Source organism: Bradyrhizobium yuanmingense (assembly GCF_029167105.1).
GTDB lineage: Bacteria > Pseudomonadota > Alphaproteobacteria > Rhizobiales > Xanthobacteraceae > Bradyrhizobium > Bradyrhizobium yuanmingense_A.
The window spans coordinates 1-100,436 of record NZ_JARFML010000028.1 but is presented as its reverse complement, the minus strand read 5'-3'; the positions used below and the strand labels follow the sequence as shown (position 1 = coordinate 100,436).

General features: G+C 65.8%; 99 protein-coding genes, 2 pseudogenes and 1 riboswitch. Of the genes and pseudogenes, 51 read left to right on the top strand and 50 right to left on the bottom strand.

The window, feature by feature from the left end; translation table 11 throughout:
- Positions 1-348 precede the first annotated feature (348 nt).
- A complete protein-coding gene (locus P0R31_RS29860; RefSeq protein ID WP_275518029.1) occupies positions 349-3,663 on the top strand; it encodes a PAS domain-containing sensor histidine kinase in 3,315 nt (1,104 codons plus the stop codon).
- Positions 3,664-3,783: 120 nt separating this feature from the next.
- Here P0R31_RS29860 and P0R31_RS29855 read toward each other — a convergent pair whose 3' ends face one another.
- The 13 genes from P0R31_RS29855 to P0R31_RS29795 form a co-directional block, all read right to left on the bottom strand.
- Positions 3,784-5,757: a methyl-accepting chemotaxis protein gene (locus tag P0R31_RS29855; protein WP_275518028.1), complete on the bottom strand. Its 1,974-nt coding sequence runs from the start codon at positions 5,755-5,757 to the stop codon at positions 3,784-3,786.
- A 186-nt stretch (positions 5,758-5,943) separates the two neighbouring features.
- Positions 5,944-7,107, bottom strand: coding sequence for a serine hydrolase (locus P0R31_RS29850; protein ID WP_275518027.1), 1,164 nt, complete (start codon positions 7,105-7,107; stop codon positions 5,944-5,946).
- A 192-nt stretch (positions 7,108-7,299) separates the two neighbouring features.
- Positions 7,300-8,472: a thiolase family protein gene (locus P0R31_RS29845; protein ID WP_225132124.1), complete on the bottom strand. Its 1,173-nt coding sequence runs from the start codon at positions 8,470-8,472 to the stop codon at positions 7,300-7,302.
- 238 nt (positions 8,473-8,710) lie between these two features.
- Positions 8,711-10,300, bottom strand: coding sequence for a phosphoglycerate dehydrogenase (gene serA / locus P0R31_RS29840; protein ID WP_275518024.1), 1,590 nt, complete (start codon positions 10,298-10,300; stop codon positions 8,711-8,713).
- Between the two features lie 150 nt (positions 10,301-10,450).
- Positions 10,451-11,623: a phosphoserine transaminase gene (locus P0R31_RS29835; protein ID WP_275518023.1), complete on the bottom strand. Its 1,173-nt coding sequence runs from the start codon at positions 11,621-11,623 to the stop codon at positions 10,451-10,453.
- Between the two features lie 79 nt (positions 11,624-11,702).
- A complete protein-coding gene (locus tag P0R31_RS29830) occupies positions 11,703-11,909 on the bottom strand; it encodes a hypothetical protein (RefSeq protein ID WP_092029575.1) in 207 nt (68 codons plus the stop codon).
- A 159-nt stretch (positions 11,910-12,068) separates the two neighbouring features.
- On the bottom strand, positions 12,069-12,533 hold the full coding sequence (locus P0R31_RS29825) for a GNAT family N-acetyltransferase (RefSeq protein ID WP_271538959.1): 465 nt from the start codon (positions 12,531-12,533) through the stop codon (positions 12,069-12,071).
- 18 nt (positions 12,534-12,551) lie between these two features.
- Positions 12,552-13,142 carry a glutathione S-transferase family protein gene (locus tag P0R31_RS29820; RefSeq protein ID WP_275518022.1) on the bottom strand — a complete coding sequence of 197 codons (591 nt, stop codon included), beginning with the start codon at positions 13,140-13,142 and terminating at the stop codon, positions 12,552-12,554.
- 70 nt (positions 13,143-13,212) lie between these two features.
- Positions 13,213-14,100 carry an outer membrane protein gene (locus P0R31_RS29815; RefSeq protein WP_275518021.1) on the bottom strand — a complete coding sequence of 296 codons (888 nt, stop codon included), beginning with the start codon at positions 14,098-14,100 and terminating at the stop codon, positions 13,213-13,215.
- 166 nt (positions 14,101-14,266) lie between these two features.
- Entirely contained in the window at positions 14,267-15,097 is an 831-nt protein-coding gene (locus P0R31_RS29810; RefSeq protein ID WP_275518019.1) for an outer membrane protein, read from the bottom strand.
- Positions 15,098-15,334: 237 nt separating this feature from the next.
- Entirely contained in the window at positions 15,335-16,585 is a 1,251-nt protein-coding gene (locus tag P0R31_RS29805; RefSeq protein WP_275518018.1) for an MFS transporter, read from the bottom strand.
- A 142-nt stretch (positions 16,586-16,727) separates the two neighbouring features.
- Positions 16,728-18,071 carry a phosphoglucosamine mutase gene (gene glmM / locus P0R31_RS29800; RefSeq protein ID WP_036009507.1) on the bottom strand — a complete coding sequence of 448 codons (1,344 nt, stop codon included), beginning with the start codon at positions 18,069-18,071 and terminating at the stop codon, positions 16,728-16,730.
- Positions 18,072-18,292: 221 nt separating this feature from the next.
- Positions 18,293-18,460 (bottom strand): hypothetical protein, encoded by a 168-nt coding sequence (locus P0R31_RS29795; protein WP_193760559.1) that lies wholly within the window; start codon positions 18,458-18,460, stop codon positions 18,293-18,295.
- Between the two features lie 132 nt (positions 18,461-18,592).
- On the opposite strand from P0R31_RS29795, the gene P0R31_RS29790 reads away from it, so the two are divergent.
- Positions 18,593-19,729: an alpha-hydroxy acid oxidase gene (locus P0R31_RS29790; RefSeq protein ID WP_275518016.1), complete on the top strand. Its 1,137-nt coding sequence runs from the start codon at positions 18,593-18,595 to the stop codon at positions 19,727-19,729.
- Positions 19,730-19,851: 122 nt separating this feature from the next.
- Here the strand turns inward: P0R31_RS29790 and P0R31_RS29785 are convergent, their stop codons facing one another.
- The 7 genes from P0R31_RS29785 to P0R31_RS29755 form a co-directional block, all read right to left on the bottom strand.
- Positions 19,852-20,478 (bottom strand): hypothetical protein, encoded by a 627-nt coding sequence (locus P0R31_RS29785; RefSeq protein WP_036030974.1) that lies wholly within the window; start codon positions 20,476-20,478, stop codon positions 19,852-19,854.
- Positions 20,479-20,542: 64 nt separating this feature from the next.
- A complete protein-coding gene (locus P0R31_RS29780) occupies positions 20,543-21,382 on the bottom strand; it encodes a shikimate dehydrogenase (RefSeq protein ID WP_275518014.1) in 840 nt (279 codons plus the stop codon).
- Between the two features lie 66 nt (positions 21,383-21,448).
- Positions 21,449-23,191, bottom strand: coding sequence for a SulP family inorganic anion transporter (locus P0R31_RS29775; RefSeq protein WP_275518012.1), 1,743 nt, complete (start codon positions 23,189-23,191; stop codon positions 21,449-21,451).
- Positions 23,192-23,296: 105 nt separating this feature from the next.
- Positions 23,297-23,569 (bottom strand): helix-turn-helix domain-containing protein, encoded by a 273-nt coding sequence (locus P0R31_RS29770; RefSeq protein ID WP_275518011.1) that lies wholly within the window; start codon positions 23,567-23,569, stop codon positions 23,297-23,299.
- A gap of 315 nt (positions 23,570-23,884) precedes the next feature.
- Positions 23,885-25,933, bottom strand: a complete 2,049-nt coding sequence (locus tag P0R31_RS29765) for an elongation factor G (protein WP_275518009.1) — start codon at positions 25,931-25,933, stop codon at positions 23,885-23,887.
- Positions 25,934-26,100: 167 nt separating this feature from the next.
- On the bottom strand, positions 26,101-26,580 hold the full coding sequence (locus P0R31_RS29760; RefSeq protein WP_036009480.1) for a DUF992 domain-containing protein: 480 nt from the start codon (positions 26,578-26,580) through the stop codon (positions 26,101-26,103).
- Between the two features lie 280 nt (positions 26,581-26,860).
- On the bottom strand, positions 26,861-28,063 hold the full coding sequence (locus tag P0R31_RS29755) for a pyridoxal phosphate-dependent aminotransferase (RefSeq protein WP_275518005.1): 1,203 nt from the start codon (positions 28,061-28,063) through the stop codon (positions 26,861-26,863).
- A 623-nt stretch (positions 28,064-28,686) separates the two neighbouring features.
- On the opposite strand from P0R31_RS29755, the gene P0R31_RS29750 reads away from it, so the two are divergent.
- The 6 genes from P0R31_RS29750 (at position 28,687) to P0R31_RS29725 (ending at position 32,641) form a co-directional block, all read left to right on the top strand.
- Entirely contained in the window at positions 28,687-29,337 is a 651-nt protein-coding gene (locus tag P0R31_RS29750) for a glutathione S-transferase family protein (protein ID WP_275518003.1), read from the top strand.
- A 155-nt stretch (positions 29,338-29,492) separates the two neighbouring features.
- Positions 29,493-29,669: a hypothetical protein gene (locus tag P0R31_RS29745; RefSeq protein WP_162832045.1), complete on the top strand. Its 177-nt coding sequence runs from the start codon at positions 29,493-29,495 to the stop codon at positions 29,667-29,669.
- 73 nt (positions 29,670-29,742) lie between these two features.
- The gene (locus P0R31_RS29740; protein WP_275518002.1) at positions 29,743-29,892 is read left to right on the top strand and encodes a hypothetical protein; all 150 of its coding nucleotides are present in this window, start codon (positions 29,743-29,745) and stop codon (positions 29,890-29,892) included.
- 128 nt (positions 29,893-30,020) lie between these two features.
- Positions 30,021-30,833, top strand: a complete 813-nt coding sequence (locus P0R31_RS29735) for a PAS-domain containing protein (protein WP_275518001.1) — start codon at positions 30,021-30,023, stop codon at positions 30,831-30,833.
- Between the two features lie 86 nt (positions 30,834-30,919).
- Positions 30,920-31,375, top strand: a complete 456-nt coding sequence (locus P0R31_RS29730; protein WP_275518000.1) for a GNAT family N-acetyltransferase — start codon at positions 30,920-30,922, stop codon at positions 31,373-31,375.
- Between the two features lie 324 nt (positions 31,376-31,699).
- Positions 31,700-32,641, top strand: a complete 942-nt coding sequence (locus P0R31_RS29725) for an aldo/keto reductase (protein WP_275517997.1) — start codon at positions 31,700-31,702, stop codon at positions 32,639-32,641.
- Positions 32,642-32,657: 16 nt separating this feature from the next.
- On the opposite strand, the gene P0R31_RS29720 is transcribed toward P0R31_RS29725, so the two are convergent.
- The 3 genes from P0R31_RS29720 to P0R31_RS29710 form a co-directional block, all read right to left on the bottom strand.
- Positions 32,658-32,981 carry an antibiotic biosynthesis monooxygenase family protein gene (locus tag P0R31_RS29720; RefSeq protein ID WP_036030903.1) on the bottom strand — a complete coding sequence of 108 codons (324 nt, stop codon included), beginning with the start codon at positions 32,979-32,981 and terminating at the stop codon, positions 32,658-32,660.
- Positions 32,982-33,123: 142 nt separating this feature from the next.
- Positions 33,124-34,341 carry a DUF1501 domain-containing protein gene (locus P0R31_RS29715; protein WP_275517996.1) on the bottom strand — a complete coding sequence of 406 codons (1,218 nt, stop codon included), beginning with the start codon at positions 34,339-34,341 and terminating at the stop codon, positions 33,124-33,126.
- Positions 34,342-34,343: 2 nt separating this feature from the next.
- Positions 34,344-35,897 carry a DUF1800 domain-containing protein gene (locus tag P0R31_RS29710; RefSeq protein ID WP_275517995.1) on the bottom strand — a complete coding sequence of 518 codons (1,554 nt, stop codon included), beginning with the start codon at positions 35,895-35,897 and terminating at the stop codon, positions 34,344-34,346.
- 118 nt (positions 35,898-36,015) lie between these two features.
- Between P0R31_RS29710 and P0R31_RS29705 the strand changes: the two genes are divergently transcribed.
- On the top strand, positions 36,016-36,219 hold the full coding sequence (locus P0R31_RS29705; RefSeq protein WP_275517993.1) for a hypothetical protein: 204 nt from the start codon (positions 36,016-36,018) through the stop codon (positions 36,217-36,219).
- Positions 36,220-36,357: 138 nt separating this feature from the next.
- Here P0R31_RS29705 and P0R31_RS29700 read toward each other — a convergent pair whose 3' ends face one another.
- The 3 genes from P0R31_RS29700 to P0R31_RS29690 all read right to left on the bottom strand — a co-directional run bounded on the left by P0R31_RS29700 (position 36,358) and on the right by P0R31_RS29690 (position 38,193).
- Positions 36,358-37,053: a glutathione S-transferase family protein gene (locus tag P0R31_RS29700; protein ID WP_275517991.1), complete on the bottom strand. Its 696-nt coding sequence runs from the start codon at positions 37,051-37,053 to the stop codon at positions 36,358-36,360.
- A gap of 133 nt (positions 37,054-37,186) precedes the next feature.
- Entirely contained in the window at positions 37,187-37,417 is a 231-nt protein-coding gene (locus P0R31_RS29695) for a hypothetical protein (protein ID WP_275517990.1), read from the bottom strand.
- Positions 37,414-38,193, bottom strand: a complete 780-nt coding sequence (locus tag P0R31_RS29690; RefSeq protein WP_275517989.1) for a sulfite exporter TauE/SafE family protein — start codon at positions 38,191-38,193, stop codon at positions 37,414-37,416. The genes P0R31_RS29695 and P0R31_RS29690 overlap by 4 nt, the downstream gene beginning before the upstream one ends.
- Before the next feature lie 154 nt (positions 38,194-38,347).
- Between P0R31_RS29690 and P0R31_RS29685 the strand changes: the two genes are divergently transcribed.
- The 4 genes from P0R31_RS29685 (at position 38,348) to uvrB (ending at position 42,857) form a co-directional block, all read left to right on the top strand.
- A complete protein-coding gene (locus P0R31_RS29685) occupies positions 38,348-39,262 on the top strand; it encodes a LysR substrate-binding domain-containing protein (protein WP_275517987.1) in 915 nt (304 codons plus the stop codon).
- A gap of 100 nt (positions 39,263-39,362) precedes the next feature.
- A complete protein-coding gene (locus P0R31_RS29680; RefSeq protein ID WP_275517986.1) occupies positions 39,363-39,584 on the top strand; it encodes a hypothetical protein in 222 nt (73 codons plus the stop codon).
- Between the two features lie 51 nt (positions 39,585-39,635).
- The gene (locus P0R31_RS29675) at positions 39,636-39,863 is read left to right on the top strand and encodes a hypothetical protein (RefSeq protein WP_275517984.1); all 228 of its coding nucleotides are present in this window, start codon (positions 39,636-39,638) and stop codon (positions 39,861-39,863) included.
- A gap of 93 nt (positions 39,864-39,956) precedes the next feature.
- On the top strand, positions 39,957-42,857 hold the full coding sequence (uvrB, locus tag P0R31_RS29670; RefSeq protein ID WP_275517983.1) for an excinuclease ABC subunit UvrB: 2,901 nt from the start codon (positions 39,957-39,959) through the stop codon (positions 42,855-42,857).
- Positions 42,858-42,969: 112 nt separating this feature from the next.
- Here uvrB and P0R31_RS29665 read toward each other — a convergent pair whose 3' ends face one another.
- Entirely contained in the window at positions 42,970-43,356 is a 387-nt protein-coding gene (locus P0R31_RS29665) for a hypothetical protein (RefSeq protein WP_275517981.1), read from the bottom strand.
- Between the two features lie 625 nt (positions 43,357-43,981).
- On the opposite strand from P0R31_RS29665, the gene P0R31_RS29660 reads away from it, so the two are divergent.
- From P0R31_RS29660 to P0R31_RS29640, 5 genes are all read left to right on the top strand, one after another.
- Complete coding sequence (locus tag P0R31_RS29660; RefSeq protein ID WP_275517979.1) at positions 43,982-44,419, top strand: nuclear transport factor 2 family protein; 438 nt, start codon at positions 43,982-43,984, stop codon at positions 44,417-44,419.
- A 195-nt stretch (positions 44,420-44,614) separates the two neighbouring features.
- The gene (locus P0R31_RS29655) at positions 44,615-45,055 is read left to right on the top strand and encodes a nuclear transport factor 2 family protein (RefSeq protein WP_275517977.1); all 441 of its coding nucleotides are present in this window, start codon (positions 44,615-44,617) and stop codon (positions 45,053-45,055) included.
- Between the two features lie 372 nt (positions 45,056-45,427).
- On the top strand, positions 45,428-46,336 hold the full coding sequence (locus P0R31_RS29650; RefSeq protein WP_275517975.1) for a hypothetical protein: 909 nt from the start codon (positions 45,428-45,430) through the stop codon (positions 46,334-46,336).
- A gap of 217 nt (positions 46,337-46,553) precedes the next feature.
- Entirely contained in the window at positions 46,554-46,976 is a 423-nt protein-coding gene (locus P0R31_RS29645; protein ID WP_036009414.1) for a hypothetical protein, read from the top strand.
- Between the two features lie 299 nt (positions 46,977-47,275).
- Positions 47,276-47,413, top strand: coding sequence for a hypothetical protein (locus P0R31_RS29640; RefSeq protein WP_007614812.1), 138 nt, complete (start codon positions 47,276-47,278; stop codon positions 47,411-47,413).
- Between the two features lie 39 nt (positions 47,414-47,452).
- On the opposite strand, the gene P0R31_RS29635 is transcribed toward P0R31_RS29640, so the two are convergent.
- The 3 genes from P0R31_RS29635 to P0R31_RS29625 all read right to left on the bottom strand — a co-directional run bounded on the left by P0R31_RS29635 (position 47,453) and on the right by P0R31_RS29625 (position 48,876).
- On the bottom strand, positions 47,453-47,599 hold the full coding sequence (locus P0R31_RS29635) for a hypothetical protein (protein WP_225157367.1): 147 nt from the start codon (positions 47,597-47,599) through the stop codon (positions 47,453-47,455).
- A gap of 345 nt (positions 47,600-47,944) precedes the next feature.
- Complete coding sequence (locus P0R31_RS29630; RefSeq protein WP_275517974.1) at positions 47,945-48,424, bottom strand: MaoC family dehydratase; 480 nt, start codon at positions 48,422-48,424, stop codon at positions 47,945-47,947.
- Positions 48,424-48,876 carry a MaoC family dehydratase gene (locus P0R31_RS29625; protein ID WP_275517972.1) on the bottom strand — a complete coding sequence of 151 codons (453 nt, stop codon included), beginning with the start codon at positions 48,874-48,876 and terminating at the stop codon, positions 48,424-48,426. Before P0R31_RS29625 ends, P0R31_RS29630 begins: the two co-directional genes overlap by 1 nt.
- A 166-nt stretch (positions 48,877-49,042) precedes the next feature.
- On the opposite strand from P0R31_RS29625, the gene P0R31_RS29620 reads away from it, so the two are divergent.
- Positions 49,043-49,339, top strand: coding sequence for a DUF4282 domain-containing protein (locus tag P0R31_RS29620; protein ID WP_275517971.1), 297 nt, complete (start codon positions 49,043-49,045; stop codon positions 49,337-49,339).
- Positions 49,340-49,462: 123 nt separating this feature from the next.
- Here P0R31_RS29620 and ychF read toward each other — a convergent pair whose 3' ends face one another.
- From ychF to P0R31_RS29600, 4 genes are all read right to left on the bottom strand, one after another.
- Positions 49,463-50,560, bottom strand: coding sequence for a redox-regulated ATPase YchF (gene ychF, locus P0R31_RS29615; RefSeq protein WP_275517970.1), 1,098 nt, complete (start codon positions 50,558-50,560; stop codon positions 49,463-49,465).
- Between the two features lie 123 nt (positions 50,561-50,683).
- The gene (gene pth, locus P0R31_RS29610; protein WP_275517969.1) at positions 50,684-51,289 is read right to left on the bottom strand and encodes an aminoacyl-tRNA hydrolase; all 606 of its coding nucleotides are present in this window, start codon (positions 51,287-51,289) and stop codon (positions 50,684-50,686) included.
- A 58-nt stretch (positions 51,290-51,347) separates the two neighbouring features.
- On the bottom strand, positions 51,348-52,064 hold the full coding sequence (locus P0R31_RS29605; protein WP_225115004.1) for a 50S ribosomal protein L25/general stress protein Ctc: 717 nt from the start codon (positions 52,062-52,064) through the stop codon (positions 51,348-51,350).
- A 261-nt stretch (positions 52,065-52,325) separates the two neighbouring features.
- Positions 52,326-52,577 (bottom strand): accessory factor UbiK family protein, encoded by a 252-nt coding sequence (locus P0R31_RS29600; RefSeq protein ID WP_275517966.1) that lies wholly within the window; start codon positions 52,575-52,577, stop codon positions 52,326-52,328.
- 195 nt (positions 52,578-52,772) lie between these two features.
- Between P0R31_RS29600 and lgt the strand changes: the two genes are divergently transcribed.
- The 5 genes from lgt (at position 52,773) to P0R31_RS29575 (ending at position 57,411) form a co-directional block, all read left to right on the top strand.
- On the top strand, positions 52,773-53,618 hold the full coding sequence (lgt, locus tag P0R31_RS29595) for a prolipoprotein diacylglyceryl transferase (protein ID WP_275517965.1): 846 nt from the start codon (positions 52,773-52,775) through the stop codon (positions 53,616-53,618).
- A 20-nt stretch (positions 53,619-53,638) separates the two neighbouring features.
- On the top strand, positions 53,639-54,757 hold the full coding sequence (locus tag P0R31_RS29590; protein ID WP_275517964.1) for a class I SAM-dependent methyltransferase: 1,119 nt from the start codon (positions 53,639-53,641) through the stop codon (positions 54,755-54,757).
- The gene (pgeF, locus tag P0R31_RS29585; RefSeq protein WP_275517963.1) at positions 54,754-55,521 is read left to right on the top strand and encodes a peptidoglycan editing factor PgeF; all 768 of its coding nucleotides are present in this window, start codon (positions 54,754-54,756) and stop codon (positions 55,519-55,521) included. The genes P0R31_RS29590 and pgeF overlap by 4 nt, the downstream gene beginning before the upstream one ends.
- Positions 55,522-55,645: 124 nt before the next feature.
- Positions 55,646-56,263, top strand: a complete 618-nt coding sequence (locus P0R31_RS29580) for a hypothetical protein (protein ID WP_275517961.1) — start codon at positions 55,646-55,648, stop codon at positions 56,261-56,263.
- Positions 56,264-56,457: 194 nt separating this feature from the next.
- Positions 56,458-57,411 (top strand): ribose-phosphate pyrophosphokinase, encoded by a 954-nt coding sequence (locus tag P0R31_RS29575; protein ID WP_275517960.1) that lies wholly within the window; start codon positions 56,458-56,460, stop codon positions 57,409-57,411.
- A 124-nt stretch (positions 57,412-57,535) separates the two neighbouring features.
- Here P0R31_RS29575 and P0R31_RS29570 read toward each other — a convergent pair whose 3' ends face one another.
- Positions 57,536-58,093 (bottom strand): 6,7-dimethyl-8-ribityllumazine synthase, encoded by a 558-nt coding sequence (locus P0R31_RS29570; protein WP_275517958.1) that lies wholly within the window; start codon positions 58,091-58,093, stop codon positions 57,536-57,538.
- A gap of 77 nt (positions 58,094-58,170) precedes the next feature.
- Positions 58,171-58,329: riboswitch (FMN riboswitch) on the bottom strand.
- Positions 58,330-58,761: 432 nt separating this feature from the next.
- Between P0R31_RS29570 and P0R31_RS29565 the strand changes: the two genes are divergently transcribed.
- The gene (locus P0R31_RS29565; RefSeq protein WP_025033850.1) at positions 58,762-59,262 is read left to right on the top strand and encodes a YbjN domain-containing protein; all 501 of its coding nucleotides are present in this window, start codon (positions 58,762-58,764) and stop codon (positions 59,260-59,262) included.
- A gap of 201 nt (positions 59,263-59,463) precedes the next feature.
- The gene (proC, locus tag P0R31_RS29560; protein ID WP_275517957.1) at positions 59,464-60,288 is read left to right on the top strand and encodes a pyrroline-5-carboxylate reductase; all 825 of its coding nucleotides are present in this window, start codon (positions 59,464-59,466) and stop codon (positions 60,286-60,288) included.
- Between the two features lie 163 nt (positions 60,289-60,451).
- On the opposite strand, the gene P0R31_RS29555 is transcribed toward proC, so the two are convergent.
- The 5 genes and pseudogenes from P0R31_RS29555 to P0R31_RS29535 form a co-directional block, all read right to left on the bottom strand.
- Positions 60,452-60,847, bottom strand: coding sequence for a thioesterase family protein (locus tag P0R31_RS29555; RefSeq protein WP_275517956.1), 396 nt, complete (start codon positions 60,845-60,847; stop codon positions 60,452-60,454).
- A gap of 61 nt (positions 60,848-60,908) precedes the next feature.
- A pseudogene (locus P0R31_RS29550) lies at positions 60,909-61,115 on the bottom strand (tautomerase family protein); the annotation flags it as partial.
- Between the two features lie 115 nt (positions 61,116-61,230).
- A complete protein-coding gene (hisS, locus tag P0R31_RS29545; protein WP_275517955.1) occupies positions 61,231-62,751 on the bottom strand; it encodes a histidine--tRNA ligase in 1,521 nt (506 codons plus the stop codon).
- A gap of 40 nt (positions 62,752-62,791) precedes the next feature.
- Positions 62,792-63,316 (bottom strand): YegJ family protein, encoded by a 525-nt coding sequence (locus tag P0R31_RS29540; RefSeq protein WP_275517954.1) that lies wholly within the window; start codon positions 63,314-63,316, stop codon positions 62,792-62,794.
- 134 nt (positions 63,317-63,450) lie between these two features.
- Positions 63,451-64,533, bottom strand: a complete 1,083-nt coding sequence (locus tag P0R31_RS29535) for a branched-chain amino acid aminotransferase (RefSeq protein WP_275517953.1) — start codon at positions 64,531-64,533, stop codon at positions 63,451-63,453.
- A gap of 337 nt (positions 64,534-64,870) precedes the next feature.
- Here P0R31_RS29535 and P0R31_RS29530 point away from each other — a divergent pair, with 337 nt between their 5' ends.
- From P0R31_RS29530 to P0R31_RS29520, 3 genes are read left to right on the top strand one after another with little or no spacing between them, the layout of a single operon-like run.
- Positions 64,871-65,413 (top strand): MarR family winged helix-turn-helix transcriptional regulator, encoded by a 543-nt coding sequence (locus P0R31_RS29530; protein WP_057027673.1) that lies wholly within the window; start codon positions 64,871-64,873, stop codon positions 65,411-65,413.
- On the top strand, positions 65,410-66,141 hold the full coding sequence (locus P0R31_RS29525) for a response regulator (protein WP_036009315.1): 732 nt from the start codon (positions 65,410-65,412) through the stop codon (positions 66,139-66,141). The genes P0R31_RS29530 and P0R31_RS29525 overlap by 4 nt, the downstream gene beginning before the upstream one ends.
- 20 nt (positions 66,142-66,161) lie before the next feature.
- Entirely contained in the window at positions 66,162-67,550 is a 1,389-nt protein-coding gene (locus tag P0R31_RS29520) for an ATP-binding protein (protein ID WP_025033840.1), read from the top strand.
- Positions 67,551-67,720: 170 nt separating this feature from the next.
- Here P0R31_RS29520 and P0R31_RS29515 read toward each other — a convergent pair whose 3' ends face one another.
- Together P0R31_RS29515 and P0R31_RS29510 are read right to left on the bottom strand one after the other, a co-directional pair.
- Complete coding sequence (locus P0R31_RS29515) at positions 67,721-68,251, bottom strand: DUF3617 domain-containing protein (RefSeq protein ID WP_275517952.1); 531 nt, start codon at positions 68,249-68,251, stop codon at positions 67,721-67,723.
- Positions 68,252-68,296: 45 nt separating this feature from the next.
- The gene (locus P0R31_RS29510; protein ID WP_275517951.1) at positions 68,297-68,602 is read right to left on the bottom strand and encodes a hypothetical protein; all 306 of its coding nucleotides are present in this window, start codon (positions 68,600-68,602) and stop codon (positions 68,297-68,299) included.
- Between the two features lie 236 nt (positions 68,603-68,838).
- On the opposite strand from P0R31_RS29510, the gene P0R31_RS29505 reads away from it, so the two are divergent.
- From P0R31_RS29505 to P0R31_RS29490, 4 genes are all read left to right on the top strand, one after another.
- Positions 68,839-69,249: a hypothetical protein gene (locus P0R31_RS29505; protein ID WP_420886291.1), complete on the top strand. Its 411-nt coding sequence runs from the start codon at positions 68,839-68,841 to the stop codon at positions 69,247-69,249.
- A 119-nt stretch (positions 69,250-69,368) separates the two neighbouring features.
- The gene (locus tag P0R31_RS29500) at positions 69,369-70,061 is read left to right on the top strand and encodes a ribonuclease T2 (protein WP_275517948.1); all 693 of its coding nucleotides are present in this window, start codon (positions 69,369-69,371) and stop codon (positions 70,059-70,061) included.
- 158 nt (positions 70,062-70,219) lie between these two features.
- Entirely contained in the window at positions 70,220-71,080 is an 861-nt protein-coding gene (locus tag P0R31_RS29495; protein WP_275517946.1) for a 23S rRNA (adenine(2030)-N(6))-methyltransferase RlmJ, read from the top strand.
- A 304-nt stretch (positions 71,081-71,384) separates the two neighbouring features.
- Complete coding sequence (locus tag P0R31_RS29490) at positions 71,385-71,600, top strand: cold-shock protein (RefSeq protein WP_008544396.1); 216 nt, start codon at positions 71,385-71,387, stop codon at positions 71,598-71,600.
- Positions 71,601-71,670: 70 nt separating this feature from the next.
- Here P0R31_RS29490 and P0R31_RS29485 read toward each other — a convergent pair whose 3' ends face one another.
- Positions 71,671-72,294 (bottom strand): outer membrane protein, encoded by a 624-nt coding sequence (locus P0R31_RS29485; protein ID WP_275517944.1) that lies wholly within the window; start codon positions 72,292-72,294, stop codon positions 71,671-71,673.
- A gap of 247 nt (positions 72,295-72,541) precedes the next feature.
- Between P0R31_RS29485 and uvrC the strand changes: the two genes are divergently transcribed.
- From uvrC to P0R31_RS29450, 7 genes are all read left to right on the top strand, one after another.
- Positions 72,542-74,593, top strand: a complete 2,052-nt coding sequence (gene uvrC / locus P0R31_RS29480; protein ID WP_275517942.1) for an excinuclease ABC subunit UvrC — start codon at positions 72,542-72,544, stop codon at positions 74,591-74,593.
- Positions 74,594-74,690: 97 nt separating this feature from the next.
- Positions 74,691-75,308 carry a CDP-diacylglycerol--glycerol-3-phosphate 3-phosphatidyltransferase gene (pgsA, locus tag P0R31_RS29475; protein WP_036009286.1) on the top strand — a complete coding sequence of 206 codons (618 nt, stop codon included), beginning with the start codon at positions 74,691-74,693 and terminating at the stop codon, positions 75,306-75,308.
- Entirely contained in the window at positions 75,305-75,556 is a 252-nt protein-coding gene (gene moaD, locus P0R31_RS29470; RefSeq protein ID WP_036009285.1) for a molybdopterin converting factor subunit 1, read from the top strand. The genes pgsA and moaD overlap by 4 nt, the downstream gene beginning before the upstream one ends.
- Positions 75,557-75,560: 4 nt before the next feature.
- Positions 75,561-76,028, top strand: a complete 468-nt coding sequence (locus P0R31_RS29465) for a molybdenum cofactor biosynthesis protein MoaE (protein ID WP_225114835.1) — start codon at positions 75,561-75,563, stop codon at positions 76,026-76,028.
- Complete coding sequence (gene prmB / locus P0R31_RS29460) at positions 76,028-76,987, top strand: 50S ribosomal protein L3 N(5)-glutamine methyltransferase (protein ID WP_275517939.1); 960 nt, start codon at positions 76,028-76,030, stop codon at positions 76,985-76,987. The genes P0R31_RS29465 and prmB overlap by 1 nt, the downstream gene beginning before the upstream one ends.
- A 91-nt stretch (positions 76,988-77,078) precedes the next feature.
- On the top strand, positions 77,079-77,663 hold the full coding sequence (locus P0R31_RS29455) for a phage holin family protein (protein ID WP_057027666.1): 585 nt from the start codon (positions 77,079-77,081) through the stop codon (positions 77,661-77,663).
- Complete coding sequence (locus tag P0R31_RS29450) at positions 77,663-78,793, top strand: YihY/virulence factor BrkB family protein (protein ID WP_275517938.1); 1,131 nt, start codon at positions 77,663-77,665, stop codon at positions 78,791-78,793. The genes P0R31_RS29455 and P0R31_RS29450 overlap by 1 nt, the downstream gene beginning before the upstream one ends.
- Positions 78,794-78,840: 47 nt before the next feature.
- Here P0R31_RS29450 and P0R31_RS29445 read toward each other — a convergent pair.
- Positions 78,841-79,679, bottom strand: a pseudogene (locus P0R31_RS29445) (class I SAM-dependent methyltransferase).
- A 318-nt stretch (positions 79,680-79,997) separates the two neighbouring features.
- Between P0R31_RS29445 and P0R31_RS29440 the strand changes: the two are divergent.
- The gene (locus P0R31_RS29440; protein WP_275517937.1) at positions 79,998-81,476 is read left to right on the top strand and encodes an EAL domain-containing protein; all 1,479 of its coding nucleotides are present in this window, start codon (positions 79,998-80,000) and stop codon (positions 81,474-81,476) included.
- Positions 81,477-81,491: 15 nt separating this feature from the next.
- Positions 81,492-82,346: a TIGR01459 family HAD-type hydrolase gene (locus P0R31_RS29435; protein WP_275517936.1), complete on the top strand. Its 855-nt coding sequence runs from the start codon at positions 81,492-81,494 to the stop codon at positions 82,344-82,346.
- Between the two features lie 173 nt (positions 82,347-82,519).
- On the opposite strand, the gene P0R31_RS29430 is transcribed toward P0R31_RS29435, so the two are convergent.
- Positions 82,520-82,915, bottom strand: a complete 396-nt coding sequence (locus tag P0R31_RS29430) for a response regulator (protein WP_008567674.1) — start codon at positions 82,913-82,915, stop codon at positions 82,520-82,522.
- 230 nt (positions 82,916-83,145) lie between these two features.
- Here P0R31_RS29430 and P0R31_RS29425 point away from each other — a divergent pair, with 230 nt between their 5' ends.
- From P0R31_RS29425 to arfB, 7 genes are all read left to right on the top strand, one after another.
- On the top strand, positions 83,146-84,129 hold the full coding sequence (locus P0R31_RS29425) for a bifunctional riboflavin kinase/FAD synthetase (protein ID WP_275517934.1): 984 nt from the start codon (positions 83,146-83,148) through the stop codon (positions 84,127-84,129).
- A 203-nt stretch (positions 84,130-84,332) separates the two neighbouring features.
- Positions 84,333-87,341, top strand: a complete 3,009-nt coding sequence (gene ileS, locus P0R31_RS29420) for an isoleucine--tRNA ligase (RefSeq protein ID WP_275517931.1) — start codon at positions 84,333-84,335, stop codon at positions 87,339-87,341.
- A gap of 10 nt (positions 87,342-87,351) precedes the next feature.
- Positions 87,352-87,846 carry a signal peptidase II gene (gene lspA, locus P0R31_RS29415; RefSeq protein ID WP_275517928.1) on the top strand — a complete coding sequence of 165 codons (495 nt, stop codon included), beginning with the start codon at positions 87,352-87,354 and terminating at the stop codon, positions 87,844-87,846.
- A gap of 96 nt (positions 87,847-87,942) precedes the next feature.
- The gene (locus P0R31_RS29410; RefSeq protein WP_275518032.1) at positions 87,943-88,668 is read left to right on the top strand and encodes a hypothetical protein; all 726 of its coding nucleotides are present in this window, start codon (positions 87,943-87,945) and stop codon (positions 88,666-88,668) included.
- Between the two features lie 204 nt (positions 88,669-88,872).
- Positions 88,873-90,267 carry a M16 family metallopeptidase gene (locus P0R31_RS29405; protein WP_430516875.1) on the top strand — a complete coding sequence of 465 codons (1,395 nt, stop codon included), beginning with the start codon at positions 88,873-88,875 and terminating at the stop codon, positions 90,265-90,267.
- Entirely contained in the window at positions 90,264-91,631 is a 1,368-nt protein-coding gene (locus P0R31_RS29400; protein ID WP_275517927.1) for a M16 family metallopeptidase, read from the top strand. The genes P0R31_RS29405 and P0R31_RS29400 overlap by 4 nt, the downstream gene beginning before the upstream one ends.
- A gap of 118 nt (positions 91,632-91,749) precedes the next feature.
- Complete coding sequence (gene arfB, locus P0R31_RS29395) at positions 91,750-92,166, top strand: alternative ribosome rescue aminoacyl-tRNA hydrolase ArfB (protein WP_027575820.1); 417 nt, start codon at positions 91,750-91,752, stop codon at positions 92,164-92,166.
- A 57-nt stretch (positions 92,167-92,223) separates the two neighbouring features.
- Here the strand turns inward: arfB and P0R31_RS29390 are convergent, their stop codons facing one another.
- Positions 92,224-92,532, bottom strand: coding sequence for a hypothetical protein (locus tag P0R31_RS29390; RefSeq protein ID WP_275517922.1), 309 nt, complete (start codon positions 92,530-92,532; stop codon positions 92,224-92,226).
- 317 nt (positions 92,533-92,849) lie between these two features.
- Here P0R31_RS29390 and mutL point away from each other — a divergent pair, with 317 nt between their 5' ends.
- Complete coding sequence (gene mutL / locus P0R31_RS29385) at positions 92,850-94,664, top strand: DNA mismatch repair endonuclease MutL (RefSeq protein ID WP_275517920.1); 1,815 nt, start codon at positions 92,850-92,852, stop codon at positions 94,662-94,664.
- 90 nt (positions 94,665-94,754) lie between these two features.
- On the opposite strand, the gene rsmD is transcribed toward mutL, so the two are convergent.
- Together rsmD and P0R31_RS29375 are read right to left on the bottom strand one after the other, a co-directional pair.
- Positions 94,755-95,309, bottom strand: coding sequence for a 16S rRNA (guanine(966)-N(2))-methyltransferase RsmD (gene rsmD / locus P0R31_RS29380; RefSeq protein WP_275517918.1), 555 nt, complete (start codon positions 95,307-95,309; stop codon positions 94,755-94,757).
- Between the two features lies 1 nt (position 95,310).
- Positions 95,311-97,320 carry a pseudouridine synthase gene (locus tag P0R31_RS29375; RefSeq protein WP_275517917.1) on the bottom strand — a complete coding sequence of 670 codons (2,010 nt, stop codon included), beginning with the start codon at positions 97,318-97,320 and terminating at the stop codon, positions 95,311-95,313.
- Between the two features lie 117 nt (positions 97,321-97,437).
- On the opposite strand from P0R31_RS29375, the gene P0R31_RS29370 reads away from it, so the two are divergent.
- The gene (locus P0R31_RS29370; protein ID WP_275517916.1) at positions 97,438-97,896 is read left to right on the top strand and encodes a nucleoside deaminase; all 459 of its coding nucleotides are present in this window, start codon (positions 97,438-97,440) and stop codon (positions 97,894-97,896) included.
- A gap of 102 nt (positions 97,897-97,998) precedes the next feature.
- On the opposite strand, the gene P0R31_RS29365 is transcribed toward P0R31_RS29370, so the two are convergent.
- Complete coding sequence (locus tag P0R31_RS29365) at positions 97,999-98,901, bottom strand: alpha/beta fold hydrolase (RefSeq protein ID WP_275517915.1); 903 nt, start codon at positions 98,899-98,901, stop codon at positions 97,999-98,001.
- A gap of 202 nt (positions 98,902-99,103) precedes the next feature.
- The gene (gene purD / locus P0R31_RS29360; protein WP_275517914.1) at positions 99,104-100,387 is read right to left on the bottom strand and encodes a phosphoribosylamine--glycine ligase; all 1,284 of its coding nucleotides are present in this window, start codon (positions 100,385-100,387) and stop codon (positions 99,104-99,106) included.
- Between the last annotated feature and the right edge of the window lie 49 nt (positions 100,388-100,436).

The following is a 100,436-nucleotide window of genomic DNA, read 5'->3' as shown; positions in this document are numbered from 1 at the left end:
GTCGCGCGCAGCGCGAGCGGGGTGGGGCCCACGGGGACCGCCTCCATGGAGAGACTGTCACCCCACCTCGTCTCACATTCGCTACGCTCATGTGAGCCGATCCTCCGCCTCCAGGGGAGGATGGGCACCGCGCGTGCTGCGCGCGCCTATGCCCTCCGCTTTGAATCCCTTGGATGCAACATCGGCTCGGCTTGCGGGGTTGGCAGGATTAAGGTTATCGCCGCTTGGGAGGCGCCTGCGGGCTTTGGGCCGTGGACCTGGTCGCGCCTTCCGGGCGATACTAACCCTTTCTTAAGGCTGTCATTCCCGGCAGCCGCCACTCGTGAAGCGTGAGATGCAGCCGGCCTGATGACGCGTTCGGATTTCCAGTTGCGAGGGGTGGACGATCCGCGGCTGGCCGTGCATGCGACCTCTGCCCTGCCGGTCTGGCTGTGGTCGACCGACGGCGCGCGCGTGCTGTGGGCCAATCCGGTCGGCGCGAAACTGTTCGGCGCGGCCAACAGCGCCGGCCTTGCGGACAAGGTTTTCGGCCCCGCCGACAGCCATCGCCGCCAGGTCGTCAGGCTCGCCCCCCAGCTGCCGGCGAACGGCGCGGTGCGGCTGCAGCGGCTGCGCGGCTTCGGCGCCCGGTTAGGGGCGCTGATGACCTGCGGCTGCGCGCGGCTCGACTTTGCCGACGGCAGTCACGCCGTGCTCGTCATCGCGATGGACCCGACGCTGCGCACCATGCCCCTGGTGGAGCGGCTGCATCGGCTGGTCGCCGGCGCCAAGGTGCCGATGGCGGCGTTCGCGCCGGACGGGCTGTTCGTCGGCGCGAGCGAGGCCGCGCGCCCCCTGCTCGGCTTCCGCGATCTGCTCGAGGCCGGCCTCGACCGCGCCCGCAGCGATGCGCTGGCAACCGGCCGCGCCGCGACGCCGATCGGCATCGGCCAGATGGTGCTGCAGCGGGTCGGCAGCGGCGCCGATGTCGGCCTGGTCGCGCTGATCGAGCCGGCCGCCACCACGGCGGCGCGCGAGGCCGCACCCGACGTGACGCCCGTGCCGCCTTCGGACGCGGTGCCGGAGGACGCACAGCCTGCGCCAGACGAGGCACCGTCTCCGATTGCGCTGTTCGACGCATTCGCCGAACCGCCCGCCGAGACGATCGCGCCCGCGCCCGAGCCGGTCGTCCCGGCGGCGGCTGACGCGGCGGCCAAAACTCCGGTTGAAAACCAGCCGCAAGCCATTGCCTCGCCACAGCCCGCGCCGATCAATGCAGGCATGGTCGAGCCGACTTCAGACCAGCAGTCGGGCCAGCAAGAGCCGCCCGCACCGCGTCAGCATCCGCTGCGCTTCCTCTGGCAGATGGATGCCGAGGGCCGCTTCGTGCTCGGCTCCGACGACTTCATCCGCCTGATGGGCACGCACACCGCCGCCGGCTTCGGCCGCCCCTGGCGCGAGATCGCCGAGGAATTCTCGCTCGATCCCGAAGGGCGCGTGGCGAAGGCGCTCGAAAGCAAGGATACCTGGGCCGGCATCACAGTGAATTGGCCGGCCGACGGCGGCGAGCACATTCCGGTCGAACTCGCCGGCCTGCCGGTCTACGACCGCAACCGTGAGTTCGCCGGCTTCCGCGGCTTCGGCGTCTGCCGCGATCTCGACGCGCTCAACCGGCTCGAGGCGCTCAGGCGCTTCGAGCTGCTCGTCGAGCCGCCCGCACAGGATCGCTCCACTGAGGCCGTCGCGCCAGAAGCAGAGGCCGAGCCTGAAGCGGAGGCGGAAACAGAGGCGGAGGGCGAAGCAGCGGCGGCGCCGCCGATCGCACCATCCGAGCCCGAGCCGCAAGCCGAACCCGACCTGCCAGACCCCACAAGCGAGACGACTTCTCAATCAACCGAACTGGACACGCCCGTGGAAACGCCTCCCAATGTCGTGCCGTTCCGCGCCGCCGGCGATACGCGGCCACCGACACTGACGCCGGTCGAGAACAGCGCCTTCAACGAGCTCGCGCGGCAATTGTCCGAGCGGCTCGAACGCAAGCGCGAGATCATTGCGACCGACGCGGCCGGACCAGTGGCGGAGATCAGCGCCGAAGCGCCCGAGCCGGAGCCGCCGCAAGCCGCAGCCGAATGGCTGTCCGAGCCGGCACCGCCGCCGCGCGGGATGAGCGCGCGCGACCGCACGCTGCTCGACCTGTTGCCGACGGGCATCCTGATCTACCGGCTCGACCGCCTGCTCTACGCCAATCCCGCTTTCCTCGCCCGCATGGGCTATGACGGCCTGAACGCGCTGGAGCATGCCGGCGGGCTGGATGCGCTCTATGTCGAGCCGGGCGTGTCGGCGGCCAGCAGCACCTCGCAAGGCGGCACGCCGGTCACGATCAGCGCGACGGCTCCGAATGGCGAAGCGCCGCCGGCGACGACGGAAGCGCATCTGCACACGATCGAGTGGGACGGCGACGGCGCGCATGCGCTGATCTGCGCGCTGACGCAGGCGACACCGATCGTCGCGCCTGCCGTCGCAGTGACCGTTGCGGCCGCAGAGCCTGAGGCCGCGGACGCCGAGCCCGCGGCGGGCGAAGCCGAGGCCGAGGATCTCGCCGCGATCCTCGACACCACGGCCGAGGGCATCGTGATGTTCGATGCCGAAGGCAACATCCACGCCTGCAACCGCAGCGCGGAGGCGCTGTTCGGCTATGACGGCGAGGCGCTGCTGCAGCAGAACCTGCTGACGCTGTTCGCGCCCGAGAGCCAGCAGATCGTCGCCGACTATCTGCAAAGCCTGAAGAGCCAGGACATTTCCAGCCTGCTCGATCACGGCCGCGAGGTGCTGGGCCGCGAGAAGAAGGGCGGCGTCATTCCGCTCGCGATGATCATGGGCCGCACCCGTCCCGAAGGACCGAACTTCTTCGCCGTGTTCCGCGATCTCTCGCAGGCCAAGAAGGGCGAGAGCGAATTGACGAAGGCCCGCCGGCTCGTCGACGGCGCGGCCAACGCCAAGGCCGACATGCTGGCGCGGATCAGCCACGAGATCCGCACGCCGCTCAACGCCATCATCGGCTTCGCCGAGGTGATGATCTCCGAGCGCTTCGGCGCGCTCGGCAACGAGCGCTACGGCGAATACATGAAGGACATCCGCGCGTCCGGCGAGCGCGTCATCGCCATCATCGACGACCTCCTGGAGCTGTCGCGGATCGAGACCGGCAAGCTCGACCTGAATTTCGCGAACTTGAACCTGAACGATTTGGTCGAGGCCTGCGTGACGGTGATGCAGCCGCAGGCCAACCGCGAGCGCATCATCATCCGCACCTCGCTCGCCCATGCGCTGCCGCAGGTGAGCGTCGATGCGCGCGCGATGCGGCAGATCACCATGAACCTGATCTCGAACTCGATCCGGCTCGCCAGCGCCGGCGGCCAGGTCATCGTCTCGACCGCGCTGACCGACCGCGGCGAGATCGCACTGCGCATCCGCGACACCGGCCATGGCCTTTCCGAACGCGAAGTCGCCGCCGCGATGGAGCCGTTCCGCACCCCGCCGCCTGGCGATGCCGCCGACAGCTCGGCGCTGAGCCTGTCGCTGACGAAAGCGCTGGTCGAAGCCAACCGCGCCCGGTTCAACATCAAGAGCGCCGGCCACGGCACGCTGATCGAGGTGGTGCTCGCGCCAGTGCTGGCGGGGGCGTAGGCTCCGCCGACATTGCGAGCGCAGCGAAGCAATCCGGGCTGCCGCCGCGGAAAGATTCTGGATTGCTTCGCTGCGCTCGCAATGACGTGCGGCAAGAGCGGTGCGCCCCTTACATCGCCCTCACGCCGCGCGGACCGTCTCCAAGAACCTGCTCACCTCGATCTTCAGCCGGCTGCTGTCGTTCGACAGCGATTGCGCAGCGGACAGCACCTGCGAGGAGGCAGATCCCGTCTCGGTGGCGCCCTGGCGCACGCTGGAGATGTTGGCGCTGACCTGCGTGGTGCCGGCGGCGGCGCTTTGGACGTTCCGCGAGATCTCGCTGGTCGCGGCGCCCTGCTCTTCCACGGCGGCCGCGATGGTGGAGGAGATCTCGGACAGGCGCTCGATGGTGCCGCCGATGGTCTTGATCGCACCGACGGAATCTTGCGTCGCGACCTGGATGCTCGAGATTTGCTGACCGATGTCGCCGGTCGCCTTCGCGGTCTGCTCGGCCAGCGCCTTCACTTCCGAGGCCACCACGGCAAAGCCGCGTCCGGCTTCGCCCGCGCGCGCGGCCTCGATGGTGGCGTTGAGCGCGAGCAGATTGGTCTGGCCGGCGATGGCGTTGATGAGCTCGACCACGTCGCCGATGCGCGCGGCCGCCTTGGACAATTCGCTGACGCGATCGTTGGTCTGCCCGGCCTGGGTGACGGCCTCGCCCGCCATGCGCGCGGAGGCCTGCACCTGACGGCTGATCTCGTTAACGGAGGCGGTCAGCTCCTCGGCGGCGGACGCCACCGACTGCACATTGGTCGCCGCTTCCTCGGACGCGGCCTCGACCAGCGTGGCAAGCTCGGTCGAGCGGCTGGCAGTCGTGGTCAGCGACGTCGCCGAGGCCTCGAGCTCGTTGGCCGCCGACGACACGGTCTCGACGATCTCGCCGATCGCACCTTCGAAATCGTCCGCCATCCTGATCATGTCGGCGCGGCGGCGCTCGGCGGCGAGCTTGTCCTGCCTGATCTTCTCTTCGGCCTCCTCCTGCGCCTTCCGCTCGGCGTTGATCTTGAACGTCTCGACCGCTTGCGCGATCTCGCCGATCTCGTCGGGCCGGCCGAGGCCGGGAAGAACGACGGCGAAATTGCCGTTGGCGAGCTCGATCATCGCCGCGCGCATCGCGGTCAAAGGCCTCGAGACCGAACGTCCGATGAAGATGCCGAGGCCGAGCACGCTCGTCGCAATCAGCGCGATCGCGACCGCAATCCAGAACTGGATGCTGGTGCGCTCGGCCTCGTTGAGACGGTCGGCATCGGCGCGGATGCGGTCGACCGATGTCGAGATCTGCTCGATCACCGGCTCGACCGAAGCGAAGGCCTCCGACATCGCCTTCGATTCGGCCGCCAGCTTCAGCGCGGTCTCCATCCAGGCGGAGAAGTCGCGCTGATAGTCGGCGAGCTTCTGGCGCAGCTCGGCCTTGGCGCCGTCGGCAATGGCTGCCGCGTCGAGGCTTGCGGCAAATTCGGACGCGCGCTTCTTCATCTCCTCGCCATATCTGGCGTTACGACGCAGCATGAAATCCTTCTCATGCCGGCGCATCATCAGCATGATCACCTTGAGCTCGGAATTCTGGAACTGGTCGACCTGGCTCTCGATACCGTGGACGGAAGCGCGCAGGCGGCCTTCGAGCCCGGACTTCTCGTCGAGGCCGAGCCGCTGTCGTTCCTCGACCACCGCGGCGAAGCGGGCCTGATAGGTCTTCAGCGACGCATTCATCGCGTCGATCTTCCGCGCCAGCTCGGGCTGGCCGAGCGCTGCGATCTTGCCGCGCAGCGTCTCGATGTCGAGCGCCGCCTGCCGGCTGATGTCGACCTGTCGCTGCGCCCTGGCCGGATCGCTGCGCAGCAGAAAATCCTTCTCGGCACGGCGCGCCTCGAGCAGCTCGACCGCGATCCTGTCGTTCAGCTCGAACACGGTGCGCGCATCCTCGGCCGCGTCGCGATAGACGCCCATCGTCCGCTCGCCGTAGAGGTGAATGCCGCCGATCAGGACGACGCCGATGACACCAATGACGCCGATCGCGGTGATCTTGTGAGTGAGTCGCAGGGAGAGAAGCCGCATCGTGAACCCAGCTGGTGGAGAGCGATGCGGTTGATGAAGCGATATTCGGTGAAAGCTTCCGTTAATTTGCGGATACGTACTAATACGTGCGTTCGTAAAAGTTTCGCCTTTGTGCACGGTCGGGTGCACAAGCAGGTTCCGAAACGAAAAACATCCCTCTTGCCGAAAAAGACGAGCCGACTTGGGTCAACTCGACGACAAACCACCCTCGACCTCGGCGGACAGAAGAACGGACATGATTTTCTGTCCCACTGGCGAGGCGAGTTTGCCCGCGGACAGAACCACCACGCCATTGCTCGACGGAGCGTTTGCACCGTTTTGAACCCAGCTCTCAAACCCCATCCACGAGCTGAATCCCGGGACGCCGCCATCTTTCGACAGAACACGTCCCGCCGCGCCGGTGATTTTCGGAAAGAACCATCCAATTCCGACCGTGGGGCCCTGCGACTGCACCTGGCAGGTGCCCGTCGTACCGCATTTGGCGCGGGCCGGGCCGGCTCGCTGCTGCGTCTGCAGGATAGCGAATTCCGCCGGTGAAGGCTGCAACTGGCCCATGTTGTAGAGCAGCCATTGCAGCATGTCCGAGGCGCAGCTGACGATCGACCCGCTGCCGAACTCCATCGGTGGGCACGGCAAATAGCTCTGACCCACCTGGAAAGGCTGCGTCCCGTCATACCCACAGGCCATGCCGGGAACTTGGCCCGTCGTGAACAACGCCGTGCTGCCCATGCCGAGATCCGCGCACAGCTCGGCGAGTTGCGCGTTGTACTCGTCATAGACGTCGACGTAGGTGTTCTGCGGGTTGGCGCCGGCAATAGCCAGGAGAGACCAGGCAAGGTTCGAATACGTGTAGCACTGGCCCGGCGGACAGATCCATGCTGAGTGCTGTCCGCTGTTGAACCAAGCGACGAGCTCGGTGAAGTTCTGCAAGTTGCTGGGCGGGCAGAATTGTCCCCGTGGATCGGGAGGCTCGCCATTGTCCTGCGGGAACCCCGACGCATAAGTGACGATGTCGGCAACCGGAATCCCGCTTATCGCTGTCGGCAGCGAAATCGAGGGCATGCAGGATCCAACCGTATTTCCATCATACGTGCCCTGAAGAGTGTAGAAAATTCTGGATGTGAAAACCTTCGAGATGGATCCGATTTCGAACAGGATATTCGGCAGCTGCGCAGGGTCCACGACTTGATGGTTCGAGTCCCAGACTGCAGTAGAGGGAGAGAAGAACTTTGCGGAGGGAGCGCCGGACCCGTCAAAGTCCGTGAAGACGTAGACTGCCATCCCCATGTAGTCGCTGACGGCGGCATCTATGATGCTTTGGATCGCCGAGCTCGGGTCCGAAAAGGCCATTGGCGCCTCCCCATTGCAGCTGCATCGCAATCAAGCTCTAGCATCTTTCGCTGCAGTTGTCTTTATTAGAATGGCACCGTAGAGGTTGATCGCGTAATTTGATCGTGAAGAGCGCAGCACGTTGCCGCGCAGCGCTCAAAAAAAAGCACGGCGCCTGCGGCGCCGTGCCCTTTCGCATTGCTGCGTCCTGGATCAGTGATAGATCTCGAACAGGCCGGCGCCGCCCTGGCCGCCGCCGATGCACATCGTCACCACGCCCCACTTGGCCTTGCGGCGGGCGCCTTCCTGCAGCAGATGGCCGGTGAGACGGGCGCCGGTCATGCCGAAGGGATGGCCGATCGCGATCGAGCCGCCGTTGACGTTGTACTTGGCGGGATCGATGCCGAGCTGATCGCGGCAATACAGGCACTGGCTGGCGAAGGCCTCGTTGAGCTCCCACAGATCGATGTCGTCGATCTTGAGGCCGGTGCGCTTGAGGAGCTTCGGAATCGCGAACACCGGGCCGATGCCCATCTCGTCCGGCTCGCAGCCGGCGGTGGCCCAGGCGACGAAGCGGCCGAGCGGCTTGAGGCCGCGCTTCTCGGCGTCCTTGGCTTCCATCAGCACCACGGCGGCGGCGCCGTCGGAGAGCTGGCTGGCATTGCCGGCGGTGACGAACTTGCCGGGGCCCTTCACCGGCTCGAGTTTTGCCAATCCTTCCATCGTCGTTTCGGGGCGATTGCATTCGTCGCGATCGACGGTGTAGTCCACGATCGACTCGGCCTTGGTCTGCTTGTCGACGACCTTCATCTTGGTCTTCATCGGGACGATCTCGTCCTTGAACTTGTTCGCCTGCTGGGCCGCCGCCATGCGGCGCTGCGATTCCAGCGAGAACTCGTCCTGATATTCACGGCTGAGCTTGTAGCGCTCGGCGACGATATCGGCGGTGTCGATCATCGCCATGAAGATGTCGGGGGCGACCTTGAGCAGTTCCGGATCGACCGATTCCTTCGGCGTGGCGCCGCCGGGAATCGAGATGCTCTCGACGCCGCCGGCGACGATGCAATCGGCGCCGTCGGAGCGGATCGAATTGGCGGCCATCGCGATGGTCTGCAGGCCCGACGAGCAGAAGCGGTTCACCGACACGCCGGCGGTGGTCTTCGGCAGCCCCGCGAGCAGCGCGGCCTGGCGGCCGATGTTCGGCGCGCCATGGGCGCAATTGCCGAGATAGCAGTCCTCGACATAGTCCTTCTCGACGCCGGCGCGGTCCACCGCGTGGTGAATGGCGTGGGCCGCGAGCGACATCGGCGGCGTGATGTTGAACCCGCCGCGGCCGGATTTCGCCAGGCCCGTGCGCGCATAGGAAACGATGACGGCTTCACGCATTGTTTTCTCCCTTGTCGAACGATTTGGAACGGAGCGTCCTAGCGCCATTGGTACACAAAGTCAGGAGGTCGCGGGGAAAATAAAACGCCGCCTCCGGTGAAGGAAGCGGCGTTGTTCCGCGGGTCGGAATATATGTTGCTCGTCATTCCGGGGAGGCTCGAAGAGCCGAACCCGGCATCTCGAGATCCTCAGGTGCGCAGGTGCGCACCGTAGTTCAGCCCCGGACTGAGAGTGGGCTTCAGAACGTCAGCGCCTTGGCCTGCTTGACCTGTGGCAGGGCCTGCACCTTGGCGAGCACGTCGGCCGGCACCACGCCGTCGACCTCGACCAGCGCAATGGCATCGCTGCCGGGGGCGACGCGGCCGAGATGGAAGGTCGCGATGTTGATCTTGGCGTCGCCCAGAAGCCCCGCGAACTTGCCGATGAAGCCCGGCTTGTCCTCGTTGGTGACGTAGATCATCGACTTGCCGAACTCGGCGTCGACGCGGATGCCCTTGATGTCGACGAGGCGCGGCTTGCCGTCGGCATAGACGGTGCCCGAGACCGACCGCTCCTGCCGCTCGGTGGTGACCGTGACGGTGATCAGGCTCTCATAGTCGCTCTGGGCGGCGCGGACGATCTCGTCCACCACCATGCCGCGCTCCTTGGCGACGACCGGCGCCGACACCACGTTGACCTCGCCCAGCATCGGCCGCAGCAGGCCCGACAGCACCGCGGAGGTGATCGCCTTGATCTTCATCTCGGCGACGTGGCCCTCATAGGTGATCTCGACCTTGAGGATGCCGCTCTCGGTGAGCTGGCCGGCGAACGAGCCGAGCTTCTCGGCGAGCGCGATGAACGGTTTCAGCTTCGGCGCTTCTTCCGCGGTGATCGAGGGGAAGTTGACCGCGTTCGAGATCGCGCCGGTGAGCAGGTAATCCGACATCTGCTCGGCGACCTGCAGCGCGACGTTCTCCTGCGCTTCGGTGGTGGAGGCGCCGAGATGCGGCGTGCAGATCACGTTGGGATGGCCGAACAGCACACTCTTGGTCGCGGGCTCCTCGACGAAGACGTCGAAGGCGGCACCCGCAATGTGCTTGGCGTTGAGCGCATCGACCACCGCCTGCTCGTCGACGAGGCCGCCGCGGGCGCAGTTGATCAGGCGCACGCCCTTCTTCATCTTGGCGATCGCGGCCGCGTCGATGATGTTCTTGGTCTTCTCGGTCAGAGGCGTGTGCAGCGTGATGAAGTCGGCGCGCTTGAGCAGATCGTCGAGATCGACCTTCTCGACGCCGATGTCCTTGGCGCGCTCCGGCGACAGGAACGGGTCGAACGCGATCACCTTCATGCGCAGGCCGAGCGCGCGGTCGGCGACGATCGAGCCGATATTGCCGCAGCCGACGACGCCCAGCACCTTGCCGGTGATCTCGACGCCCATGAAGCGGTTCTTCTCCCACTTGCCGGCCTGCGTCGAGGCATCGGCCTGCGGGATCTCGCGGGCGAGCGCGAGCATCAGGGTGATGGCGTGCTCGGCGGTCGTGATCGAATTGCCGAACGGCGTGTTCATCACGATGATGCCCTTGGCCGTCGCGGCCGGGATCTCGACATTGTCGACGCCGATGCCGGCGCGGCCGATCACCTTCAGCCTGGTCGCCTTCTCGAGGATCTTGGCGGTCGCCTTGGTCGCGGAGCGGATCGCAAGGCCGTCGTAATTGCCGATGATCTCGGCTAGCTTGTCCTTGTCCTTGCCGAGATTGGGCTGGAAGTCGACCTCGACGCCGCGGTCCTTGAAGATCTGCACGGCAGCGGGCGAGAGCGCGTCGGAAATGAGAACTTTGGGTTTGGTCATGGGGATGATCCGTGGTGCGTGCTGCATTTACGGCACGTCATCCGCGGGCAAAAGCGCGAAGCGCGTCTTCGGGCTAGATATCCGCGGATCCATCTCTCTTGATTGATGGATGGCCGGGTCAAGCCCGGCCATGACGAGGATTGGGTTTGCTTACGCCGCCTTCGCGAGCGTGGCCTTGGTCTCGGCGAAGGCCCAGTCGATCCACCGCGTCAGCAGCTCGACGTCCTTTGCTTCCACCGTGGCGCCGCACCAGATGCGCAGGCCGGCCGGCGCGTCGCGGTAATAGGCGAAGTCGTAGCCCGCGCCTTCCTTCTCGACGAGGGCCACCAGCTTCTTGCTGAACTCCGCCTGCGCGTCCTCGGAGAGCGAGGTGATCGCGGGATCGGTGAACTTCAGGCAAACCGAGGTGTTGGAGCGGATCGAAGCGTCCTTGGCGAGGAAGTCGATCCAGGGCGTCTTCGCCTTCCAGTCCGCCAGCACCTTGGTGTTGGCATCGGCGCGCGCGATCAGCGCCTTGAGACCGCCGATCGACTTGGCCCAGTTCAGCGCATCGAGATAATCCTCGACGCAGAGCATCGACGGCGTGTTGATGGTCTCGCCGACGAAGATGCCTTCGTTGAGCTTGCCGCCTTTGGTCATGCGGAAGATCTTCGGCAGCGGCCAGGCCGGCTTGTAGGTCTCGAGCCGCTCCACCGCGCGGGGCGACAGGATCAGCATGCCATGCGCGGCCTCGCCGCCGAGCGCCTTCTGCCAGGAGAAGGTGACGACGTCGAGCTTGGTCCAATCAAGGGCTTGCGCGAACGCGGCGGAGGTCGCGTCGCAAATGGTCAGGCCTTCGCGGTTCGCGCTGATCCAGTCCGCGTTCGGAACGCGCACGCCCGACGTGGTGCCGTTCCAGGTGAAGACGACGTCGGTCGTGGGATCGACCTTCGACAGATCGGGGATCTCACCGTAAGCCGCATTGAGCTTGGTGACGTCCTTGAGCTTCAATTCCTTGACGATGTCGCTGACCCAGCCCTCGCCGAAGGATTCCCAGGCGAGCGTGGTGACGGGCCGTGCGCCGAGCAGCGACCACAGCGCCATCTCGACCGCGCCGGTATCGGAGGCCGGCACGATGCCGATGCGGTAATCGGCGGGGACCTCGAGCACTTCGCGCGTCAGGTCGATCGCGAGCTTGAGCTTGGTCTTGCCGATCTTCGCGCGATGCGAGCGGCCGAGGGCTGCGTCCTTGAGATTTTGGGCGTTCCAGCCGGGGCGCTTGGCGCAGGGGCCGGAGGAGAAATGCGGCACGGTCGGCCGCGAAGCGGGCTTCGCTACAGTCATGATCTACCCTTCCAGATAGTAAGCCTCCCGTTGGGGGGAGGTGTCCCGCCGCGGCTGATACGGGAATCGGGAAGGTCCGTCAAGGAAGTTCCGGGGCCTCACGCGCCAGTGATGGCGCTTCCGGTGCAATATCGGGGGATTCGACAACAGCGAGAGCATTCAGCAAGTCCGTGGCATCGCTGATCAATTGCGCCGCCTTGCGGCGGCTTCCGACCTTCAAAATGCATTTGTCATTGGCCTGCACGACGTAGTCGTTGCCGACCTTGATCATCGAATAGCTTGTCATTGAAATGTCCCAACCGAGCGAGCCCGGTGTCAGATGCCCCCGTAGCACCGTTCGTTCCTTCATCAATGTGAACGACGGAGCGGTAGTTTACCGGCTCTTAACACGACCGAATGAAAAGCCCGCTTTTCGCCGGCTGCGCAGCGCTCGCGTCGCGCTGCCTCAAAAGCGGACAGTCATGCCGACGTGACTCGCCGCAAAGCCGAGCCGCTTGTAGAAGCGCTGCGCATCGACGCGCGTCTGATGCGTGAGCAACTCGACCAGATTGCAGCCGCGCGCCTTTGCTTCCGTCACGGCCCATTGCACCAATTGCTCGCCGATGCCGCGGCTGCGACACTCGGTGGCAACGCGAACATCCTCGAGCAGGCCGCGCGATCCGCCTTGCGAGCTCAGGCCCGGCAGGATCGCGAGCTGCAGGCAGCCGACCACCCTGCCCTCACTCTCGGCAACCACCAGCGTCAGATTCGGATCGCGCGCGATCCGCGCGAATGCGTCGTAATAGGCGGCCGGCAACGGATCCTCCACGCGCTCGCGCGCGCGGCCGAGATGATCGTCGGCGAGCATCGCCACGATCGCGGCGACGTCCTCGCGGCGCGCGGGACGGATAGAGACGGCTTCGGCATTCATGTCAGGCGACTCCGCACCTCAGCGCGCCGGCGGAAGGCCGAGAAACGCTTCGACCTCGCCGATCCAGCGGCGGACGGAGGCATGGCGGTCGAGGTCGAAGCCGCCTTCATGGGCAACGCGCGTATAGGCGAGCAGCGACACGTCGGCCAGCGACACCTCGTCGCCAGCGAAGAAGCGGCCGGCGGCGAGATGCTGCTCCATGCGGTCGAGCGCCGCATAGCCGCGCTTGACCTTTTCAGGATCGAGCTCGGAGGCAGCCTTGCCGAGATAGACCATGAGGAAGCGGCACACGGCGATATAGGGCTCGTGGCTGTACTGCTCCCAGAACAGCCATTCGTCCATCTTGGCCGCCGTGAAGGCGTCGCGCGGAACCAGCGCGCTGTCGCGGGCGAGATAGCGGATGATGGCGTTGGACTGCGCCAGCGTGCGGCCGTCGTCGAATGCGACGGTCGGCACCTGGCCGGCGCCGTTCATCTTCAGGAATTGCGGCGTGCGCGTCTCGCCCTTGCGGGTGTCGATCTCGATCCACTGGTAGGGCAATGCGAGCTTGTCGCAGACCCACTTCACCTTGAGACAATTGCCGGAATTGCTGTCGCCGTAGATCTTCATCGCTGCCGCCCCGTTTTCGGGACGACAGAGCATCAGGACGAAGCGAAGCTGTCAACAAGAAGCGGACGGCTCAGAACTTGTAGCCGAGGCCGAGGCGCGCGTTGTTCAGCGTCACCTGCGTGTTCATGACGGGAGAGAATCTCACATATTCATATTCGATGCGGGCGAACAAGCCGTCCCAAACGCAGTATTCGAGCCCGAGGCCGGCGGTCCAACCCACGGCGTAAGTGTTGGTCCTGTGCTGACCTTGCGTGCCCGACTGCGCAGGAACCGGGCCCCACGTTCCAAGTGTCGTCGTGGTGTTGCCGAAGAAATCCGTCGTCGTCGTGTCCTGTCGCATCGACACGCTGCTGGTCACGGTGCGCGACACGTCCATTCGCCCGACGGCAGCGCCCATGAAGGCATAGGGCATGAAGCTGCCGCCGTCCCAGCCCACACGGCCGCGGAGCGTCACCATGTCCTTGACCTGTGCCGCCGCGGCACCCGTCAGCGTGACGGCATAGTTGTTGGTGACGCCGGGAGCCCGCACCTCACCAGGCGGGTTGACGATGACGAGCGAGTTGGTTCCCGACGTCAATGTCGCCATATCGTTGAAGTAGCTGTAGGTGCCCTCGAGACTGAGAACGGCATCATACCATTGCCAGTTGCGGCCGACGAAGCCACCGAAATTGGTGCTTTGAGTGTTGGTCTTGTTCAGCAGCGACCACGTCGAGGTCGGCCCCTGGAGTACGCTGTCGCGGAAGATGTAGTTGGTCAGTCCGACCACGCTCTGGCTGAAATCCGTGGCATCTGCGGTATAACCGCCATGACCGCCGACATAGAAGCCATTCCAATTGACGGAGGTCTTCGACAGACCATCGGCGAAGCCGCCGCGCAGCACGGGCAGGTCCGGCATGTCGGCCGCTTGCGCGGCAGACACCGTCCCCAACATCGCCGCTGCCAACACCAGCCTACGCATCACCACGCTCCATCGGACTCGAACTGTTGCGATGATCATCGCCTGTTAACCTTAACCAATGGTTGCGCCGGGCGCCTTCGCCGCTATTCGCCATGAAAAATACGCAAAGCAAAACGGCGCGGGATGATCCCGCGCCGTTAAGAAGCCCTAACCGATCAGGTTGCGATCAGCCCTTGGTGACCAGCGGCGGCGGCACGTAGGCCGGCGGGCTGTTGAGATCCCAGCGCACGCCGAGCTTGACGTCGTGCGAGGTGATGTCCCTGACCTTGATCGTGGTCGGGCCCGAGGCGCTGTTGTCGAACAAGCGGTAGTTGCCGGGCGCGGCATCGCCGAGGTTCATGTAGCTGTAGGCCAGTTCGACGGTGAAGCCGGGATTGACCTTGTAGGCAAGACCGGCGTGAGCGGCCCAGGCGAGGTTCCACTTTCCGTTGTCGGCGAAGTAGGCGACGCTGTTGTTGAGCAGCGGGCTGTAGGACACGCCGTCGTCGCGGAAGCCGCTGAGCTTGTTGTAGGAGCCGCCGACGCCCGCGCCGATGAACGGCGTGACGCACCACCAGGTGCCGAGGTCGACATAGGCGTTGGCCATTACGAGCCACTCGGACTTGCTGCCGCTGTAGTTGTTGACGCCGACGAAGCCGGGTCCCACGACATTGTCGCTACCGTGCAGATTGGCCTTGCCCCGGTACTGGCCGATGACGTCGGCGCGGAACCAGTTGTTGAAGCGATAGCCGACGCCGAGGCCGAACAGCGGCGAGGAGTCGAAGCCGAGGCCTTCCGTCGTCTTCGAGTACCCGGCCGGCAGGGCGCTCTCGATGCGCTTGGCGCTCTGGTTGGTCATGCCGATGTCGCCACGCAGATACCAGCCGCCGAAGTCGGCGGGCGGAGCCGGCGGCGCGTACATGGGAGGGGGGGCGGCGATCGGCATATCGGCGGCGAACGCCATCGACGAGATCAGGGATGCCGCACCCGCGGCAAGGAGAGACTTAACGCTACGCATTGGCTTCGTCCTTATGGCCGGTGAGGCTGAATACGAGCGCCTCACGTTCTGGAAACTCACGGGGGGACGATGCCAGCAAATGTTTAAGCGCCACTTAACCCTAATTTTTAAGGTTGATTTTTTCTCACCCTACACGCGCGCGCCGTGCGAGCGTTGCAAAAATGCCGCGCCAAATGCGACATCGGCGCCGCATTCCCTAACGATGTGTGAAGCCGCAACGCGGCAAGAGAGGATGCGTTAACGCGCGTTTCGCGGCAGCTTGGGCAGGAACACCGCGAGCAGCCCGATCGCCGGCAGATAGGCGCAGACCTGGTAGACGAACTCGATCGAGGTGTGGTCGGCGAGCTTGCCGAGCACGGCCGCGCCCAGCCCCCCGATGCCGAAGGCGACTCCGAAGAACACGCCGGAGATCATGCCGAAGCGGTGCGGCACCAGCTCCTGCGCGAACACGATGATCGACGACGTCGTCGAGGAGATGATCAGGCCGATGGCGACGCTGAGCACCGCGCTCGCACCGAGCCCGGCATAGGGCAGCGCCAGCGTGAACGGCAGCGCGCCGAGGATCGAGATCCAGATCACGATCTTGCGGCCGAAGCGGTCGCCCAGCGGACCGCCGAGAAACGCACCCACGGCGTTCGCCGCGAGAAAGACGAAGAGATAGATCTGGGCTGCCTGCGTCGAGACGCCGAAACGGTCGATCAGGTAGAAGATGTAATAGCTCGACAGGCTCGAGACGTAGAGCTGCTTGGAGAACAACAGCGCGACGAGCACGACAAGCGCGACCGCGACGCGGCGCGAGCTCGGCGCACCGGGCTGGGTGTGGACGGGCGCCGCCTTCTTCGTCGCGATCTGCGGCGCGTACCAGCGCCCGATGCGCCAGAGAATCAGGATGGCGAGAAACGCGATCGAGGAGAACCAGGCGATGCTGCCCTGCCCGAACGGCACCACGATCAACGCGGCGAGCAGCGGCCCCATCGAAGTGCCGAAACTGCCGCCGAGCTGGAACACCGATTGCGCAAAGCCGTAGCGTCCGCCCGAGGCGAGCCGCGCGATGCGCGCCGATTCCGGGTGAAACACCGCCGAGCCGAGGCCGACCAGCGCGGCGGCGACGAGGATGACGAGATATTGGTGCGCGACGCTGAGCAGCAGCAGGCCGAAGAAGGTCGAGGCCATGCCGACCGCGAGCGAATAGGGCTGCGCCTTCTTGTCGGTGTAGTGCCCGACCACCGGCTGCAGCAGCGAGGCCGTGAACTGGAACGCCAGCGTGATCATGCCGATCTGCGCGAAGTCGAGCGCGTAGGCCTCCTTCAGGATCGGGTACACAGAGGCGATCAGCGACTGCATGGTGTCGTTGAGGAAGTGCGAGACGCTGATGCCGGCGAGCACGATATAGGCCGGCCCGGCGGCCTTGCCGGCGGCGGGCGTCACGTCGCTGACGACGACGGGCTCGGTCAGCGTTTCCTCTGAGACGACGACAGGCTTGTTCAAGGCGGCAATCCGGCGCGGCAGATTGCCGCGATCGCGTAGGTACGATGCTGGTCACGATCGAACCACAGCCAATCGCAAATGGCTGGGATGCGCGGGTGCTCTCGTCGCTTACCCTCCCCTGGAGGGGGAGGGTAAGAAAGAGTCAGGCCGCGGCCTGCCCCAATGCCGAAACGATGGTGTCGACGACGTCCTCGACGAGGTGACGGTCCTCGCCTTCGCCCATGACGCGGATCACGGGCTCGGTGCCGGAGGAGCGGATCAAGAGGCGGCCGTGGCCATTGAGGCGCTTCTCGCCGTCGGAGATCGCCGACTTGACGTCGGAATCATCGAGCGGCTTGCCGCCCTTGTGGCGGACGTTCTTGAGGATCTGCGGCAGCGGATCGAAACGGTGGCAGACCTCGGACACCGGGCGGCGCAGCTTCTGCACCACGGCGAGCACCTGCAAGGCCGCCACGAAACCGTCGCCGGTCGTGGCGTAGTCGGACAGGATGATGTGGCCGGACTGCTCGCCGCCAAGATTGTAGCCGCCGTTCAGCATCTGCTCGAGCACGTAGCGGTCGCCGACCGGCGTGCGCACAAGCTCGAGCCCCTGCCCTTGCAGGAAGCGCTCCAGCCCGAGATTGGACATCACGGTGGCGACGATGCCGGGACGCGAGAGGCGTCCATCCTCCTTCCAGCTCTGCGCGATCACCGCGAGCAGCTGGTCGCCGTCGACGACATGGCCGCGCTCGTCGACCAGGATGACGCGATCGGCGTCGCCGTCCAGCGCAATGCCGATGTCGGCGCGCATCTCGCGCACCTTCTTCGACAGCGCCTCCGGCGAGGTCGAGCCGCAATCCTTGTTGATGTTGAAGCCGTCGGGCTCGACGCCGATCGGCACCACGTCGGCGCCCAATTCCCACAGCGCCTCGGGCACCACCTTGTAGGCGGCGCCGTTGGCGCAATCGATCACGACACGCAGGCCCTCGAGCGAAAGGTCGCGCGGCAGCGTGCGCTTGGCGAATTCGATGTAGCGGTCGTGCACGCCGTCGATGCGGCGAGCGCGGCCGAGGCTCGCGCTCTGGGCGAGCCGCTTGTCGAGGGATTCGTCGAGCAGCTGCTCGATCTGCCGCTCGACGTCGTCGGACAGCTTGAAGCCCTGCGGGCCGAACAGCTTGATGCCGTTGTCCTCGAACAGATTGTGCGAGGCGGAGATCATGACGCCGAGATCGGCGCGCATCGACTTGGTCAGCATCGCGACCGCCGGCGTCGGCATCGGGCCGACCAGCAGCACGTCCATACCGACCGAGGTGAAGCCTGCCACCATGGCGTATTCGATCATGTAGCCGGACAGACGGGTGTCCTTGCCGATCACGACCCGGTGGCGGTGGTCGCCGCGCTGAAACGCAAGGCCCGCGGCCTGGCCGACCTTGAGCGCGAGCTCCGGCGTGATCAGTCCGTTGGCGCGGCCCCTAATCCCGTCCGTCCCGAAATATTTGCGGCTCATATCGTCCCCCAAGCAGCAACCAGGGACTCCCCTCTACAACCACGGGCTGCCCCAACGGGACCCGCATCCCTGATTTGCCGAGGTCTTATAAAGCTATCGCGGCTAACTTGGCTTCAAAAAATATGATGAATCATTACGGAACCGGCGCCGCGACCGCCCCCGATAACACATTGTTAACATTGCAATTCCGGCGTGACCAGCGAAAAGCGGTGGAACTCGCCTTAATCCGAGCGCTTCACATGGCTGTCGGCGCGGCTGGGCGCCGGCTGGGTGACGTTGACGGGATCGGAGCCCGGGAAGGTCTCCTCCAGCCCCTCTTCGAGCGCCTCCTCGAGATCATGCTTCTCCTTGATCTCTTCCGGCGAAGGTCCTGCGTGCGGCTTCGTCATGGCGCTCTCCCTGGCGCTCTCCTTCCAAAACGTTTCTGCAAACGATTTGGCTGTGCATCCAACCATGCTAGATGACCCCGAAATCTTCCAATGCAAGACTGTTGGTACGTGACGGGCCGGGGAAACGACATCATGAAGCATATTACCTGTATCGATGATCTTCGCACGCTGCATCGGCGCCGCGTGCCGAAGGCGTTCTTCGACTATTGCGACCGCGGCTCCTACGCCGAGGAGACGCTGCGCGCCAACCGCGAGGACATGCAGGCGATCAAGTTCCGCCAGCGCATCCTGGTCGACGTCTCCAAGCGCGACACCTCGACCACGATCCTCGGCGAGCCGTCGACGATGCCGCTGATCCTCGCGCCGGTCGGCCTGCTCGGCATGCAGCACGGCGACGGCGAGATCCACGCCTGCCGCGCCGCGCAGGCCGCGGGCATCCCGTTCACGCAATCGACGATGTCGATCTGCTCGATCGAGGACATCGCCGCCAGCGTCGAGAAGCCGTTCTGGTTCCAGCTCTACGTCATGAAGGACCGCGGCTTCATCAAGGAATTGATCCAGCGCGCGATGGCTGCCAAATGCAGCGCGCTGGTGCTCACGGTCGATCTGCAGGTGATCGGCCAGCGCCACGCCGACATCAAGAACGGCATGACGGTACCGCCCGAATGGTCGCTGTCGAAGCTGCTCGACTTCGCCAGCAAGCCGGCCTGGGTCTCCGGCGTGCTGCAGGGCAAGCGCCGCACCTTCGGCAATCTCGCCGGTCATCTGAAGGTCAGCGACGACATCACCTCGCTGTCGACGTGGATCAGCTCGCAGTTCGATACCGCGCTGAACTGGAACGACATCGACTGGATCCGCTCGATCTGGCCAGGCAAGCTGATCCTGAAGGGCATCCTCGACGTCGAGGACGCCGAGCTCGCCGCGAAAACCGGTGCGCAGGCGATCGTGGTCTCCAACCATGGCGGCCGCCAGCTCGACGGCGCGCCGTCCTCGATCGAGGTGCTGCCGGAGATCGTGGACGCGGTCGGTGACAAGATGGAGATCATGTTCGACGGCGGCATCCGCTCCGGCCAGGACGTGATGCGCGCGCTCGCGCTCGGCGCGAAGTCCTGCATGATCGGCCGTGCCTATGCCTACGGCCTCGGCGCCGGCGGCCAAGCCGGCGTCGCCAAGGCGATCGACATCATCCATAACGAGCTGCTCACCACGATGGGCCTGTGCGGCGTCAGCCGGGTCGAGGAGATCGACGATCACGTGATTGCGGTGTGAGCGCGGCGGTGCCGTAGGGTGGGCAAAGCGGAAGCGTGCCCACCACCTTTCGCGAGCGAGAAAAGACGTGGGCACGGCGCAAGCGCGCCTTTGCCCACCCTACGCGTTCGGCGCTCGATCGTTCACATCGGCGGCGTTAGGCCGTCGCGGCCGACGCTGACGCGGTTGGTCTCGAACGAGCCGTCGGGCAATTGCTTCATGAAGGCGATGACCTTGGCGCCGGGCTTCAGCTCGGATTTGTCGCCGGGCACGAAGGTCACGACCGGCGTGTCGTCGGCGACGAACACCTTCTTCTCGCCGTCCTTGTACTTGACCAGCAGCGTGTGGCCGTCATTGCCGACGACGCTCTCGGCCACGGTCGCATTGGTCATGCTGGAGTTGGGCTTGAGGTCCCAGGGTCGCGAGCCTTCGCCGGTGCCGCGCATGCTTTCCGGAAACACGTGCACCTCGACGGCGTTCTGGCTGCCGTCCGGTCCCGGCACGGTGGTGGCGCCGATGAACGAGCCCGGCTTGATGTCGGCGAGCGAGATCTTGGTAACGCCCGACACGTTCACGTCGGAGGCGAGGCGAAGCTTGAGCTCCTCACCGCTGCGCGACTTGACCTGCATGGTGTCGCCATTGACGCTTTCGATGGTGCCGCGCACGCGCGTCGGCACCGGCGCTCTCTGGGCGAAGGCGCAGTAGGTCGAGACGACCACCATCGCGACGGCGATCAGGGGGCGTGTGAAAGTTGCACGTTGAACAGGCATGACGGTCTCCGATTGTCCCACGACGTAGAACTCCAGAGATGGTGTGCTATTCGCCGCGCCCCTCTCAAGACTTCGTGAGATCGGCCTCGACCAATGCGCGCAGCTCGGCGGTGACCTCGGGCCGCCGCCCGAACCACAGCTCGAAGCCGCGCACCGCCTGATGCAGCAGCATGCCGAGCCCATCGGCGGTCTTCAGGCCGCGCGCCGTCGCCGCGGCGAGCAGCGGCGTCACCAGGGGAACGTAGACGAGGTCGGCGACGACGGCATCTTGCGGCAGGCGCGCGAGGTCGACATCGAGTGAAGGCTGGCCATGCATGCCGAGCGAGGTCGTGTTCACGAGAAGCTTTGCGCGCGGCAGCACGTCGCCGATCGCGTCCCACGGCAGCGGATGCACGTTCGATCCGAACTGTTGTGCCAACGTCTCGGCCCGCGCCATGGAGCGATTGGCGACATGTACGCAGCTGATGCCGCGTTCCAGCAGGCCGAACACGACCGCGCGCGAGGAGCCGCCGGCGCCCAGCACCAGCGCTTCCTCGGCCATGTCCCAGCCGGGCGCGCTGGCGTCGAGATTGTTGATGAAGCCTTCGACATCGGTGTTGGTTGAGCGCAGCTCGCCGTCGGCGAACCACAGCGTGTTCGCGGCGCCGACGGCCCTGGCGCGGGCGTCAGGCGTCGACAGCGCCAGCACGGCTTCCTTGTGCGGGATGGTGACGTTGGCCCCGACGAAGCCGCGGAGCGACAGCCGCAGCACGAAATCGCGCAGATTCTCGGGCGGCACCGCCTCGATGACATAGCCGCCCTCGATGCCGAGCGTGCGCAGCCAGTGATGGTGAATCAGCGGCGAGCGCGAATGCGCGGCCGGCCATCCGATCAGACAGGCTGCAGGGGGCTTGGGCGCGGTCATCTTTCCCTCGGGTCGTTTCCGAGGCGATCCATTTCGCGTCGCGCCCACTCTGTCAAGCGCGCGCGGTCAGCTCGCAGCGGTCTCGTCGGCGGCCCGGCCCTTGATGTCGGCGATGGCGCGCTCGAGGCTCGTGCGGTAACGCGCGCGCGGCGGCGTGACGCCATGGGTGAGCAGCGCGCGGCGGACCGTGGGCGAGGCCCCCGTGATGAACAGCCGGATGCCCTGGCGGTGCGCCTTGGCGGCGACGCGGCCGATCACGTTGGCCGCGGTCGAATCCAGGAACGGCACCGCGGCGAAATCGATCACGAAGGCCTTACGCCTGTCGGCAATGCCGTCGAGCACACTGCCGATCGCCGAGGCCGCGCCGAAGAAGAACGCGCCGGTGATGCGATAGACCAGCACGTCGCGGTCGACCGCAAGCGCGGGATCGTAACGCACACGGTCGCCGTTGCCGTCGTCGGGGCGATCATCCGCAACCAGCGGCGAGCGCTCCTCGATGCCCGTCATCTCCGCCATGCGATGGATGAACAGCACCGCGCCGAGCGCGAAGCCGACCAGGATGCCCTCGGTGAGATCGCGGAAGATCGTGAGCAGGAAGGTCGCGAGCAGCACCACGGCATCGCCCCATGACGATCGCAGCAGAGTTGCGAATTCGTGCTTCTCCGCCATGGTCCAGGCCACCACCACCAGCACCGCGGCGAGCGCGGCCAGAGGGATGTAGCTCGCGAGCGGCGCCGCGACCAGCATGAACAACAGCAGGAACACCGAATGCAGCATGCCGGCGAGCGGCCCGCGCGCGCCGGCGCGGATATTGGTCGCCGTGCGCGCGATCAGCCCGGTGACACAGATGCCGCCGAACAGCGCCGAGCCGATATTGGCCGCGCCCTGCGCCACCAGCTCGCAATTGGAGCGGTGACGCCGGCCGGTCATGCCGTCGGCCACCACCGCCGACAGCAGCGATTCGATCGCCGCCAGCAACGCAAAGGCGATCGCATCCGGCAGCACCGCCCTTGCCTTCTCCAGCGAGAATGCGGGCAGCGCCGGCGAGGGCAATTCGCGCGGGATGCCGCCGAAGCGCGAGCCGATCGTTTCCACCGGCAGCGAGAACATTGCACATACGAATGCGGCGAAGACGACCGCGATCAGGATGCCGGGCCAGGAGGGACGCCAGATCCGCAACGAGGCAATGATGGCGATGCTGACGATCGCGACCAGCACTGCGGATGGATTGATCGTGTTGAGGCCGCCGGCGAGCGCGACGAGCTTCGGCACGAATTCGCTGGGCTCCTTCCCCGCGAGCGTGATGCCGAAGAGATCGCGGAGCTGGCTGGCAAGGATGATGACGGCGATGCCGGCGGTGAAGCCGACCGTGACCGGATAGGGAATGAACTTGATGTAGGTGCCGACCCTGAGCAGCCCTGCGGCGATCAGGAACAGGCCCGCCATCAGGGTGGCGAGGATGACGCCGTCGACGCCGTGCCGCTCCGCGGTCGCCGCGACCAGAACGATGAAGGCACCGGCAGGGCCGCCGATCTGGAACCGGCTGCCGCCGAGCATGGAGGCGATGAAGCCGCCGGCGACGGCGGTGTAGAGGCCGCGGTCCGGCGTCACGCCCGAGGCGATCGCGATCGCCATCGACAGCGGCAGCGCGACGATCGCGACCGTGAGGCCGGCGAAGACGTCGGCGCGGAAATCCGCAAGGCCGTAGCCTTCGCGAAAGACGGTGACGAGCTTCGGCAGATACAGCTCGGCAAAGGTCGGCTGACGCAGCTGGTGCAGCCGGCCTGCCTGATCGCTCGTGATGCTCATGTCAGCAAGGTGCTCCGCTGGCCCCACATGCTCCGAAGCATCGTGCGTCCTTAAGGTGCGACGATGCGCTAGCCCATCTTGATCCCGGGCATGATCAACGCGCGATCATGCTCCGGCACGGCGCGGCGGCCCCGGCTCTTTCAAGCGAACGCCACGTCCGCCGCCGTCGCTGCGGGCCTGCTCGCCGATCAGCTCGACGCCGGCCCGGTCGAACGCCTCGACCACCTTGATCAGGGTCTCGACCACGCCACGAACATTGCCGGTCGAGGCCTCCATCCGCTGGATGGTCGGCAGCGACACGCCGGCGAGTTCGGCCAGGGTTTTCTGGTCGATGCCGAGCAACGCGCGGGCTGCCCGCATCTGGAACGAGGTGATCACCTTGGCCTCACGTATCAGAGTTTATATGTGATATTCTGTTCATATACAATGATGTTAAATACATCATAATGAGGCTGGCGCAAGTGCCTCCTCCCTCGTTGCGAGCCACCGGGTCCGCGCGGAGCGCGGCCCGACGACAGGCTCGGCGAAGCGATCCAGAATCCCTCCGCGGAAAGCCTCTGGGTTGCTTCGCTTCGCTCGCAATGACGCGTGGAGAGAGCGGCCTACGTGAAACGCCGCACGTGTAGACACAGCCCCTCCCTCTCCCCGTGAGAACGGGGAGAGGGAGTGAGAGAGCGGTGCCTTCCTAACCGATCACGCCGCGTGCTGATGTGCGGCGATGATCTGGTCGGCGGCGCGGCCGGTGACTTCGGCCATGTGGTCGAACTGGCGCGTGAAGCTGCCGGCGCCGGCGGTGGCCGAGCGCAGCTCCACGATCAGCTCGCCGATCTCGGCTTCCGGCATCATGGCGCGGACACAGTCCCAGCCGGTCCAGCCCTCGCGGGTGTCGAAGCCGAGAATCTGGCCGCGTCGCGCCGACAGGATCGCATTGATCTTGGCGGTGGCGTCGGTCGGGCAGACGATCTCGACCATGTGGATCGGCTCCAGCAGCACCGGCTGGCATTGCGGCAGGCCTTCGTTGAGCCCGACCCGCGCCGCCGTACGGAAGGCGAGATCGGAGCTGTCGACGCTGTGATAGGAGCCGTCGGTCAGCGTCACCTGCACGTCGGTGACGGGAAAACCGAGCGGACCGCGCGCCAATCCATCGACGACGCCCTCCTCCACCGCCGGGATGTAGTTGCGCGGCACCGCGCCGCCCACCACCTTCTCGGTGAACTTGAAGCCCTCGCCGCGCGGCAGCGGCTTGATGTCGAGCACAACATCGCCGAACTGGCCGTGGCCGCCGGACTGCTTCTTGTGACGGCCGCGCTGGGTGATCGGCTTGCGGATGGTCTCCTGATAGCCGATCGCGGGCGGATGCGAGGTGACCTTGACGCCGAAGCGGTCGCGCAAGCGCTCACTGGCGACGCGCAGATGCATCTCGCCCTGGCCCCACAGCACGGTGTCGTGGGTCTTGGCGTTCTGCACGATCATGAGCGAGGGATCCTCCTCATGCAGGCGCGTCAGCGCCTGGCCGAGCTTGACGTCGTCCTTGCGGTCGGTGGCCGCGACCGAGATCGCGAGCACCGGCGGCGTCGGCTCGATCGTGATCAATGCCGCGGGCGGCATCTTGCCGCTCGAAACCGTGTCACCGGTCTTGACCGGATCGAGCTTGGCGAGGGCCACGGTCTCGCCGGCTTCGGCCGAGGCGCGCTTGGTGTCGTAGGCGCCGTTGACGGCGAGGATGCCGGAGATGCGTCCGGCACCGCCGGATGAGGATTGCAGCGTGGCGCCGTCGTCGAGATGGCCGGCGAGCAGCCGCGTCAGCGACAACTTTCCGCCGTGCTGCGAATGCAGCGTCTTGAAGACATAGCCGAGCGCGTCCTTGGTCTCGGGTACGCCAAGACGTTTTGCGGTCTCCGCAACGCCGGGCGCCTCGTGACGCAACGCCTTCATCAGGCGCAACACGCCGTTTTCGCGCACGGCGGCGCCCAGCACCACCGGGCAAATCAGCCCTTCCCGCAATTCGCGGGCGAGATCGTCGAAGACGGCATCGCGCGGCGGCTGGATGTCCTCGAGCAGCTGCTCCATCAGCGCATCGTCGTGGTCGGCGAGCTTCTCCAGCATCGAGAAGCGGGCTTCCTTCTCGCGATCGAGATTGCCGCCTTCGAGCGCGATCACCTCGGAGGCCTTGTGCTCGCGATAGATGAAGGCGCGCTCCAGCGCGAGATCGACGAAGCCCTCGATCAGCTCGCCCTTCCAGATCGGGATCTGGCGCAGCACCAGCGGCACGCGCGAGGCGGGCTGCAGCATCGCCAGCGTCTCGCGGATGCGCTGACTGGCGCGGTCGATCTTGTTGAGGAACAGGAAACGCGGGATCTTCAGTTGCTCCAGCTCGCGCAGGATGATCTGAAGCTGCGGCAGCTTCTTCTCGTCGGCCTCGCAGACCACGATTGCGGCGTCGACCGCCGGCAACGCGGCGCGCATGTCGTGGGCAAACTCGACGGAACCGGGACAATCGAGGAAGGTGTAGCTGTCGCCCATGAAACTCGTGGTGGCGGCAGTGAGGCCGACGGTCATCTTGTGATGACGGGCCTCAGGCGTGGCGTCGCCGACGGACGTTCCGGCATCGACGCTGCCGGCGCGCGGGATTGCACCCGTTCGCGCCAATATTGCTTCCAGAAGTGTGGTTTTACCGCTTTGGAAAGGGCCCACCAGCGCGATGCACCGTGGACCTCGGGGACTTCTGACGTCTTGTCCCATTCGCCGCCTCCTTCTTGTGGAGCTCGGCCCGTGATTGGGTCGGCAAGCGCCGATGCTCTGCCCCTCCCCGAGATTTGGCAAGCATCAAACGTCGCTGCGGTGCGTCGTCCGTGTTCCACCCTCCCGCAGGGAGAGGTGGAAGAGGAGCTCTGCTGCTCGATCGTTCGCTAGCGGCCCGGACGGAGTTCCAGGCTCTCGAGGCCGGCAGCGATGTTGAGGCCGACCTGGCCCTGCACGCTCAGCGGCTGCAGCGCGATCGAATTGTTGGAGCCGCCGACCAGCACGTTGCCGCCCAACCCGACACCGACCGAGGCGCTGCCCTGCGCGCCGACGTAATTGCCGGAGAGGTCGCCGGGGCCGAGCCGGTCGACCGGTGCGAACACGCCCCAGGCCAAAGCCGTCTCCTGGGTGATGCCGATGTCGAGGCCCACTTTACGGATGGTCGCGACGTAGCGGTCGTCGGGCAAGCCGTCGGCGCGCAGCACGCAGCCGAGATGAGTCACCGACCCCACGATGAAGCCGACGCTGGCGCCGCCGCGGCATTCGAGCACGCCGACCCGCGCCATCCGCTGCTGCGCGCCAGTGTTCACGACGGAGGCGATGAGGCTGGCAGCGGTGAGCCCGGCGAAGAGAAACGAACGGCGCATGAATGTCTCCGGCTAAAAATGTGATGCGAGCAGAGAGAGCGCACTGCCCGTGGGGCGCGATGGTCTATGCCACAATAGCCGTGATGGTGCCAGATCCTCCGTCATTGCGAGCGCAGCGAAGCAATCCAGAGCCTTGCCGCGGAGGGATTCTGGATTGCTTCGCTGCGCTCGCAATGACGGGGATAGAGCGGTGCGCCTCGTGCCCTGGGCAGATCTTCACCTGCCGGAACAAAAAAGCCCGCAGGAAGCGGGCCTTTCCGATCGTGCAACCGCGACTGTCTTACCGCAGATTGCCGCAGAAGCGCTGGATGCGCTTGCAGGCGTCTTCGAGGTCCGAGGTCTTGGTCGCGTAGGAGATGCGGAACGCCGGTCCAAGGCCGAAGGCCGACCCCTGCACCACGGCGACGCCTTCGGTCTCCAGGAGCTCGGTGACGAAGTCCTCGTCATTGGCGATCACCTTGCCCGACGGCGCGGTCTTGCCGATCGTGCCGGCGCAGGACGGATAGACGTAGAACGCGCCTTCGGGACGCGGGCACTCGATTCCCTTGGCCTGATTGAGCATGGCGACGACGAGGTCGCGCCGCTCCTTGAACACCTTGTTGTTGGCGGGGATGAAGTCCTGCGGACCGTTCAGCGCCTCGACCGCGGCCCATTGTGCGATCGACGACGGGTTCGAGGTCGACTGCGACTGGATCGTCGACATCGCCTTGATGAGCTGCGCGGGACCGCCGGCGTAGCCGATGCGCCAGCCGGTCATGCAATAGGCCTTCGAGACGCCGTTCACGGTGAGCGTGCGGTCGTAGAGTTTCGGCTCGACCTGCGCGACCGTGGTGAACTGGAAGTCGTCATAGACGAGATGCTCGTACATGTCGTCGGTCATCACCCACACATGAGGGTGCCTCATCAGCACGTCGGTGAGCGCTTTCAGTTCCGAACGCGTGTAGGCAGCTCCGGTCGGGTTCGACGGCGAGCACAGAATGACCCATTTGGTCTTCGGCGTGATCGCGCGCTCGAGCGCCTCGGCCTGGAGCTTGAAGCCGGTCGCGGCGGTGCAGATCACCGGCACCGGCTCGCCGCCCGCGAGCGCGACCATCTCGGGATAGCTGACCCAATAGGGCGCCGGAATGATCACCTCGTCGCCCGGATTGATGGTCGCCATCAACGCGTTGTAGAGCACCTGCTTGCCGCCGGTGCCGACGATGATCTGGTTCGGCTTGTAGGCGACGCCGTTCTCGCGCTGAAATTTCGCGATGATGGCTTCCTTCAGCTCGGGAATGCCGTCGACCGCGGTGTACTTGGTCTTGCCGGCCTCGATGGCGCGGATCGCCGCCAGCTTGATGTTGGCGGGCGTGTCGAAGTCGGGCTCGCCGGCACCGAGGCCGATGACGTTGCGGCCCGCCGCTTTCAGCGCGCGTGCTTTATCCGTGACCGCGATGGTCGCGGACGGCTTCACACGGTCGAGCGCAGCGGCAAGGAAGGACATCATCATCTCCTGGCGAGCGTCGTGAAGCCCTTCGCCTCACGACTCCAATTGTGGGAATGAGGCACCCTAAAACGTGTGCCGCTGGGCCGCAAGAAACTTCGGCCCGATCCCGGAAAAGTTTACAATTTGGAGCGGTTCAAGCCACGACTTCCCGTAATTTTGCGCAACTTTGCCGGCCAAACCCCTCATATCCGGCAAGGCCTGTCCTCGGAGCAATTTTGCGTGCATTGGAAGTCGTCATGCCCGGGCTTGTCCGCCTGCGCGGCCGAAGCCGCTTCGGCGAGGCGAAGGCCCGGGGGCATCCACGTTCTTCGTGCGGCCAGTAACCAGCAAGACGTGGATGGCCGGGTCAAGCCCGGCCATGACGTGCGGAAACATTGACGCTTGAACCCCGACAGATCCGTCCATTCACAATTCACGGCGCGATACCTTCACGCATTGACGCATACGTGAACTGATTTGCATCGTCGCGGAAATGATCTTCCCTGGCATTGCAGTGCGGTAGGGTTTTCGAGTTTTTCTATCGGCCGGCACTTGCGGCGGATTCGCATCGGCATCATTGTTTAGCCGCCTCGCGGGGCAACGAGCGCCGCGTCTTCTCGTCCTCGGATTCGAACGCCAGAATGTACAAGCTCTATTCGATGCAACGCTCGGGCAACAGCTACAAGGTCCGCCTTGCGCTGGCGCTGCTCAACCTGCCTTACGAAGCGGTGGAGGTGGACATTCTGCGCGGCGAGAGCCGCACGCCGGATTTCCTGTCCAAGAACCCGTCGGGGCAGGTGCCGCTGCTCGAGGTCGGCGAGGACCGCTATCTCGCCGAGTCCAACGCCATCCTCTGGTACGTTGCCGTCGGCACGCCGCTCGCGCCGGAAAACCGCATCGACCGCGCCGAGGCGCTGCAATGGATGTTCTTCGAGCAGCACGCGCTCGAGCCGAACATCGGCGCGGCCTATTTCTGGCTGTCGCTGGTCAAGGGCGGCCGCGACCTGCAGACCCATTCGCTGGAGGACTGGATGGAGCGCGGCTATGGCGCGCTCCAGGTGATGGAGAATCACCTCAAGACCAATCCCTATTTCGCCGCGCGCCAGCTCACGGTCGCCGACATCGCGCTGTACGGCTACACCCACCTCGCTGACCGTTGCGACTTCGACCTCCAGACCTTCCCGGCGATCCGGGACTGGCTGAAACGCGTCGAAGCCGCGCCCGGCTTCGTGACCATGGACTGGCGCCCGGCCGACATCGACGACCCCGCCAGCATCGCCGCGAGCGCCTGACGGCGCGTCCCGCTCCGGCGAATAGCGGGCATAAGGGCCGCTTTTGCCGCAATCCCGCCACTTTCGGCGCGGTCGTCGCCGCAATGTTGCCGGTTGAAACTGGGAAATTCTGGAAAGTCGCGGGTGATTCGCTCGCGTGTTGAAGGATTTAGACCATGATGCGGGCGTCCGGCACAGCGGGGTTTCAGAGCCCATCCGCTACCGTCGCGTCTTCCCGGCTCACCCATGCGGTCGCGGCTTCGCTCGCCGTCGCCGCGCTTTCGCTGTGCCTGATCGTCACCCTGACGGTGTTGTCGACCAAGGCGACCATGGCGATGGGCCTGCCGGTCTGATTCCCGCTTCATCCTGGACCAGCCTTCAGGGCGCCGTGCGGCCCGCGCCGACCGGCATCGCGACAGGACGTCGATGAAATCACCTGTGGTAGTCGTTGCAATCACCCTGACTGCGGCCATCCTGGTCGCGGCCTCGCTGCTGATCATCGTCGGCACGCGCAAGGGCACAGGCACGTCGACGCTGAATGCGCCGACGCTGCAGCAGCGCGCGCACATGGTCTAAAATCATCCGAAAGCCTTACGCTTGCGCGCAAGCGCGCCTTAAGCACGCCGCACGAAATCGCATCGCGGTCACGCAACAATCAGCCAGTGTTGCGGCCTTACCTCGTTCGGGAGGAGCGAGACAGGTCCATGCGGTTCGGATGGCGTGCGATCTCCGGTCCGGCGCTGACGGCAGCGACCCTGCTGCTGGCGATGCTGCTCGATCGCTTCGTCGGCGCGCCCTCGCCCGCCCCGCTGTTCGTCGCCATCGTGGCTCTCGCCGGCGCGCTCGCAGGTCTCGCCTCCGCCGTGACGACCGCGATTGTCGCGGTGATCGGCGCGGCGCTGTTCTTCCTCAACCGCCACGGCGTCTCCGGCCATGGCGCCGCCGATCTGGCGCCGCTCGGCCTCCTGGCCGTCACCGTTTTCGGAACCGCCGGCATCACCGGGCTGATGCGCGAGCGGCTGCTCGGCAGTTTCGCGGCCGAGCGCCGCAGCCACGCCATTGCCGCGCGGCTGTCGGCCGCGCTCGACAAGGTCGATATCGGCATCGTGCTGCTCGATGCCGAGACCCGGGCCGAATTCATCAACCGCGCGTTCCGCGACTACTTTGCGGTGCCGGACGAGGTCGCCGAGGCGAAGCCACCCTTCATCGCGCTGATGTATCACGGCCGCGACACCGGCGCGTTCGCGCTGCCCGAGGACGAGCTCGGCACTTTCATCGCGCAGCGCATGGAGATGGTGCGGGTCGGCGATGCCACGCCGATCAACGTCGCGCTGCGCAACGGCGAGGTGCTGCGCTTCGTCTGCACCGCGCTGCCCGATGGCGGACGGATGCTGAGCTACACGCCCGTGACCGACCTCGTGCGCCATACCGACGCGCCGGCGCGCGCCGACTACTACCGCTCGCTGCGCGATCCGACCGGCCGCAAGCTGATCCGGTCCTTGCGCGTTGCGGAGTGAGGCGAGCGTGTGATTGATCGGCAGCAGGATCATCACGTATGAAGGGCATCCCTTCATCGCGCACCTCCGAGATCGCGGAAATTCACATGTCGCTCATCATTCGCGCCGTCACCAGGCAGGATTACGATCAATGGCTGCCGCTGTGGGACGGCTACAACGCCTTTTACGGCCGCTCCGGTCCGACCGCGCTCGCGCCCGAGATCACTGGGATGACGTGGCAGCGCTTCTTCGATGCTTATGAGCCGATGCATGCGCTGGTCGCCGAGGACAGCGGCCGCCTGCTCGGGCTGACGCATTATCTGTTCCATCGCAGCACCACCGCGATCGAGCCGTCCTGCTATCTGCAGGACCTGTTCACGTCAGAGGCCGCGCGTGGCAAGGGCGTCGGCTCGGCGCTGATCCATGGCGTCTACGAACGGGCGAAGCTGGCGGGATCGCCGCGCGTCTACTGGCAGACGCACGAGACCAATCTCACGGCGCAGCGCCTGTACGACAATGTCGCGGAGCGCTCCGGCTTCATCGTCTATCGCAAGATCTTCTGAGACGGTTCTTTGAGCATGATCTTTTCGGAAAACCGCTTCGCACTTTGCGCTAACGCGGCCTTCGGGTCCGGATCATGCTTTGGCGGCCTGTGGATAACTCCGCCTGTCACCCGCGCGTAACACAGCAAGGCTAGGCTGCCCCTGCGTCTGGTCAGGCCCCCGTCACCGATCATGCGCCCCCAGCGGTCCCCGTCAGTCGCCGCGTCTGACAGGGGCCGCATTTTTTTGTGCGCGCTGCCGGCATGGCAGCAGCGCGGCGAGCAGCTTGCTGCTGCGGCGCATCGTGGTCAGAATGCCGGCCGCTCATCCCCGACAGGAACTTTCATGGAAATTCGCAATCTCGGCGCCTCCGGCCTTCGCGTGTCCGCGGTCGGGCTCGGCTGCAACAATTTCGGCCAGCGCACCGACCTTGAGACCTCGCGCAAGGTCATCCATCGCGCGCTCGACCTCGGCATCACGCTGTTCGACACCGCCGACATCTATTCGAACATGGGCGGCTCGGAGACCGTGCTCGGTACCGTTCTGGGCGAGCGCCGCAAGGACATCGTGCTGGCGACGAAATACGCCAAGCCGATGGCCGAGGACGGCACCAAGCAGGGCGCCTCGCGCCGCTACATCATGGAGGCGGTGGACGCGAGCCTGAAGCGGCTCAAGACCGATTACATCGACCTCTATCAGCAGCATGATTACGATCCGCTGACGCCGATCGAGGAGAGCCTGCGCGCGCTCGACGATCTGGTCCGCCAGGGCAAGGTGCGCTACATCGGCAATTCGAACTTTCCGAGCTGGCGGATCGCGGAAGCCGAGTACGTCGCACGCGCGATGAATGTCAGCCGCTTCGTCTCCTGCCAGGACGAATATTCCCTGCTCGTGCGCGACATCGAGAAGGACCTGCTGCCGGCCGCGACGGAATACAAGCTCGGCCTGTTGCCGTTCTTCCCGCTCGCAAGCGGCCTCCTGACCGGCAAATACAGGAAGGGCGAGGACGCGCCTGCCGACACCCGCTTTGGCAAGGTGCCGCGGCTGCGCGACCGCTACGTCACGCCGCGCAACGAGGACATCGTCGAGAAGCTCCAGGCCTTCGCGAAAGCGCGCGGTCATTCGATGCTGGAGCTCGCCTTCTCCTGGCTCGCCGCGCGCCCGCAAGTGTCGAGCGTGATTGCGGGCGCGACCCGCGTCGAGCAGATCGAGGAAAACGTCAAGGCGATCGCCTGGAAACTCAGCGCGGAAGAGATGACCGAGATCGACAGGATCACGCTGGGCTGACGTTTGAACCGCGGCGCTACTTGGCGCCGCGCCCCACCGTCTGCATCACCTCAAAACCCTCGAACTGGGGATGGCCGAGATAAAGTGGCTTGTTGTCGCCGGCCTTGTGATGCGCCGCGCGAAACGCTTCCGACTTGGTCCAGGCCTCGAACGCCGCATAATTCGCCCATACGGTGTGCGAGGCGTACAGCGTGTGGTCCTCCGCTTCCGGCCCGCGCAGCAGGTGAAACTCGATGAAGCCCGGCACCTTGTCGAGATGGGTGTCGCGCGTGAGCCAGACCTGCTCGAAGGCAGCCTCGGAGCCCTTGGCGACGCGGAAGCGGTTCATGGCGATGTACATGGGGTGGTGTCTCCTGATGCTGCGCCATTATCTCGTCATTCCGGGATGCGCCGCAAGGCGCAGGCCCGGAATCCATAACCCCGATCGGGAGTATGGATTCCGGGCTCGCGCTCCGCGCGCCCCGGAATGACTGCGGTTGCTATTATGCCACCAGTCCCTTCATCGGCCTTGCGCTTGCGCTGTCGGGAAACACCGTCTCGGCCAGCACGCGATCGGACAGGCCGAACTGGTCCTGCAGCACGCCTTTGATCACCGAGCGCAGATCCGTCGTCGGCTTGAGGTCGCGGCCTTCATACAGGTTCGCGAGCTTGAGGCCGGGCCAGTCCGCGATCACCCGGCCGCCTTGCACCGCGCCGCCGGCGAGCAAGGCGACCGTAGCCGTGCCGTGATCGGTGCCCTCGGTGCCGTTGATGCGCGCGGTGCGGCCGAACTCGGTGGCGACAACCACGACGGTGTCGCGCCAGCGATGTCCCAGGCCGCTTTCGAACTCGGCGAGCGCGCCGTCGAGACCGCCGAGCAGGAAGGCGAGACGCCCCACAGGGCCGCCTTCATTGGCATGCGTGTCCCAGCCGTCGAAGGCGAGCGCGGCAATGCGCGGGCCATCATCAGCCGCCATCAGCTTTGCGGCGCCGCGCGCGACCTGCCGCATCTGCGCGACCGCATTGCCGCGCGTCGCTTTCATGTCGTCGCCGCTCGCCGCCTTGTCGAGCTGGAGGCCTTGCGACAGCGCGGAGGCCAAGGCGGGATCGCGGTGGCGGTAGAGCTCGACCAGGCGCATTGCGGTGTCATCATCGGCCTGCGGCAGCGCGACCGGTGCCCAGCCCACGGTGGGCGCGCTGCCGCGCAGCACCAGCGGCGTGGTGGGGCCGACCGCGAGGCCGCTGGACACCCGCTCGCCGCGCGGCAGCGCTTCCAGCGCGCGGTTGAGCCAGCCGGACTGCACGCGGCCCGAGCCGGCATAACCGCTTTCGAGCACGTCCTGACCGTCGAAATGCGAGCGGTCGCGATAGGGCGTCGCGACCGCGTGGATCACCGCCGCGTGCTTGTCGCGATACATGCGCGCAAACTCCGGCATCGCCGGATGCAGGGCGAAGAACGAGTCGAGCATGATCGCGGGATGCGCCCCGTCGGCGCTGAGCGCGATCGATCCATGCAGGCCGGCATAATCGGGATCGCCGAGCGGCGCGACGGTCGAGAGCCCGTCCAGTGCGCCGCGCAGGATCACCACGACCAACCGCGGATCGCGCCCGTCGGCCGCGCGGGCAAATTTCGGCAGGTAGGCCCAGGCTGCAAAGGAGGCGCCGCCAAGCAGGAGACCGCGGCGCGAGGTGAGGAGCCGGTTCTCGACGCAGTCGGTCATCATCATCTCCTCTGCATTTCCGGCGACATCAACAGCAGCGCCAGCGCCTGCTGCCGCGACTCCGCGCGCTCGATGGTCCGCCGCGTCTCGGCCGAGGCGGCATCGGCGGCGGCGAACTCCAGCAGATCGAGCGGATCGACGTTGTTGCCGAGCCGCGCGCCGATCTGCGCCGCGATGTCGAGCCTGAGCTTGATGCCTTCAGGCGCGGCCCAGGCGGCATTGCTGTCGGGAAAGCCGTTGGGGCCCGGCGGCGACCACAGCGGCTGGCCGAGCAGATTGAGGTTGTTCAGATAGGCGCCGGGGTCCTCCGGCACGCGCGCCAGCAGGCGGCCGCTCGCGACCAGGAAATCGTATGGCGAGCGCATCTTGGTGAGCGGCGCCTTCCAGGCTTCCTCGGAATCGACCAGGGCCGTCGCCAGCGCCCTGAGATCGCCATCGGTCTTGACGAAGACGTCGCGCAGGCGCGCAACGAGCGCCGGCGGCGGATCGTCCGCGACGAAGTGACGGACGAATTTGGTGGCGATGAAACTCGCGGTCGAGGGATGCCGCGCGAGATCGGCGAGCGCAGCTTCGCCCTGTGCGAGGCCCGCCTGATCGTAGGTCTTGCCGAGCAGGACCTGCCGCCCGGGCTGATGCGCATTGGTGTTGAAGACGAAGGAGCCGGGAACCCCGAGCTGCCCTTGCCTGCCGGCAAAGGTCCAGCCGGTGATGATACGCGCGAGCGAAGTGACGTCGCCCTGGGTGTAGCCGCCGCCGACGCCGAGCGTATGCAGCTCCATGATCTCGCGCGCGAGATTTTCGTTCAGCCCGCGCTTGCGGTTTTGCCCCGCGCGCGAGTCGGGCCCAAGCGATTGCTGGTTGTCGAGGAAGAACAGCATCGCCGGGTGCTGCTCGACCGCCCTCAGCATGTCGGCGAAGCGCCCGAGCACGTGTGGCCGGATCGCCTCGCGCTCGAACGCGCCGGCCCAGATCCGCGCCAGCTCGCCCTTGCTGGCGGAGATGCAGAAATGATTGGACCAGAACGCGACGAGGCGCTCGGTGAAGCCGCACTCGGCGAGCGTGGCGCGCTGCAACCGCGCCAGCGCCTCGGCGCGAAAGGTTTTCTGGATCACATTGAGCGGCTGCGGCGCGGGCTTGGCGGCAGGCGGCGCGGCGGCGCTCGGCTGCATGGTCTCCGGCTTCGGTGCGCTGTCGGCAGGCTTGGCATCGGCCATCTGGCTGGTGATCTCTGCTGCGGCATTCAGCGAGAGATTGCGGCGCAAGGGCGCGTTCCGATCGACAGGCGCTTGGGCCGGCATCTCGGCGGGCGCGGCGGCCTTCGCCGCCTCACGCGCCTGCTTGACCTGGTCCTGATAGGCAAACACGGCCTGCCCGAGCTGCGGCGTCGATTGCAGGCCCGGCGCTTCCAGCAGCACGCCATTGGGACGCGAAAGCTCCGCCTTCACGAAGCCGCGCGGGTCGGAGCTTGCGTTGACGAGATCGCCCGATGCACCGCCGCGGGCGCCGAAGCCGAAGCGGTTGAGCGCGACGAGAGCGGCTTGCGAATCGCGGGCCATCGATGATCTGTCCTTCGCGCGTTGCGAGACGCTTTCCTTTCGACGCGGTCGGCGCGTAATATACTGCAGCGGCAGATGAACCCGCCATGAAAATGACGGCGAAGCTTCGACGGAAATCATGACAAATCCGAAAGAAATGCCGTCAGCGCCGGCACTTGCGCGCCGTCTCACCTGTTCCCGTTGCGGCAGCGAATTCGGCTGCGATCCCTCGGGCAATTGCTGGTGCGCGGAGGAGACGGCACGGCTGCCGATGCCGCTCGAGGGCGAGGACTGCCTGTGCCGGGAGTGCTTGCGTAAAGCGGCGGCGGAGGCCGTGTCCTAGGGTGGGCAAAGCGACTTGTCCGCCGTAGCTCGAAGAGCGAAGGCGGAAGCGTGCCCCCATTATCATTATCATTGCGTTTGTAGAAGATAGTGGGCACGGCGCTTTGCGCCTTTGCCCACCCTGCGCAAGCGACGTGCGTTACACCACAAAGCCCGGCGATGTCCTCGCCATGCCGCCGAACGCGTCCAGCAGCTTTTCGCGCCAGGCATAGATGGGATCATCCGCATCCAGCAGCTTGAACGGGCTCACCACGCGCGCCCATTGGAATCCGCCGAACACGATGTAGTCGGCGTAGTTCGGTGCCTGCCCGCCGAGAAAAGGCTGCGTCTTGAACGTCTGCCGCATGATCTCGAGCGATTTGCGGAAGGCGATGATGCCGGTGTCGCGGCTCGCCTGAACCTCTTCCAGGCTCTTGCCGAACCGCGGCTCGCGCGACTTGCGGAAATAGGCGGCATCGACCTCGCCGAGATTATTCGGGATGTCGGCGATGATGAGCGGAGAGAGACCGCCGACGATGGCGATGTCGCCCCAGGCATTGATCATGCGCGCCATGGCGCGGCCGCCCGCGCCGCCGAACAGCGACGGCCGATCCGGAAAATTGTCCTCGAGATAGTTCGCGATGGTCCAGGAATCGACGATCGCCTTGTCGTGATGCAACAGCACGGGGACCCTCTCCGAGCCGTGCGGCGCGATCGCGCTCTTCTCGGTGAAGCGCCAGGGCAGCGATTCCGCCGCAAGGCCCTTGTGCGCCAGTGCCATCCGCGTGCGCCAGCAATACGGGCTGAAGGGGCGCGCGGGATCGGTGCCGACGAGTTCGTAGAGTTTGAGCGACATTGTTGGCGGCCTCCTCATGCTCCGTCATTGCGAGGAGCCCTTGCAAGCGAAGCAGTCCAGACTGCTTCCGCGAAAGACATTCTGGATTGCTTCGCTTGCGCTCGCAACGACGATGTGGAGGCAGATGTGCGCGTCACCGTCCGTTGGCGCGGAGCAGCCTCTCGCCGCCTTCCGTCACCGCGATGACCAGCCCGAGTCCGGCAATCGTCTCGCGCGCGACGTAGCCGCGCTCGGCGGCGTCCTCCCAGATGGTGAGGCGCGGGCACGAGGTCTTCCAGGTCGCGATCACCCCGGCATAGGCGCGCGGCTCGCGCGCGACCCATTCGACAAAATCCAGCACCAGCGGATCGGCGGTTTCGCTCATTGCAAACCTCCCTTGTCGAAGGCGGCCAGAACCGGCGCACGCAGCAACAGCCAGCCGCCGTGGACGATGTAGTAGCAGGCGATGGTGGTGATCAGCTTGTTGGACCAGGCGATGAACTGCTGGTCGGTCATGGCTTCGAGGATGCGCCGCGCCAGCGTGGTGCCGAGCATCGAGGCTCCGATCGCGACGACCGCGAGCACGGGATCGAGGCCGGCGGCCTGATCGATGATGCCGCCGAAGTAGATCAGCTTGGTGAAATGGCTGACGACCTGGCACATCGCCTTGGTCGCCACCTTCTCGCGCCGGCCGAAATCGCCGCCGAGGAAGAAGGTGTCGAGCAGCGGGCCGGAGACGCCGGTCATCAGCATCAGGCCCATGCAGATCGTGCCGTAGACTGTGCCCTGCCAGAGGCTATCGGGGTCCGGCTTGATGTTCGCCGGCAGGAGCCGCGCCATGAACGGGGTGATGCCGAGCAGCAGCAGCGCCATCGCCTTGTCGGGCACGTAGCGGGTCAGCGACCACGCCGCGAGCGCGACGGCCGCGCCGACCATATAGTTCGCGACCGGCCGCCAGCGGATATGCGCCCGCCACAGGAACGCACGCCAGCCGTTCGAGGCCATCTGCGTGATCGCATGCAGCACCATCGCGGTCGGCAGCGGCATCAGGGCCAAGAGCACGCCGATCAGGATCAGCCCGCCCGCCATGCCGAACAGCCCCGACAGGAATGCCGTGGCCACCATCAGCAATCCGAGGGCAGCGATCAGGATGGGCGTCACGAAAGGAAGCTCCCGAGGGCGAGTGAGGGACGCAAACTGTTGCACACCCTCACCGCACTTGCGGGGAGAGGCGAAAGGGAACGTGCCTCGCTTGCGCCTTTTCCGCAAACTGAGTTATCTTGCCCTGGCATCAGCTTTCCTGAGGGTGGGTCATTTGCGGCGGCTGCTGTTTCTCAACGGCATCAAGGCGTTCGAGGCGGCGGCGCGGACCGGCAGCTTTGCTGCGGCCGGGCTGGAGCTGAGCGTATCGGCGGCCGCCGTCAGCCGCATGGTGCACCTGCTCGAAGAGCGACTCGGCGTCGCCTTGTTCGAGCGCAAGGCCAACAGGCTCGTGCTGACGCAGGCCGGCCGCGCCTATCAGAGCGGGCTGACCCCGATCTTCGATGCGCTGGCGAGCCTCACCGCGCAGGTGACGGCGCCCGCGAGCGTGCGCGTGCTCACCATCGGCGTCGGCCACACCTTTGCGATGCGCTGGCTGATCCCGCGCCTGTCGGAGTTTCGCAGCGAGGAGCCCGACATCGAGGTGCGCTTCACCACCGGCGGCGCCGCGGTGCCGTTCGGCGAGGACTGGAACTGCGGCATCAAGCTCGGCACCGGCGACTGGCCCGGCCTCGTCGCCGAGCCGCTGTTCGCCGGCGACCTCACCCCTGTCTGCGTGCCGCGCCTTGCCGGCGGATTGAAGCGGCCGGCCGACCTGAAGGGACCGAGCCTGATCCGCGTCGCGCACTCACCCGAGGACTGGCCGATCTGGCTGAAGACGGCGGGCACGGCGAGGATCAACGCGCGCGGGCCCGAGTTCCAGTTCTACGGCCAGGCGCTGCAGGCCGCGGCCGACGGGCTGGGCATCGCCATGGGCATCCGCCCCTATATCGACGACGATCTGGCGGCCGGCCGGCTGGTGGCGCCGTTCGACCTCTCGGTGCCCAAGGGCATGCGCTGGTACCTCGTCTATCGCAGCTTCCAGACCGAGCAGCGCGACTTTGCCGCCTTCCGCCGCTGGATCATGCGGGCGGCATCGGAACCTGCCGCCCGGCCGCGCCGCATCGGCCGTGCTGCAGCGCGGAACTGAAGGCGGGCAAAAAAGCCGCCTGCTTGTGAACGGCTTCACATCCCAAAATCCGCGGACGTGGTCTCGTGACCCTCCGAAAAGAAACGTGGGACCTACACTCATGACGACCCTCTACGACGGCTTTGACATCGAATCCTTCGAAGCTGGCAAGGGGCTGTGGCACGCGCGGATCCGCCGTGCCGATCTCAGCCCGGTGGCCATCGACGGCGTGCTGTTTCCGGCCATGGAAGTCGGCTTCGCCTGGCCCGATCGCGATGCCGCGATTGCCGATGCCAAGCACCACATCGATCGTTTCCGGCTGCGGGCCGGCGACGAGGAATAGGCGGGTCCGCAGGCCGACCAGAGACAGGGCGGCACAAGGGGGAAACCGGTCATGTCCTTCATCGAAACCGACGCGGCGCGGCCGCGCATCTACGCCCGCGCAGTGCTGTCCAACTGCCCGGAATGCGACGGCGATCTCACGGTGCTCCGCGTGATCGGCGGCCGCGCCGGATGCGAGTACTGGACCATGCGCTGCACCGATTGCGGCGGCATTCATCTCGACATCCTCGAGCCGAATGTCGCGGTCGGGGACGACGAGGGGCCGCTGCCGGCGGCGTGAACCACAGGGCTGCTGCCAACCTGCTGTCAGCAGCCTGCATCATGACGGTCGTTCGCCCTTTATTGCGGGGCGGACTCGTCCCATATTCGCCTCATGGCGAAGAAACCCGCATCCTCTGAAAAATCCGGCAAATCCCCCAAATCCAAAGCTCATCGGCCCGACGTGCAGCCGATCGGGCCGGCGCTGGCTGAACTGCTGAATCCCGCGATCAATCGCGGCGATGCCGGACTTGGCTCGGGCACCGGCCTGCAGCCGCCGCCGGACAATTCGCGCGACCGCCGCGCGGGGGGCGAAGCTGCCGCGCATCGCGCGCGGGCTTCGACGCCGAAGGACTTCCCCAGCGACCGCCCGGCCGGGCTGGAGGAGGCGCCGCAGGCCAATTACGGCACGGCGGCCACCATTCCGACGCTCGATCCGGAACTGGCGCGGCAGCTCGGCCTGCCCACAGAGGAGGACGATGCCGAGGCGCTGGCGCGTCCGCCGCGTTCCAAGATGGAGGCGCTCGGCGTCAAGGCGACCGCGGATGCCCTGGAATCGCTGATCCGCGAGGGCCGGCCGGAGTTCCGCAAGGGCGACGGCTCCATGAAGGTGTGGACGCCGCATCGGCCGCCGCGCCCGGAAAAGTCCGAAGGCGGCGTCCGCTTCGAGATCAAATCGTCCTATGAGCCGAAGGGCGACCAGCCGACCGCGATCGCCGAGCTGGTCGAGGGCATCAATCGCAACGACCGTTCGCAGGTGCTGCTGGGCGTCACCGGCTCCGGCAAGACCTACACCATGGCCAAGGTGATCGAGGCGACGCAGCGCCCGGCCCTGATCCTGGCGCCGAACAAGACGCTGGCCGCCCAGCTCTATGGCGAGTTCAAGAACTTCTTCCCTGACAACGCGGTCGAGTATTTCGTCAGCTATTACGACTACTACCAGCCGGAAGCGTATGTGCCCCGCACGGACACGTACATCGAAAAGGATTCCTCGATCAACGAGCAGATCGACCGCATGCGCCACTCGGCGACGCGCGCGCTGCTCGAGCGGGACGACGTCATCATCGTGGCCTCGGTGTCCTGCATCTACGGTATCGGCTCGGTGGAGACCTACACCGCGATGACCTTCGCGCTGAAGAAGGGCGAGCGCATCGACCAGCGCCAGCTGATCGCCGACCTCGTCGCGCTGCAGTACAAGCGTACCCAGGCCGATTTCACCCGCGGCACGTTTCGCGTGCGCGGCGACGTCATCGACATCTTCCCGGCGCACTATGAAGACCGCGCCTGGCGCGTGAACCTGTTCGGCGACAGCATCGAGAATATCGAGGAGTTCGATCCGCTCACCGGCCACAAGCAGGACGAGCTCGAATTCATCAAGATGTACGCCAACTCGCACTATGTGACACCGCGCCCGACGCTGGTGCAGGCGATCAAGTCGATCAAGTCTGAGCTGAAGCAGCGGCTCGACCAGCTCCACAACCAGGGGCGTCTCCTGGAGGCACAGCGGCTGGAGCAGCGCACCACTTTCGACCTCGAGATGATGGAGGCGACGGGCAGCTGCGCCGGCATCGAGAACTATTCGCGCTATCTGACCGGGCGCCGGCCGGGCGAGCCGCCGCCGACGCTGTTCGAATACGTGCCCGACAACGCGCTGATCTTCGCCGACGAGAGCCACGTCACCATCCCGCAGATCGGCGCCATGTTCCGCGGCGACTTCCGGCGCAAGGCGACGCTGGCCGAATACGGCTTCCGCCTGCCGTCCTGCATGGACAACCGCCCGCTCCGGTTCGAGGAATGGGACATGATGCGGCCGCAGACTGTCGCGGTGTCGGCAACCCCGGGCAGCTGGGAGCTCAACGAGAGCGGCGGCGTCTTCGTCGAGCAGGTCATTCGTCCGACCGGGCTTATTGATCCTCCCGTCGACATCCGCCCCGCCCGCACGCAGGTCGATGATCTCGTCGGCGAAGTGCGCGCCACCGCGCAAGCGGGCTATCGCTCGCTGATCACGGTCCTCACAAAACGCATGGCCGAGGACCTCACCGAATATCTGCACGAGCAGGGCATTCGCGTCCGCTACATGCACTCCGATATCGACACGATCGAGCGCATCGAGATCATCCGCGATCTGCGCCTGGGTGCGTTCGACGCGCTGGTCGGCATCAACCTCTTGCGCGAAGGCCTCGACATTCCCGAATGCGCGCTGGTCGCCATTCTCGACGCCGACAAAGAAGGTTTTCTGCGCAGCGAGACCTCGCTGATCCAGACCATCGGCCGCGCCGCGCGCAACGTCGACGGCAAGGTGATCCTCTATGCCGACCAGATGACGGGGTCGATGGAGCGCGCCATCGCCGAGACCAACCGCCGCCGCGAGAAGCAGGTCGAGTACAACAATGCCAACGGCATCACGCCGGAGAGCGTGAAGAAGCAGATCGGCGACATCCTCAACTCGGTCTACGAGCGCGACCACGTGCTGGTCGAGGTCGGCGGCCACGACATGACCGACGACGTCATCTCGATCGGGCACAATTTCGAAGCCGTGCTGGCGGATCTCGAAACCCGCATGCGCGAGGCCGCCGCCGATCTGAACTTCGAGGAAGCCGCCCGCCTGCGCGACGAGGTCAAGCGCCTGCGCGCCACCGAGCTCGCCGTGGTCGACGACCCCACCGCGAAGCAGCGCACCGTGCAAGGCAAGGCCGGCGCCTATGCGGGGGCGAAGAAGTATGGCGATGCCGCCAACCTTCCCGTCAGCGCCATGAAGAAGAAGACGGTGAGCTCCGCGCTGAAGGCCAGCGGCGCCGGCAGCGGCTCGAAGGTCCACAAGCCGCATCTCGACGAAATGCACGGCCCGGAATCGCTGCCGTACCGCGAGAGCCGCGCGCTGCCGTCAAAGCCGTTCGGCAGTACCAGCCGCATCATCCAGCCGACGGATTCGCGGCAGTCGGGACCGGAGTTCGGACCGGCGCCGAAGTCGACGGGCGGGATGCCGGGGCGGCGCGGGGGGTGGAAGAAGAGGTAGGCGGGTAGGTTTATCGCGACGTTCGTGGTTATGGATACTCAGATGCGCAATTGCGCATCATAGCTCGCCGCTCTGCGGCGCCCCGGAATGACACGAGGAGAGACTCCCCCCCTCACCCCACGCTTGCCGTCACCACTGCCATCACCGACAGCAGCAGCACGATCGTCACCAGCTGCAGCGAGGCGACCGGCTGGGTGCGCCAGGCCGTGATCTTGTCGGAGAGCGACAAATGGGCCTCGAAGAATTTCGGCTCGTAGACGGTCTTGAAGAGGTGCGGGAAGCTCGGGCCGAAGGTCACGGCCAGCGTCGCGTGGACGAGCGAGGCGAAGGCGACGAAGATGGCGACGCCGGGGTCACCGACGAGGTCGTGGTCGGCGACGAGCTTGAGCAGGAAGGCTGCGGTGGCGAAGGTCGGGAAGCTCTGCAGGCTCGCGGTGAGCGCGAGGCCTTCGAACGCGTTATGCAGGCGGGACTTTCTGGCATTGGCGATGGCGGCCATGGCACGTCTCCCTGATGACATGCCGATGACGGTAGTCGCCGCGCCGGTGCGGCGATGTGAGATGGGTCACGCGGTAACTTCGCCTCTCCCCGCCTGCGGCAGGGCTATCGCATTTGAAAGTTTTTCCCTGCGGCCATCCTTCGAGATGCCCGCTGGAGGCGGGCTCCTCGGGATGAGGGCGGAGTGCGCGGCAGCAGTTTCAACGGGCACTGACGCTGATTAGCCTCATCCTGAGGGGGCGCGTCAGCGCCGTCTCGAAGGACGAGGCGTGCGCGCAGACCGCCACCTCAAGTCATATGCGATAGCCCTGCCGCCTGCGGGGCGAGGGAGCAGACCGCCGGCGCCGCAGCCGGTTCGCCTTTGCAGAGCCGACGGAGGTTTTCATACGCCCGCCTCGTGCTGACGTTGCGCGCTGCGCCACGCGCGTTGCGCGCTACGCAATCGGATAGAGCGCGAATTCGTGCAGTCGTTCCGCAACTCAACCAGCAATTGTCCGCCATGAACCGGGCATAGCGGTGGAACGTCAAAACGTCTGCAACATCCCTGTGATCTTGCGGATTGCCGATGCGTGAGACCACGCGTTAGGCTTGCGCAACGCCACAAGACCAACAAAGGACAGGCGGGAATGACGGTGGAGAAGCTGAATCGCCAACGCGTCGTGCATCTGCTCGATGCCTTCGCGCGCGGCGACATCGAGGCGGCGCTGGCCTGCTGCACCGAGGACGTCGACTTCCTCACCCATGCGCCGATCGACGTGCTGCCGCACATGGTGCCGCGCCATGGCAAGCAGGAGCTGCGCGAGCTGTGGCAGACGGTCTGGTCGCGCTATTCGGAGGTTCGCTACAAGACGCCGCACATCGTCGCCGAAGGCGAGGCGGTCGCGACCTACATGCACGCTTATTTCAAGAAGCGCAGCAACGGCCGCATCGTGCAGTTCGACATGGCGGTGTTCTACACGTTCCGCGGCGGACTGGTGGCGGAGATCCGCGAAATCATCGATTCCTACGACCTGGTGCAGCAGGTGCTGGAACGCGAGATCGGGCCGCTGATCACAGGGCAGTGAGCGTCGACCCGGACAATTACGGGGTTCTATTGCAAATCTCACAAAGCACGATCAAGTGTGCATTGCAAAAACGTGAATTGCGTTTTGGCCGAAATCTGCTACTTTGTTTGTATACAAATGAGCTGAGCCCCGGCGCATGACTGCGCGTGGGGTTGTTTGCCGTTTTCCGTAAAGCCAGCTTCAGGACTGCCCCAAATGACAGAGCACAGCCTCTGGCGTTTCTCGCGCGCGTTGCACCGCGCGATCAACGACCGGCATTTCGAGGACATCGCGGCCCTGATCGACGAGGACGTCGAATGGGCGCTGTACGGGCCGATCGACATGTTTCCGTTCCTCGGCGCGCGCCAGGGCAAGGATGCCGTGCTCGACGTCATCCGCCAGCTCGCCGACAATTTCCAGGTCCGCCGCTTCGACCGCGAGAGCATCATGCTGGGCGTCGATTCCGCCGCCTCGATGGTGCGCTATTCGCTGACGGCCCTCGATTCCAACAAGCCGATCAGCCTGCGCGTCGCGCAGTTCGCCCAGTTCAAGGCGGGCAAGCTGATCAGCATGCGGGTGCTGATCGACACCTTCGACCTGGTCGAGCAGGCACTCGGCCGCGCCATTCATCTGCCGAAGATGACCAGCGTCGGCTAAACGCATGATCCGGACCCGAAGGGCCGCGTTAGCGCAAAGTGCGAAGCGGTTCTCCGAGAAGATCATGCGCAAACACCAACCTGAAGCGCGATGATGATCATCGCGCTTCAGGGGGGACGCCAACGGGCCCCGCTGTTCGGGACCGATGACGAGGCGATCGCGACGTTCTGGCCTCCAGCCCCGCCGGATGCCGTCGCATCACGAGCTTGTCATCGGACGCGCGCCTTTCGCGCGGCCCGTTGGTTCGCCTCCACTTGCGAACCGCCACAATTCCGCAACGATAAATCGGCACTTTCTGCGCCGGATGGCGCATGGTCATTGCGGCCGCTATAGTGGGGCGGACAGCATGCGCTGGGGTTCGTGGGCAGGACGATGGAATTCTCGACAGGGTTTGGCTTGACCAGGCTGCCATTGCTGGTGGCCGCATTCATCTTGGGCTCGGCGCTGACGTTACAGGCGCAGATCATTCCGCCCTTCTCCTCACCTGCATCCGACGACGAGACCGAGGCCGCCGAAGCCCCCGACGTCAATGATCCCGACCTCATGAAGGGCATCGACGTCGACAAGCTCGACTGGAGCCAGCTCGCGGTCGATGCGGGGACCGGCATCGACCCGATGGCCGCCAAGAAGCGCGCCCAGGCCGCCGCCAGGGAAGGCCTCGACTGGTCGTCGAACCCGAATGCCAACGGCTCCTCGGCGGTGACCGTGAAGCAATCGGTGTCCTCGTTCTGGGATACGCGGATCGGCGCCGACATGACGCTGGCGAACGAGCCCAGGACGATGTCCGAGCTGCTGGCGCAGAAGGCCACCAACGGCGGCAACCTGCCGCAATCCTCGGGCAGCGCTTGGGCGACGGCAACCGCGCCGGGCGCGGGCGCGATCTGGGACAAGACCGCGGTGGAAGCCAGGGTCGATCCCGGCGCCGAGCACAGCAAGATCGGGGCGTCACTGACCAAATCGGTGCCGCTGTCGGGCGACACCTCGCTGACGCTGCAGAACGGCTACAGCGTCAACCAGCAGGGCACCAGTGCGGTCCCCGGCATCGGCGGCCACGTCACGCGCAATTACGAGACCGACCAGAGCGCCAAGGTCACCGTGACCGACACCGGCACCAGCATCGTTGCCGGCCAGACGCTGTCGACCACGGACGATAAATGGCTGCGCAAGCTCGGCGCGGAACAGAAGCTGTTCGACAACGTCACCGTTTCGGGCTCGGTCGGTGAAACCCCGCAAGGCACGCTGAACAAGAGCGTGACGGCGGGATTCAAGAAGAGCTGGTGAGCCCTTCGCCTCTCCCCGCCTGCGGGGAGAAGGCCATCACCGCGGCAGCATTCACACTTCCCTAACCATGCGCCACGGCAAAACCCCCGAATGGTCCGGCCTTGCCGCATCTTGGCCCATTTGCGGTCAAAATCGGACGCCCTGATGCAGCCTGCCTCACAGACGTCGTCGTGCGGGGGACACTCGCGCTGCGCTCAACGCGAACAGGGGAATAACGATGAACGCCATGCGTCCCGAAAAGATCGAAGCCACCGAGACCGAGACGGTCGACACCAACCTCGCCGCCGTGACCGAGGTCGAAGCCGGCATCCGCGATTTCGTCCGCAACGACATCGCCTATCTGCGCCGTCCGGCCGCGACAACCACCGACGCGCCGCCGCTCGACCCGAGCGCGGAAGCCACCGTCAACAACGTCAACTCGCTGATCCAGCGCGTTGCCGGCACCTCGCTCGCCGAGATCGAGAATTTGATCTCCGAGCTCGAGAGCCTGCGCGATCTGCTCCACGCCGAAGGCCAGCGCGTCCAGCGCGAGATCTCCGGCTACGCCCAGCTCAGCCAGGCCGCGATGAAGTCGACCCGCATGATCGCCGACAACGTCGCGCAGTGGAAGCGCGCCGCCGACGGCCTGCGCAACAGCTGATCGCCGGCACGAACGCATCATTGGCCGCCGCGTTCCGGAAGGGAGCGCGGCGGTTTCGATTCAGAGCGAGATGTTTCCCCTCTCCCCGTTCTTACGGGGAGAGGGTTAGGGTGAGGGGCCTCTCTCCGCGCGCTGCGATCTGTCGAGGGACCTGTACCCCCTCACCCGGATCGCAAGCGATCCGACCTCTCCCCGCAAGCGGGGAGAGGTGAAAAGAAGCGCTTTGAACCCACCACCCCTTCCCGGCGACCAACGCCAAGCGCCCGTGCAGCTACGGCCGGGCTCGGGGGACATTTCAGATGGAAAGCATTCGGCCCGACACCACGGACCCGATCCCGTTGCGGCCCGCGCCGAATCAATTCGGCACGATCATGCTGCGCTTTGTCGGGCTGCTGGCGGTTGCGATCGCCATCCTGGCGTTCGTCTATAGCCGCTGAGCTGCGGCCGGATGCCGGCCGCGATCGTTTAACGAATTCTTACCGGGCCGCTTCCGCGGTCGAGGCTTCCAGCGTGTAGGCGCCATCGGCGTAGCCCTTCACCACCATGCCCGCGACCAGCATTACCGCCAGCGTCGCAGTCGCGAAGATGAATCCAACAAATTTGAGTGCGCCGCGGTCAGCCATGGTCCTCGTCCCCTGTCGTCTGCCTATTCGTTTCAAATAGACAGCGACAGGTTCATAATTAGTTAGCAACTCACTGGTTCCGCGAAACTGCTTCGCCGCAACCATGTTGCGCAGGCTTATGGCAGCCACCCGGAATCGCGTCCATAGCGCGCGGGCAACACTCGCTCGGTTTCGCTTCTCCCTCGCCCCGTTCTTACGGGGAGAGGGTCGGGGTGAGGGGCCTCTCTCCACACGCGAGATCCAACGAGAGAGCTGTACCCCCTCGCCCGGATCGCAAGAGCGATCCGACCTCTCCCCGCAAGCGGGGAGAGGTGAAGAGCCGCAACCTTCTCGATCGATTCTAAATCACGCGCCCTTGCGCAGCGGCACGAAGGCGGACGCGGTGATGGAATAGACCTCCTCGCCGCGCTGATTGGTGCCGGTGGTGCGGGCCGTCAAAATGCCCCAGCCGGGACGGGAGGCGGAGGTCCGCTTGTCGACGACTTCATTAACGTAAGCGACGGTATCTCCCGCGAGCACCGGCCTGATCCAGCGCAGGTCGCGAAAGCCCGGCGACGGACCCCACACGGCGACCTCCTCGCCGCGCGAGGCGGCCTCGCGCGCCAGACGCTGGCCGTCGGCGACAAGCAGGCTCATGCAGGCCGAGCCGACATGCCAGCCCGAGGCCGCGAGCCCGCCGAACAGCGAGTTCTTGCCCTCCTCCTCGTCGAGGTGAAAGCGCTGCGGATCGAACTTGGCGGCGAATGTCTTGATCTTTTCCGCCGTGAACGTATAGGCGCCGATCTCGCGGCGCTGCCCGATCGCGATGTCTTCGAAGAACCGCATCAGGCCGCTCCCTCGCGCCGCTTGATCAGGATCGGAGAGGTCATCTCGGCGAGCGCCTGCCCCGCCGCGTTGCGCGCGGTGCATTTGAACTTGACGATGCCGAGCTCAGGTCGGCTCTTCGAGGCCCGCGCCTCCAGGACATCGACCTCGAGCGTGAGATCGTCGCCGGGCCGCAGCGGCGACAGCCAGCGCACCTCGTCGACGCCGGGCGATCCCAGCGACGCGGCGCGGGTGATGAAGCCGTCGGCCATCATCCGCATCATCAGCGAGCACAGGTGCCAGCCCGAACCGGACAGGCCGCGCAGCATGCTTTTCGCCGCTGCCGCCTCGTCGAGGTGCATCGGCTGCGGATCGAACTCGGCGGCAAAGGCGAGGATCTCGTCGCGGGTGACGTGGCGCGGGCCGAACGTTCCGAACCGGCCGGGCGGGAAATCTTCGAAGGTCAGGGTCATCTCGGGAAAGCTTTGCGGGAATGACAGATTGTGGCCGCACTTTGCGGCAATCTCAACCCGCCGGCCCGCATGGCTCGTGCTACATACTTGGGATCGGCGTTGATTTGAGTCGGATCGATCGACGGCCGAACCCGATTTGAAGTCCCGATGTGCCTTGGGGAGAGCAATGTTCTCATTCAGCGACCTGTTCCAATGGGACCGCTTCATCACGCCGACGATCATCAAGACCTTTTACTGGCTGGTGATCGCGCTGATCTGCCTGTTCGGGCTCTCCGGCATCTTCTCAGGGTTGGCCGCGATGGCGATCAGCCCGTTCGGCGGCTTCCTGGTGCTGCTGTCGTCGATCGCCAGCGTCGTGGTCGGCATCGTGTTCTCGCGCATCGTCGCGGAGCTGATCCTGATCGTCTTCCGCATCAACGAGCATCTCGGCGCGATCAGGGATCAGGGCGGGGGGACGCGGTAGCGGCACGCACAGGCGCGTAGGGTGGGCAAAGGCGCACAGCGCCGTGCCCACGATCATTCCGCGAGATGAGGGAGGTGGTGGGCACGCTTCGCTTTGCCCACCCTACGCAAGCGATGTTGGTACCTACGTATTGAACCTGAAATGCATCACGTCGCCGTCGGCGACGACGTAGTCCTTGCCTTCGAGGCGGAGCTTGCCGGCATCGCGGGCACCGGCTTCGCCGCCGAGCGCGACGTAATCGTCGTACGCGATGGTCTCGGCGCGGATAAAACCCTTCTCGAAATCGGTGTGGATCACGCCCGCCGCTGCCGGGGCCTTGGTGCCGCGATGGATGGTCCAGGCGCGCGCTTCCTTCGGGCCCACGGTGAAGTAGGTGATGAGGTCGAGCAGACCGTAGCCGGCGCGGATCAGGCGGTCGAGGCCGGCTTCTTCGAGGCCCAAGGTCTCCAGGAAGTCGGCGCGCTCGTCACGCGAGATGGTCGCGATCTCGGATTCGATCTTGGCGGAGATGACGACGGCGACCGCGCCCTCCTTCGCCGCCTGCTCCTCGACCGCCTTGGAGAAGGCGTTGCCGGTGGCGGCGGAGCCTTCCTCGACGTTGCAGACATAGAGCACGGGCTTGGACGACAGCAGGCCGAGCATTCCGAAGGCGCGCTCCTCCTCCGCCTTGCGCTCGACGAGGCGCGCGGGCTTGCCATCGCGCAAGAGCACCAGGGTGCGGTTGACGAGATCGAGCTGCTCCTTGGCGTCCTTGTCGTTGCCCTTGGCCTTCTTGGTGAGATTGTCGACGCGCTTCTCGAGGCTGTCGAGATCGGCGAGCATCAGCTCGGTCTCGATGGTCTCGATGTCGGCGAGCGGGGCGATCTTGCCTTCGACATGGGTGATGTCGGAATCCTCGAAGCAGCGCACGACATGCGCGATGGCGTCGACCTCGCGGATATTGGCCAGGAACTGGTTGCCGAGGCCTTCGCCCTTGGAGGCGCCGCGCACGAGGCCGGCGATGTCGACGAAGGTCAGCCGGGTCGGGATGATCTGGCCCGACTTGGCGATGGCCGCGAGCTTGTCGAGCCTGGGATCGGGCACGGCGACCTCGCCGACATTCGGCTCGATGGTGCAGAACGGATAGTTCGCAGCCTGCGCCGCGGCCGTCTCGGTCAGCGCATTGAACAAGGTCGACTTGCCGACATTGGGCAATCCGACGATCCCGCATTTGAATCCCATGGTGGTCCTGGCCTCCGCGCTACGCGCGCAAATGTCTTCCGAACTCGTCATGCGCGGGCTTGACCCGCGCATCCATCTTCTTCGAACGATGGATCGCCGGATCAAGTCCGGCGATGACCGGTGTTATTCCTTGCCGTTCTCGTCCTTGGTCAAAAACCCCTTCGCCTGCATGGCAAGATGAACCCTGTTGGCGAAGGTTGCGTCCGTGCCCTTGGCAAGCAGCGCGGCGTGCTCGGCGACCGCGTCGCAGAGCGTCGTCACCCATTCGTTGTCGGCCTTGGCGAAGTCCGACAGCACATGGCCGTGCACCAGCTCCTTGACGCCGGGATGACCGATGCCGAGCCGGACCCGGCGATAATCGTTACCGATATGCGCCGAGATCGAGCGCAGGCCGTTATGGCCGGCGATGCCGCCGCCGATCTTCACCCGCACCTTGCCCGGCGGCAGCTCGAGCTCGTCGTGGAACACGGTGGTGTCGCCAGGTGCGATCTTGAAGAAGCTCGCCGCTTCCTGAACGCTGCGGCCGGACTCGTTCATGTAGGTCGTGGGCTTGAGCAGGATCACGCGCTCAGGTCCGAGCGCACCTTCCGAGGTCTCGCCCTGAAAGCGGCGCCGCCATGGCGCAAAGCCATGACGCCGCGCGATCTCGTCGACGGCCATGTAGCCGATATTGTGCCGGTTACGTGCGTATTTCGCGCCGGGATTGCCGAGCCCAACAAAGAGTCGCATGACGCGGCGCGCCCCCCGCTCGGCGCGCGGTCAAGGACCGCGCGCCAGCTTCGAGAGATTACTTCTTCTTGTCGCCGCCGGCGGGAGCCTTGGCAGCAGCGGCAGGAGCAGCAGCCGGAGCCGCAGCACCAGCGGCCGGAGCAGCCGCAGCGCCCGGGGCCGCACCAGCAGCGGCAGCCGCAGCAGCGGCCTTCTGCTCTTCGGCGTAACCGGACGGCGGCACGATGGTGACGAGGGTCGCGTCCTCGCGGGTCAGCGCCTTGACGCCGGCCGGCAGCTTGACGTCGGCCAGATGCAGGGAGTGACCGATCTCGAGCGCGCCGACATCGGCCTCGATGTATTGCGGGATGCTCTCGACGCCGCATTCGAGCTCGATCGCGTGCGCGACGATGTTGACGGTGCCGCCGCGCTTCACGCCCGGGGAGGTTTCCGCCTTCACCACGTGCAGGGGAACGCTGATGCGGATGGTGGCGCCTTCGCCCAGCCGCATGAAGTCGACATGGATCGGGAAGTCCTTGACCGGGTCGAGGTGGTAGTCGCGCGGAATGACGCGGTGCTTCTTGCCCTCGAGGTCGATGTCGACCAGCGTGGTCAGGAACCGGCCGGCAAGGATGCGCTGGCGCAGTTCACGATCCTCGATCGAGATCGTCAGCGGGGGCTGGTTGTTGCCGTAGATCACTCCGGGCACTCGCCCGGCGCGACGCTCAGCCCGGGCGGCCCCCTTGCCGCTCTTCGGACGTGCGGTCGCCTTCAATTCCTTGACGGTCGTCGCCATGTCGTTAAGTCCTTGTTTTTGCAAAAGTTAATGGGCCGCAAGGCGGCCCATGGCATGGTCCACAGCAAGCCTCCAGGGGTGCGGGGGCCGCGGACGTGGCGGGCTTTTACCCGGAAGCTGCGGAAATGACAAGGAGAATGGGCTGGTCCGGCGCTGCCAGATGAGCCGTCATTCCGGGGCGGTCGCGACCGCGACCGAACCCGGAATTTCGAGATTCCGGGTTCGCGACTTTGTCGCGCCCCGGAATGACGCCGAGTGGCGTCACCCGCCCAGCTTGGCCTCCAGCGCTGCGATCCGCGTCTTCAGGGCCTCGTTCTCCTCGCGCGCCAGGCGCGCCATGTCCTTGACCGCCTCGAACTCCTCGCGCTTGACGAGGTCCATGTCGCGCAGGAATTTTTCGGCCTGGCTGCGCATCACGGAATCGAACTCGCGCTTGACGCCCTGGGCAGCACCGGCGGCGTCGTTCATCAGGCGGCCGATCTCGTCGAAAAACCGGTTGTTGGTCTGGGTCATTGTGGGCCTCCGATAAACTTTGCGCGACCTCGCGGAAAGACAATGGCAATCCGAGGGGGCCGGTTCAAGAGCGAAGCGGCGGTATCCTTCTCATGCGCGGGTTTCCTTGCAATCGTATTCAACGTCCCTGCATAAGGGGAATCACGGTGCGTCTGCCGGCGCCCGCCGCGATCCCGCTTGGACATAGAAGGCGCGATGCCCTTTCTGCTCATCGACTTCCCCGCCTTCAACCCGATCGCGCTCGAGATCGGTCCGTTCGCGATCAAGTGGTATGCCCTGGCCTATATCTGCGGCATCGTGTTCGGCTGGCTTTATGCCCGCGCGCTGCTGAAGAGCGAACGCCTGTGGGGCGGGCCCGCGCCGATCTCGCTGCTTCAGATCGATGACTTCATCCTGTGGGTCACGCTCGGCATCATCCTCGGCGGTCGCGCCGGCTACGTGCTGTTCTACAACCTGCCCTTTTTCATCGATCATCCGGCCGCGATCTTTAAGTTGTGGGAGGGCGGGATGTCGTTCCACGGTGGCTTCCTCGGCTGCGTCGTCGCGGTGATGTGGTTCGCCTACCGCAATGGCATCTCGATCCTGTCACTCGGCGACATTACCACCGCGGTCGCCCCGGTCGGGCTCTTGCTCGGACGCATCGCCAATTTCATCAACGGCGAATTGTGGGGCCGCGCCACCGACCCGACCCTGCCCTGGGCGATGATCTTCCCCAACGATCCGACGCAGCTGCCGCGCCATCCGAGCCAGCTCTACCAAGCCGGCATGGAGGGCATCCTGCTGTTCACCGTGCTGGCGATCATGATCCGGTTCGGTGCCTTGAAGCGGCCCGGCATGATCCTTGGCGCCTTCATCCTGGTCTATGGCCTCGCCCGCATCGCCGGGGAGCATTTCCGTGAGCCGGACGCGCAGCTCGGTTTTCTCTGGGGCGGATTTACCATGGGCATGCTTCTGTCGATCCCGATGCTTATCGTCGGCCTCATACTTATTGTATTGGCAGTAAGGCGCGGTGCGCCGATGCCCATCGAGGCCATTCGTTAATTCATTTCGAGAAGATCGCCGTGACCGACCAGCCGCTGCTCAACGAGATCAAGGCGCTGATCAAATCCTCCGGGCCCATGCCGGTCTGGCGGTACATGGAACTGTGCCTGATGCATCCGCGCTACGGCTATTACGTTTCGCGCGATCCGCTCGGGCGCGAGGGCGACTTCACCACGGCGCCCGAAGTCAGCCAGATGTTCGGCGAGCTGCTGGGCCTGTGGACCGCCTCGGTGTGGAAACAGATGGGCTCGCCGCAGTTTTTGCGGCTGATCGAGCTCGGCCCCGGCCGGGGCACCATGATGGCGGATGCGCTGCGGGCGCTTCGCGTGCTGCCACCGCTCTACCAGGCGCTCCATATCCACATGGTCGAGGTCAATCCCGTGTTGCGGGACCGGCAGAGCGCGACGCTCGCCAACGTGCGCAACATCGCCTGGCACGACAGCATCGACGAGGTGCCGGAGGGACCGAGCATCATCCTCGCCAACGAATATTTCGACGTGCTGCCCGTCCACCAGATGATCCGCCACGAGAACGGCTGGCACGAGCGCGTGATCGAGATCGATCCCAACGGCAAGCTTCAATTCGGCGCGGCGCCGGAGCCGACGCCGCGCTTCGACGTGCTGCTGCCGCCCCTGGTGCGCGCCGCCCCGATCGGCGCCGTGTTCGAGTGGCGTCCCGACGGCGAGATCATGAAGCTCGCCACGCGCGTGCGCGACCAGGACGGCGCCGCGCTGATCATCGATTATGGGCATCTGCGCAGCGATGCCGGCGATACTTTCCAGGCCATCGCCCGCCACACCTTCGCCGATCCCTTGAAGGCGCCGGGCCAGGCCGACGTCACCGCCCATGTCGACTTCCAGGCGCTGGCGCGCGCGGCCGAGGATGTCGGGGCGCGCGTGCATGGGCCGGTGACGCAAGGCGACTTCCTCAAGCGGATCGGCATCGACACCCGCGCCGCCGCCCTGATGCAGAAAGCAGCGCCCGAAATCGCCACCGACATTTCGGTGGCGCTCAGGCGCCTGACCGATACCGGACGTGGCGGCATGGGCTCGATGTTCAAGGTGCTCGGCATCTCCGAGCCGCGGCTGACGGGGCTTGCCGGCCTCAGCGATCTGGAACAGGCAGGAGAGGCCTCATGACGATTGCTTCGTCGCTGCTGTCCGCCGTGCCCGGGCTGCGCCATGCCTTCTTCACCCGCGAAGGCGGCGTCTCCGGCGGCATCTATTCCGCGCTGAACGGCGGGCTCGGCTCCCACGACGATCAGGCCCTGGTCGCCGAGAACCGGCGCCGCATGGCCGAGCATGTCGGCGTTGCGCCCGAGCGCTTCCTCAGCCTGCACCAGATCCATTCGCCCGACGTGCTGGTTGCCGAGGCACCGTGGCCGAACGGGCCGCGCCCCAAAGGCGACGCGCTGGTGACGAAGACGCCGGGCATCGCGCTCGGCGTCTCCACCGCCGATTGCGGCCCGGTGCTGTTCGTCGATCCCCAGGCGCGCGTGATCGGCGGCGCGCATGCGGGGTGGAAGGGCGCACTGACGGGCGTGCTGGAATCCACCATCGCGGCGATGGAGCAGCTCGGGGCCACGCGCGGCGGCATCATCGCCGCGATCGGCCCCTTGATCCGCCAGGACAGCTACGAGGTCGGCAACGAGTTCGTCGCGCGCTTCATCGAACAGGATGCCGAGAACGCTGTGTTCTTCATCCCCTCGGTGCGCGAGAGCCACGCGATGTTCGATCTCGCCGGCTTCATCCGCAAGCGGCTGGAGGCCGCCGGCATCCTGATGATCGACGATCTTGGCCTCGACACCTATTCCGACGAGCGCTTCTTCAGCTATCGCCGTTCGGTGCATCGCAAGGAGCCGGATTACGGCCGCCACGTTCACGCGATCGCGCTTGAGGCGTGAACACAGAGGCAACCCCGTGTCATTCCAGGGTTCGCGCCAAGTAAGCGCGCCCCGGAATGACAGTGTGCTGTGGCTCGCCTGCCCTAGACCTTAATCGATTTTAACGATATCGCTGCCCTCCATAATGAGGGACGCGTCATTCATCTTCCGCCGCGCGGGTTCGCGCGTGCTGGCGGTCATGCTGCTGGCGGCTGCGGCCGCGCTGGGCGGCTGCGCCGGCGGCGGCGGCAGTGCCGTCAATTCCTATGCGATGGCCCCGAGCGCCGGCAGCGGGGCCACTATCGCCTTCGAATCGATCGACGGGCCACCTCCGCAAGTGTTCGACCGCATGGTCGGCGTGCTCGACAGCGAATCCAAGCTGCGCAGCCTGTCCGTGGTCTCCCGCGAAGGCGCGGCTGCCTATCGCGTGCGCAGCTACCTCTCCGCCCAGGTGGTGCGCGGCAAGACCGTGATCGCCTGGGTCTGGGACGTCTACGACGCCAACCAGCAGCGCGCGCTGCGTCTCTCCGGCGAGGAACCGACCTCGGCCAAGGGCGGGCGCGACGCGTGGTTGGCTGCCGACGACCTCGTGCTGCGGAAGATCGCCCAGGCCGGATTCAGCGGACTTTCCAACATGATCAACGGAACGCCGGATGCACCCGGCGCGGCTCCGGCATTGCGGGGACCGGCTGTGGCCAGCGTCGTCAAGGACGCTCCCGCACCGGATATGCCGGCGTCAGCGCTCGGCTATGCCGAGCAATAACCCCCGCTAAACCACGGCCTCAACTTGCGGCCAAGCCGTTGGCCCGACTCAGGATTTTCAAAGGGAAAACGTAGCATCCCGGGTTGCCATTGCGGCCTTCCGCCTGATATTTCCTCGCCCGTCGTAACCGTGCTGCCAGCGGGTATTTTCTGATGTTGAAGGTCGTATCCAGCAAAGCGCGGGAGGAAGCGTCCATGTCGGCCAAAAACGGCTCCATCAAGCTCGTCGCCGGCAACTCCAATCCGGCCCTCGCCCAGGCGATCGCGCAAGGGCTCGACCTGCCGCTGACCAAGGCGGTGGTACGGCGCTTCGCCGATATGGAGATCTTCGTCGAGATCCAGGAGAACGTCCGCGGCTCGGATGCCTTCGTCATTCAGTCGACCTCGTTCCCCGCCAACGACCATCTGATGGAATTGCTGATCATCACCGACGCGCTGCGCCGCTCCTCGGCGCGCCGCATCACCGCGGTGCTGCCCTATTTCGGCTACGCCAGGCAGGACCGTAAGTCCGGTTCGCGCACGCCGATCTCGGCCAAGCTCGTCGCCAACATGATCACGCAAGCCGGCGTCGACCGCGTCATGACGCTCGACCTGCATGCCGGCCAGATCCAGGGCTTCTTCGACATCCCGACCGACAACCTCTTCGCCGCGCCGCTGATGGTGCGCGACATCAAGGACAAGTTCGACCTGACCAAGACGATGGTGGTCTCGCCCGACGTCGGCGGCGTCGCCCGCGCGCGCGGCCTCGCAAAGCGCATCAACACCCCGCTCGCGATCGTCGACAAGCGCCGCGAGCGGCCGGGCGAGTCCGAGGTCATGAACGTGATCGGCGACGTCTCGGGCCACACCTGCATCCTCGTCGACGACATCGTCGATTCCGGCGGCACACTGGTGAACGCGGCCGATGCGCTGCTCGCCAAGGGCGCCAAGGACGTCTACGCCTACATCACCCACGGCGTGCTCTCCGGCGGCGCCGCCGCGCGCATCTCCAGCTCCAAGCTGAAGGAGCTGGTGATCACCGACTCGATCCTGCCGACCGACGCGGTGACCAAGGCGCCGAACATCCGCACCCTGCCGATCGCCAGCCTGATCTCGGATGCGATCGCGCGCACGGCGGCGGAAGAATCGGTGTCGAGCCTGTTCGACTGATTTGATCTAGCACCGTCATTCCGGGGCGGCGCGTCAGCGCCGAACCCGGAATCCATCTTGCCGCAATCCGTGTCGATCAATGGATTCCGGGCTCGCGCTGCGCGCGCCCCGGAATGACCATTGACTACCCCACGATGCCCGCTGCGACCTGGCCGCGCAGGCGCTCCAGCCCGTGCAACGTCTCCGCGCAGGCGGTCGCGACCTCGACGCCCTTGATCGCAAAGTGCTTGCGGAAGAAATCGTAGTGCACCTCGGTCTCGTGGAATTGCTGCGGCGTCAGCACGGCCGAGAACACCGGCACCTCCGTGCGCAGCTGCACGTCCATCAGCGCCTTGATCACGGTGTCGGCGACGAATTCGTGGCGGTAGATGCCGCCGTCGACGACGAGGCCGGCCGCGACGATCGCGGTGTAGCGCCGCGTCTTGGCGAGGACCTGCGCGTGCAGCGGGATCTCGAACGAGCCCGGCACCTCGAACACGTCGACATGGGTGAGGTGGCGGGCTTCCGCCTCCTTCATGAAGGCGATGCGGGCTTCCGCGACCACGTCGCGGTGCCAGCAGGCCTGCACGAAGGCCACCCGCTGCGGCTTGGCGAAACGCGGATGCGAAGGTGCCGGGTCCGCGGGAACCGGCGGCGGCGTTTGGGACGTTTCGGCTTGGGGGTCTTGCAGCATCTGATTCATGGCTTTCCTCGGTTTAAGGACCAGAATCAGGGCACACGGAACGACAAACAGCCGCACCTTGCGATGCGTCTGCTACCGACCGTTCTCTTTCATCCGGACTTTAACCGTCGGCTTCGGAGTTGCACCGAATCTGCTGACCCTTCCGTTCGGGATAACCCTCGCGGAAGGCGCTCGCGGGCTTGGGCCTTTCGGCCCTTACCGCCGGTGGGGACTTCCACCCCGCCCTGAGAACATCGGCCGTCCGGGATGAACGGCCTACCAGGAAATATGCCGCCGCCGGGCAATCGCGGCAAGCGTGTTCCGCATGGGCAAAGCGCATGGTCCCATGTCCGCACGGCGGCCCGGCCCTCGTCCGGTGGAATTTGCGACGAGCGTTTTTTGCCGAATCCGATTCCGGTTTGTTCTCCCGTTAAGAATTGTGGCGGAGATGAGCTGTGGACGAACGAGTCCTGGCTTGTGGACGGACTCGCGACCCCGTTGCGCAGATTCCGCAAATCACATCACTTGATCCGCGACAGGCCCGCGCCGATCCGAGGGATCGCAACAGCGACTCCGAGGGGATTGCAAAGGCTGATCCGAGGGGACGCCGCAGCGACGTTTAGGGAGTGCGCGCCGGGCCCAACCGCGTGCGTATCAAAGACAACAAGAAGGCAAGAGGTCGAGACGGCATGTCCCTGCTCGAAGGCACTATCGATTCCAGAAACCATCCGCTCGCGGTGGTCGAGGACATCGCCGCCAGCAACAACTGGCCGTTCGAACGCTCCGGCGAGGACGAGCTCACGATTGTCTCCAAGGGACAATGGACCGACTACCAGCTCTCCTTCACCTGGATGGGCGAGATCGAGGCGCTGCATCTGGCCTGCGCCTTCGACATGAAGATTCCGCCCGCGCGCCGCGGCGAGGTGCAGCGGCTCGTTGCCGCCGTGAACGAACAGCTGTGGGTCGGCCATTTCGACCTGTGGACCAACACCGGCATGGTGATGCACCGCCAAGCCCTGGTGCTGCCGGGCGGCCTCACCGCCTCGCCGGCGCAATGCGAGGTCATGCTCGCCGGCGCCATTCATGCCTGCGAGCGCTACTTCCCCGCGTTCCAGTTCGTGGTGTGGGCCGGCAAGAGCACGGCGGAGGCGATGGACGCGGCAATGTTCGATACGGTCGGAGAAGCGTAGCGCTCGTTCCCAAACGTCGTCCCGGACAAACGCGCCCAAAGCGCGCGCAGATCCGAGACCCATACCGCGTGATTCCGCCGTATCGCAGGATGCTTGTTGCTCTGCTCTCCATCTATTAGAACCGCCTGTGGTTATGGGTCCCCGCCCCCGTGCGCAATTGCGCACTAGGCGGGGACGACACCTTTTGCTTGGGTGACCACAGTGGCAAACAACACCCTCCAAGACATCTCCGGCACCATCCTGCTCGCCGGCGCCGGCAAGATGGGCGGCGCGATGCTGACCGGATGGCTTTCGGGCGGGCTCGATCCGCGCCGCGTCGCCGTGATCGAGCCGCACATTGCGCCCGAGATCTCCGCGCTGGCCGCCAAGGGCGTCGTGCTCAATCCTGATGTGAGCGCCGCCGGCGCTGTCGAGACGCTGGTCGTGGCGGTGAAGCCGCAGATGTTCCGCGAGGCCGGCGCCAAGCTGAAGCCGTTCGTTTCGGACAAGACTTCGGTGGTCTCGATCATGGCGGGCACCACGATCGCCGCGCTCCAGGACGTCTGCGGCGGCGCCGTGGTGCGCGCAATGCCGAACACGCCGGCAGCGATCGGCCGCGGCATCACCGTCGCCGTTGCGGCGAACGACGTCAGCGCCGCGCAGCGCGCGGTGGCCGATGCGCTGCTGCGCGCGACCGGCTCGGTCGAATGGGTCGAGGACGAAGGATTGATGGACGCGGTCACCGCGGTGTCCGGCTCGGGCCCGGCCTATGTGTTCCTGCTCGCCGAAGAGCTTGCCCGCGCCGGCGTCGAAGCGGGACTGCCCGAAGCGCTGGCGACCAAGCTCGCCCGCGAGACCGTCGCCGGCTCCGGCGAGCTGCTGCACCGGTCGGAGCAGCCAGCGAGCACCCTGCGCCAGAACGTCACCTCGCCCGGCGGCACCACGGCCGCAGCGCTCAGTGTGCTGATGGGCGAGCCGGGCCTGCGCGATCTCATGATCCGCGCGATCGCGGCGGCGACGCAGCGGTCGAAGGAATTGGCGAAGTAGACGATCCTCATGGTGAGGAGGCGCGAAGCGCCGTCTCGAACCATGAAAGGCCGGGCTCTCGCCCGCGGCCATCGTTCGGGACGACCGCGGAGCCAGTCATCGGGCCGCGCTTCGCACGGACCCGGTGGCGGTCTCCTCGGGATGAGGGCAGAGCAAGCGGAAGCTACGTCGCTCCCAACCGCTTGTTGAACATCTCGACATTGACGAGCCCGCGGGCGTGGCGGCCTTCGCCGAGCTTGCGCGGGCCCTCGAACGCCTCGACCTCGAAGCGGATGACGCGGCGCTCGACCGCGATCACCTTTGCGGTGGTCCGCACCGTTGCGCCGACCAGCGCGGCGGCGAGATGGCGGATGTCGACCTCGGTTCCGACCGTGACCCAGCCCGGCTGAAGCGCTGAGCGGATCGCATCGCCCGATGTCATCTCCATCTCCAGGATCATCATCGGCGTCGCGTAGACAAACGGCATGCCTGACACGAAATGCCCGACCGTGCGCTCCACCGGGACCACCAGCGTGCGCTCGGCGCTCATGCCGACATTAATGAAGTCGCGTGCGTCCATTGGGCTGGCTCGTCCTTCCGGGGGGGGCGCGATAGCGCGAACCCGGAATGATGCTAACGCGTCACTTCTTCGCCGCCGCCGCGCGCTCCACGAAGGTCTTGCCGCCCTTCATCTTGTGGCGGAGCGGGGCTTCGTTGATCTGGATGACGACGGCGTCGGCATCGACGCCGAGATTCTTCACCAGCGCCTGGGTGATGTCGCGCATCATGCCGGCCTTCTGCTCGTCGGTGCGGCCTTCGGCCATGCTGATGGTGATCTCAGGCATTCTTCTCTCCCTGCTCGTCGTTGATCATCCATTGTCATTGCCGGGCTCGACCCGGCAATCCATCATTTTGAAGATGGATGCGCGGGTCAAGCCCGCGCATGACGAATGGGGCGAATAGCTAGCCCCACTTCACGTCATGGCGGGCCAGGACCTCGCGCACTTTTGCGACGAGATCGGCTTCGCTGCACGAGAACTGCGCCGGCCGGGTCTCGCGCCATTCCTGATTGGAGGCGATCGCGGCGGCCGCCTTGGCGCCCTCGATCAGGTCCTTGACCTGCACCTCGCCGCGCGCCTTTTCATCCGAGCCCTGGATGATGACGCAAGGTGAGTTGCGGCGATCGGCATATTTGAGCTGGTTGCCCATGTTCTTGGGATTGCCGAGATAGAGCTCGGCGCGGATGCCGGCGCCGCGCAAGCTCGCCACCATCTTCTGGTAGTCGGCGACGCGCTCGCGGTCGAACACGGTGACGACGACGGGGCCGAATTCGGGCCGCGTGTCGAGCTTGCCGAGCAGCGTCAGCGCCGCCTGCAGCCGCGACACGCCGATCGAGAAACCGGTTGCCGGCACCGGCTCGCCGCGGAAGCGCGAGACGAGGCCGTCATAACGCCCGCCGCCGCCGACCGAGCCGAAGCGCACCGGGCGGCCCTTCTCGTCCTTGGTGTCGAGCAGGAGTTCGACCTCGTAGACGGGGCCGGTGTAATATTCGAGGCCGCGCACGACGGAGGGATCGATCTTGATGCGATCCGCGCCATAGCCCGACGCCGTGACCAGCTTTGCAATCTCTTCCAGCTCGCTGACGCCGGCCTGACCGACTTCGCTCTTGGCGAGATAGGTTTCTGCCGCGGCAATTGCTTCTTTCCAATCCTCGCGCGGCCTGGTGATGGCGAGAACAATTTCGGCTTCCGCCGCGCTCAAATTGGCGCCTTTGGTGAAGTCGCCCTTGCCTTCCTCGCCGCCGTCCCAACGTCCCGGACCAAGCAGCTTGCGCACGTCGTCCGCGGAAAACTTGTCGAGCTTGTCGATCGCGCGCAGCACGGTCAGTCTGCGCGCCGCATTTTCTTCACCCGCGAGGCCAATGGCTTCCAGAACGCCGTCGAGCACCTTGCGATTGTTCACCTTCACCACGTACTGGCCGCGCGCGATCCCGAGCGCCTCCATCGTGTCCGCCGCCATCATGCAGATCTCGGCGTCCGCCGCCGGCGTCGCCGAGCCGACCGTGTCGGCATCGAACTGCATGAACTGGCGGAAGCGGCCGGGGCCGGGCTTCTCGTTGCGGAAGACATAGCCGACGCGATAGCTGCGATAGGGCAGCACCAGACCGTCGGTACCGTAGCGCTCGCCGACATAGCGGGCGAGCGGCGCGGTCAGATCGTAGCGCAGGCTGATCCACTGCTCGTCGTCGTCCTGGAACGAGAACACGCCCTCGTTGGGACGATCCTGGTCGGGCAGGAATTTGCCGAGCGCGTCGGTGTATTCCATCGCCGGCGTCTCCACCGGCTCGAAACCGTAGAGCTCGTAGACGGCGCGGATCTTCTCGACCATCTCGCGCGTCGCCCGGATCGCGGCGGGATCGCGATCCTCGAGCCCGCGCGGCAGGCGCGCCTTCAGTTTCTGGGGTTTTTTGGGTTTCTCGGCCATGCGCGGCGTTTACCAGCCGCGGCGCGAGGCGGCAACTGCCCTACGGCTGCTCCATCCGCGCCCGGAGCGCGTCCGCGTCGGCCTTCGGCAGCGATTTCAGCGTCGGCTTGATGGTCTCGCCGCCGACGATCTTGCCGTTGCGCATGAACATCCAGTCCGAGATGTCGGCCTCCGCGAACTTGACCTTATCGCCGGCTCGCTTGCCCGGCAGATCGCGCGGCTCGTTGGCGAAGACGCCGGTCAAGGTCCCGTCGGGCAGCTTCTTCACCTCGCCGATCCAGATGTGCTCCCCGCCCTTGCGGGTCGTAAAGCGCACCTTCAAAGCGTGACCAGACTCGGACGGCTTGGGTGATTCATAGGAGGCCCAGAAGGTCGGCAGCGAGCCGCGGGCGCGAGCGATCGCAGTGTTCATCTCGGGGTCGGTGGTGCGTACGTCGACGATCGGCGAGCGGTCTTGCGCTGCGACCTCGTGGGTCGGACCGATGGTCAGGAGGCCGAAAACGCAAACGCCGGTGATGGCGGCGAGAACGACCCATTTCATGGGTTGGGAGAGTTTCATTGTCATGATCGCGATGGCCAGGATGCTTGTTTTGTCCTGGCTTTGTCGCGTGTCGGCAGCAGCACGTTCAATGCGCAATAAGCCACGAACTTTGCGTGTTTCCCCTCTTTTCCGAAAGAGGGGAAACGCCTCGACGTCTATCAAAACACCTTGCGGATCCAGTTGTGCGGATCGTTGGTGCGGCCGTACTGGATGTCGACGAGCTGCTTGCGCAGGCCCATGGCAACCGGGCCGGCGGCGCCGCCGCCGATCTCGAAGTCGCCGCTGACCGAGCGCACCTTGCCGATCGGCGAGATCACGGCGGCGGTGCCGCAGGCGAAGGCTTCCTTCAGCCTGCCCGAGGCCGCGTCCTTGCGCCACTGCTCGAGCGTATAGGGTTCTTCGCGCACCGTCTTGCCGGCGTCGCGGACGAGCGTGATGATGGAGTCGCGGGTGATGCCAGGCAGGATGGTGCCGAGCGGCGGCGTCGACAGCGAGCCGTCGTCGAACACGAAGAACACGTTCATGCCGCCGAGCTCCTCGATGTAGCGGCGCTCGACCGCATCGAGAAAGACGACCTGGTCGCAGCCGTGCTGGATCGCCTCGGCCTGGGCGCGCAGGCTCGCGGCATAATTGCCGCCGCATTTGACCGCGCCGGTGCCGCCGATCGCAGCGCGCGTGTAGTTCTCCGACACCCAGATCGAGACCGGCGCAGGCCCGCCCTTGAAGTAGGAGCCGACCGGCGAGGCGATCACCGCAAAGATGTATTCGGACGACGGCTTGACGCCGAGGAAGGTCTCGCTCGCGATCATGAACGGCCGCAGGTAAAGGCTGCCCTCGCCGCCCGGCATCCAGGCGCGGTCGATGCGCACGACCTGCTCGACCGCCTCGATGAAGACGTCTTCGGGCAGCTGCGCCATCGCCATGCGATCGGCCGAGTCCTTGAAGCGGCGCGCATTGGCGTCGGGACGGAACAGGTTCACCCCGCCGTCGTCGCGCTTGTAGGCCTTCAGGCCTTCGAAGATCTCCTGGGCGTAGTGCAGGACCGCGCCGGCGGGATCGAGCTGGAAGTTGGCGCGCGCCTCGATCTTCGCCTCGTACCAGCCGCCCTTGGCCTGGTTGTAGCGGACGATTGCCATGTGATCGGTGAAGACCCGCCCGAAGCCGGGATCCACCAGCTTGGCGACGCGGTCCTTCTCGGGCGTCGGATTGGATGCGGGCTGGATGTCGAATGTCATGCTCATGTCCTTGCCTCCCGCTGCCGGTGGCGGCGCTGTTTCTCGCGCCCGCCTGCCCATTCGGGCCCGGCTGGCTTGATTGGTTTCTGGCCGGACCGCCGCCAGCCATGTTACGGCCGGTTTCCGCAGCCAGCATGTCGGGCAGGACATGCTTTTGCGGAAGGCGGAAGTCCAGTATGTTTTGTCGAAATGCCGCTCGACAATCGCACGGTAGATCTGCTTCGGCCGTCGCCGCCTGTCCGGCTCTCTCCGGCCGTCCTGCTACGATGCCACCCGCTGCGAAACGATCTAAAATTTCGTACGGGTCCATGGTTTTGTAACATTGAACCCAAGATACGTCAATATGCCTGACATAAATTTCGCGACTCCTTCTCAAGACGCTGCCGCGCCCCGGCCGGCCGCAGGCGATGGAGGCAATTTGCGCTGGGATATCATCGAGCTGCTGTTCTTCGCCTATCGCGATTTCGTCGGCGATCCCGACCAGGAGCTGGAGGCGTTCGGCTTCGGCCGGGCCCACCACCGGGTCATGCATTTCGTCTACCGCTATCCCGGGCTCAAGGTCGCCGACCTGCTCGACGTCCTGCGCATCACCAAGCAGTCGCTCGGCCGGGTGCTGAAGCAGCTCCTGGACGAGGGCTATATCGTGCAGAAGACCGGCGACAATGATCGCCGCCAGCGGCTGCTCTATGCGACGCCGAAGGGCGAAGCGCTGGTGCAGAAGCTCGCGGGGCTGCAGACCACGCGGATCACCAGGGCGCTCGCCGAGATGGGTCCGCAGGACGCCGAGACGGTCAAGCGCTTCCTGCGCGCGATGATCGACCGCGACGATCCGGACAAGGTGCTGGAGACGATCTTCGCTTCCGTCAAACAAGACGCCAAGGAGTGACCGTGCCGCTCGCAGCCACGCTCGCGCGCCCGCCGGTGCAACCGGCCGACGATGCCCCGCATCTCTTGCTGGTCGACGACGACCGCCGCATCCGCGACCTGCTCTCGCGCTTTCTTGCAAGTGAAGGCTACCGCGTCACCACCGCGGCGAGCGCCGGCGACGCGCGCTCGAAGCTGATGGGCCTGCATTTCGATCTCCTGATCCTCGACGTCATGATGCCCGGCGAGACCGGCTTCGACCTCGCCCGCTTCATCCGCACCTCGTCGTCGGTGCCGATCGTGATGCTGACGGCGCGCCACGAGGCGGAAGCCCGCATCGAGGGCCTGCAGATCGGCGCCGACGATTACGTCGCCAAACCGTTCGAGCCGCGCGAGCTGGCGCTGCGCATCAACAACATCCTCAAGCGCGCCGCGCCGCCGCCGCAGGCCACGACGATCGAGAAGATCGCCTTCGGCCCCTATGTCTACCATCTCGAGCGCGGCGAATTGCGCCAGGGCGAGGAGGTCATCCACCTCACCGACCGCGAGCGCGAGATGCTGCGGATTCTCGCTGAGACGCCGGGCGAGACCGTGCCGCGCAGCGCGCTGACCGGCAATGGCAGCGTCAACGAGCGTGCGGTCGACGTGCAGATCAACCGCCTCCGGCGCAAGATCGAGACCGATCCCGCCAATCCGCTGTTCCTGCAGGCGGTGCGCGGCATCGGCTACCGCCTGGTGGCCTCGCCCTGAACCGCAGTGAAACGCGCCAGATGAGCACGATCGATACCGGCCTGACGCTGCTGAAGAGCGCCGCCGGCCGCGTCTCGGCCGCGAACGGCTGGATGGGCAACGCGTTCAAGGGCTGGATGCCGACCGGCCTCTACGCCCGCGCGCTCCTCATCATGATCGTGCCGATGGTGATCCTGCAATCGGTCGTCGCCTTCGTGTTCATGGAGCGGCACTGGAACACGGTGACGCGCCGCCTGTCGGCCGCGGTGGTGCAGGACATCGCCGCACTCATCGACGTCTACAAGGGCTATCCGCAGGACAAGGACCGCAACGAGATCCGCCGCATCGCGCAGCAGCGGCTCGGCCTCGTGGTCGATTTCCTGCCCGCCGGCGACATGCCACCGCCGGGACCAAAACCATTCTTCTCGCTGCTCGACCAGACGCTGTCGGTGCAGCTCGGCCGCCAGATCGGCCGCTCGTTCTGGATCGACACGGTCGGCCGCTCCAACCTGGTCGAGATCCGCATCCAGCTCGACGATGCGGTGATGCGCGTGTTCGCGCAGCGCAGCGCCGCCTATGCCTCGAACTCGGAGATCTTCCTGTTCTGGATGGTCGGTACGTCCTCGATCCTGTTGATCGTCGCGGTGCTGTTTCTGCGCAACCAGATCAAGCCGATCCTGCGCCTTGCCGATGCCGCCGAGAGCTTCGGCAAGGGCCGCGAGGCGCCGAATTTCCGCCCGCGCGGCGCGCGCGAGGTGCGGCGCGCGGCGGTCGCCTTCCTGGAGATGAAGTCGCGCATCGAGCGCACGATGGAGCAGCGCACCGCGATGCTCGCCGGCGTCAGCCACGATCTGCGCACCATCCTGACCCGCTTCAAGCTCGAGCTCGCACTGATCGGCGACAGTCCCGAACTCGAGGGCATGCGCAAGGACGTCGACGAGATGTCGATGATGCTGGAGGATTACCTTGCTTTTGCCCGCGGCGATTCCGGCGAGCAGTCGCAGCCGACCGACATGGCGCAGGCACTCGAGGAGCTGCGCAGCGATGCCGAGCGCCACGGCCATACCGCGACCGTCGCGTTCAACGGCCTGCCCGTGGTGACGGTGAAGCCTGCCTCGTTCAAGCGCTGCCTCGCCAACCTCGTCACCAACGCAGCGCGCTACGGCAAGAACATCGCCATCACCGGCCAGCGCGATCACCGTTATTTGACCGTCACCGTCGATGACGACGGCCCGGGCATTCCCGCCCACTTGCGCGAAGAGGTGTTCAAGCCGTTCCTGCGGCTGGACAACGCCCGCAACCAGGACGAAGGCGGCACCGGCCTGGGGCTCGCGATCGCCCGCGACATCGCCCGCTCGCACGGCGGCGACATCACGCTCGGTGACAGCCCGATGGGGGGATTGAGGGCGAGTGTGCGGATACCGGTGTAGGTGGCTTACTCCACCTCTCCCCGCTTGCGGGGAGAGGTCGGATCGCTCTTGCGATCCGGGTGAGGGGGTACAGATCTCTCATCGATCTCACGTGTGAGAGAGCCCCTCACCCCAACCCTCTCCCCGTAAGAACGGGGCGAGGGAGCGCACCGGCCGCGCGGCCACCACACCTACTTCGGCAGCAGCGCCTTCAGCTTGTCCATGTCGCGCGTGTTCATCTTGAAGCCGCCGGGCATGACGATGTCGCCGGGCTTCTGATCCGGCTTGCAGGCCCCCAGCCACTTGGCTTGCAGCGTCGTGGTGCTGTCGCGCCCCGCCGTGCCGGCAACGCCGCCTTTTGCGGTTGAAGTGGTCTTCACCGTATAGGCCGAGTTGAAATCGCCGGTGATCTCGGCATGCGAGGTCGTGCTGACGCCGGCGACGCTGCACTCGGAATCGCTGACATAGCCGGTCGCGGTCTTCTTGATCTCCTGCTTGGCGCAGATCTGCTTGGCCATCGGGGAGACGTTGTTGCTCATCTCCTTGTCGACGGTCTCGTCGGTGCAGTGCTGCATGGTCATCTCGGGCACGGGCGAGCCTGATGTGACCAGCTTCATCTCCCAAAGACCGGCCTTGCGCAGCGGCAGTTCGTCGGCGCCGGCGCCGCCTGCCGACAACGCGAGGCAAAGCATCGAGCCGAGCAAAGCGGGCTTGCGCGTCATGAGGGAAGCTCCCGGCTGAGACAGGTGCGGCCTTGCGACAACGCCTCAGTACAGCGTGCGGATCGGCCGGTCGGCGGCGCCATAGGGCACCCAGCGGCAGGAGAACGAGATGTAGCCGCCCTCATAGCCCTGCACGCCGAGGAATTTCGCGACCTTGCCGTAGCGGGCGCAGTGATCGACGGCGACCTGACGCGCATCGACCTGGGTCGCCATCGAATAGGCGATGATGCCCCCGGTGTCGTTGCCCTTGAACGGCGGCACCAGAGAAAAGATGTCGGCGCGCGCCGACTGGCTCGCCATGCCCGAGACAATCAGGCTGGCAAGAAGACCCGCGGCCGCAATGATTCGCATTCCCGTTACTCCAATTGGCTGGCGCCAGTTTACGGTGCCGGGACGGACGTGAAAAGAACCGAACCCCTGTTGGCCGCGACATCCTGGTCAAGTCCTGGCGAAGTGTTGCCGCGCTGCACTTGACCTCCCCCAACCTTCGCGGCACCGTCCGGACCTTCGCAAGACCTTAGCTGTCCGGATTGACCATGCCCGCCCCCTCCCAGAAATCGCTCCGCTTTGCCGCCGTGCTCGGCCTCATGTTGGGAGCGCTGTCGCTCGGCGAGGCCAGGGCCGCCAATCCGCTGGAGCTGAATTTCTGGCTGAGCGGGCCGCGCTATGACGGTGCCGTCGCCCCTTGCGACTGGGCTCTGCCGAGGATCGTGCACGAGTTCGCCGAAAAGGAATACACGTTCTGGAATTCTTCGTTGCAGATCACCGGTTTCTCCGCCGTTCGCGAGACCGCGTTCCGGCCCTGGCAGTCTGACAACATTCCGCGCCGCTATTGCACGGGTGAGGCCATGCTCAATGACGGCAAGGCGCGCAAGGTGCATTTCTCGATCATCGAGGATGGCGGCTTTGCCTCCTACGGCAACGGTGTCGAATGGTGCGTCGTCGGGGTGGATCGCAACTGGGCCTACAATCCGGCCTGCCGCGCCGCGAAGCCCTGATCCCAACGACGGCTGATCCGGGCTGATCAGCCAGCCGACGACTGCCGCCCCCATTTTGTTCTTGAAATGTTCCCATTGCCTGCTAGGCTGTATGCACAGTCTAGTTGAGGGGCGTCGTCATGTTTCACTCCAGATTGCGTTCGTTGTCCCGCCTGATGATCTCACTGACCCTTGCTGCGGGGTTGGCCACCCTCGCGGACGGTGCAAAGGCGCAGGACAAGCGGCAGAACGCACCCGGCGAGTTCGATTTCTATGTGCTGGCGCTGTCGTGGTCGCCCTCGTTCTGCGAGGAAGCAGCCGAACGGGGCGGCCGGTCCCAGATGCAATGCGGCGGACGGCCCTACGCCTTCGTGGTGCATGGGCTGTGGCCGCAATACGAGAACGGTTTTCCGGAGTATTGCCAGCGCCCGGCGCCGCGGCTGAACCGCAACATCGTCTCCTCGATGCTCGATTTGATGCCGGCGCCGGGCCTGATCTTCAACGAATGGGACAAGCACGGCACCTGCTCCGGGCTGGAGGGGCGCGGCTATTTCGAGATGATCCGCAAGGCGCGCGCTGCGATCAAGATCCCGCCCGAATATCTCGATCTGGCGCAGGCCAAGACCGTCGCGCCGGCGGAGGTCGAGGAGGCCTTCGTCAAGGCCAATCCGGGTCTCAGCAATGCCGCCGTCTCGGTCACCTGCAACCGGACACGGCTGTCCGAGGTCCGCATCTGCCTCAGCAAGGACCTGCAATTCCGCGCCTGCGACGAGATCGAGCGCCGCGCCTGCCGCCGCGATCAGGTGACGATGCCGCCAATCAGGGGCGGGTAGGCCGAGGTCTCAGATCGTCATTCCGGGGCGCGCAAAGCGCGAACCCGGAATCTATCGACCCACATAGTCCGCAGCGAAATGGATTCCGGGTTCGGTGCTGCGCACCGCCCCGGAATGACGGGAGTTACTTTCATCGCGCGATGTCGTAACTCTCCGCCATGAACTACCGCCACGCCTTCCACGCCGGCAGCTTCGCCGATGTCATCAAGCACATCGTGCTGGCGCGCATCCTCACTTATCTGCAGGACAAGCCGGCAGCGTTCCGCGTCATCGACACCCATGCCGGCGCCGGCCTCTACGATCTCGACAGCGACGAGGCGCGCCGCGGCGGCGAATGGCTGACCGGCATCGCGCGGCTGCTGCAGGCGCGCCTGTCCAATGAGAGCGCAGCGCTGACGAAGCCCTATCTCGACATCGTCCGCGCCTTCAATCCGAAGGGGGAGCTCAAGGCCTATCCAGGTTCGCCGTTGATCGCGCGCGGCCTGCTCAGGCCGCAGGACCGGCTCGTCGCCTGCGAGCTCGAGCCGAAGGCACGGAAAGCGCTGATCGATGCGCTGCGCCGCGACGAGCAGGCCCGCGTGGTCGATCTCGACGGCTGGGTGGCAATGCCGGCCTTCGTGCCGCCGAAGGAGCGGCGTGGCCTCGTGCTGATCGATCCGCCCTTCGAGGCCAGGGACGAGTTCGAGCGGCTCGGCGAAGCCTTCGCGGCGGCGTTCGCGAAATGGCCGACCGGTATCTACGTAATCTGGTATCCCGCCAAGAACCGGCGGGCCACCGACACGCTGGCGCAAACCGTGGCGCGGCTCGCAGCTGCAGCAAAGCCGCCCGGAAAATGCCTGCGCCTCGAATTCAGCGTCGCGCCGCAAGCCGACAGCGCCGCCCTCACCTCCACCGGACTGCTGATCGTCAACCCGCCCTACACGCTACACGGCGAGCTCAAGACCATTCTGCCAGAGCTGGAAATACCGCTCGGCCAGGGCGGTGCTGCCAGATTCCGACTGGAGGTGCCCAAGCCTTGATGCCAAGCCTTAATGCCAAGCCTTGACGCCAAGCATTGACGCCAAGCCGTAACACTCCGGCATTCTTGGGAAAAATATGCAGGACCGGTAGTCAATCTGCAAAGAACCGTATTATGCTATTTCCGTGACTGGCTTTACGTTCCGCTTCCGCGAATGGTTGCGGCGGAGTGAAGGCCCTAAGAAAGATCCCGCCGGACCGATCAGGTCCGTCCAAGGATGGCCAGCTCCCGGGCTCCGTAAGGCCCGGTCATGTCGCGACGTGAGTCTGCGTCGCGGCGGAGGAGCAATGAGGGGGAGTTTCCCGATGGCCATGACGGGAACGGTCAAGTTCTTCAACGGCGAGCGCGGCTACGGCTTCATCAAGCCTGACGACGGAGGTCGCGATGTCTTCGTTCACATCACCGCTGTGGAGCGGGCGGGACTGAAGGACCTTGCCGAAGGACAGCGTATTACTTTCGAAGTCGAACCGGACAAGAAGGGGAAGGGACCGAAGGCGGTCAATCTGGTGATCCTCTCCTAGCGAGCCTGGCGAAAGAAAATCCCGGCCGCGAGCGGCCGGGAGGCTCGTCCGGTATTTTCTTCTTTGGATGTCAGAAGTGATAGTTCACGCCTGCGCGGACAACGCTGGCGCTATAGCCGTTTGACACGCCTGTAATTGCGAACTGGCTGGTCGACAGATCGATGTAGAGATATTCGAGCTTGGCGCTCCAGTTCGGTGCGAGGCCGACTTCCGCACCGGCACCGATGGTCCAGCCGGCACTGGTGTGCGACTCCGTCCAGCCGAAGGTCTGCGCCCGCAGCTCGCCGAAGGCGAGGCCGGCGGTGCCGTAGAACAACACGTTGTTGAACGTATAGCCGGCGCGGCCGCGCAGGGTGCCGAACCACGGATTTGAGAACTTCCACGGCGCGAACGTGTCGTCGGCGCCGGCGGCCTGGATGTCGCCCTCGACGCCGAACACCCACGGGCCGTTCTGGAAATTGTAGCCGGCCTGCACACCGCCGACGAAGCCGGACGGCTTGGTGGGGTTGTTGTCGACCGAGCCCCATTGATAGCCGATGTTGCCGCCGAGATAGGGACCCGCCCAGCTGTAGGCATTGAGCGGCTGATTGACGGTGTAGGGCGCACGCTGCCCGTAACTGAGATCGGCGGCCTCTGCCGAAGCTGTCCAGCCAGCAGCAACCAACGCGGCTGCGCCCACAACGAGCCTCTTCATCACTCACTCCAACGCAACTATCGCAACCCGAGCGATGCCCGCGCCGCCGCGCGAGCAAAACCGGATGGTTAGGGAACCAAGAGCTTTTCGTGTAGGATTTATCGAGAGTTTTAAGTTAAAGGGCTGTTAAGTCGGGTTACCGCCCGCTTAACAAACTTAAGGAAGCGTTACCGGGAACTGGCCGCCATCCGTGCGTGCCGCATGGCCGGAACTTCAAATCGGCATCCCCAGCGCCTAAATTCGCCCCATGGTTCACGATTCCTCCGACAATCCGGACGACCGCGCGCGCAAGTCGCCGGCTGCTGCGAGCGACGCCCCGCCCGAGCGGCTGGCCGGGCCGGACGTCGATCCCGCGGCGGCAGGCGGCGACGACGAGGACGATGCCCTGCTGCCGGACATCCTGGAAGAGAGCGGCGCCGTCGGCGAAGGCCCGCTCGCGACCGGTCACGAGGCGATCGAGCGCGCGGTCCGCCTCGCACCGACCTCGCCTGGCGTCTATCGCATGCTCAATGCGAACGCCGACGTGCTCTATGTCGGCAAGGCCAAGAACGTCAAAAAGCGCCTGTCCAGTTATGCGCGCCAGAGCGCGCCGCTGCCGGCCCGCATTCTGCGCATGATCGCGGCGACCGTCACGGTGGAGATCGTCTCGACCACGACCGAGACCGAGGCGCTGCTGCTGGAAGCCAACCTGATCAAGCAGCTGCGGCCGCGCTTCAACGTGCAGCTTCGCGACGACAAGTCGTTCCCCTACATCCTGATCACCGGCGACCATTGGGCGCCGCAGATCCTGAAACATCGCGGTGCGCAGACCCGGCCCGGGCGCTATTTCGGCCCGTTTGCCTCCGCCGGCGCGGTCAACCGCACCATCACGGCGCTGCAGCGCGCGTTCTTGATCCGCTCCTGCACCGATTCCTTCTTCGAGAGCCGCACCCGGCCCTGCCTGCTCCACCAGATCCGCCGCTGCGCCGGACCCTGCACCCGGGAGATCGATTTCGGCGGCTATTCGACGCTGGTGCGCGAGGCCAGCGACTTCCTCTCCGGCAAGAGCCATGCGGTGAAGCAGGAGCTCGCCGGCGAGATGGAGAAGGCCTCGAACGAGCTGGAATTCGAGCGCGCCGCACTGTACCGCGACCGCCTTGCCGCGCTGTCGGCGATCCAGTCGCAGCAGGGCATCAATCCGCGCACGGTGGAGGAAGCCGACGTGTTCGCCATCCACCAGGAGGGCGGCTTCTCCTGCGTCGAGGTGTTCTTCTTCCGCACCGGACAGAACTGGGGCAACCGCGCCTATTTTCCGCGCGCGGAGAAGAGCTTTACGCCGGAGGAGGTGCTGGGGTCCTTCCTGGCGCAGTTCTACGACGACAAGCCGCCGCCGAGGAACATCCTGCTCTCGCACGATATCGAGGAGAGCGAGCTGCTCGCCAACGCGCTATCGATCAAGGCTGGCCACAAGGTCGAGGTCACCGCGCCCAAGCGCGGCGAGAAGAAGGAGCTGGTCACCCACGCGCTGACCAATGCGCGCGAGGCGCTCGGCCGCAAGCTCGCGGACACCGCGACGCAAAGCCGGCTGCTCGAGGCCATGGCCGCGACGCTGAGCCTGCCGCACGTGCCCAAGCGCATCGAGGTCTACGACAACAGCCACATCCAGGGCACCAACGCGGTCGGCGCCATGATCGTCGCGGGCCCCGATGGATTCGTGAAGAACCAGTACCGCAAGTTCAACATCAAGTCGGAAGGGATCACGCCCGGCGACGACTTCGCCATGATGCGCGAAGTGCTGGCGCGTCGTTTCAAGCGCCTGATCAATCCGCCCGAGGACGCCGCCGCCAAGGACGACGATTTCCCGCAATGGCCCGACCTCGTGATCATCGACGGCGGGCGGGGCCAGCTCAACGCCGTGCGCGAGATCTTCGCCAATCTCGGCCTGACCCAGGTGTCGCTGATGTCAGTCGCCAAGGGACCGGACCGGGATGCCGGCCGCGAGACCCTGTTCATGCCGGAGCGCGAGGCGATCAAGCTGGAGCCGCGTGATCCCGTGCTCTATTTCATCCAGCGCCTGCGCGACGAAGCCCACCGCTTTGTCATCGGCTCGCACCGCAAGCTGCGCAAGAAGGACATCCGCGAGGCCGGTTTGCAGGAGATTCCGGGCATCGGCCCGTCACGCAAACGTGCCTTGCTGCACCATTTCGGAACTCTGAAGGAGATCGAGCGGGCCTCGATCGCCGATCTCGGCAAGGTTCCGGGGGTGAGCGCCGAGAGTGCGCGCCGGATTTTCGAGTATTTCCATCCTCAGCCGGGATGAACTAAAGGGGGACCGCAGTCATATGATCGTCGTGTCCGCACCTCATTTGGGGTGCGGGACGGTTGACGTTCAGGCAGCAGCGGTATTGGTAGGACGGATGAACATCGCCACGACACGAGGGACCACCAGCCGCGCGATGTCCCTCCCCAACATCCTGACCTATGGCCGGATCGCCGCGATCCCGGTCGTGGTCGGATGCATCTATGCGCAGTCGATTCTGGATCAGCCGCTCTGGCTGCGCTGGCTCGCGGTCGCCCTCTTCATCGCCGCAGGGGTGACGGATTACCTCGATGGCTATTACGCGCGGATCTGGAATCAGCAATCGGCATTCGGCCGCATGCTCGATCCGATCGCCGACAAGCTGCTGGTCGCCTCCTGCCTGTTGATGCTGGCCGCGGACGGCATCATTCACGGCTGGTCGCTATGGGCCGCCATCGTGATCCTGTGCCGCGAGATCCTGGTCTCGGGCCTGCGCGAATATCTGGCTGCGCTCCGCGTCAGCGTGCCCGTGACCAAGCTTGCGAAGTGGAAAACCACGGTCCAGCTGGTTGCGATCGGCTTCCTGATCGCCGGCCCAGCCGGCGATCAGGTGGTGCCGGTGGTCTCGATGATTGGGCTCGCACTGCTGTGGGCTTCGGCGATCCTCACCATGTACACCGGCTACGACTATTTCCGCGCCGGCATCCATCACCTCATCAAGGAGGACGAGGGATGAAGGTGAAGTATTTCGCCTGGGTGCGCGAGCGCGTCGGCAAGGCCGAAGAGACGATCGAGCCTCCCGCGAGCGTGCGCACCGTCGAGGAGCTGATCGCCTGGCTCTCCGGCCAGAGCGAAGCCTATGCGTACGCGTTCGAGAAGCCGAAGGTGATTCGTGCCGCGATCGACCGCGCTCACGTCAAGCAGGACGCCGCCATCGCAGGCGCCCGCGAGATCGCGTTCTTCCCGCCCATGACCGGCGGCTAGCCACATGACCTGCCCCGTCACCATCCGTATCCAGGAAGACGATTTCGACATCGCGCGCGAGATCTCGGTCCTGACAAGCAGCCGGACCGATATCGGCGCTGTGGTGACATTTTCCGGCATCTGCCGCGCCGACGATGACAGCGCCAAGGTCGCCGCGCTGACGCTCGAACATTACCCCGGCATGGCGGAGGAAGAGATCAGGCGCCACGCTGACGAGGCCGTCTCGCGCTGGCCGCTCAACGGCATCACGGTGATCCACCGCGTCGGCCGCTTGATGCCGGGCCAGAACATCGTGCTGGTGGTGACCGCCTCGCAGCATCGACAGGCGGCGTTCCAGGCCGCCGAGTTCCTGATGGACTATCTCAAGACCAGCGCGCCGTTCTGGAAGAAGGAAGAGAGCGCCACCGGCACCGGCTGGGTCGAGGCCCACGCCCGTGACGACGAAGCCGCCACACGCTGGACCAAATCCTGATGGCCAAAGCTGTGAAAAGGACCGCGCGCGGCCGCGCCGCGCCTGACCTCGCGAAAGTGGGACCCGGCGAGCTTCTCACGCTGCTCGACTTCGTCCGCTACGCCGTGAGCCGCTTCGTTGAGGCCAAGCTCGCGTTTGCCCACGGTACGACCGACCCGGTCGCGGAAGCGGCCTTCCTGATCGGTGAAGCGCTGCATCTCGATCCCGAGCAGTTCCAGGGCTTTCTCCACGCCCGCATCACCGCTGCAGAAGGCAAGACCGTCCTTGACCTCATCCATCAGCGCATCACGACGCGCAAACCTGCCGCCTATCTCGTCAACAAGATCTACATGCGCGGCCTGCCCTTCTATGTCGACGAGCGCGTCATCGTTCCGCGCTCCTTCATCGGCGAGCTCCTGGAGTCGCATTTCGGCGCCGACGGCGAGGCGGGATCGCTGATCGACGACCCGACGGCGGTCGAGCGCGTGCTCGATCTCTGCACGGGCTCGGGATGCCTTGCGATCCTCGCCGCGCATCATTTCCCGAACGCCGCCATCGACGCCGTCGACATCTCCAAGGGCGCGCTCGAGGTCGCTGCGCGCAATGTCGGCGAATATGGGCTCGAGGACCGCATCAGCCTGTATCGCGGCGATCTGTTCGCCCCGCTCGGCGGCAACAGATACGACCTGATCATTACCAACCCGCCCTACGTCGACACCGAGGGCATGGCGGCATTGCCGCCGGAATGCCGCGCCGAGCCGAAACTCGCCTTCGATGGCGGCGCCGACGGTCTCGACGTGGTGCGCCGGATCCTGCGCGATGCGCCCGACCACCTGACGGCGGATGGCGGGCTGATCTGCGAGATCGGCCGCGGCCGCGAGCTGGTCGACGAGGCCTTCCCGGAACTGCCGCTGCTCTGGCTGGACACCGAAGATTCCGAGGGCGAGGTGTTCTGGATCGCAGCCGCCGATCTCGGCTGATTCATCGCGGCCGATCACGCTCCGTCGGAACAAGTCAAATATCGCCACGTTCATCCCTCGACGAATTTTCTAGTCCTTGGAGGATGTCCGCATGCTCGCGCCATCGGGCGAATTGCTGCGCGCCGGGATGGCGCTCAAGCTCAATCACGTCAAACGCGCTGCTCAATCCTATCTGCGCGACCAGACCAGCCAGGCAACCGGCAAGGTGACATCCTACGCCGTGGCCGGCGGGCTGTTCGCGGTCGCCGGCCTGTTCGTCGTCGCGGCATTTTTCGTCGGACTGATTGCCTTGTACCGCTGGGTCGGGATCACCTACGGGCAGTTCTGGGGATTTGGCGCCGTCGCCGCAGTGCTGCTGGTGCTGGCTGCGGTCTGTGCCGGGGTGGCCATGGCCCAGATGAAACGCAAGGCCAAGCCGGTCGTGCCGCTCGCGAGCCGTCTGCGCGTGGCGGTCGCCACGCCCCGGATCCCGCGTGGAACGGTCAAGGAGGCGGTGAAGGAGGTCGCAACGACGATTCCCCTCGCGCCGCTCGCACCGGGCGAGCGCGGCGGCATCAAAACCTGGCCGGCCCGCGCCAACCGTCCCGTGCAGCTGGGCCTGATGCTCGCGGCGGTCGGCCTGGTCGGGCTGACGGCCGCCCGGCGGCGACGCAACAGGCACAGTCTGGAGGCGTGATGCTGGCGCGGCGCTCCGAGCAGATCGACTCCTGGCTGCTGGTGGCGGCAACGGCCGTGTTTGTGCTGACCGCGGAGCGCTACTTTCGGGATTCCGGCCTGGCGAGGCCCGGGCCTCCGCAACACCACCGCAAGGGCGAAGCGAATTCCCCGGAAACGCACCCGGCCGGTGCGGCGATGCAGCCGGGCCGCGGCCGCCGGGCGAAAAGCCCGTTCGAGATTCCCTGGGCGGGCTGGAAGGACATTTTCTGGCGGACCTATCAACGCATCGACGAGGATCGCCTGCTCGCGACGGCGGGCGGCGTCGTCTTCTTCGGGCTGCTCGCACTCTTCCCCGCAGTCACCGCGCTCGTCTCCTCCTATGCCCTGTTCGCCGATCCCGCCACGATCAGCGCCAATCTGCACACGCTTGCGACCATGCTGCCGGAGGGCTCGTTCCAGATCGTCGAGGAGCAGGTCGCGCGCGTGGTGTCGAACGGCAATGCGACGCTCGGCGTCACCTTCCTGATCGGCCTGCTGCTTGCGATCTGGAGCGCCAATGCCGGCGTCAAGGCGATCTTCGACGCCCTCAACGTCGCCTATGAGGAACGCGAGAAGCGCAGCTTCATCCGGCTGAACATGGTCTCGCTGGCGTTCACCGTCGGCGGCATCGTGGCGCTGCTGTTGATGGTGGGAGCCGTCGTCGCCTTCCCGCTAGCGCTCAATCATCTCGGCATGGCGCCCGAGAGCAAGCTGATCGTGGCGCTGGCACGATGGCCGCTGCTGTTCATCATCCTGCTGGTCGCACTCGCCATCCTCTATCGCTTCGCGCCGAGCCGCGATGCGCCGCGCTGGCAATGGCTGAGCCTCGGCGCCGTGATTGCCGCGATCCTCTGGATCGCGGGCTCCGCCCTGCTGTCGTGGTATCTCTCGGAATTCGCCAATTACAACGCGACCTACGGCTCGCTGGGCGCGGCGATCGGCCTGATGACGTGGATGTGGATGTCGGCGATCGTCATCATGTTCGGCGCCGAGCTGAATTCGGAGATCGAGCGGCAGACGCTGCGCGATACCACCACCGGGCGGGCGAAGCCGCTCGGCACCCGGGACGCCGTCTCCGCCGACACGGTCGGCGCCACCGCGCCATTTTGATCGGTGGCGGTCGGGCCGAAGCTGGCCCGACCGCATCCCGGGCGCGATCAGCGCTTGGTGATCACGGCTTCCAGATATTCGCTGTGCACCACGATCGTGCCGTCATCGGCGTGGTTGAACTCTTGGAGCAGCGCCAGGAGATCGCGCGTCAGCGCGGCCTGCCCGTTCGCGTCGAGCGCGGCAAACGCCTTCAGCGTGGGGCCGTAAAAGGTCTTGAAGATGTCGAGCCAGTGGTCCGGCGAGCGATAGCGGAACACGAACATGCGAGGCTCGGCGGCGATCTCCGCGGCCACGCCGCCGAACATCTCCTCGAGCCGTGCCGTCGTGCCCCACATGGCGGGCGATTTCACGCCCGCCGGGGGCGGCAAATGCTTGCCGATGGTCTTGAACAGCTGGCCGATGAAGCCTTGGGGCGTCCAGTTGGCAAGGCCGATCTTGCCGCCGGATCTGCAGACCCGCGCAGCTCGGAAGCGGCCTTGTCCTGATCCGGTGTGAACATCACGCCGAAAGTGGAGAGCACGACGTCGAAGGCGGCATCCGCAAACGGCAGCGCCTCGGCATCCGCCTCGCGGAACTCGACGGCGAGGTGTTCGGCCATGGCGCGCTCGCGCCCGCGCTTGAGCAGCGCCGGCACGTAGTCGGTGGATGTGACGTCACACCAGCGCCGAGCCGCCGCCAGCGTCGCATTGCCGTTGCCGGCGGCGACGTCCAGCACCTTGCTGCCGGCACGCAAGTCAATGGCCTCGCAGAGCTGTTCGCCGACGATCTGCAAGGTGGTGCCGACCACGGCATAATCGCCGGACGACCAGGCGCCGTGCTGACGCTGCTTGACGGCGGCAAGATCGGGCTCTGGGGCGGCTGGCTTGAGCGCGGCGGATGTCGACATGGCAATCTCCTGCGGTTGAAAACGCCGGGACGATAGGGCGCATGCGACGCGCTGGCCTTGAGGCCGGCATGATTTTCCGCTGAGAGCCTCTTGATTTCCGCACCGGCGCCGCGGAGGCCCTGCGAGGTTTCGCAGCCGCTGCCTGGAAAAGCCTTCGGCGGCGGACCGACCGGGCTGCGAAACAGCCACTATCCCCTCGAATCAACAATGATGTTAGGCTGATCGAAGCTTGGGGGAGCATGAGGCGTGACGAGGTCGAGCGCGACCCGTGTTTTTCCCGGGTGAGGCAGTCCAGCTCTCAAAGGCATAACGCACGGCATGATTCGCATTTCGACGATCTTCATCGCCATCTGCATGGTCCTGGTCGCGGCCTCGCTCGGGCTCGTGCTCTATTCGGTCGCCGGCATCAGCGGAACGGAATCGGCGATCGTGGCGCTGACCGCGCTGACCTTCCTGATCCTCTACAACGCGGTGTCGATGCGGCTGCGCGACCGCAGCGACGTCGGCGGCCAGATCGCCGATCTCTCGCGCGGCACTGCCGACCTCGCCCGCCAGGTGGCCGAGTTCGGCCGCCGGCTGGCTGCAGTCGAGAGCCGCATCGCCGCGTCCAATTCGACCAATTCCGACCGCATCCAGTCGGTCATCGGCGAGATCAACGAGCTCGGCGGATTGGTCAGGCAGCTCGCCACCACCGTGGCGGCCCATGAGGATCTGCTCGCCGGCCACGCGCCGGCGCCGGCCCCCGCCGAGGTCGCGAGGCCCGAGCCGGAAACGCCGATCGATCTGGCTGCCCCCTTCGAGGAGAAGCCGCTCGCTCCTCCTCCGCTTCCGCAGCCTCCATCACGGCCGGCGCCGCCGACGGTTCAGGTCCAGGCCGCCACTCCGGTTCAGACCGCCAATGGGCGCAACCAGACCCAATTGCTGGCGACGCTGCGCAATGCGGTCGACGAGAACCGCATCGATATCTTCCTGCAGCCGATGGTGACGCTGCCGCAGCGCAAGGTGCGGTTCTACGAGGCGGTGACGCGCCTGCGCGACGAGCGCGACCAGCTGGTCGCCGCCGAAGAGTTCATCAGCATCGCGGAAGCCTCGGGCCTGATTGGGCGCATCGACAACATGGTGATGCTGCGCTGCGTGCAGGTGCTGCGGCGCCTGATGGTGCGCAACAAGGACGTCGGCGTGTTCTGCAACGTCGCGGCGTCGACGCTCGGCAATTCCACCACCTTCGCGCAATGTCTCGATTTCCTGGAAGCCAACCGCGCGTTGGCGCCCTCGCTGGTGCTGGAGTTCAAGCAGTCGACCTTCCGCAATCTCGGCCCCGCCGAGACCGAGAACCTCGCGGCGCTCGCCCAGCGCGGCTTCCGTTTCTCCATCGACCATGTCACGGATTTGCGTATCGAACCGCGCGAGCTGGCCGATCGCGGGGTCCGCTTCATCAAGGTGCCGGCCGCGCTGCTGCTCGATCCCAAGCAGGCCTCCGCCTCCGACATCCACCCGTCCGACCTCTCCGACCTGCTCGGCCGCTTCGGCATCGACCTGATCGCCGAACGGATCGAAGGCGAGCGCGCCGTGGTCGACCTGCTCGACTATGACGTGCGGTTCGGCCAAGGGTTCCTGTTCGCACCGCCCCGGCCATTGCGGCCGGAGGGGGCATCTGCTACCGGCGGGGCCTCGCCGAACCAGGCGCAGGACACTCAGGGATCCAATGGCTCCGCCACACCCAGCTCAGGCGCGACCTCTTCGGCGCCTCCGCCCCAACGCGTCACCGGTAACGCAGCGCTCGCGCGCCGCATCTGATCGGCCGCGCACGTCATGACCGCGCTGCATTTTGCCGAAGGCCTGCGCGAGTTCGTGGGCGGTGTGGAGGTCGTGCTCAGCGATATCTGGGGCGTGGTCCATAACGGGCTGGAATCCTTCCCCGAAGCGTGCGAGGCGCTGCACACCTATCGCAGCCGCGGCGGTACGGTAATCCTGATCACCAACGCACCGCGCCCGGCCGACTCCGTGCAGCGGCAATTGCGCAAGCTCGGCGTCCCCGATGAGACCTATGACGCGATCGTATCTTCAGGCGACCTGACCCGGCTCTACGTCGCCGAGCATCCCGGCCGCAAGATGTTCTGGCTCGGCCCCGAGCGCGACAACTCGATCTATCGCGGCCTCGATGCGGTGACCGCGCCGCTGGAGCAAGCCGATTACATCGTCTGCACCGGCCTCTACGACGACGAGACCGAGACGGCGGAAGACTATCGCGGCATGATGCTGCAGGCGCGCGAGCGCAAGCTGACGCTGGTCTGCGCCAACCCCGACATCGTGGTGGAACGCGGCGACCGGCTGATCTACTGCGCAGGCGCCATCGCCGAGCTCTACCGCGAGCTCGGCGGCGAGGTGATCTTCTACGGCAAGCCGCACCGGCCGATCTACGAGCGAGCCATGGCGCTTGCCGGCGAACGCCAAGGCTACCAGATCGACCGGAAAAAGGTGCTGGCGATCGGCGATTCCGTCCGCACCGACTTAACCGGCGCCCGCGAATTCGGCATCGACTGCCTGTTCGTCACCCGCGGCATCCATGCCGAGGAGTTCGAGGGCCTCGACCAGCTCGACCCCAATTCGGTGATGGAGCTGTTCGGCCACCCGCCGAAGGCGCTGATGCGCGAATTGAAGTGGTGACGGCTGCGCTTGAAGGACTTCGGCTAAGGCACGTCTCTGGCCCCAGACACCGTCATGGCCGGGCTTGACCCGGCCATCCACGTTTTCTTCTGCTGGCCCAGAACGTGGATGCCCGGGACAAGCCCGGGCATGACGATCTTACAGACAGCTGTTTTATTTCACGCGAGGCGCGCTTACGCGCTCGCCATGTCCGGGAAGACCGCCTCGATCTTGGTCTTCAGCGTCGCCGCGTTGAACGGCTTGACGATGTAATTGTTCACGCCCGCCTTCTTGGCCGCGATCACGTTCTCGGTCTTGGATTCGGCCGTGATCATGATGAAGGGCGTGGTGGCGAGGTTCGGATCCGCGCGGACTTCGCGCAGGAGGTCGTAGCCCGTCATCGGCTCCATGTTCCAGTCGGAAATCACGAGCCCGTACTTCTTGCCGCGCATCTTGTTCAGCGCTGCCGAACCGTCGCTGGCATCATCGATGTTCTCGAAGCCAAGCTGCTTCAGCAGATTCCGGATGATACGGATCATGGTGCTGTAGTCATCCACCACCAGAACCGGCATCGACAAATCAACCGCCATCTCGACTCCCCCAACGCAAACCCAGGAATATTACGATCGGACCTGCCAGGCCGGCGCCCGGCAGTTCCACGCCTCAAGGACTAGCATCAAGGCCTTAAACAGCGCGTTAACTGCGGTCAGGTCCGAAGGCTTGAAATCGTGTTCAATGTCTGCCCGCCCCGCCGCTTGACTTCGCCGTGCCGGTCGCGCCACGGTCCGGGCCGGTCTTGCCCGGTTCGAGAATTCCCCTGATGGCTCCGCCTTTTACCGTCATCCGCGATACAACGCCGGCTTCCGCGATTCCGAGGGGCGCCGTGGTCGCCATGGGCAATTTCGACGGCGTTCATCTCGGCCATCGCGCCGTCATCGCGGCTGCCCTGGAGATGGGCAGGGCGCATGGCCGGCCTGCGCTGGCCTTGACCTTTGAACCGCATCCGCGGCGGTTTTTCAGCCCTAACACCCCGCAATTCCGCCTGACGGACGAGCGAGCCAAGCTGCGGCTTCTGGCCGGTACCGGGCTTGCCGGCGCCGTGGTCATGACCTTCGACAAGGCCCGTGCCGGAACCAGCGCGCAAGATTTCATTCACCATGACCTGATCGGGCGTCTCGGCGTCAGCGGCATCGCGGTCGGCTACGACTTCCATTTCGGCAAGGGACGGGTCGGCTCGCCCAGCCTCCTGGTCAACGAGGCGCCCCGGCTCGGCATCGAGGTCGATGTGCAACCGCATGTCGATATCGACGAACGGCCCGTCTCCTCCAGCGCGATCCGGATCGCCCTCGCCGAGGGCCAGCTCGACGAGGCCACGACCATGCTGGGCGCACCCTGGTTCATCACCGGCGAGGTGATCCACGGCGAAAAGCGCGGCCGCGATCTCGGCTATCCCACCGCCAACATCCGCCTGGACGCCAATTGCGGCCTCAAGCACGGCATCTACGCGGTCCGGGTCGGCCGCGGCCAGGGAAAGGATCAGGAGCGTCTGGATGGCGTGGCCAGCTTCGGCCGCCGCCCGACCTTCGACAATGGCGCTCCGCTCCTCGAAATCTTCCTGTTCGACTTCAAGGGCGACCTCTACGGGCAGGCGCTCGACTGCGCCTTCATCGGCTTCATCCGCGAGGAGCTGAAATTCGATGGTCTAGAGGCCCTGATCCGGCAGATGGACGACGATTCCGCCCGCGCCCGCGCCATGCTCGCCGCCGCCCCGGACGCGTTTCCGCGCCTGGGCGTGATCGACTGAGAGGCGAAACCGGGCCACCCGGACCTTTGCGCTTCCTCCGCCCCCCTGCTATGGAGAGCCCATGTTTGCGCGGCGCATCATAGGGATTAGCGGCCCGGCTTCCGCCTGAGCCTGAGGGTTCGGCGCAAGACCGGGATTTCGTCGTTTCACCCGCGATTCCGCATCGCCATCCGTTCCCGCGCCCTTCCGAGCCAGTCAGCCTCATGTCCGAAATGCCGCAAAAGTCCCCAAAGTCTGAAGCCAAAGACTATTCGAAGACCCTGTTCCTGCCGCAGACCGAATTCCCGATGCGCGCCGGCCTGCCGCAGCGCGAGCCGGAGATCCTCAAGCGCTGGTACGAGATCGGCCTCTACGAGAAGCTGCGCCAGAGTGCGAAGGGCCGCGCCAAGTTCGTGCTGCATGACGGCCCGCCCTACGCCAACGGCAACATCCATATCGGCACGGCGCTGAACAAGATCCTGAAGGACCTCGTCACCAAGAGCCAGCAGATGCTCGGCTTCGATTCCAACTACGTGCCGGGCTGGGATTGTCACGGCCTGCCGATCGAGTGGAAGGTCGAGGAGGAGCACTATCGCAAGAAGGGCAAGCAGAAGCCCGACTTCCGCGACAGCGCCGCGATGATCGATTTCCGCAAGGAGTGCCGCGCCTATGCCACGCACTGGCTCGGCGTGCAGCGCGAGGAGTTCAAGCGCTTAGGGGTGATCGGCGATTGGGACCATCCCTACGCCACCATGAGCTATCCGGCCGAAGCCCAGATCGCGCGCGAGCTGATGAAGTTTGCCGCCAATGGCACGCTCTATCGCGGCTCCAAGCCGGTGATGTGGAGCGTGGTCGAGAAGACCGCGCTGGCCGAAGCCGAGGTGGAGTACGAGGACCACACCTCCGATACGGTCTGGGTGAAATTCCCGGTGACCTCGCCCGCGCACGGTGCGCTCGCCTCGGCGAGCGTCGTGATCTGGACCACCACGCCCTGGACGCTGCCGGGCAACCGCGCCATCTCGTTCTCGCCGAAGATCGCCTATGGCCTCTACAAGGTGACGGACGCCCCCGCCGACAATTGGGCCAGGAACGGCGACCTCCTCATCCTCGCCGACGCGCTCGCGCAAGACGTCTTCAAGCAGGCGCGCGTGACCGCCTATGAGAAGGTCCGTGACGTCCCCGGCGACACCATGGACGCGATCGAGTGTGCCCATCCGCTCAAGGGCGTCGGCGGCGGCTACGACTTCATCGTGCCGCTGCTGGCCGGCGACCATGTCACCGACGACACCGGCACCGGCTTCGTGCACACGGCGCCCGGTCATGGCCGCGAGGACTTCGATGTCTGGATGGCGGAGGCGCGCGATCTCGACGCACGCGGCATCAACACCGCGATCCCCTATACTGTCGACGAGAACGGCGCCTACACCGATCATGCGCCGGGCTTTGCCGGCAAGCGCGTCATCACCGACAAGGGCGAGAAGGGCGATGCCAACGAGGCCGTGATCAAGGCGCTCGGCGAGAAAGGCATGCTGCTCGCCCGCGGCCGGCTCAAGCACCAATATCCGCATTCCTGGCGTTCCAAGAAGCCGGTGATCTTCCGCAACACGCCGCAATGGTTCATCGCGATGGATAAGGACATCGCGGTGGGCGGCAAGACGAAGAGCGGCGACACGCTGCGCGCCCGCGCGCTGCATGCAATCTCGGTGACGCAATGGGTGCCGCCGTCGGGCGAGAACCGTATCAACGGCATGATCGAGGCGCGGCCAGATTGGGTAATCTCGCGCCAGCGCGCCTGGGGCGTGCCGATCGCCGTGTTCGTGCGCGAGAAGGGTGACGGCTCCGCCGAGATCCTCCAGGACGAGGCCGTCAATGCGCGCATCGGCGAAGCCTTCGAGAAGGAAGGCGCCGACGCCTGGTACGCGACGGGCGCGCGCGAGCGCTTCCTCGGGCCCCGCGCGAACGAAGACTGGCAGAAGGTCGACGACATTCTCGACGTCTGGTTCGATTCCGGCTCGACCCACGCCTTCGTGCTGGAAGATCCCGTGCAGTTTCCCGGGCTCGCGGGCATCAAGCGCAAGGTCGACGGCGGCGCCGACACGGTGATGTATCTGGAAGGCTCGGACCAGCATCGCGGCTGGTTCCACTCCTCGCTGCTGGAAAGCTGCGGCACGCGCGGCCGCGCGCCCTACGACATCGTGCTGACCCACGGCTTCACCCAGGCCGAGGACGGGCGCAAGATGTCGAAGTCGCTCGGCAACACCATCGAGCCGCAGGCCGTCATCAAGGAATCCGGCGCTGACATCCTGAGACTCTGGGTCGCATCCAGCGACTACACCGACGACCAGCGCATCGGCCCCGAGATCCTGAAGAACACCGTCGAGACCTATCGCAAGCTGCGCAACACCGTGCGCTGGATGCTGGGCACGCTGCATCACTACAAGCCGTCCGACGCAGTCGCGCCGGCCGAGATGCCCGAGCTGGAACGCTTGATGCTGCACGAGCTCGCAGTGCGTGCCGTCGCGATCGGCAAGGCCTATCGGGAGTTCGACTACAAGAGCGTGGTCGCGATCCTGTCCGCCTTCCTCAACAGCGAGCTCTCGGCGTTCTACTTCGACATCCGCAAGGATACGCTCTATTGCGATCCGCCCTCGTCACTGACGCGCAAGGCGGCGCTGACGACCATCGACCTGTTGTGCGCCTCGATCCTGAAATGGCTGGCGCCGATCCTCAGCTTCACCGCCGAGGAAGCCTGGCGCATGTACCGGCCCGACGCCGAGCCGTCCGTGCATCTGACGCTGTTCCCGACCGATCTCGAAGACTTCCGCGACGACAAGCTCGCCGCCAAATGGGAAGCGATCCGCAACGTCCGCCGCGTCGTCACCGGCGCCCTCGAGCTCGAACGCGCGGCCAAGAACATCGGCTCCTCGCTTGAGGCCTCACCGGTGATCTATGTCGCCGACCGCGGCATGCTGATGACGCTGTTCGATACCGACCTCGCCGAGGTCTGCATCACCTCGAACTACGAGGTGCGTGAGGGCGAGGCGCCGGCAGGTGCCTTCCGTCTCGATGCCGTCCCGGGCGTCGCGGTCGTGGTGGAGAAGGCGGTCGGCGCCAAATGTGCCCGCTCCTGGAAGATTTCGCCGACGGTCGGCGAAGACCCTGAATACCCCGACGTCACCCCGCGCGATGCCAAGGCGCTGCGCGAGTGGAAGGCGCTGGGGGTGAGCGTCTGATCGGTCGGCCATGACCCCGCTCCGCGCCGGCATCCTCGCGGCCATGGTCACGCTCGTGGCCGACCAGGCCTCGAAGCTCTGGCTGTTGAACGTGTTCGACCTCGGCCGTCGCGGCGCGGTGCGGGTGACGCCGTTCTTCGACCTGGTGCTGGCCTGGAATATCGGCATTAGCTTCGGCTGGCTCCAGAACGACAGCCAGGCCGCGCAGCTTGCGCTGATGGCCGTCAAAGTGATCGCGGTGGTTGCGCTGGCGATCTGGATGGCCCGCTCGCACACCACGCTGGCGACCGTCGCGCTCGGCCTGATCATCGGCGGCGCCATCGGCAACGGCATCGACCGCCTGGCCTATGGCGCGGTGGTGGATTTCGCCCTGTTCCACATCGAGATCGCCGGAAATACCTATAATTGGTATGTGTTTAACCTCGCGGACGTGGCCATCGTTGCTGGGGTGGCAGCGCTATTGTATGATTCCTTCCTGGGGGTACCCGCCGCAAAAGCGCCCTGATCCCGGCCGATACGGACCGGCAGCTGGAACCCGGCTTTTGCAAGGGTCAAGCCGCGTGTGGGCGGCAATCTGCTACAATATGAAACAGGTACGGTAATGCGCAGCTCGAAGACCAGCGGTTCGATGGTTCGGGACCCCCAATCGGGGGTTTGGCGGGCATTGAAATTGTCCGCCGTCGCGCTCGGCATCGGCCTCGTCATGTCGACCGGTGCTGCCCGTGCTGCTGACGATGACGACGACGACATGACCTTCGAAGAGAAGCTCATCGACAATCTGATGACCGGCCTTGGCGCACGGAGCATGGAAAAGCCCGGCATCGAATACCGCGAGCGTTCGCCGCTGGTCGTGCCGCCCAAGCTCGACCTGCCGCCGCCTGCCGCCGCCGAAGCCGCGGCTGCGCCGAACTGGCCGAAGGACCCCGACGAGAAGCGCCGCAAGGAGGCTATCGCCCAGCGGAAGAAGTCCGGTAACAAGGCAACGGAGTACTGGAAGAACGCCCAGCCGCTGTCGCCCGCTGAGTTGAACGCCCATAGGACGGCCGCCGCCGACAGGACGAGCAATGACCCGGTCCAGCCAGGCACCAACGTGGCCAATCCGACGATGAGCCCTGCCGAACTCGGATATACCGGCGGGCTGTGGAAACTGTTCAAAGGGAACGGGCCCGAGTCGAAGCAGTTTACGTCGGAGCCGCCACGCCAGTCGCTGGTGGAGCCTCCTCCCGGATATCAGACCCCGTCGCCGAACTACGCCTACGGCGCTGGACCGGATAATTCGAAGCGGACCTATTTCGACGTCCGATCGGGCAAGGAGAAGGAGCAATAGCGTTCCTGACCTGTCGCGACATTCTGCCCCACGCGAAGCGAGGGTCGGCGGCGCATGTCCGCCCAGCTCGTTCAAAATTGCTTATCAGTAACTTGCCTAAGCGTTGAGTTCTCTGCTTCGTGACGCGAAGCCTCAGCCGCACGGTGTAGCCTGCCGTGCCCTCCGAGCCGGAGATCCGGGCTCGGCACCTCACAACCAGGGATCATGATGTCCTCTTACCGATCGGCTGCCTGCCTCCTTGCCGCGCTGCTTTCGACGAGTGTCCTTTCGGCCAGCGCCACCCTTGCCCAGACCACGGTGACATCGGCTCCGCCCGCCAGCTTCACGCTTTCCAACGGCATGCAGGTCGTCGTGATCCCCGATCGCCGCACCCCCGTCGTCACCGAGATGATCTGGTACAAGGTCGGCTCGGCCGACGAGACGCCCGGCAAGTCCGGCCTCGCCCATTTCCTCGAGCACCTGATGTTCAAGGGCACCGCGAAGCATCCGGCCGGCGAATTCTCCCAGACCGTGCTGCGCGTCGGCGGCAACGAGAACGCTTCGACCTCGGTCGACTACACCAACTACTATCAGCGCGTGCCGAAAGAGCAGCTGCCGACCATGATGGAGTTTGAGGCCGACCGCATGACGGGTCTCGTCCTCAAGGACGAGAACGTGCTGCCCGAGCGCGACGTCGTGCTCGAAGAGTACAACATGCGCGTCGCCAACAATCCGGATGCGCGGTTGAACGAGCAGATCATGGCCGCGCTCTATCTCAACCACCCTTATGGGCGGCCGGTGATCGGCTGGCATCAGGAGATCGAGAAGCTCGATCGCGAGGATGCGCTCGCCTTCTATCGTCGCTTTTATGCGCCGAACAACGCGATCCTGGTGATCGCCGGCGACGTCGACGCCACCGAAATCCGCCCGCTGGTCGAGCGCAATTTCGGCTCGATCCCCGCGCAGCCCGCGATCCCGGCGCGGCGCGTTCGTCCACAGGAGCCGGAGCCCGCCGCCCCGCGCACCGTCACGCTGGCCGACCCGCGCGTCGAGCAGCCGAACATGCGGCGCTATTATCTCGTGCCCTCGGCGACCACGGCCGCGGCCGGCGAGAGCGCGGCCCTCGACGTGCTGGCGCAGCTGATGGGCAGCGGCAGCAATTCCTATCTCTACCGCGCCCTCGTCGTCGACAAGCCGCTCGCTGTCTCCGCCAGCGCCAGCTATTCGAGCATTTCGCTCGACCCGACTCAATTCGCGATCTCGGCTGCGCCGAAACCCGGCGTCAGCTTCGCCGAAGTGGAACAGGCGGTCGACGGCGTCATCGCCAACGTGGCGCAGAACCCGATCCGCGCGGAGGATCTGGAGCGCGTCAAGACCCAGCTCATCGCCGAAGCGATCTACGCCCAGGACAACCAGGCGGTGCTGGCGCGCTGGTACGGCGGCGCGCTGACCACGGGCCTGTCGATCGAGGACATCAGGAGCTGGCCCGACCGCATCCGCGCCGTCACCGCCGAGCAGGTCCGCGCCGTTGCGCAGAAATGGCTCGAGAAGAAGCGTTCGGTGACCGGCTATCTGATCAAGGACACTGCAACCGCCAAGCGCGAGGAGAAGCGCTCGTGACCTATTCCTTCCTTCGACGCGTTGCATTCTCCGTTGCCGTCAGCGCGGTCCTCGCATTCTCTGCGGCCTCGCCTTCGCAGGCCGCCGCAAAGATCCAGCACCTGATCTCGCCGGGCGGCATCGAAGCCTGGTTCGTGCAGGACGCAACCGTGCCGCTGATTGCGATGGAATATTCCTTCGCGGGCGGCTCGGCGGAGGACCCCAAGGACAAGCCGGGCGTTGCCAATCTGGTCGGCTCCCTCCTCGACGAAGGCTCAGGCGATCTCGATTCCAAGACCTTCCATGAACGGCTCGACCGCCGCGCCATCGAGCTCTCTTTCAGCGCCACCCGCGACACCCTCCGCGGCAGCCTGCGCATGCTGCGCGACAACAAGGACGAGGCGTTCGATCTGCTCAGGAGCGCGCTGACCTCACCGCATTTCGCCACGGCCGATGTCGAACGCATCCGCTCGCAGGTCATCTCGAGTCTGCGCCGCGAGACCACCAACCCGACCTCGCTGGCGAGCCGCAAGTTCCTGGAGGTCGCCTTCGGCGATCATCCCTATGGGCGGCAGACCAACGGCAACCTCGACAGCATTCCGAACATCACGGTTGCCGACATGAAGGACTATGTCGGCCGTGTCCTCGCCAAGGATGGACTCAAGATTGCGGTCATCGGCGACGTCGATCCGGCCACGCTCGGCAAGCTGCTCGACCACACCTTCGGCAGCCTGCCCGCCAAGGCCAATCTGACGCCAGTCCCCGACGTCGAGGCTGCAAAGCCGCCACAACGCGCCTTCGTGACCCTCGACGTGCCGCAGACCGTGATCACCTTCGGTGGACCCGGCGTGAAGCGGAGTGACCCCAGCTTCATGGCGGCCTATGTCGTCAACCACATCCTCGGCGGCGGCGGCTTGTCGTCCCGGCTCTATCGCGAGGTGCGCGAGAAGCGCGGGCTGGCCTATTCGGTGTACGAGTCGCTGCTCTGGATGCAGCACTCGGCGATCTTCATCGGCAACACCGGCACCCGCGCCGACCGTGCCGGCGACACCATTGAGGCCATCGAACAGGAGGTGCGCCGCATCGCCGAGGAGGGCCCGACGCAGAAGGAGCTCGATGAGGCCAAGTCCTACCTTAAGGGCTCGCAGATGTTGGCGCTCGACACCTCGTCCAAGCTGGCACAGGCGCTGCTGCAATATCAGCAGGACAAGCTGCCGATCGACTATATCGAGAAGCGCAATGCCATCGTCGACGCGGTGACGCTGGACGATGCCAAGGCGGCCGCCAAGCGGCTCTGGGGCCAGGGGCTGCTGACCGTCGTCGTCGGCCGGGCCCCCCAGGCCGCCGTGCAACCGGCGGCGGCACCGGCGACAAAGTCGAACTGATCTCTTTTCTCGACGTTTCCTGAATGGCCGGGCCATCCCGGCCATTTGCGTTTCACGGCAGCGCCATTGCTGACGACGGATGTCCGCGGTATGTCCTGACATCACGAATGGTGCCAGCATGCTGCGGATATCCCGCGATCTCGTCATCGACGAGGACGACATCGAGATCGGCTTTGTCCGCGCCTCCGGCCCGGGGGGGCAGAACGTCAACAAGGTCGCGACCTCCGCGCAGCTGCGCTTCGACACCCGCAAGCTGACCTTGCCCGAGGATGCGGCGCTGCGCCTCGCCCGCATTGCCGGCCAGCGCATGACCAAGGATGGCGTGATCGTGATCCACGCCCAGCGCTTTCGCACCCAGGAGCGCAACCGTCAGGATGCCATCGACCGACTCGTCGAGATCCTCAAGGAGGCCATGGTCCGGCCGACGCCTCGCCGCGCGACGCGGCCGACCTTCGCCTCCAAGCAGCGCCGGCTCGAGGGCAAGAAACGCCGCAGCGACATCAAGGCCGGCCGCGGCCGGAGCTTCGACGATTGATGCGAAAAAACCTCCGGTCGCGCCAGCGACCGGAGGTTTGCCGTTCGCGAGCTGGCGTCAGTAGCGCTTGCCGGCCGCAGCGCCGCCGGTCGCCGCATCGTCCGCGGTGCCCTTGCGCGTCGCGCTGCCGGTGGTTCCCGAGGACCCCTTCGTGCCTTTGCCCGACTTCATGCCGACCTTGTCGCCGGCTGCGCCCTGCTGTGCACCGAGATCCTCATCCTCGCTGCCTGACGCGCCGCCTTGCATGGGCTTGCTTTGTACAGTGCCGCCAGGCCTCGTCCCAGACGAGGTGCCTTGGGCGAGAACGGGCGTTGCAACGAGGGCCGCGAGAGCGCAAGCGATCGCAGAGGTCTTCACCAACTTCATCCATTTCTCCTGGAATGTGGCGATGAACCGTTCGGTTGCCTTCTGCACCGTTCGCCTGCACCGGACGGTTCATCGCGAAGAGAGTTCGAACGGCGCGCTGTGATGCAAGCCGCGTCGTGTGGTGATCGTTTAGGGTTTTCGCGGCGCTTTCGCGGAATTGTGCTCCTCATATGCGGCGGCGCGGAACATGCCACGCATTCCCAGCGGACGAGGCGCGCCGAAAATGTCCGCCATTTCAGGTGTGGGAAGCTCGACCTGCCCCATGCATTTGTCGCTGCGCGGCATTAGACTTGAGAATATTCGCCGAGTGAGCCCTCATGCCCGTCCGCCAACTGCCAGAACAGGTCGTCAACCGCATCGCCGCCGGCGAGGTGGTCGAACGTCCGGCGAGCGTGGTCAAGGAGCTGGTCGAGAACGCCATCGATGCCGGGGCGAGCCGCATCGACGTCTTCACCGACGGCGGCGGGCGGCGGCGAATCGGCATCACCGACGACGGCGGCGGCATGACCGCGAAGGACCTCGCGCTCGCCGTCGAGCGCCACGCCACCTCCAAGCTCGACGACGAGGATCTGCTGCAGATCCGCACCCTCGGATTCCGCGGCGAGGCCCTGCCCTCGATCGGCTCGGTGGCGCGCCTCTCCATCACCACGCGCCACGCGAGCGAGCCGCACGCCTGGGCGCTGTCGGTCGAGGGCGGCGAGAAGTCCGAGATGATGCCGGCGGCGCTGGCGCATGGCACGCGCGTCGAGGTTGGCGATCTCTTCTATGCGACGCCGGCGCGGCTCAAGTTTCTGAAGACGGACCGCACCGAGGCGGAAGCCATCCGCGAAGTGGTACGGCGCCTCGCGATGGCGCGGCCCGACATTGCCTTCACGCTCGCTGGCGAGGAGCGCGCGCCGGTGACCTGGACCGCGGCGCTGCCCGGTGCGGCCGGACGGCTGACCCGGCTCGGCGACATCCTCGGCGCCGAGTTCCGCAGCCACGCCATCGAGGTCCATGCCGAGCGCGAGGGGATTGTGGTCGCCGGCTATGCCGCAGCGCCGGCGCTCACAAAGGCCAACGCACTCGGCCAATATCTCTTCGTCAACGGCCGGCCGGTGCGCGACAAGCTGATCCTGGGCGCCGTGCGCGCGGCTTATTCCGACTATCTGCCGCGCGACCGCCATCCGGTGCTGGCGCTGTTCGTCACGCTCGATCCGCGCGAGGTCGATGCCAATGTGCATCCGGCCAAGACCGAGGTGCGGTTCCGCAATGCGGGCCTCGTCCGCGCGCTGATCGTGCATGGCTTGAAGGAAGCACTCGCGCGCGAGGGCCGCCGCACCGCGGCCAACAGCGGCGAGAGCGCGCTGTCCTCGTTCCGGCCCGCATTCATGCCGCCCCGTCCGGCAGGCTGGGACTGGCGCGCCTCGCCAGCCGCCCCGGTGGCGCCGATGCCGTCGTTCGAAGGCGCCGCCGCACCCGCCTTCGCCGAGCGCGTGCAGGCTGCCTTCGACGTCGGCGCGCCCAGTGCTGACGTGCGGATCGAGAGCCAACCCGCCGGCGATCTCGTCGATCGCCCGCTCGGCGCGGCGCGCACGCAGATCCACGAGACCTACATCGTCTCGCAGACCCGCGACGGCCTCATCATCGTCGACCAGCATGCCGCGCATGAGCGCATCGTCTACGAGCGGCTAAAGGCCTCGCTCGCTGCCAATGGCGTGCAGCGGCAGATCCTGCTGATCCCTGAGATCGTCGAGATGGACGAGGCGACGGTGGAGCGTTTGCTCGAACGCAGCGAGGAGCTGGCCTCGTTCGGCCTTGCCATCGAATCCTTCGGCCCCGGCGCGGTCGCGGTGCGCGAGACGCCATCGCTGCTCGGCAAGACCAATGCCGGCGGCCTCCTGCGCGATCTCGCCGAGCACATGGCTGAATGGGACGGGGCGCTGCCGCTCGAACGCCGCCTGATGCACGTCGCGGCGACCATGGCCTGCCACGGCTCGGTGCGCGCCGGCCGCCGGCTGCGCCCGGAGGAGATGAACGCCCTGCTCCGCGAGATGGAGGACACCCCGAACTCCGGCCAGTGCAATCACGGCCGGCCGACCTATGTCGAGCTGAAGCTGAGCGACGTCGAGAAGCTGTTCGGGCGGAGGTAGCGCCGGCCTTGTAGGATGGGTAGAGCGTAGCGAAACCCATCAATTCCACCCACGCGGTGAGACGATGGGTTTCGCTTCGCTCTACCCATCCTACGGCGTCCTCAAGAACACAAACTCCGTATCGTCATACGCACGCCGCTCCATCTCCTCGTATCCTTCCGGCGTGACGAACTGCGCGGCCTTCGCCTCTTCCACCACCAGCAGCGCGCCCGGGGTGAGCCAGCCGCCGTCTCGCAGGCTCGCGAGCGCCTTCTCGGCAAAGCCCTTGCCATAGGGCGGATCGAGGAACACCAGCGAGAACGGCTCGACGGGATGCGCGGGGCCGAGATCGGTCGCATCGCGGCGATACACCTTGGTGACGCCGCCGAGGCCGAGCGCCTCGACGTTGCTGCGGAGCAGCGCACGCGCCTCCGCGCCATTGTCGACGAACAGCGTGAACTTAGCGCCGCGAGACGACGCCTCGATGCCGAGCGCGCCGGTGCCGGCGAAGAGATCGAGCACGCGCGCGTCGGGAATCGGATCGTCATAGGCGTGCACGAGGATGTTGAACACGGACTCGCGCAACCGGTCCGCCGTCGGGCGGATGTCGCGCGAGGACGGTGAGGCGAGATTGCGCCCCTTCAAACGACCGCCGACGACGCGCAAGTTAATCCTCCCGCGGCGTCAGGTCGCGCTTGCCGTGATAGCCGCGCTTGGGACGGCGCGGCGGGCCGTAGCCGCTCGCCTCCATCTCGTTGCGCTCGCGGGCCTCCTCGCTGCCGGTGCGCTGCACGACCACGCGGCGGCCCTTGCGGTCGGCGATCACCGCGCGCTTGCTGGCGGGCTTCTTCTCGCTGGTCGCGTCGTCGGCGCGCGAAGATGATTTCGCGGGCGCGTCGAACTGCGCGCCGGACTTCTCGATCACCTTGTCGCCGAGCTGCTCGCGCAGCACGCGCGCGCGGATCTCCTCGACCTGCCCTTCCGGAATCTCGCCGAGCTGGAACGGGCCGTAGGAGACGCGGATCAGCCGGTTCACCTCGAGGCCGAGATGGGCGCAGACATTGCGCACCTCGCGGTTCTTGCCCTCGCGGATCGCGAACACCAGCCAGACATTGGCGCCCTGGTCGCGCTCCAGCGTGGCCTCGATCGGACCATACTTGACGCCCTCGATCTCGATGCCGTTCTTGAGCTCGTCGAGCTGCGCCTGGGTGACGTCGCCATGGGCGCGGACGCGGTAGCGGCGCAGCCAGCCGGTGTCGGGCAGCTCGAGCGTGCGCGCGAGCCCGCCGTCGTTCGTGAGCAGCAGCAAGCCCTCGGTGTTGAAGTCGAGCCGGCCGATGCTGATCAGCCGTGGCAGGCCTTCGGGCAGATTGTCGAACACGGTCGGACGGCCCTCGGGGTCGTCATGCGTCGTCATCAGCCCGCGCGGCTTGTGGTAGAGAAACAGCCGCGTGCGCTCGCGCTCCGGCAATGGCTTGCCGTCGACCATGACGACGTCGTTCTTGGTGATGTCGAGCGCGGGCGAGTTGATCACGCGGCCATTCACGGTGACGCGGCCCTGCGTGACCATCTCCTCGGCGTCGCGGCGCGAGGCAAGCCCGGCGCGGGCCAGCACCTTGGCGATGCGCTCGCCGGCCTTCTTCGGCTTCGGCGCGTCGTCGCGGCGCGGCCGGCCCTCGAAATCGCGATCGCGCTCGCGATAGGCGCCGCGGCCGCCGAAGGCGGGACGCTTCTCGAAGATCCTGCTATCGTCCTCGTTCTCGCGGCGCGGACGATCGCGGAAGCGGCCCTCGTTGCGCGGATGCTCCTGCCAGTCCATGCGGCCTTCGGGGCGCTGGCGTGGGCGATCGAACTTCGGACGGTCACCGCGTTCGCTGTCGCGGTCACGGGGCCGATCGAATTTCGGCCGCTCGCGGAACGGGCGGTCACCCGATGCGCGGTCTTCGCGCGAACGAGAGAAACGCGGACGTTCATCGCCACGGCCACCCTCACGGCGATCGTCGCGCTGACGCCAAGGCTTCTCGTCGCCGCGATCGCGGCCGCCGAAATCCTTGTCGAAGCTCTTGCGCGGACGATCCCCGCGCGGTGCGCGATCACCGCGATCGAAATTCGGGTGGTCTCCGCGCGGCTTGAAGCTTCGGTCGCCACGATCCTCGCGCGGCCCGCGATCCCCACGGTCGCGTTGGCGATCCCCACGGTCGCGTTCGCGATCCGGCCCGCCCCGCGAAAATTTCCGTTCGCCGTCGAACTTGCGCTCTGGACGGTCGCCGCGCGGCGCGTAGGGCTTCTTGTCGCCGAACTTCCTGTCGCTGGAGCGGCCGGCCGAGCGTGCATCGTCGCGATCCCTGCGGGGCGGACGATCGTCGCCGCCAAATGACGGGCGATCGCCGCGCGGCTTGAAGCTGCGCTCGCCGCGGCCCTCGCTGCCGCGGTCGTCGCGCTTGAAGCGGGGACGGTCACTGAAATCGCGGCGCGGTGCATCGCCCTCTTCGCGGCGGCGGTATGGACGGCTGTCACGGTCGCCACGGGGCGGGCGGCTGTCGCGCTCGCCCTTGGCCTTGCCCTCGAAGCCACGCTTGGCGAATTTCTTCTCAGGCCCGCGCGGCTTGCCGGACCGGCCCTTCGGCGGGCCTCGCCGGCCGCGGGAATCGTTGTCTTTGTCGCTGTCGCGAGGCATGACTAATCTCACTTAAGGGGTGGCGCGAGCATTGTGCGCGCTCGTTCCGAGCCGCATGCTCAGGCAAAATCGGTATCCACTCTTGCTGAAGGCGGAGCTAGTAGCAGGTTTCTGGCGATGATACGAGGCATGAAAGCCCCTTCTTTCATGGATTTGGCGCTTCTGGCGGCCGAAAATGCCGGAAAAGCGGGCGAAGTTCCGATTGGATGCGTGGTGGTCCGCAACTACGAGGTCATCGCCACGGCGGCCAACCGGACGCTGACCGACCACGACCCGACAGGCCATGCCGAGATCATCGCGCTGCGCGCGGCCGCCGCGAAGATCGGCAGCGAGCGGCTGGTCGACTGCGACCTCTACGTGACGCTGGAGCCATGCACCATGTGTGCGGGCGCGATCTCGTTTGCAAGGGTGAGGCGGCTCTATTACGGCGCGGCCGACCCCAAGGGCGGCGCGGTGGAATCCGGCGTACGCTTCTTTGCCTCGCCGACCTGTCACCACGCGCCGGAGGTCTATTCCGGCGTCGGCGAGAGCGAGGCGGCGCGGCTGCTCAAGGCGTTCTTTCGGGAGCGGCGGTAGGAGCCTCCCCGTCATTGCGAGGAGCGAAGCGACGAAGCAATCCAGGGTCTTTCCGCGGAGACAGTCTGGATTGCTTCGCTGCGCTCGCAATGACGAGATGGATCAAGCCGCAAAGAACTCCCGCAACGCCCTCGCGGTCACGTCCGGATTCTCCTCGGTGAGGAAGTGCCCCGAATCCACCGGCATGCCGTCGACGTTGGTGGCCCATTGTGTCCACGTGTCGAGCGGCGTCGCGGCGGCCTGGGCGATGCCGGCATTGCCCCACAGCGCCAGCATCGGAATGGTGATCTTCTTGCCGGCCTCGAAATCGGCCTTGTCGAGGTCGTAGTCGAAATAGGCGCCGGCGCGGTAGTCCTCGCACATCGCATGGATGCGGGCGGGATCGCGGAACGGGGCGAGGTAGTGCTCGAGCGCGCGCGGGTCGATCGCGTCCAGCGTCTTCGACCTGGTCTGGCTCGCCATCTTGTAGCGCAGGAAGAACTCGCCGCTATTGGCGATCAGCGTCTCCGGCAGCGGATAGGGCTGCGCGAGGAAGGTCCAGTGATAGATCTTCAGCGCGTAGGCGCGGTTCATCCGCTCCCAGTAATCATAGGTCGGCAGGATATCGAGCACCGCGAGCTTCGACAGCCGGCCGGGATGGTCGAGCGCCAGCCGGTACGCGACGCGGCCGCCGCGGTCGTGGCCGGCGAGCGCGAAGTGCACGTGGCCGAGCCGCTCCATGACCTCGACCATGGCTTTCGCCATGGCGCGCTTAGAGTAGGGGATATGCAGCGCATCGCTCGCGGGCATGTCGGACCAGCCGTAGCCCGGCAGGTCGGCGATGATCAGCGTGAAGTGCTCGGCCAGCTCAGGCGCCACCTGGTGCCACATCACGTGGGTCTCGGAGAAGCCGTGCAGCAGCAACAGCGGCGGGCCCTTGCCACCGACGCGGGCGAAGATGCGGCCGAACGAGGTATCGATCCATTCGGCGGCAAAGCCCGGATAGAGGTCGGCGAGATCGGACATCTTGTTGCATCCTTGTTGGTCGGTCCGGGGCCGGCCTCGACAAAGTGTCGAAAACAACCCCATGCACAGTACCGGTATTATCATCGGGGCGGCTAACCCCAACTGCTGATTGCACATTCTGGAGTGTAGATGTGGCGGCGCGGTGACGCGAACGTCGATATTCCGGACCGGCGCGTTCGCGCGCACCGTCCGCAACGAAGCGCTAGTTTTTGGCCTTTTCCGCCTCCACCGCCTGCCAGCCGATGTCGCGGCGGCAGAAGCCGTCCGGCCAGTCGATGCGGTCGACGGCCTGATAGGCGCGCGCCTGCGCTTCCGTCACGGTCGCCCCCAGCGCGCAGACATTGAGCACGCGGCCGCCATTGGCGAGGATTGCGCCGTCCTTCTCAACCGTACCGGCGTGGAAGATCTCGACATTGTCGACCTTGGCGGCCTCCTCGAGCCCGCCGATGCGCGTGCCCTTCTGGTAGTCGCCGGGATAGCCCTTCGCGGCCATCACCACGGTGATGGCGGATTCCGGATACCAGCGCAGGTCAAAGTGCTTCAACTCCCCGTCGCAGGCGGCGAGCAGCGCCGGCACGATGTCGCTCATCATGCGCAGCATCAAGACCTGGCACTCGGGATCGCCGAAGCGGACGTTGAACTCGAACAGCTTTGGCCCCTGCGTCGTCAGCATGATGCCGGCATAGAGCACGCCGCGGAACGGCGTGCCGCGCTGCTTCATGCCCGCGACCGTCGGCAGGATGATCTTCGCCATGATCGCGTCGTGGATGGCGGGCGTCACCAGCGGCGTCGGCGAATAGGCGCCCATGCCGCCGGTGTTCGGGCCGACATCGTGGTCGAACACGCGCTTGTGGTCCTGGGCGGAGGCCAGCGGGATCGCCGTCTCGCCGTCGCACAACGCAAAGAAGCTGATCTCGCGGCCCGGCAGAAACTCCTCGATCACGACTTCAGTGCCGGCCTCGCCGAAGGCGCCCTCGAACATCATGGCGATGGCGTCCTCGGCCTCGCGCACGGTCTTGGCAACGACGACGCCCTTACCGGCGGCAAGGCCATCGGCCTTCACCACGATCGGCGCGCCCTGGCTCTGCACATAGGCGCGGGCATCATCGGCATTGGTGAAGCGCTTGTAGGCGCCGGTCGGAATGCCGAACTCGGTGCACAGCGCCTTGGTGAAACCCTTGGAGCTTTCGAGCTGGGCCGCCGCCTTGCTCGGCCCGAACGCCTTGATGCCGCTAGCCGTGAGATCATCGACGATGCCGGCCGCGAGCGGCGTCTCCGGCCCGACCACCACGAGCTCGACTTTGTTCTTCTTGCAGAAGTCGATCACGGCAGCATGGTCGGCGACATCGAGCGCCACACACTCCGCCTCCTTCGCAATGCCGGCATTGCCGGGCGCGCACCAGAATTTGGTCACCAGGGGAGAGGCCGCGATCTTCCACGCCAGAGCATGTTCGCGGCCGCCGGAACCGAGCAGGAGAATGTGCATATAGGGCTCAGGATGAGGGGGTTGGCTGGGGCGGAGGTCGCATGAATCG

Bases quoted from the DNA above. Each gene is read 5' to 3' on its own strand.
- P0R31_RS29695 (WP_275517990.1), bottom strand. From the start codon at position 37,417: ATGAGCGAAACCGCCGATCCGCTGGTGCTGGATTTTGTCGAATGGGTC.
- P0R31_RS29780 (WP_275518014.1), bottom strand. From the start codon at position 21,382: ATGACCGCGCCCAAGCCCCCTGCAGCCTGTCTGATCGGATGGCCGGCC.
- mutL (WP_275517920.1), top strand. From the start codon at position 92,850: ATGCCCGTCCGCCAACTGCCAGAACAGGTCGTCAACCGCATCGCCGCC.
- P0R31_RS29790 (WP_275518016.1), top strand. From the start codon at position 18,593: ATGAAGCATATTACCTGTATCGATGATCTTCGCACGCTGCATCGGCGC.
- P0R31_RS29835 (WP_275518023.1), bottom strand. From the start codon at position 11,623: ATGACTGTAGCGAAGCCCGCTTCGCGGCCGACCGTGCCGCATTTCTCC.
- P0R31_RS29570 (WP_275517958.1), bottom strand. From the start codon at position 58,093: ATGAATCAGATGCTGCAAGACCCCCAAGCCGAAACGTCCCAAACGCCG.
- P0R31_RS29855 (WP_275518028.1), bottom strand. From the start codon at position 5,757: ATGCGGCTTCTCTCCCTGCGACTCACTCACAAGATCACCGCGATCGGC.
- P0R31_RS29700 (WP_275517991.1), bottom strand. From the start codon at position 37,053: ATGTCGCTCAAACTCTACGAACTCGTCGGCACCGATCCCGCGCGCCCC.
- P0R31_RS29410 (WP_275518032.1), top strand. From the start codon at position 87,943: ATGCGCAGCTCGAAGACCAGCGGTTCGATGGTTCGGGACCCCCAATCG.
- P0R31_RS29605 (WP_225115004.1), bottom strand. From the start codon at position 52,064: ATGGCGACGACCGTCAAGGAATTGAAGGCGACCGCACGTCCGAAGAGC.
- P0R31_RS29485 (WP_275517944.1), bottom strand. From the start codon at position 72,294: ATGAAGAGGCTCGTTGTGGGCGCAGCCGCGTTGGTTGCTGCTGGCTGG.
- P0R31_RS29745 (WP_162832045.1), top strand. From the start codon at position 29,493: ATGATGCGGGCGTCCGGCACAGCGGGGTTTCAGAGCCCATCCGCTACC.
- P0R31_RS29655 (WP_275517977.1), top strand. From the start codon at position 44,615: ATGACAGAGCACAGCCTCTGGCGTTTCTCGCGCGCGTTGCACCGCGCG.
- P0R31_RS29760 (WP_036009480.1), bottom strand. From the start codon at position 26,580: ATGCGCCGTTCGTTTCTCTTCGCCGGGCTCACCGCTGCCAGCCTCATC.
- P0R31_RS29705 (WP_275517993.1), top strand. From the start codon at position 36,016: ATGACAAATCCGAAAGAAATGCCGTCAGCGCCGGCACTTGCGCGCCGT.
- lspA (WP_275517928.1), top strand. From the start codon at position 87,352: ATGACCCCGCTCCGCGCCGGCATCCTCGCGGCCATGGTCACGCTCGTG.
- P0R31_RS29620 (WP_275517971.1), top strand. From the start codon at position 49,043: ATGTTCTCATTCAGCGACCTGTTCCAATGGGACCGCTTCATCACGCCG.
- P0R31_RS29680 (WP_275517986.1), top strand. From the start codon at position 39,363: ATGACGACCCTCTACGACGGCTTTGACATCGAATCCTTCGAAGCTGGC.
- P0R31_RS29600 (WP_275517966.1), bottom strand. From the start codon at position 52,577: ATGACCCAGACCAACAACCGGTTTTTCGACGAGATCGGCCGCCTGATG.
- P0R31_RS29535 (WP_275517953.1), bottom strand. From the start codon at position 64,533: ATGAGCATGACATTCGACATCCAGCCCGCATCCAATCCGACGCCCGAG.
- P0R31_RS29675 (WP_275517984.1), top strand. From the start codon at position 39,636: ATGTCCTTCATCGAAACCGACGCGGCGCGGCCGCGCATCTACGCCCGC.
- P0R31_RS29820 (WP_275518022.1), bottom strand. From the start codon at position 13,142: ATGAAGATCTACGGCGACAGCAATTCCGGCAATTGTCTCAAGGTGAAG.
- purD (WP_275517914.1), bottom strand. From the start codon at position 100,387: ATGCACATTCTCCTGCTCGGTTCCGGCGGCCGCGAACATGCTCTGGCG.
- P0R31_RS29495 (WP_275517946.1), top strand. From the start codon at position 70,220: ATGAACTACCGCCACGCCTTCCACGCCGGCAGCTTCGCCGATGTCATC.
- P0R31_RS29715 (WP_275517996.1), bottom strand. From the start codon at position 34,341: ATGACCGACTGCGTCGAGAACCGGCTCCTCACCTCGCGCCGCGGTCTC.
- P0R31_RS29845 (WP_225132124.1), bottom strand. From the start codon at position 8,472: ATGCGTGAAGCCGTCATCGTTTCCTATGCGCGCACGGGCCTGGCGAAA.
- P0R31_RS29425 (WP_275517934.1), top strand. From the start codon at position 83,146: ATGGCTCCGCCTTTTACCGTCATCCGCGATACAACGCCGGCTTCCGCG.
- P0R31_RS29730 (WP_275518000.1), top strand. From the start codon at position 30,920: ATGTCGCTCATCATTCGCGCCGTCACCAGGCAGGATTACGATCAATGG.
- P0R31_RS29390 (WP_275517922.1), bottom strand. From the start codon at position 92,532: ATGAAGTTGGTGAAGACCTCTGCGATCGCTTGCGCTCTCGCGGCCCTC.
- P0R31_RS29465 (WP_225114835.1), top strand. From the start codon at position 75,561: ATGACCTGCCCCGTCACCATCCGTATCCAGGAAGACGATTTCGACATC.
- P0R31_RS29515 (WP_275517952.1), bottom strand. From the start codon at position 68,251: ATGACGCGCAAGCCCGCTTTGCTCGGCTCGATGCTTTGCCTCGCGTTG.
- P0R31_RS29720 (WP_036030903.1), bottom strand. From the start codon at position 32,981: ATGTACATCGCCATGAACCGCTTCCGCGTCGCCAAGGGCTCCGAGGCT.
- P0R31_RS29735 (WP_275518001.1), top strand. From the start codon at position 30,021: ATGCGGTTCGGATGGCGTGCGATCTCCGGTCCGGCGCTGACGGCAGCG.
- P0R31_RS29635 (WP_225157367.1), bottom strand. From the start codon at position 47,599: ATGGCTGACCGCGGCGCACTCAAATTTGTTGGATTCATCTTCGCGACT.
- P0R31_RS29630 (WP_275517974.1), bottom strand. From the start codon at position 48,424: ATGCGGTTCTTCGAAGACATCGCGATCGGGCAGCGCCGCGAGATCGGC.
- P0R31_RS29540 (WP_275517954.1), bottom strand. From the start codon at position 63,316: ATGACAATGAAACTCTCCCAACCCATGAAATGGGTCGTTCTCGCCGCC.
- P0R31_RS29750 (WP_275518003.1), top strand. From the start codon at position 28,687: ATGTACAAGCTCTATTCGATGCAACGCTCGGGCAACAGCTACAAGGTC.
- P0R31_RS29830 (WP_092029575.1), bottom strand. From the start codon at position 11,909: ATGACAAGCTATTCGATGATCAAGGTCGGCAACGACTACGTCGTGCAG.
- P0R31_RS29665 (WP_275517981.1), bottom strand. From the start codon at position 43,356: ATGGCCGCCATCGCCAATGCCAGAAAGTCCCGCCTGCATAACGCGTTC.
- P0R31_RS29365 (WP_275517915.1), bottom strand. From the start codon at position 98,901: ATGTCCGATCTCGCCGACCTCTATCCGGGCTTTGCCGCCGAATGGATC.
- P0R31_RS29810 (WP_275518019.1), bottom strand. From the start codon at position 15,097: ATGCGTAGCGTTAAGTCTCTCCTTGCCGCGGGTGCGGCATCCCTGATC.
- P0R31_RS29765 (WP_275518009.1), bottom strand. From the start codon at position 25,933: ATGGGACAAGACGTCAGAAGTCCCCGAGGTCCACGGTGCATCGCGCTG.
- P0R31_RS29815 (WP_275518021.1), bottom strand. From the start codon at position 14,100: ATGCGTAGGCTGGTGTTGGCAGCGGCGATGTTGGGGACGGTGTCTGCC.
- P0R31_RS29555 (WP_275517956.1), bottom strand. From the start codon at position 60,847: ATGGACGCACGCGACTTCATTAATGTCGGCATGAGCGCCGAGCGCACG.
- ychF (WP_275517970.1), bottom strand. From the start codon at position 50,560: ATGGGATTCAAATGCGGGATCGTCGGATTGCCCAATGTCGGCAAGTCG.
- lgt (WP_275517965.1), top strand. From the start codon at position 52,773: ATGCCCTTTCTGCTCATCGACTTCCCCGCCTTCAACCCGATCGCGCTC.
- uvrC (WP_275517942.1), top strand. From the start codon at position 72,542: ATGGTTCACGATTCCTCCGACAATCCGGACGACCGCGCGCGCAAGTCG.
- P0R31_RS29850 (WP_275518027.1), bottom strand. From the start codon at position 7,107: ATGGCCTTTTCGGACCCGAGCTCGGCGATCCAAAGCATCATAGATGCC.
- P0R31_RS29490 (WP_008544396.1), top strand. From the start codon at position 71,385: ATGGCCATGACGGGAACGGTCAAGTTCTTCAACGGCGAGCGCGGCTAC.
- P0R31_RS29500 (WP_275517948.1), top strand. From the start codon at position 69,369: ATGTTTCACTCCAGATTGCGTTCGTTGTCCCGCCTGATGATCTCACTG.
- P0R31_RS29625 (WP_275517972.1), bottom strand. From the start codon at position 48,876: ATGACCCTGACCTTCGAAGATTTCCCGCCCGGCCGGTTCGGAACGTTC.
- P0R31_RS29575 (WP_275517960.1), top strand. From the start codon at position 56,458: ATGTCGGCCAAAAACGGCTCCATCAAGCTCGTCGCCGGCAACTCCAAT.
- P0R31_RS29450 (WP_275517938.1), top strand. From the start codon at position 77,663: ATGCTGGCGCGGCGCTCCGAGCAGATCGACTCCTGGCTGCTGGTGGCG.
- P0R31_RS29645 (WP_036009414.1), top strand. From the start codon at position 46,554: ATGAACGCCATGCGTCCCGAAAAGATCGAAGCCACCGAGACCGAGACG.
- P0R31_RS29435 (WP_275517936.1), top strand. From the start codon at position 81,492: ATGACCGCGCTGCATTTTGCCGAAGGCCTGCGCGAGTTCGTGGGCGGT.
- P0R31_RS29455 (WP_057027666.1), top strand. From the start codon at position 77,079: ATGCTCGCGCCATCGGGCGAATTGCTGCGCGCCGGGATGGCGCTCAAG.
- pgsA (WP_036009286.1), top strand. From the start codon at position 74,691: ATGAACATCGCCACGACACGAGGGACCACCAGCCGCGCGATGTCCCTC.
- P0R31_RS29520 (WP_025033840.1), top strand. From the start codon at position 66,162: ATGAGCACGATCGATACCGGCCTGACGCTGCTGAAGAGCGCCGCCGGC.
- P0R31_RS29795 (WP_193760559.1), bottom strand. From the start codon at position 18,460: ATGACGAAGCCGCACGCAGGACCTTCGCCGGAAGAGATCAAGGAGAAG.
- pgeF (WP_275517963.1), top strand. From the start codon at position 54,754: ATGACGATTGCTTCGTCGCTGCTGTCCGCCGTGCCCGGGCTGCGCCAT.
- pth (WP_275517969.1), bottom strand. From the start codon at position 51,289: ATGCGACTCTTTGTTGGGCTCGGCAATCCCGGCGCGAAATACGCACGT.
- P0R31_RS29755 (WP_275518005.1), bottom strand. From the start codon at position 28,063: ATGTCCTTCCTTGCCGCTGCGCTCGACCGTGTGAAGCCGTCCGCGACC.
- P0R31_RS29825 (WP_271538959.1), bottom strand. From the start codon at position 12,533: ATGAATGCCGAAGCCGTCTCTATCCGTCCCGCGCGCCGCGAGGACGTC.
- P0R31_RS29430 (WP_008567674.1), bottom strand. From the start codon at position 82,915: ATGGCGGTTGATTTGTCGATGCCGGTTCTGGTGGTGGATGACTACAGC.
- P0R31_RS29740 (WP_275518002.1), top strand. From the start codon at position 29,743: ATGAAATCACCTGTGGTAGTCGTTGCAATCACCCTGACTGCGGCCATC.
- P0R31_RS29860 (WP_275518029.1), top strand. From the start codon at position 349: ATGACGCGTTCGGATTTCCAGTTGCGAGGGGTGGACGATCCGCGGCTG.
- ileS (WP_275517931.1), top strand. From the start codon at position 84,333: ATGTCCGAAATGCCGCAAAAGTCCCCAAAGTCTGAAGCCAAAGACTAT.
- moaD (WP_036009285.1), top strand. From the start codon at position 75,305: ATGAAGGTGAAGTATTTCGCCTGGGTGCGCGAGCGCGTCGGCAAGGCC.
- hisS (WP_275517955.1), bottom strand. From the start codon at position 62,751: ATGGCCGAGAAACCCAAAAAACCCCAGAAACTGAAGGCGCGCCTGCCG.
- P0R31_RS29640 (WP_007614812.1), top strand. From the start codon at position 47,276: ATGGAAAGCATTCGGCCCGACACCACGGACCCGATCCCGTTGCGGCCC.
- P0R31_RS29785 (WP_036030974.1), bottom strand. From the start codon at position 20,478: ATGCCTGTTCAACGTGCAACTTTCACACGCCCCCTGATCGCCGTCGCG.
- serA (WP_275518024.1), bottom strand. From the start codon at position 10,300: ATGACCAAACCCAAAGTTCTCATTTCCGACGCGCTCTCGCCCGCTGCC.
- P0R31_RS29405 (WP_430516875.1), top strand. From the start codon at position 88,873: ATGATGTCCTCTTACCGATCGGCTGCCTGCCTCCTTGCCGCGCTGCTT.
- P0R31_RS29510 (WP_275517951.1), bottom strand. From the start codon at position 68,602: ATGCGAATCATTGCGGCCGCGGGTCTTCTTGCCAGCCTGATTGTCTCG.
- arfB (WP_027575820.1), top strand. From the start codon at position 91,750: ATGCTGCGGATATCCCGCGATCTCGTCATCGACGAGGACGACATCGAG.
- P0R31_RS29375 (WP_275517917.1), bottom strand. From the start codon at position 97,320: ATGCCTCGCGACAGCGACAAAGACAACGATTCCCGCGGCCGGCGAGGC.
- P0R31_RS29580 (WP_275517961.1), top strand. From the start codon at position 55,646: ATGAGGGACGCGTCATTCATCTTCCGCCGCGCGGGTTCGCGCGTGCTG.
- P0R31_RS29725 (WP_275517997.1), top strand. From the start codon at position 31,700: ATGGAAATTCGCAATCTCGGCGCCTCCGGCCTTCGCGTGTCCGCGGTC.
- P0R31_RS29440 (WP_275517937.1), top strand. From the start codon at position 79,998: ATGATTCGCATTTCGACGATCTTCATCGCCATCTGCATGGTCCTGGTC.
- P0R31_RS29660 (WP_275517979.1), top strand. From the start codon at position 43,982: ATGACGGTGGAGAAGCTGAATCGCCAACGCGTCGTGCATCTGCTCGAT.
- P0R31_RS29650 (WP_275517975.1), top strand. From the start codon at position 45,428: ATGGAATTCTCGACAGGGTTTGGCTTGACCAGGCTGCCATTGCTGGTG.
- P0R31_RS29505 (WP_420886291.1), top strand. From the start codon at position 68,839: ATGTTGGGAGCGCTGTCGCTCGGCGAGGCCAGGGCCGCCAATCCGCTG.
- P0R31_RS29710 (WP_275517995.1), bottom strand. From the start codon at position 35,897: ATGGCCCGCGATTCGCAAGCCGCTCTCGTCGCGCTCAACCGCTTCGGC.
- P0R31_RS29565 (WP_025033850.1), top strand. From the start codon at position 58,762: ATGTCCCTGCTCGAAGGCACTATCGATTCCAGAAACCATCCGCTCGCG.
- uvrB (WP_275517983.1), top strand. From the start codon at position 39,957: ATGGCGAAGAAACCCGCATCCTCTGAAAAATCCGGCAAATCCCCCAAA.
- P0R31_RS29530 (WP_057027673.1), top strand. From the start codon at position 64,871: ATGCCTGACATAAATTTCGCGACTCCTTCTCAAGACGCTGCCGCGCCC.
- P0R31_RS29370 (WP_275517916.1), top strand. From the start codon at position 97,438: ATGATACGAGGCATGAAAGCCCCTTCTTTCATGGATTTGGCGCTTCTG.
- glmM (WP_036009507.1), bottom strand. From the start codon at position 18,071: ATGAGCCGCAAATATTTCGGGACGGACGGGATTAGGGGCCGCGCCAAC.
- prmB (WP_275517939.1), top strand. From the start codon at position 76,028: ATGGCCAAAGCTGTGAAAAGGACCGCGCGCGGCCGCGCCGCGCCTGAC.
- P0R31_RS29775 (WP_275518012.1), bottom strand. From the start codon at position 23,191: ATGAGCATCACGAGCGATCAGGCAGGCCGGCTGCACCAGCTGCGTCAG.